This is a genomic window from Pseudomonas sp. Fl4BN1, from assembly GCF_009908285.1.
In the GTDB taxonomy this organism is placed as follows: Bacteria; Pseudomonadota; Gammaproteobacteria; order Pseudomonadales; family Pseudomonadaceae; genus Aquipseudomonas.
Map to the genome: position 1 here is coordinate 225,212 of NZ_JAAARM010000002.1, position 115,343 is coordinate 340,554.

General features: G+C 61.3%; 106 protein-coding genes and 4 pseudogenes (2 of these 110 running past the window's edge). 57 read left to right on the forward strand and 53 right to left on the reverse strand.

Features of this window, described 5'->3' with window-relative positions; genetic code table 11:
- Together GV818_RS03260 and GV818_RS03265 are read left to right on the forward strand one after the other, a co-directional pair.
- A protein-coding gene (locus tag GV818_RS03260; RefSeq protein WP_161752995.1) for an NADPH:quinone oxidoreductase family protein crosses the window boundary here: on the forward strand, positions 1-226 show its final stretch. It extends 752 nt beyond the left edge of the window; the window shows 226 of its 978 coding nt (coding positions 753-978); its start codon lies off the left edge, out of view; the stop codon is at positions 224-226.
- Between the two features lie 130 nt (positions 227-356).
- Complete coding sequence (locus GV818_RS03265) at positions 357-968, forward strand: flagellar basal body-associated protein FliL (protein WP_161752993.1); 612 nt, start codon at positions 357-359, stop codon at positions 966-968.
- Between the two features lie 25 nt (positions 969-993).
- Here the strand turns inward: GV818_RS03265 and GV818_RS03270 are convergent, their stop codons facing one another.
- From GV818_RS03270 to GV818_RS03295, 6 genes and pseudogenes are all read right to left on the reverse strand, one after another.
- The gene (locus tag GV818_RS03270; RefSeq protein WP_161752991.1) at positions 994-1,644 is read right to left on the reverse strand and encodes a gamma-glutamylcyclotransferase; all 651 of its coding nucleotides are present in this window, start codon (positions 1,642-1,644) and stop codon (positions 994-996) included.
- Positions 1,645-1,859: 215 nt separating this feature from the next.
- Positions 1,860-2,828, reverse strand: coding sequence for a CDP-6-deoxy-delta-3,4-glucoseen reductase (locus tag GV818_RS03275; protein WP_161752989.1), 969 nt, complete (start codon positions 2,826-2,828; stop codon positions 1,860-1,862).
- Complete coding sequence (gene ubiD / locus GV818_RS03280) at positions 2,828-4,294, reverse strand: 4-hydroxy-3-polyprenylbenzoate decarboxylase (RefSeq protein ID WP_161775795.1); 1,467 nt, start codon at positions 4,292-4,294, stop codon at positions 2,828-2,830. The genes GV818_RS03275 and ubiD overlap by 1 nt, the downstream gene beginning before the upstream one ends.
- Positions 4,295-4,420: 126 nt before the next feature.
- Positions 4,421-5,680 carry a transcription termination factor Rho gene (gene rho, locus GV818_RS03285; RefSeq protein ID WP_161752985.1) on the reverse strand — a complete coding sequence of 420 codons (1,260 nt, stop codon included), beginning with the start codon at positions 5,678-5,680 and terminating at the stop codon, positions 4,421-4,423.
- A gap of 247 nt (positions 5,681-5,927) precedes the next feature.
- The gene (gene trxA / locus GV818_RS03290; RefSeq protein WP_003206727.1) at positions 5,928-6,257 is read right to left on the reverse strand and encodes a thioredoxin TrxA; all 330 of its coding nucleotides are present in this window, start codon (positions 6,255-6,257) and stop codon (positions 5,928-5,930) included.
- Positions 6,258-6,377: 120 nt separating this feature from the next.
- Positions 6,378-6,710 (reverse strand): annotated as a pseudogene (locus GV818_RS03295) (FCD domain-containing protein); the annotation flags it as partial.
- A gap of 65 nt (positions 6,711-6,775) precedes the next feature.
- Between GV818_RS03295 and GV818_RS03300 the strand changes: the two are divergent.
- Both GV818_RS03300 and ppx read left to right on the forward strand, forming a co-directional pair.
- Positions 6,776-6,985 (forward strand): annotated as a pseudogene (locus GV818_RS03300) (amino acid ABC transporter permease); the annotation flags it as partial.
- Positions 6,986-7,203: 218 nt separating this feature from the next.
- A complete protein-coding gene (gene ppx / locus GV818_RS03305; RefSeq protein ID WP_161752983.1) occupies positions 7,204-8,706 on the forward strand; it encodes an exopolyphosphatase in 1,503 nt (500 codons plus the stop codon).
- A gap of 169 nt (positions 8,707-8,875) precedes the next feature.
- Here ppx and ppk1 read toward each other — a convergent pair whose 3' ends face one another.
- Positions 8,876-11,095, reverse strand: a complete 2,220-nt coding sequence (gene ppk1 / locus GV818_RS03310) for a polyphosphate kinase 1 (RefSeq protein ID WP_161752981.1) — start codon at positions 11,093-11,095, stop codon at positions 8,876-8,878.
- Between the two features lie 18 nt (positions 11,096-11,113).
- Entirely contained in the window at positions 11,114-12,127 is a 1,014-nt protein-coding gene (gene hemB / locus GV818_RS03315) for a porphobilinogen synthase (protein WP_161752979.1), read from the reverse strand.
- Positions 12,128-12,334: 207 nt separating this feature from the next.
- On the opposite strand from hemB, the gene GV818_RS03320 reads away from it, so the two are divergent.
- Both GV818_RS03320 and elbB read left to right on the forward strand, forming a co-directional pair.
- Positions 12,335-12,952 carry a DedA family protein gene (locus GV818_RS03320; RefSeq protein WP_161752977.1) on the forward strand — a complete coding sequence of 206 codons (618 nt, stop codon included), beginning with the start codon at positions 12,335-12,337 and terminating at the stop codon, positions 12,950-12,952.
- 209 nt (positions 12,953-13,161) lie between these two features.
- On the forward strand, positions 13,162-13,830 hold the full coding sequence (elbB, locus tag GV818_RS03325) for an isoprenoid biosynthesis glyoxalase ElbB (RefSeq protein ID WP_161752975.1): 669 nt from the start codon (positions 13,162-13,164) through the stop codon (positions 13,828-13,830).
- Positions 13,831-13,875: 45 nt separating this feature from the next.
- Here elbB and GV818_RS03330 read toward each other — a convergent pair whose 3' ends face one another.
- The 5 genes from GV818_RS03330 to GV818_RS03350 form a co-directional block, all read right to left on the reverse strand.
- On the reverse strand, positions 13,876-14,331 hold the full coding sequence (locus tag GV818_RS03330) for a YaiI/YqxD family protein (protein ID WP_161752973.1): 456 nt from the start codon (positions 14,329-14,331) through the stop codon (positions 13,876-13,878).
- An 83-nt stretch (positions 14,332-14,414) separates the two neighbouring features.
- Positions 14,415-16,313 (reverse strand): cytochrome c/FTR1 family iron permease, encoded by a 1,899-nt coding sequence (locus GV818_RS03335; RefSeq protein WP_161752971.1) that lies wholly within the window; start codon positions 16,311-16,313, stop codon positions 14,415-14,417.
- A gap of 318 nt (positions 16,314-16,631) precedes the next feature.
- Positions 16,632-17,264, reverse strand: coding sequence for a LysE family transporter (locus GV818_RS03340; protein WP_161752969.1), 633 nt, complete (start codon positions 17,262-17,264; stop codon positions 16,632-16,634).
- A gap of 238 nt (positions 17,265-17,502) precedes the next feature.
- On the reverse strand, positions 17,503-18,081 hold the full coding sequence (locus GV818_RS03345) for a mechanosensitive ion channel family protein (RefSeq protein ID WP_161752967.1): 579 nt from the start codon (positions 18,079-18,081) through the stop codon (positions 17,503-17,505).
- Positions 18,081-19,991 carry an ATP-binding cassette domain-containing protein gene (locus GV818_RS03350; protein ID WP_161752965.1) on the reverse strand — a complete coding sequence of 637 codons (1,911 nt, stop codon included), beginning with the start codon at positions 19,989-19,991 and terminating at the stop codon, positions 18,081-18,083. Before GV818_RS03350 ends, GV818_RS03345 begins: the two co-directional genes overlap by 1 nt.
- Positions 19,992-20,041: 50 nt before the next feature.
- On the opposite strand from GV818_RS03350, the gene GV818_RS03355 reads away from it, so the two are divergent.
- Positions 20,042-20,506 carry a TIGR02444 family protein gene (locus tag GV818_RS03355; RefSeq protein WP_161752963.1) on the forward strand — a complete coding sequence of 155 codons (465 nt, stop codon included), beginning with the start codon at positions 20,042-20,044 and terminating at the stop codon, positions 20,504-20,506.
- On the opposite strand, the gene GV818_RS03360 is transcribed toward GV818_RS03355, so the two are convergent.
- Positions 20,503-21,546, reverse strand: coding sequence for an AlgP family protein (locus tag GV818_RS03360; RefSeq protein WP_161752961.1), 1,044 nt, complete (start codon positions 21,544-21,546; stop codon positions 20,503-20,505). The genes GV818_RS03355 and GV818_RS03360 overlap by 4 nt on opposite strands.
- Before the next feature lie 193 nt (positions 21,547-21,739).
- Here GV818_RS03360 and GV818_RS03365 point away from each other — a divergent pair, with 193 nt between their 5' ends.
- Complete coding sequence (locus GV818_RS03365) at positions 21,740-22,405, forward strand: FKBP-type peptidyl-prolyl cis-trans isomerase (protein WP_161752959.1); 666 nt, start codon at positions 21,740-21,742, stop codon at positions 22,403-22,405.
- Between the two features lie 61 nt (positions 22,406-22,466).
- Here the strand turns inward: GV818_RS03365 and rsd are convergent, their stop codons facing one another.
- From rsd to GV818_RS03400, 7 genes are all read right to left on the reverse strand, one after another.
- Positions 22,467-22,925 carry a sigma D regulator gene (rsd, locus tag GV818_RS03370; RefSeq protein ID WP_161752957.1) on the reverse strand — a complete coding sequence of 153 codons (459 nt, stop codon included), beginning with the start codon at positions 22,923-22,925 and terminating at the stop codon, positions 22,467-22,469.
- A 206-nt stretch (positions 22,926-23,131) separates the two neighbouring features.
- Positions 23,132-23,653, reverse strand: a complete 522-nt coding sequence (locus GV818_RS03375) for a disulfide bond formation protein B (RefSeq protein ID WP_161752954.1) — start codon at positions 23,651-23,653, stop codon at positions 23,132-23,134.
- 163 nt (positions 23,654-23,816) lie between these two features.
- A complete protein-coding gene (locus tag GV818_RS03380; protein WP_161752952.1) occupies positions 23,817-25,055 on the reverse strand; it encodes a heme biosynthesis protein HemY in 1,239 nt (412 codons plus the stop codon).
- Positions 25,052-26,191, reverse strand: a complete 1,140-nt coding sequence (locus tag GV818_RS03385; RefSeq protein WP_161752949.1) for a uroporphyrinogen-III C-methyltransferase — start codon at positions 26,189-26,191, stop codon at positions 25,052-25,054. The genes GV818_RS03380 and GV818_RS03385 overlap by 4 nt, the downstream gene beginning before the upstream one ends.
- 16 nt (positions 26,192-26,207) lie before the next feature.
- Positions 26,208-26,975, reverse strand: a complete 768-nt coding sequence (locus GV818_RS03390; protein WP_161752947.1) for a uroporphyrinogen-III synthase — start codon at positions 26,973-26,975, stop codon at positions 26,208-26,210.
- Complete coding sequence (gene hemC, locus GV818_RS03395; protein WP_161752945.1) at positions 26,972-27,913, reverse strand: hydroxymethylbilane synthase; 942 nt, start codon at positions 27,911-27,913, stop codon at positions 26,972-26,974. Before hemC ends, GV818_RS03390 begins: the two co-directional genes overlap by 4 nt.
- Before the next feature lie 126 nt (positions 27,914-28,039).
- Entirely contained in the window at positions 28,040-28,786 is a 747-nt protein-coding gene (locus tag GV818_RS03400; RefSeq protein ID WP_161752943.1) for a LytR/AlgR family response regulator transcription factor, read from the reverse strand.
- A 625-nt stretch (positions 28,787-29,411) separates the two neighbouring features.
- On the opposite strand from GV818_RS03400, the gene argH reads away from it, so the two are divergent.
- Positions 29,412-30,806, forward strand: coding sequence for an argininosuccinate lyase (gene argH / locus GV818_RS03405; protein WP_161752941.1), 1,395 nt, complete (start codon positions 29,412-29,414; stop codon positions 30,804-30,806).
- A gap of 64 nt (positions 30,807-30,870) precedes the next feature.
- Here argH and GV818_RS03410 read toward each other — a convergent pair whose 3' ends face one another.
- Positions 30,871-31,518, reverse strand: a complete 648-nt coding sequence (locus GV818_RS03410; protein ID WP_161752939.1) for a glutathione S-transferase family protein — start codon at positions 31,516-31,518, stop codon at positions 30,871-30,873.
- Positions 31,519-31,643: 125 nt separating this feature from the next.
- Between GV818_RS03410 and GV818_RS03415 the strand changes: the two genes are divergently transcribed.
- From GV818_RS03415 to GV818_RS03425, 3 genes are all read left to right on the forward strand, one after another.
- Entirely contained in the window at positions 31,644-31,928 is a 285-nt protein-coding gene (locus GV818_RS03415) for a hypothetical protein (protein ID WP_161752937.1), read from the forward strand.
- 205 nt (positions 31,929-32,133) lie between these two features.
- The gene (locus tag GV818_RS03420) at positions 32,134-32,379 is read left to right on the forward strand and encodes a TIGR02647 family protein (RefSeq protein WP_159894382.1); all 246 of its coding nucleotides are present in this window, start codon (positions 32,134-32,136) and stop codon (positions 32,377-32,379) included.
- Positions 32,380-32,546: 167 nt separating this feature from the next.
- A complete protein-coding gene (locus GV818_RS03425; RefSeq protein ID WP_161775796.1) occupies positions 32,547-35,393 on the forward strand; it encodes a class I adenylate cyclase in 2,847 nt (948 codons plus the stop codon).
- A gap of 7 nt (positions 35,394-35,400) precedes the next feature.
- Here the strand turns inward: GV818_RS03425 and rnk are convergent, their stop codons facing one another.
- From rnk to cyaY, 3 genes are all read right to left on the reverse strand, one after another.
- Positions 35,401-35,814, reverse strand: a complete 414-nt coding sequence (gene rnk, locus GV818_RS03430; protein ID WP_011064182.1) for a nucleoside diphosphate kinase regulator — start codon at positions 35,812-35,814, stop codon at positions 35,401-35,403.
- Positions 35,815-35,956: 142 nt separating this feature from the next.
- Positions 35,957-36,190 (reverse strand): DUF1289 domain-containing protein, encoded by a 234-nt coding sequence (locus GV818_RS03435; RefSeq protein WP_161775797.1) that lies wholly within the window; start codon positions 36,188-36,190, stop codon positions 35,957-35,959.
- A gap of 4 nt (positions 36,191-36,194) precedes the next feature.
- Positions 36,195-36,527, reverse strand: coding sequence for an iron donor protein CyaY (gene cyaY, locus GV818_RS03440; RefSeq protein ID WP_161752931.1), 333 nt, complete (start codon positions 36,525-36,527; stop codon positions 36,195-36,197).
- Positions 36,528-36,766: 239 nt separating this feature from the next.
- Here cyaY and lptM point away from each other — a divergent pair, with 239 nt between their 5' ends.
- From lptM to GV818_RS03470, 6 genes are read left to right on the forward strand one after another with little or no spacing between them, the layout of a single operon-like run.
- Entirely contained in the window at positions 36,767-36,925 is a 159-nt protein-coding gene (gene lptM, locus GV818_RS03445) for an LPS translocon maturation chaperone LptM (protein WP_011064184.1), read from the forward strand.
- A gap of 9 nt (positions 36,926-36,934) precedes the next feature.
- On the forward strand, positions 36,935-38,182 hold the full coding sequence (lysA, locus tag GV818_RS03450) for a diaminopimelate decarboxylase (protein ID WP_161775798.1): 1,248 nt from the start codon (positions 36,935-36,937) through the stop codon (positions 38,180-38,182).
- A gap of 4 nt (positions 38,183-38,186) precedes the next feature.
- Complete coding sequence (dapF, locus tag GV818_RS03455; RefSeq protein WP_161752927.1) at positions 38,187-39,017, forward strand: diaminopimelate epimerase; 831 nt, start codon at positions 38,187-38,189, stop codon at positions 39,015-39,017.
- A 13-nt stretch (positions 39,018-39,030) separates the two neighbouring features.
- Positions 39,031-39,756: a DUF484 family protein gene (locus GV818_RS03460; RefSeq protein ID WP_161775799.1), complete on the forward strand. Its 726-nt coding sequence runs from the start codon at positions 39,031-39,033 to the stop codon at positions 39,754-39,756.
- A gap of 2 nt (positions 39,757-39,758) precedes the next feature.
- Complete coding sequence (xerC, locus tag GV818_RS03465; RefSeq protein ID WP_161775800.1) at positions 39,759-40,655, forward strand: tyrosine recombinase XerC; 897 nt, start codon at positions 39,759-39,761, stop codon at positions 40,653-40,655.
- A complete protein-coding gene (locus GV818_RS03470) occupies positions 40,655-41,356 on the forward strand; it encodes an HAD family hydrolase (protein WP_161752921.1) in 702 nt (233 codons plus the stop codon). Before xerC ends, GV818_RS03470 begins: the two co-directional genes overlap by 1 nt.
- 159 nt (positions 41,357-41,515) lie before the next feature.
- Here GV818_RS03470 and sutA read toward each other — a convergent pair whose 3' ends face one another.
- The 4 genes from sutA to glnK all read right to left on the reverse strand — a co-directional run bounded on the left by sutA (position 41,516) and on the right by glnK (position 44,286).
- The gene (gene sutA / locus GV818_RS03475) at positions 41,516-41,839 is read right to left on the reverse strand and encodes a transcriptional regulator SutA (protein ID WP_161752919.1); all 324 of its coding nucleotides are present in this window, start codon (positions 41,837-41,839) and stop codon (positions 41,516-41,518) included.
- 102 nt (positions 41,840-41,941) lie between these two features.
- A complete protein-coding gene (locus GV818_RS03480; protein ID WP_161752917.1) occupies positions 41,942-42,367 on the reverse strand; it encodes a secondary thiamine-phosphate synthase enzyme YjbQ in 426 nt (141 codons plus the stop codon).
- A gap of 209 nt (positions 42,368-42,576) precedes the next feature.
- Positions 42,577-43,914 carry an ammonium transporter gene (locus GV818_RS03485; protein ID WP_161752915.1) on the reverse strand — a complete coding sequence of 446 codons (1,338 nt, stop codon included), beginning with the start codon at positions 43,912-43,914 and terminating at the stop codon, positions 42,577-42,579.
- Between the two features lie 33 nt (positions 43,915-43,947).
- Positions 43,948-44,286 carry a P-II family nitrogen regulator gene (gene glnK, locus GV818_RS03490; protein WP_002555808.1) on the reverse strand — a complete coding sequence of 113 codons (339 nt, stop codon included), beginning with the start codon at positions 44,284-44,286 and terminating at the stop codon, positions 43,948-43,950.
- Between the two features lie 416 nt (positions 44,287-44,702).
- Here glnK and GV818_RS03495 point away from each other — a divergent pair, with 416 nt between their 5' ends.
- The 13 genes from GV818_RS03495 (at position 44,703) to GV818_RS03555 (ending at position 63,502) form a co-directional block, all read left to right on the forward strand.
- Positions 44,703-44,963 (forward strand): accessory factor UbiK family protein, encoded by a 261-nt coding sequence (locus tag GV818_RS03495; RefSeq protein WP_161752913.1) that lies wholly within the window; start codon positions 44,703-44,705, stop codon positions 44,961-44,963.
- Positions 44,964-45,142: 179 nt separating this feature from the next.
- Positions 45,143-46,636 (forward strand): YifB family Mg chelatase-like AAA ATPase, encoded by a 1,494-nt coding sequence (locus GV818_RS03500; protein WP_161752911.1) that lies wholly within the window; start codon positions 45,143-45,145, stop codon positions 46,634-46,636.
- Between the two features lie 524 nt (positions 46,637-47,160).
- Positions 47,161-48,507 carry an SrfA family protein gene (locus GV818_RS03505; protein ID WP_161752910.1) on the forward strand — a complete coding sequence of 449 codons (1,347 nt, stop codon included), beginning with the start codon at positions 47,161-47,163 and terminating at the stop codon, positions 48,505-48,507.
- Positions 48,508-48,524: 17 nt separating this feature from the next.
- The gene (locus GV818_RS03510; RefSeq protein WP_161752908.1) at positions 48,525-51,590 is read left to right on the forward strand and encodes a virulence factor SrfB; all 3,066 of its coding nucleotides are present in this window, start codon (positions 48,525-48,527) and stop codon (positions 51,588-51,590) included.
- Complete coding sequence (locus GV818_RS03515) at positions 51,587-54,307, forward strand: putative virulence factor (protein WP_161775801.1); 2,721 nt, start codon at positions 51,587-51,589, stop codon at positions 54,305-54,307. Before GV818_RS03510 ends, GV818_RS03515 begins: the two co-directional genes overlap by 4 nt.
- A 3-nt stretch (positions 54,308-54,310) precedes the next feature.
- Positions 54,311-55,336: a hypothetical protein gene (locus tag GV818_RS03520; RefSeq protein ID WP_161775802.1), complete on the forward strand. Its 1,026-nt coding sequence runs from the start codon at positions 54,311-54,313 to the stop codon at positions 55,334-55,336.
- Entirely contained in the window at positions 55,333-57,321 is a 1,989-nt protein-coding gene (locus tag GV818_RS03525; RefSeq protein ID WP_372242039.1) for a vWA domain-containing protein, read from the forward strand. Before GV818_RS03520 ends, GV818_RS03525 begins: the two co-directional genes overlap by 4 nt.
- 10 nt (positions 57,322-57,331) lie before the next feature.
- The gene (locus GV818_RS03530) at positions 57,332-58,036 is read left to right on the forward strand and encodes an ABC transporter ATP-binding protein (RefSeq protein ID WP_161775803.1); all 705 of its coding nucleotides are present in this window, start codon (positions 57,332-57,334) and stop codon (positions 58,034-58,036) included.
- Positions 58,020-59,243: an ABC transporter permease gene (locus tag GV818_RS03535; RefSeq protein WP_161752900.1), complete on the forward strand. Its 1,224-nt coding sequence runs from the start codon at positions 58,020-58,022 to the stop codon at positions 59,241-59,243. The genes GV818_RS03530 and GV818_RS03535 overlap by 17 nt, the downstream gene beginning before the upstream one ends.
- A complete protein-coding gene (locus tag GV818_RS03540; protein ID WP_368668853.1) occupies positions 59,233-60,771 on the forward strand; it encodes an SUMF1/EgtB/PvdO family nonheme iron enzyme in 1,539 nt (512 codons plus the stop codon). Before GV818_RS03535 ends, GV818_RS03540 begins: the two co-directional genes overlap by 11 nt.
- 33 nt (positions 60,772-60,804) lie before the next feature.
- On the forward strand, positions 60,805-61,530 hold the full coding sequence (locus GV818_RS03545) for a hypothetical protein (protein ID WP_161752896.1): 726 nt from the start codon (positions 60,805-60,807) through the stop codon (positions 61,528-61,530).
- Positions 61,531-61,540: 10 nt separating this feature from the next.
- Positions 61,541-62,044, forward strand: a complete 504-nt coding sequence (locus tag GV818_RS03550) for a hypothetical protein (protein ID WP_161752894.1) — start codon at positions 61,541-61,543, stop codon at positions 62,042-62,044.
- Between the two features lie 66 nt (positions 62,045-62,110).
- Entirely contained in the window at positions 62,111-63,502 is a 1,392-nt protein-coding gene (locus GV818_RS03555) for a VWA domain-containing protein (RefSeq protein WP_161775804.1), read from the forward strand.
- Between the two features lie 276 nt (positions 63,503-63,778).
- On the opposite strand, the gene GV818_RS34895 is transcribed toward GV818_RS03555, so the two are convergent.
- The 3 genes and pseudogenes from GV818_RS34895 to GV818_RS03565 all read right to left on the reverse strand — a co-directional run bounded on the left by GV818_RS34895 (position 63,779) and on the right by GV818_RS03565 (position 66,869).
- A complete protein-coding gene (locus GV818_RS34895) occupies positions 63,779-64,639 on the reverse strand; it encodes a methyl-accepting chemotaxis protein (protein ID WP_372242044.1) in 861 nt (286 codons plus the stop codon).
- Positions 64,640-64,681: 42 nt separating this feature from the next.
- A pseudogene (locus tag GV818_RS34900) lies at positions 64,682-65,755 on the reverse strand (Cache 3/Cache 2 fusion domain-containing protein); the annotation flags it as partial.
- 193 nt (positions 65,756-65,948) lie between these two features.
- Positions 65,949-66,869 carry a LysR substrate-binding domain-containing protein gene (locus GV818_RS03565; RefSeq protein ID WP_161752888.1) on the reverse strand — a complete coding sequence of 307 codons (921 nt, stop codon included), beginning with the start codon at positions 66,867-66,869 and terminating at the stop codon, positions 65,949-65,951.
- Between the two features lie 157 nt (positions 66,870-67,026).
- On the opposite strand from GV818_RS03565, the gene GV818_RS03570 reads away from it, so the two are divergent.
- Positions 67,027-68,427 (forward strand): NorM family multidrug efflux MATE transporter, encoded by a 1,401-nt coding sequence (locus GV818_RS03570; protein WP_178124698.1) that lies wholly within the window; start codon positions 67,027-67,029, stop codon positions 68,425-68,427.
- 60 nt (positions 68,428-68,487) lie between these two features.
- Here GV818_RS03570 and GV818_RS03575 read toward each other — a convergent pair whose 3' ends face one another.
- Positions 68,488-70,161: a putative bifunctional diguanylate cyclase/phosphodiesterase gene (locus GV818_RS03575; RefSeq protein ID WP_161775807.1), complete on the reverse strand. Its 1,674-nt coding sequence runs from the start codon at positions 70,159-70,161 to the stop codon at positions 68,488-68,490.
- A gap of 267 nt (positions 70,162-70,428) precedes the next feature.
- On the opposite strand from GV818_RS03575, the gene rep reads away from it, so the two are divergent.
- Both rep and GV818_RS03585 read left to right on the forward strand, forming a co-directional pair.
- A complete protein-coding gene (rep, locus tag GV818_RS03580; RefSeq protein ID WP_161752882.1) occupies positions 70,429-72,438 on the forward strand; it encodes a DNA helicase Rep in 2,010 nt (669 codons plus the stop codon).
- Positions 72,439-72,494: 56 nt separating this feature from the next.
- Complete coding sequence (locus GV818_RS03585) at positions 72,495-73,067, forward strand: xanthine phosphoribosyltransferase (protein ID WP_011064203.1); 573 nt, start codon at positions 72,495-72,497, stop codon at positions 73,065-73,067.
- Between the two features lie 108 nt (positions 73,068-73,175).
- Here GV818_RS03585 and GV818_RS03590 read toward each other — a convergent pair whose 3' ends face one another.
- The 6 genes from GV818_RS03590 to dadA all read right to left on the reverse strand — a co-directional run bounded on the left by GV818_RS03590 (position 73,176) and on the right by dadA (position 79,314).
- On the reverse strand, positions 73,176-75,107 hold the full coding sequence (locus GV818_RS03590) for an acetyl-CoA hydrolase/transferase family protein (protein ID WP_161775808.1): 1,932 nt from the start codon (positions 75,105-75,107) through the stop codon (positions 73,176-73,178).
- A gap of 136 nt (positions 75,108-75,243) precedes the next feature.
- Positions 75,244-75,660 carry a c-type cytochrome gene (locus GV818_RS03595; RefSeq protein WP_161753122.1) on the reverse strand — a complete coding sequence of 139 codons (417 nt, stop codon included), beginning with the start codon at positions 75,658-75,660 and terminating at the stop codon, positions 75,244-75,246.
- Positions 75,661-75,842: 182 nt separating this feature from the next.
- Positions 75,843-76,391, reverse strand: a complete 549-nt coding sequence (locus tag GV818_RS03600; RefSeq protein ID WP_123726820.1) for a cupin domain-containing protein — start codon at positions 76,389-76,391, stop codon at positions 75,843-75,845.
- 131 nt (positions 76,392-76,522) lie between these two features.
- Positions 76,523-77,596, reverse strand: a complete 1,074-nt coding sequence (gene alr / locus GV818_RS03605; protein WP_161775809.1) for an alanine racemase — start codon at positions 77,594-77,596, stop codon at positions 76,523-76,525.
- A 91-nt stretch (positions 77,597-77,687) separates the two neighbouring features.
- On the reverse strand, positions 77,688-78,041 hold the full coding sequence (locus GV818_RS03610; RefSeq protein ID WP_161752876.1) for a RidA family protein: 354 nt from the start codon (positions 78,039-78,041) through the stop codon (positions 77,688-77,690).
- Positions 78,013-79,314, reverse strand: a complete 1,302-nt coding sequence (gene dadA / locus GV818_RS03615; RefSeq protein ID WP_161752874.1) for a D-amino acid dehydrogenase — start codon at positions 79,312-79,314, stop codon at positions 78,013-78,015. Before dadA ends, GV818_RS03610 begins: the two co-directional genes overlap by 29 nt.
- Before the next feature lie 157 nt (positions 79,315-79,471).
- On the opposite strand from dadA, the gene GV818_RS03620 reads away from it, so the two are divergent.
- Positions 79,472-79,960 (forward strand): Lrp/AsnC ligand binding domain-containing protein, encoded by a 489-nt coding sequence (locus GV818_RS03620; protein ID WP_011064210.1) that lies wholly within the window; start codon positions 79,472-79,474, stop codon positions 79,958-79,960.
- A gap of 45 nt (positions 79,961-80,005) precedes the next feature.
- Here the strand turns inward: GV818_RS03620 and GV818_RS03625 are convergent, their stop codons facing one another.
- On the reverse strand, positions 80,006-80,359 hold the full coding sequence (locus tag GV818_RS03625) for a YkgJ family cysteine cluster protein (RefSeq protein WP_161752872.1): 354 nt from the start codon (positions 80,357-80,359) through the stop codon (positions 80,006-80,008).
- A gap of 149 nt (positions 80,360-80,508) precedes the next feature.
- Here GV818_RS03625 and GV818_RS03630 point away from each other — a divergent pair, with 149 nt between their 5' ends.
- On the forward strand, positions 80,509-81,822 hold the full coding sequence (locus GV818_RS03630) for an NAD(P)/FAD-dependent oxidoreductase (protein ID WP_161752870.1): 1,314 nt from the start codon (positions 80,509-80,511) through the stop codon (positions 81,820-81,822).
- A gap of 151 nt (positions 81,823-81,973) precedes the next feature.
- On the opposite strand, the gene GV818_RS03635 is transcribed toward GV818_RS03630, so the two are convergent.
- Entirely contained in the window at positions 81,974-82,219 is a 246-nt protein-coding gene (locus GV818_RS03635; RefSeq protein ID WP_161752868.1) for a DUF1127 domain-containing protein, read from the reverse strand.
- Positions 82,220-82,398: 179 nt separating this feature from the next.
- Between GV818_RS03635 and GV818_RS03640 the strand changes: the two genes are divergently transcribed.
- Positions 82,399-83,823: a PLP-dependent aminotransferase family protein gene (locus GV818_RS03640; protein ID WP_161752866.1), complete on the forward strand. Its 1,425-nt coding sequence runs from the start codon at positions 82,399-82,401 to the stop codon at positions 83,821-83,823.
- A gap of 77 nt (positions 83,824-83,900) precedes the next feature.
- Positions 83,901-85,460, forward strand: coding sequence for a phospholipase D family protein (locus GV818_RS03645; RefSeq protein ID WP_372242045.1), 1,560 nt, complete (start codon positions 83,901-83,903; stop codon positions 85,458-85,460).
- 3 nt (positions 85,461-85,463) lie between these two features.
- On the opposite strand, the gene GV818_RS03650 is transcribed toward GV818_RS03645, so the two are convergent.
- Together GV818_RS03650 and GV818_RS03655 are read right to left on the reverse strand one after the other, a co-directional pair.
- On the reverse strand, positions 85,464-86,612 hold the full coding sequence (locus tag GV818_RS03650; RefSeq protein WP_161752862.1) for an MFS transporter: 1,149 nt from the start codon (positions 86,610-86,612) through the stop codon (positions 85,464-85,466).
- Positions 86,613-86,772: 160 nt separating this feature from the next.
- A complete protein-coding gene (locus GV818_RS03655) occupies positions 86,773-88,266 on the reverse strand; it encodes an aldehyde dehydrogenase (protein WP_161752860.1) in 1,494 nt (497 codons plus the stop codon).
- A 238-nt stretch (positions 88,267-88,504) separates the two neighbouring features.
- Between GV818_RS03655 and GV818_RS03660 the strand changes: the two genes are divergently transcribed.
- Entirely contained in the window at positions 88,505-88,867 is a 363-nt protein-coding gene (locus tag GV818_RS03660) for a cupin domain-containing protein (protein WP_161752858.1), read from the forward strand.
- A 58-nt stretch (positions 88,868-88,925) separates the two neighbouring features.
- On the opposite strand, the gene rpmG is transcribed toward GV818_RS03660, so the two are convergent.
- Positions 88,926-89,081, reverse strand: coding sequence for a 50S ribosomal protein L33 (gene rpmG, locus GV818_RS03665; protein WP_003177274.1), 156 nt, complete (start codon positions 89,079-89,081; stop codon positions 88,926-88,928).
- Between the two features lie 11 nt (positions 89,082-89,092).
- Entirely contained in the window at positions 89,093-89,326 is a 234-nt protein-coding gene (gene rpmB / locus GV818_RS03670; RefSeq protein ID WP_019410280.1) for a 50S ribosomal protein L28, read from the reverse strand.
- 541 nt (positions 89,327-89,867) lie between these two features.
- Here rpmB and GV818_RS03675 point away from each other — a divergent pair.
- Positions 89,868-91,451, forward strand: coding sequence for an ABC transporter substrate-binding protein (locus GV818_RS03675; RefSeq protein WP_161752856.1), 1,584 nt, complete (start codon positions 89,868-89,870; stop codon positions 91,449-91,451).
- 64 nt (positions 91,452-91,515) lie between these two features.
- On the opposite strand, the gene radC is transcribed toward GV818_RS03675, so the two are convergent.
- Positions 91,516-92,190, reverse strand: coding sequence for a RadC family protein (radC, locus tag GV818_RS03680; protein ID WP_161752854.1), 675 nt, complete (start codon positions 92,188-92,190; stop codon positions 91,516-91,518).
- A gap of 133 nt (positions 92,191-92,323) precedes the next feature.
- Between radC and coaBC the strand changes: the two genes are divergently transcribed.
- The 4 genes and pseudogenes from coaBC to argB all read left to right on the forward strand — a co-directional run bounded on the left by coaBC (position 92,324) and on the right by argB (position 96,581).
- Entirely contained in the window at positions 92,324-93,532 is a 1,209-nt protein-coding gene (gene coaBC, locus GV818_RS03685; protein WP_161752852.1) for a bifunctional phosphopantothenoylcysteine decarboxylase/phosphopantothenate--cysteine ligase CoaBC, read from the forward strand.
- A 5-nt stretch (positions 93,533-93,537) separates the two neighbouring features.
- The gene (dut, locus tag GV818_RS03690) at positions 93,538-93,993 is read left to right on the forward strand and encodes a dUTP diphosphatase (protein ID WP_161752850.1); all 456 of its coding nucleotides are present in this window, start codon (positions 93,538-93,540) and stop codon (positions 93,991-93,993) included.
- A gap of 257 nt (positions 93,994-94,250) precedes the next feature.
- Positions 94,251-95,651: pseudogene (locus GV818_RS03695) on the forward strand (phosphomannomutase/phosphoglucomutase); the annotation flags it as partial.
- Between the two features lie 24 nt (positions 95,652-95,675).
- A complete protein-coding gene (argB, locus tag GV818_RS03700; RefSeq protein ID WP_011064225.1) occupies positions 95,676-96,581 on the forward strand; it encodes an acetylglutamate kinase in 906 nt (301 codons plus the stop codon).
- A gap of 72 nt (positions 96,582-96,653) precedes the next feature.
- On the opposite strand, the gene pyrE is transcribed toward argB, so the two are convergent.
- Positions 96,654-97,298 (reverse strand): orotate phosphoribosyltransferase, encoded by a 645-nt coding sequence (pyrE, locus tag GV818_RS03705; RefSeq protein ID WP_161752846.1) that lies wholly within the window; start codon positions 97,296-97,298, stop codon positions 96,654-96,656.
- 81 nt (positions 97,299-97,379) lie between these two features.
- Here pyrE and GV818_RS03710 point away from each other — a divergent pair, with 81 nt between their 5' ends.
- On the forward strand, positions 97,380-98,159 hold the full coding sequence (locus GV818_RS03710; RefSeq protein ID WP_003176915.1) for an exodeoxyribonuclease III: 780 nt from the start codon (positions 97,380-97,382) through the stop codon (positions 98,157-98,159).
- A gap of 61 nt (positions 98,160-98,220) precedes the next feature.
- Here GV818_RS03710 and GV818_RS03715 read toward each other — a convergent pair whose 3' ends face one another.
- Together GV818_RS03715 and rph are read right to left on the reverse strand one after the other, a co-directional pair.
- Positions 98,221-98,589, reverse strand: a complete 369-nt coding sequence (locus GV818_RS03715; RefSeq protein ID WP_161752844.1) for a DUF4870 domain-containing protein — start codon at positions 98,587-98,589, stop codon at positions 98,221-98,223.
- Between the two features lie 30 nt (positions 98,590-98,619).
- A complete protein-coding gene (gene rph / locus GV818_RS03720) occupies positions 98,620-99,342 on the reverse strand; it encodes a ribonuclease PH (RefSeq protein WP_025130820.1) in 723 nt (240 codons plus the stop codon).
- Between the two features lie 272 nt (positions 99,343-99,614).
- On the opposite strand from rph, the gene GV818_RS03725 reads away from it, so the two are divergent.
- From GV818_RS03725 to GV818_RS03750, 6 genes are all read left to right on the forward strand, one after another.
- Positions 99,615-100,478: a YicC/YloC family endoribonuclease gene (locus tag GV818_RS03725; RefSeq protein WP_161775810.1), complete on the forward strand. Its 864-nt coding sequence runs from the start codon at positions 99,615-99,617 to the stop codon at positions 100,476-100,478.
- A gap of 10 nt (positions 100,479-100,488) precedes the next feature.
- Positions 100,489-101,109, forward strand: a complete 621-nt coding sequence (gene gmk, locus GV818_RS03730; RefSeq protein ID WP_161775811.1) for a guanylate kinase — start codon at positions 100,489-100,491, stop codon at positions 101,107-101,109.
- Between the two features lie 168 nt (positions 101,110-101,277).
- Complete coding sequence (gene rpoZ / locus GV818_RS03735) at positions 101,278-101,541, forward strand: DNA-directed RNA polymerase subunit omega (protein WP_161752839.1); 264 nt, start codon at positions 101,278-101,280, stop codon at positions 101,539-101,541.
- 57 nt (positions 101,542-101,598) lie between these two features.
- Positions 101,599-103,704 (forward strand): bifunctional GTP diphosphokinase/guanosine-3',5'-bis pyrophosphate 3'-pyrophosphohydrolase, encoded by a 2,106-nt coding sequence (spoT, locus tag GV818_RS03740; protein ID WP_161752837.1) that lies wholly within the window; start codon positions 101,599-101,601, stop codon positions 103,702-103,704.
- Positions 103,705-103,728: 24 nt separating this feature from the next.
- Positions 103,729-104,109, forward strand: a complete 381-nt coding sequence (locus GV818_RS03745) for a RidA family protein (RefSeq protein WP_025130815.1) — start codon at positions 103,729-103,731, stop codon at positions 104,107-104,109.
- Between the two features lie 55 nt (positions 104,110-104,164).
- Positions 104,165-104,905 carry a hypothetical protein gene (locus tag GV818_RS03750; RefSeq protein ID WP_161752835.1) on the forward strand — a complete coding sequence of 247 codons (741 nt, stop codon included), beginning with the start codon at positions 104,165-104,167 and terminating at the stop codon, positions 104,903-104,905.
- A gap of 118 nt (positions 104,906-105,023) precedes the next feature.
- Here the strand turns inward: GV818_RS03750 and GV818_RS03755 are convergent, their stop codons facing one another.
- The gene (locus tag GV818_RS03755) at positions 105,024-105,881 is read right to left on the reverse strand and encodes an NAD-dependent epimerase/dehydratase family protein (protein WP_161752833.1); all 858 of its coding nucleotides are present in this window, start codon (positions 105,879-105,881) and stop codon (positions 105,024-105,026) included.
- A gap of 190 nt (positions 105,882-106,071) precedes the next feature.
- On the opposite strand from GV818_RS03755, the gene exbB reads away from it, so the two are divergent.
- From exbB to GV818_RS03785, 6 genes are all read left to right on the forward strand, one after another.
- Complete coding sequence (gene exbB / locus GV818_RS03760; RefSeq protein ID WP_161752831.1) at positions 106,072-107,070, forward strand: tonB-system energizer ExbB; 999 nt, start codon at positions 106,072-106,074, stop codon at positions 107,068-107,070.
- Positions 107,071-107,076: 6 nt separating this feature from the next.
- Entirely contained in the window at positions 107,077-107,505 is a 429-nt protein-coding gene (gene exbD / locus GV818_RS03765) for a TonB system transport protein ExbD (protein ID WP_161752829.1), read from the forward strand.
- A complete protein-coding gene (locus tag GV818_RS03770) occupies positions 107,502-108,254 on the forward strand; it encodes an energy transducer TonB (RefSeq protein WP_161752827.1) in 753 nt (250 codons plus the stop codon). Before exbD ends, GV818_RS03770 begins: the two co-directional genes overlap by 4 nt.
- A gap of 148 nt (positions 108,255-108,402) precedes the next feature.
- Positions 108,403-109,323, forward strand: coding sequence for a hydrogen peroxide-inducible genes activator (locus tag GV818_RS03775; RefSeq protein WP_161752825.1), 921 nt, complete (start codon positions 108,403-108,405; stop codon positions 109,321-109,323).
- A 9-nt stretch (positions 109,324-109,332) separates the two neighbouring features.
- The gene (gene recG / locus GV818_RS03780) at positions 109,333-111,408 is read left to right on the forward strand and encodes an ATP-dependent DNA helicase RecG (RefSeq protein WP_161752823.1); all 2,076 of its coding nucleotides are present in this window, start codon (positions 109,333-109,335) and stop codon (positions 111,406-111,408) included.
- 80 nt (positions 111,409-111,488) lie between these two features.
- Positions 111,489-112,889 (forward strand): aminoacyl-tRNA deacylase and HDOD domain-containing protein, encoded by a 1,401-nt coding sequence (locus GV818_RS03785; RefSeq protein ID WP_161752821.1) that lies wholly within the window; start codon positions 111,489-111,491, stop codon positions 112,887-112,889.
- A gap of 81 nt (positions 112,890-112,970) precedes the next feature.
- On the opposite strand, the gene GV818_RS03790 is transcribed toward GV818_RS03785, so the two are convergent.
- The 3 genes from GV818_RS03790 to GV818_RS03800 all read right to left on the reverse strand — a co-directional run.
- A complete protein-coding gene (locus GV818_RS03790; RefSeq protein WP_161752819.1) occupies positions 112,971-113,354 on the reverse strand; it encodes a helicase in 384 nt (127 codons plus the stop codon).
- A gap of 140 nt (positions 113,355-113,494) precedes the next feature.
- Entirely contained in the window at positions 113,495-114,424 is a 930-nt protein-coding gene (gene tagQ / locus GV818_RS03795; RefSeq protein WP_161752817.1) for a type VI secretion system-associated lipoprotein TagQ, read from the reverse strand.
- Between the two features lie 86 nt (positions 114,425-114,510).
- Positions 114,511-115,343, reverse strand: the final stretch of a protein-coding gene (locus tag GV818_RS03800) for a formylglycine-generating enzyme family protein (protein ID WP_161752815.1). 877 nt of this gene lie beyond the right edge of the window; only the last 833 of its 1,710 coding nucleotides appear in the window; its start codon lies off the right edge, out of view — the gene reads right to left on this strand; its stop codon occupies positions 114,511-114,513.

Below are 115,343 nucleotides of genomic sequence, written 5' to 3' on the forward strand. Positions count from 1 at the left end.
GGCACTGCTCAAAGGTGCCGCAGTGGTGGGTGTGTTCTGGGGCTCCTTCGCCCAACGCCAGCCACAGGACAACGCAGCAAACTTCCAGCAGCTGTTCGGCTGGTTCGCCGAAGGCAAGCTCAAGCCACTGGTGTCACAGGTCTATCCGCTGGCCAAGGCGGCCCGGGCCATTGACGATCTTGGTCAGCGCAAGGCCGTGGGCAAGGTAGTGGTGCAGGTGCGCTGATCCCTTGGCGAACGTGGTCCTTGAAGATTTTCAGGGGCCATCGACCTCCTCACGGGATATTTCAGCTTCAATCATGCGAGCGATCCGGCGCTGCTGGCTGGCAGCGTCTTCCCTTGTGAGAGGCCCAACGATGAACACAATGCTGCATAAGCTGTTAAAGGGGCTGCTGGCGTTACCGGCACTAATGATTGCCCTGCAGGCACCGGCACACGAAGGCCCCAAGGACGCAGGACTGCGAAACGCCACGGTGCTGATCATTCGGCACGCGGAGAAACCCGATCAGGGCGACGGCCTGAGCCCCAGGGGCCAGCAGCGCGCCGAAGCCTATGCGCAATATTTCGACCCGCTGCAACTGAATGGTCAAAACCTGGTGCCGCAACGCCTGATTGCCACCCGCGACAGCGAGGACAGCGCCCGACCAAGGCTGACCCTGGTACCTCTCTCACAACGCCTGCACTTGCCCATCGAACAGCCCTATGACAACCGGGATGTGGACAAGCTGGTCAGATCCCTGGCCAAGAACAACCAGGCGCCGGTGATCCTGATCGCCTGGCACCATGGGCAGATCTACAACCTGATCGAGGCCTTCGGTGGCGACGCCAAAACTCTGACCGGACAGAAGTCCTGGTCGGAATCGGTCTACGACTGGCTGATTGTGTTGCGCTTCGACGATCAGGGGCGGTTGGTCGAGTCCCACAGCCAGAAGGTGCAGGAGCATCTATTGCCGGGAGACAGCAACTGATCAGCCGGTAACAATGAACCTCGAGTCAACAACCCCCTGAAGATCCACAACGCTTGAGGCGTGCTTCCAGGTTTCGGTCCGGCATGGCATGGCTGCGCAGGGCCTGGACAGTCTGCTCGACGTAATCGCGGGTGGTGCCGTAGCGCCCGCAAGCGCTTTCAAATACCTGGCTCAGCACATGGTCGGGCAAGTTGCCGGCATAGCTGGGCAAGTGCCGCTCCAGCACAAAACCCAACGCCTGGACCTGGCTGCCATCCTCAAGACGGCAGTTGAGCCAGTGCGGGCGATAAGAGGGGTAAGGCATTTCACGCTGCCACAGGGCATACAGCGAAGCATCCAGTTGCGCCTCCGGCAGCCGATAGGCGAAGCCGCTGCAGGAGCCGCCGCGATCCAAGCCGAACACCAGGCCCGGTAGTTCCGGCGTGCCGCGATGTTCGTGGGACCACAGATACAGGCCACGATGATAGCCATGCACCCGTCCGCGCATGCGTTCGACCGCCGAACATTCCGGGCGCCAGATCAATGAACCGTAGGCGAACAACCAGACCGGACCGCCCCGGTGCCGGGACATGGTGGACTGCATGGAGCTGCGAAGTTGTTCGTGAGTCAGTTGCGGCCCCAGATCGAGCCGCGGAGGGTAAGCCAAATGCACATAGCTGGATTCAAGGGCTGTCATGGCAAATAGCGTTCGGCTCCCCGCGTAAAAGAAGTTACTTAATAGAACGCTTGGCAGTAACTGCAAGACACATAAGTTTCAAGGCTAGTTAAATACCACTGGTTAGAAGCCATTCAAATTGAATGACTTATATAACCTACCGGCATTCATCTAATTAACTAAATACCGATGGGTTATATACAGAGTTATAACGACAAGCGCGGACCTGATGGGTGTCAGGGCCGCGGGGCGTAGGCAAACACATCGGCACGCATCTGATGGGCATCCATACCGGCATTCACCAGAGCATCCAGGGTGGCGTAGATCATCGCCGGCGAACCGCTGGCATACACATGCACTGACGACAGGTCGGCAATGTCCTCGCATACCGCCTCATGCAGCATGCCGCAGCGGCCTTCCCAGCCACACAGGTCACTGACGACCTTGTGCAGATAAAGGTTGGGCAACTGCTGCCACTCTTCCCAGTGTTCCAACTGGTAGAAATCTTCCGGACGACGCACGCCCCAATACAAATGCACCGGGTACTTGAAACCCCTGGACCGGCAATGCTCGATCAGGCTGTGCATCTGCGCCATGCCGGTACCCGCAGCGATCAACACCAGCGGGCCCTCCGGCAGCTCGGCCAGGTGGGTATCGCCGAAAGGCATCTCGATCCGGGCCATGCGGTTGCGTTGCAGTTGCTCCATCAGGTTTTGCGCACTGTTTTCGCGCACCAGCACATGCAGCTCCAGATCACGCCCGCTATGGGGCGCTGAAGCCAGGGAAAAGGCCGACTTCTCGCCATTGTCCCGCTCCAGCATCAGGTACTGCCCGGCATGGTAACGGGGTGGCTTGCCAGCCGGCGCCCGCAGCCTGACTCGCCAGACATCGCCGCCGATCTCAAGACACTCAGTGAGCTGACACGACAGGCTGCGCACCGGCAACTCTCCCAGCGCAAGGACGCCATCCCACAGCACGATGCAGTCTTCCAGCGGCTCTGCAATGCAAGTGTAGAACTCGCCGTGATCACGCACATCACCGGCTTGCTGCACGCTGCCCTCCACCAGCAAGGCGCCACACACGTGACAGTTGCCATTGCGGCAGCTCTGCGGGCATTCATAGCCCAGGCGCCGCGCCGCATCGAGAATCCGCTCGCCGGGCAATGTCTCAAGCACCGCTCCGGAGGGCTGCAAGGTTACACGCATCAATCTATTCCTAACTGATTCCAGATGGCATCGATCCGGCGGGTGACCGCCTCATCCTTGACGATAACCCGGCCCCACTCTCGGGTGGTCTCTCCGGGCCACTTGTGAGTGGCATCGAGCCCCATCTTCGAACCCAGGCCAGATACCGGCGAGGCGAAGTCGAGGTAATCGATCGGCGTATTGTCGATCATCACCGTGTCGCGCTTGGGGTCCATGCGCGTGGTGATGGCCCAGATCACGTCGTTCCAGTCCCGTGCATTGATATCGTCGTCGGTGACGATAACGAACTTGGTGTACATGAACTGTCGCAAAAACGACCAGACCCCCAGCATCACGCGCTTGGCATGCCCCGGGTACTGTTTCTTCATGGTCACCACCGCCATGCGGTACGAGCAGCCTTCCGGCGGCAGGTAGAAGTCGGTGATTTCCGGGAACTGCTTCTGCAGGATCGGCACGAAGACTTCGTTCAGCGCCACACCGAGGATCGCCGGCTCATCCGGCGGCCGGCCGGTGTAGGTACTGTGGTAGATCGGCTTGATGCGGTGGGTGATGCGTTCCACGGTGAACACCGGGAAGCTGTCGACCTCGTTGTAGTAGCCGGTGTGGTCGCCATATGGACCTTCGTCAGCCATTTCGCCCGGATGGATCACCCCTTCAAGGATGATTTCGGCGGTAGCGGGAACTTGCAGGTCGTTGCCGCGGCACTTCACCAGCTCGGTGCGGTTGCCCCGCAGCAGGCCGGCAAAAGCGTATTCAGAGAGGCTGTCCGGCACCGGGGTCACGGCACCGAGAATGGTGGCAGGGTCAGCGCCCAGGGCCACCGACACCGGGAACGGCTGGCCCGGGTGCTTCTCACACCACTCGCGGTAATCCAGTGCACCGCCGCGGTGGCTCAACCAACGCATGATCACTTTGTTGCGGCCGATCACCTGCTGGCGATAGATGCCGAGGTTCTGCCGGTCCTTGTTCGGGCCCTTGGTCACGGTCAGGCCCCAGGTAATCAGCGGCCCGACATCACCCGGCCAGCAGGTCTGTACTGGCAGCATGCCGAGATCGACGTCGTCGCCCTCGATCACCACTTCCTGGCACACCGCGTCCTTCACCACCTTGGGCGCCATGGCGATGATCTTGCGGAAGATCGGCAGCTTGGACCAGGCGTCCTTCAACCCCTTGGGTGGCTCCGGCTCCTTGAGGAAGGCCAGTAGCTTGCCGATTTCCCGCAGCTCGCTGACGGCTTCGGCGCCCATGCCCAGGGCCACGCGCTCGGGAGTACCGAACAGGTTGCCGAGCACGGGAATGTCATAACCGGTGGGGTTTTCAAACAGCAGGGCCGGACCTTTGGCACGCAAGGTGCGATCGCAGACCTCGGTCATTTCCAGCACTGGGGACACCGGAACCTGGATGCGCTTGAGTTCTGAGCGCTGTTCCAGGCCGCTGATAAAGTCGCGCAAATCGCGATACTGCATGCTTGAGCCTCGTATTTCGCCGTGGCGTTCGGGGCAGGCAGTTTAGCGCCGAACCCACAGGTTCAGAATAGAGAATGTCAGATAGCAAAAAGCCGGGTTTCCCCGGCTCTTGCTGGCCTGATCGATTTACTTGCGCTTCATCGACAGGAAGAACTCATCGTTGGTCTTGGTCTGCTTCAGCTTGTCGATCAAGAACTCGATGGCAGCAACTTCATCCATAGGATGCAGCAGCTTGCGCAGGATCCACATGCGCTGCAGCTCGTCGTCGGCAGTCAGCAACTCTTCGCGGCGAGTGCCGGAACGGTTGATGTTGATGGCCGGGAAGACGCGCTTTTCAGCAATCTTGCGGTCCAGGGGCAGTTCCATGTTGCCGGTACCCTTGAACTCTTCGTAGATCACTTCATCCATCTTCGAACCGGTTTCAACCAGCGCGGTGGCGATGATGGTCAGCGAGCCGCCTTCTTCGATGTTCCGCGCGGCACCAAAGAAACGCTTCGGTTTCTCCAGGGCGTGGGCATCGACACCACCGGTCAGGACCTTGCCGGAGCTCGGGATCACGGTGTTGTAGGCACGAGCCAGACGAGTGATGGAGTCCAGCAGGATCACCACATCCTTCTTGTGTTCAACCAGGCGCTTGGCCTTCTCGATCACCATCTCGGCCACTTGCACGTGGCGGGTTGGTGGCTCGTCGAAGGTGGAAGCGACCACTTCACCGCGCACAGTGCGCTGCATCTCGGTCACTTCTTCCGGACGCTCGTCGATCAGCAGCACGATCAGATGAACTTCTGGGTTATTGCGAGTGATGTTCGACGCGATGTTCTGCAGCATGATGGTCTTGCCCGCTTTCGGCGGAGCAACGATCAGACCACGCTGGCCTTTACCAATCGGTGCGCACAGGTCGATCACACGACCGGTCAAGTCTTCGGTGGAACCGTTGCCGGCTTCCATCTTCATGCGCACAGTCGGGAACAGCGGCGTCAGGTTTTCGAACAGGATCTTGTTCTTCGCGTTCTCTGGACGGTCGTAGTTGATCGTGTCGACCTTGAGCAGCGCGAAGTAACGCTCGCCTTCCTTGGGAGGGCGGATCTTGCCAACGATGGTGTCACCGGTGCGCAAGTTGAAGCGACGGATCTGGCTTGGCGAGACGTAGATATCGTCCGGGCCGGCCAGGTAGGAGGCATCGGAGGAGCGGAGGAAGCCGAAGCCGTCCTGGAGGATCTCCAGCACGCCATCACCGGAGATTTCCTCACCGCTTTTCGCGTGCTTTTTCAGCAGGGAGAAAATCACGTCCTGCTTGCGCGAACGGGCCATATTTTCTATGCCCATCTGTTCGGCCAATTCGAGCAGTTCGGTAATCGGCTTTTGCTTGAGTTCAGTCAGATTCATATAGGAATGACGTAATCATTTATAGAGGGGGGAAATTAAGCTTTTGGCTTAATGAGGCCGCGCCGCAGAGAAGGCGACAGGATCGCGTACTTATTCGAAAAGGAGAGCGTCGGCGACGGCTTGCAGGGGGCACTGGAGGAACCAGTGCGGGACCGAATGTAACACCTGAGTTTCGGAGCGTCTAGCCCTCAATTACGAAAAAGCCCCGCATTTTGCGGGGCTTTTTCAATGCTGCTTAAATCGACGCTTAGATGTTGGCGTCGAGGAAAGCTGCCAGTTGCGACTTCGACAGAGCACCTACCTTGGTAGCCTCAACGTTGCCGTTCTTGAACAGCATCAGGGTCGGGATACCACGCACGCCATGCTTGGCCGGGGTTTCCTGGTTTTCGTCGATGTTCAGCTTGGCAACAGTCAGCTTGCCTTTGTAGGTTTCAGCAATTTCGTCCAAAACCGGAGCGATCATTTTGCATGGGCCACACCACTCAGCCCAGTAGTCCACCAGTACAGCGCCTTCGGCTTTGAGTACGTCGGCCTCGAAGCTGGCGTCGCTGACGTGTTTGATAAGATCGCTGCTCATGGAATTCTCCAGGTTGTAAGCAAAAAAACGTGGCCTATCATATCTGCCCTTCCCGCGTTCAGGAAGCCGGAGATGATTGACTCTAACTATGGTGCCCCATAAGTTTGGGTATAGCTCAGCTCAGGGAGAAACGGGCGTGATAAAGGCGATTCCGGTGCGCAGGGCTGCGTTACGCACGTGTTCCTGCATAGCTTTTTGCGCCGCCCCAGAGACGTGCCGAGCCAGGCCGCGAAGGATCTTGCAGTGCTCTTGCCAGGTTTCCATGGTGCGCTCGGCCCGGATGAACGGTAGCTTCTGGTTTTCCAGGAAAATCTCGGTGCTGAAGCTGCTCAGCATCGCCTGATTGCCGCTGGCCAGGAGAGTTTTCTGATAGAACTCGAAATCCAGACGCGCCGCCGCCTCAAAGTCCCCGGCCCGCAGTTCGTGGCGCATGGCCTCGAGATTTTCCTCCAGAGCACTGGCCTGTTGCTACGCGGTACCCTGTTCACCCTGTAACTGACCGCCTTCGGCACGCTGCTCGGGGTCAGCCGGAAGTTCCTGCGGCCTTAGCCATGACCCGCTTCGAAGCCTTCCGCCATGCGGTGCTGCTGCCGGCCCTGGGCAGCCAGATCATCATTGTCATGCTGGGGTCTGCGGCGTGCTCACAGATCGCCACCGAAGCGCTGAACTTCGCCGCCAACTTCATCCAGTCACGCAGCTTCCGCGCCTTTGAAACCTGCGCCCTGTCCCTCAGTGCGCAGCGAAGCTGGCGAATTTCATTGGCAGTACCGAGAACGCTTGAGGGCCATTCGCCGACAAGCCCGCTCCGGCACCGGTAGCAACCGGCTCGCCGGCAAGCCAGGACACAGAGGGTTTCATGCGTTGAATCAACGCATTGGACACTGCGCGTTGGCGCGGGCCGTTGATCGTGGCAGGATGGCGAGGTTATCGACCGAGACCCCCAACCATGCCCCAATCCCAAGCCAAGAATCTGTCCCTGATCGCTGCGATCGATCTGGGCTCCAACAGCTTTCACATGGTCGTGGCCAAGGCCCGGAACGGTGAAATCCGCATTCTCGAGCGGCTGGGTGAAAAGGTTCAACTGGCCGCCGGAATCAACGAAGAGCGACAGCTCAACGAAGAGTCCATGCAGCGCGGGCTCGACTGCCTCAAGCGCTTCTCCCAACTGATCAACGGCATGCCCCTGGGCACGGTGCGCATCGTCGGCACCAACGCCCTGCGTGAAGCGCGTAACCGTGGCGAGTTCATTCGCCGTGCCGAGGAAATCCTCGGCCATCCGGTGGAAGTCATCTCCGGCCGTGAAGAGGCCCGACTGATCTACCTCGGAGTGTCCCACACCCTCGCCGACACCCCGGGCAAGCGCCTGGTAGCCGACATTGGCGGCGGCAGTACCGAATTCATCATCGGCCAGCGCTTCGAACCCTTGCTGCGCGAGAGCCTGCAGATGGGCTGCGTGAGCTTCACCCAGCGCTACTTCCGCGACGGCAAGATCACCCCTGCCCGTTACGCCCAGGCCTACACCGCAGCGCGCCTGGAAATCATGAGCATCGAACACGCCCTGCACCGCCTGACCTGGGACGAAGCCATCGGCTCCTCCGGGACCATTCGTGCCATTGGCCTGGCCCTCAAGGCCGGCGGCCAGGGCAGCGGCGAAGTCAACGCCGAAGGCCTGGCCTGGCTCAAGCGCAAGCTGTTCAAGCTTGGCGACGCCGAGAAGATCGACTTCGAAGGCATCAAGCCTGATCGCCGGGCGATCTTCCCCGCCGGCCTGGCGATTCTCGAAGCGATCTTCGACGCCCTGGAACTGCAACGCATGGACCACTGTGAAGGTGCCCTGCGTGAAGGTGTGCTCTACGACCTGCTAGGCCGCCATCACCACGAAGACGTCCGTGAACGCACCCTCAGTTCGCTGATGGAGCGTTACCACGTCGACCTGGAGCAAGCCTCGCGGGTTGAAGGCAAAGCCCTGCGCGCCTTCGACCAAGTGGCGGCCGACTGGGACCTGGAGGATGGTGTCTGGCGCGAACTGCTGGGTTGGGCCGCCAAGGTCCACGAAGTCGGCTTGGACATCGCCCACTATCACTACCACAAGCACGGCGCCTACCTGATCGAGCACTCGGACCTGGCCGGCTTCTCCCGCGAAGACCAGCAGATGCTGGCACTGCTGGTGCGCGGTCACCGCCGCAACATCCCCAAGGAAAAGTTCGCCGAGTTCGGCGACGACGGCATCAAGCTGATCCGTCTGTGCGTGCTGCTGCGTTTCGCCATCCTGTTCCATCACATCCGTGGCACCCAGCAGATGCCTCAGGTGACACTCAGCGCCAGCGGCGACCACCTCGACGTGGAGTTCCCGGAGAACTGGCTGGATGAAAACCAGCTGACCCAAGCCGATTTCGCTCTTGAAGCGGAATGGCTGACCCGGGTCGGCATCGTGCTCAACATCAGCTGACCTTGCCGCCACCGCGGAGGTAGGAGCCGGCGAAGCGGCCCTCAAGCTCTGCACCGCCCTCACGGACGCCTTCGCTGGCAAGCCAGCTCCTACAGGCCACCCACGCAAGCCAATAAAAAGGCCAGCCCGATGATCGGGCTGGCCTTTTTGTCTACGACGCCTGTCGCGCTCAGCGCACCGGCAACACCGGGCTGCCAAGGCGCTCCAGCAGGGTCGCCTGGGCACTGCGCGGGTTCTGGTTGCCGGTCGGCGTGTTACGGATATAACGACCGTCGGACTGCAGGCTCCAGCTGTGGGTGTTATCGGTGAGATAACTTTCCAGCTCCTTCTTGACCCGCAAAATCAGCTTCTTGCCTTCCACCGGGAAGCAGGTCTCGACCCGCTTGTCGAGGTTGCGCTCCATCCAGTCGGCACTGGAAAGGAACATCTGCTCCTCGCCACCGTTGAGGAAGTAGAACACCCGGGTGTGCTCCAGGAAGCGGCCAATGATCGAGCGCACATGGATGTTGTGCGAGACCCCGGCAATGCCCGGACGCAGGCAGCACATGCCACGCACCACCAGGTCGATGCGCACACCGGACTGGCTGGCCTTGTACAGCGCGCGGATGATCTTCGGATCGGTCAGCGAGTTGAACTTGGCGATGATGTGCGCCGGCTTGCCGTCCAGGGCGAACTGGGTCTCCCGGGCAATCATGTCGAGCATGCCCTTCTTCAGGGTGAACGGCGCATGCAACAGCTTCTTCATGCGCAGGGTCTTGCCCATGCCGATCAGCTGGCTGAACAGCTTGCCGACGTCTTCGCACAAGGCATCGTCGGAGGTCAGCAGGCTGTAGTCGGTGTACAGGCGAGCGTTGGCCGCGTGGTAGTTACCGGTACCCAGGTGCGCATAACGCACGATCTCACCGGCTTCGCGGCGCAGGATCAGCATCATCTTGGCGTGGGTCTTGAAGCCCACCACGCCGTAGATCACCACCGCGCCGGCTGCTTGCAGGCGGCTGGCCATCTGCAGGTTGGATTCTTCGTCAAAGCGCGCACGCAATTCGATCACCGCGGTGACCTCCTTGCCGTTGCGCGCCGCGTCTACCAGGGCGTCGACGATTTCCGAGTTGGCACCGCTGCGGTACAGGGTCTGGCGCACCGCCAGTACATGCGGGTCCTTGGCGGCCTGGCGCAACAGGTCGACGACCGGAGTAAACGACTCGAACGGGTGCAGCAACAGGATGTCCTGCTTGCTGATGACGCTGAAAATGTTCTCGCTGTTCTGCAGCAGTTTCGGGATCTGCGGAGTGAACGGGGTGTATTGCAGCTCCGGATGACTGTCCAGGCCGGTGATGCTGAACAGCCGCGTCAGGTTCACCGGGCCGTTGACCTGATACAGCTCGGTCTCGTGCAGGTTGAACTGCTTGAGCAGGTAATCCGACAGATGTTTCGGGCAGGTGTCGGCGACCTCCAGGCGTACCGCGTCACCGTAGCGACGGGAGAACAGCTCACCGCGCAGGGCGCGGGCCAGGTCTTCGACGTCCTCGGTGTCCACCGCCAGGTCGGCGTTCCGGGTCAGGCGGAACTGGTAGCAGCCTTTGACCTTCATGCCCTGGAACAGGTCATCGGCGTGGGCGTGGATCATCGACGACAGGAACACATAGTTGTCGCCAGGGCCGCCGACTTCTTCCGGAACCTTGATGATCCGCGGCAACAGGCGCGGCGCCGGGATGATCGCCAAGCCGGAGTCGCGACCGAAGGCATCGATACCTTCCAGCTCGACGATGAAGTTCAGGCTCTTGTTCACCAGCAACGGGAACGGGTGCGTCGGGTCCAGGCCGATCGGGGTGATGATCGGCGCGATCTCGTCGCGGAAGTAGCGGCGGACCCAGGTCTTGAGCTTGGTGGTCCAGTAACGGCGACGGATGAAGCGAATTTGATGCTTTTCCAGCTCTGGCAACAGAATGTCGTTGAGGATCGCGTACTGGCGATCGACGTGACCGTGTACCAGCTCGCTGATACGGGCCAGCGCCTGATGCGGTTGCAGGCCATCGGCACCGGCTTGCTCACGGGCGAAGGTAATCTGCTTCTTCAGGCCGGCCACGCGGATCTCGAAGAACTCGTCCAGGTTACTGGAGAAGATCAGCAGGAACTTCAAGCGCTCCAGCAGCGGGTAGGATTCGTCCAGCGCCTGCTCCAGCACGCGGATGTTGAACTGCAGTTGCGACAGCTCGCGGTGGATATACAAGCTGCTGTCATCCAGATTGGGGATGACAATGGCCGGCGCCGGTTGCGCCTCGGCCACCACGGGTGCGGGTGCGGGTTCAAGCTCCGGCGGAGTTTCAACCACTTGCTCGACCACCGGCTGAGCGTCTTTTACGGCCACTTCAGAGAGTCCTTCAGTATTCATCGCGTGTTCCTGGGAGGGCTATTTTTGCTCTCGTAACAATTGAGCAGCACGAACGGCAAAGTAAGTCAGGATGCCATCAGCACCCGCACGTTTAAAAGCGGTCAGGGATTCAAGGATAACCCCTTCTCCCAACCAGCCATTCTGGATCGCCGCCATATGCATGGCGTATTCGCCGCTGACCTGATAGACAAAGGTCGGCACCTTGAATTCATCCTTGACCCGGAAAAGAATATCCAGGTACGGCATGCCCGGCTTGACCATGACCATGTCTGCACCTTCCGCCAAGTCCGCTGCCACTTCATGCAGGGCTTCGTGACCGTTGGCCGGGTCCATCTGGTACGAAGCCTTGTCGGCCTTGCCCAGATTCAGCGCCGAGCCCACCGCATCGCGGAAGGGGCCGTAGTAGGCGCTGGCGTACTTGGCCGAATAGGCCATGATCCGCACGTTGACGTGCCCGGCCAGCTCCAGGGCTTCGCGAATTGCCTGGACCCGCCCGTCCATCATGTCCGACGGCGCCACCACCTGGGCACCCGCCTCGGCATGGGACAGGGCCTGACGCACCAGAGCATCGACGGTGATGTCGTTCTGCACATAACCGTGCTCGTCGAGGATACCGTCCTGGCCGTGGGTGGTGAACGGATCCAGCGCCACGTCGGTGATCACCCCAAGCTCCGGGAAGCGCTCGCGCAACGCGCGGGTAGCGCGCTGGGCAATGCCTTCGGGATTCCAGGCCTGGGCCGCGTCCAGGGACTTGAGCTCAGACGGCGTCACCGGAAACAGCGCCAAGGCGGGAATGCCCAGGTCGACCCAATGCGCCGCCTCTTCCAACAGCAGGTCGATGCTCAAGCGCTCGACACCAGGCATCGAGGCCACCGCCTCGCGGCGATTCTCACCCTCGAGCACAAACACCGGCAGGATCAGGTCATCCACGCTCAGACGGTTTTCGCGCACCAGACGGCGGGAGAAATCATCACGACGGTTACGCCGCAAACGGGTAGCTGGAAACAGGCGATTGGCGGGAGTAAAGCTCACGACGGACTCCATGGCCCGCGCTGGCGGGCGAGCGTGACAGTTATAAGCGGGCATTATGACGAACAGATGACAGTTGTGCTCAAGCTGTTGACCAGCAGCAACACTCATTGTCATTGGCAGGATTGTTCACGTCGAGACACATTTCGATACTTTCCCGAACGTCGTCGAAGGGGTAGGCTGCGCGTTCATTTCGCCAGCATCCAGACAATGCTCCAACAATTTCTTCAGGATTTCGGCTACTTCGCCCTCTTTCTCGGTACGTTTTTCGAAGGCGAAACCATTCTGGTTCTTGCCGGATTTCTCGCGTTCCGCGGATACATGGATATCAACCTGGTGATGGTGGTTGCCTTCTTCGGCAGCTACGCCGGTGACCAGCTGTGGTACTTCCTGGGGCGCAAGCATGGCCGCAAACTGCTGGCGCGCAAACCGCGCTGGCAGATGATGGGTGACCGGGCGCTGGAGCATATCCGCAAGCATCCGGACATCTGGGTGTTGAGCTTCCGCTTCGTCTATGGCCTGCGCACCGTGATGCCGGTAGCCATTGGCCTGTCCGGCTACCCGCCAGGACGCTACCTGCTGCTCAACGGCATCGGTGCGGCAGTCTGGGCCGTGGCCCTGGCCTCAGCGGCCTACCATTTTGGCGCGATCATGGAAGGCATGCTCGGCAGCATCAAGAAGTACGAGCTCTGGGTATTGGGAGCTTTGCTGGTGCTGGGTTTCTGCCTGTGGCTGCGGCGGCGGTTCAAGAACGCCCGCCTGGCCAAGCAGATCTACGAAGCCGAACAGGCCGCCGAACAAGACAAGGCCAAGACGCCAGTCGAATAAGACAGTGCCCGCGACAGCACAGCCCGATGCCATTCAGAGGCTGTAGCTGCCTGGCACCATAGCGCTCGGCACCTCAATGAGCGTCCTGCCAAGTATCGTGCACGAGCCGGCTTGCAACGCCGGAACCAGGGTGCTGCTGTGACATCCGGCTCTGGCAACAGGCGACCATTTGGCGGACAGTTAGCGCCATGAATCTGGAGAAAAGAACCATGAGCAAAAAAGTTGCAGTGATCCTTTCCGGTTGTGGTGTCTTCGACGGCGCCGAAATCCACGAAAGCGTGATCACCCTGTTGCGCCTCGACCAGCGTGGCGCCCAAGTACAGTGCTTCGCCCCGAACATTCCCCAGATGCATGTGCTCAACCACCTGACTGGCGAAACCATGCCCGAGACCCGCAACGTTCTGGTGGAATCGGCACGTATTGCCCGTGGCGAGGTCAAGGACCTGCGCGAAGCCAACGTCGAAGAGTTCGATGCGCTGATCATTCCCGGCGGTTTCGGTGCAGCCAAGAATCTCTCCAACTTTGCCACCGAAGGCGCTGCTTGCACGGTCCAGGAGGATGTCCTGGCTCTCGCCGAAGCCTTTGCCGAAGCCGGCAAGCCGGTGGGCCTGATGTGCATCGCTCCGGCACTGGCGGCGAAGATCTATGGCCCCGGAGTGACCTGCACCATCGGCAAAGACGCCGACACTGCGGCGGCACTGGGCAAGATGGGCGCCACCCATGCCGAATGCGCGGTGGGCGACATCATCGAAGACCCAGCGCGCAAACTGGTGAGCACTCCAGCCTACATGCTGGCGCAATCCATCAGCGAAGCCGCCTCGGGCATCAATAAGCTGGTGGACCGCGTGTTGGAACTGACTCACGAAGGCGAGCAGTGATCCTTTAGCAGGGGCGTATTGCAGGAGGCCGCTGGCCTCCCCCTTTCAAGCCTCGCGTGCTAGTCGGGTCAGGATCCGATCCAGGGCATTGGCGAATGCCTGCTTCTCTCGCTCGCCATAAGGCGCCTGCCCACCACTGACCTGCCCCTGCTCCCGCAGATCGGTGAACAAGTTACGCACCGCCAAGCGATCACCCATATTCTGCGCATCGAACTCCTTGCCTCGCGGGTCCAGGGCCGCCACGCCCTTTTTCACCAGGCGATCGGCCAACGGCACATCGCTACAGATCACCAGTTCGCCAGGGACCGCATGCTCCACCAGGTAGTCGTCGGCGGCATCCGGGCCACTGGGCACCACGATCAGCCTGACGCAGGCGAACGCCGGTTTGATCTGCGGCTGCCCAGCCACCATCAGCACGTCGAACTGGCGCTTCAAGGCAAAACGCACCACCTGATCCTTGGCGGCTTTAGGGCAGGCATCGGCATCGATCCAGACACGCATGGTATTTCTCCTTCCAGAATGCAAAACGGACAAGCCGCCCCGTTGCAGGGGCGGGCTTGCCCGCGATCAGCGACGTTGCAGACTCAAGAAGCGTGCAAGCGCTGTTTCTCAGCCATACGACTACGGCTATAGAGCACCACAATCGCCAGGATCGCCACGGCCTGGGCGCCCAACGAATAAGCGTCAGCGTGGATCCCCAGCCAGTCAAAGTCGAAGAATGGCACCGGGCGAGTGCCGAAGATACCGGCTTCCTGCAATGCCTTGACCCCGTGCCCGGCGAACACCACCGACAAGGCGCACAGCAGCGCCGCGTTGATGCCGAAGAACAGTGCCAGCGGCAGCTTGGCCGAGCCCCGCAGGATCACCCAGGCCAGGCCCACCAGCAGCACCAGCGCGGTGGCGCCACCGGCCAGCACCGCGTTATGCCCGGCAGGACCTGCCTGCAGCCACAAGGTCTCGTAGAACAGGATCACCTCGAACAGCTCGCGGTACACCGAGAAAAACGCCAGCACTGCGAAACCGAAACGTCCGCCGCCGCCCACCAGGCTGCTCTTGATGTAGTCCTGCCAGGCCGCCGCATGCCGGCGGTCGTGCATCCATACGCCGAGCCACAGCACCATGACACTGGCGAACAGTGCCGTTGCCCCTTCCAGCAGCTCCCGCTGAGAACCGCTGACATCGATCACATAAGCCGCCAAGGCCCAGGTGGCCAGGCCCGCCAACAGTGCCAGCCCCCAGCCGACGTTGACGCTGCGCACCGCCGATTGCTGGCCGGTGTTACGCAGAAATGCCAGGATCGCCGCCAGCACCAGAATCGCTTCCAGGCCTTCTCGCAACAGGATCAGCAAGCCAGAGATAAAGCTCAGGGACCAACTCAGGCTATCCCCGCCCAAGAGTTCGGCAGACGCCTTGAGCTTGGCCTTGGCCGCGTCCAGGCGCTGCTCGGCCTGAGCCACCGGCAAACCGTCCTGCAACGACTGCCGGTAGGCCATCAGGGCCTTTTCCGTGTCCTTGCGCACCGTGGCATCGACGTTATCCAGGGAGCTTTCCACCAGCTCGAAGCCTTCCAGGTAGGCCGCTACCGACAGGTCGTAGGCCTGCTCATGGTCGCCATTGCGATAGGCCGCCAGGCTCTTGTCCAGGGTCGATGCGGTGTAGTCCAGCAGTTGCCCCGGCCCGCGCTTGACCTGAGGAGGCTGGGCGCGCTGGGCACGGAAGGTGGCTGCGGCCTGCGGACCCTGGGCCACCAGTACCTCGCCTGGGGTCTGTCGGGCCAGGTCGGCCAGGTTGAACTCCTGCTCGCCTTTGGCCGCTGCCGGATCGGCGCTGAAACCGGCGATATAGGTGGCCAGGTCCCAACGCTGACGGTCATCCAGCTGATCGGCGAAGGCCGGCATATCAGTGCCTTCGACACCCAGCCCCAGGGTGTTGTAGACCGCATACAAGCTCAGGCGGTCGAGGCGCCCGGCATCCCGCAGATTGGCCGGTGGCGGAGTCATGCCGACACCCGCCGGACCGTCGCCAGCACCGTTTGCACCGTGGCAAACCGAGCAATGCTGGGCGTACAGCGGCGCACCACGAGTCGGGTCCGGGGTGATGACCGGCGCCTGGCTGACCTCATAGGCTACTGCCAGCCTGGCGCCCATCTGCCGTGCCAGACGTGCTACCTGGCCGCCCTCGACACGTTCGTCGACAGCTTTGCGCAGGCTGACAATACCTTGCTCCAGCTCTGCCTTCTCCGGCTTGGCCGGCAGATCGGCGATCAGCCCCTGCAAGACCCCAAGAAACTCCACCTGCTCCTGGTATTCAGATTCATCGATAACCTTGCCCGCCTCCACCGTAGCGGGGTAGTCCGCGCCGATGTAGTCCAGAAGGTGCAAAGCCTTGGGGGCGCCATCGACGCTATCGGCCAGAAGGTTGAAGCTGCAAAACACCAGTACCGGCAGCACCAGCAACGCCAGCAAACGGGAGGGGGCGGTCATGAATGAATCTCAAAGGTAAATACGAAGTAATATATTGTTCACTCCCGATGCGTTTCACTCAAGGCTTATCGGCCCGCAGGAACATCTCGCGAGCATCAAGCAATCCGAACATGGATTGGCATACCGACCCTGGCTTGCGCATTCGGCCGCAGGCAGTACCGAAGATCGCAGCCATGAACCCGGGCTATCAGGAGCCTGCGCAGGAACATGTTCACGCACCCTCGGCAAGGCTAGGACACGGCACAGGTGATCAGGCGCCGAACCGTCCGCGAACGAAAAAGGCGACCCATCGGGTCGCCTTTTTTATCGTTGGAAAACCTAGACCGCCGCTTTGCGAATAGTCGCTAGCAGGCCCGCCGCACCGATGAACAACCCGGCGAAGGTACGGTTCACCCGTCGCTGCTGGACCGGGGTGCGCAACAGGCGCAAGACCTTGGAGGCCAGCCCGGTGTAGCCGGCCATGACGATCAGGTCGACAACGATCATAGTGCCGCCAAGAATCAGGTACTGCTTGAGCAATGGCGCATGTGGATCAATGAATTGCGGCAGCACTGCGAGCATGAACACCAGGGCCTTGGGGTTGCTGATGTTCACCAGGAAGCCGCGGAATACCAGGGCCAGGGGCTTACCGATAGGGCGAATGGCAGCATCGTCGCTAAGGTTGCTGGGCTGCGCCCGCCACTGCTTGACCGCCAGATACACCAGATAGGCCACACCGAACCATTTGATCGCATAGAACGCCGTGGAAGACGTGGCAAGAATGGCACCAACGCCAGCAGCAACAATCGCGATCTGCATGGCCAGGCCTAGTTGCAGGCCTAGGGCGTTCCAGTAGCCGCGCCAGAAACCGTATTGCAAGCCGCAGGACATCGACGCAATGGCGCCGGCTCCTGGAGAAAGACTGATCACCCAACTGGCGGCAAAGAACGCCAGCCATGTCTCAAGCACCATCGTACACCTCGGATCGAATTGGTCGTGACTACCTAAACTAATCCTCCGACTTGCGGCTGACCATGTTTTTTTCTCGGATGGGCGCTACACGGCCCTGTAGCCGCGGCCACAGACAGCGATCAGTCGGACGCCCATCAAACCAGGTGCAGGCGGCTATAAGACTGCCAGAAGGCTTCGGACCTGGTGCTCCACACGCGACCTGAGCCTTCGGCAGTGGCCACAGGAGCAGCTAGACGGATTACTTTTCGCCTGTGCCCGGCAGCACGTCGCTACCGCGCCAGCGGCGTACGGAGCGCTGGAAGAACAAGCTGTTGGGCACCTGTACCATGGCACTGCCGGTGCCGGCTTCCTCGGACTCGATCAGGGTGGTGTACAGCAGGTTGATCGCCACGACCCGGCCCTTGACCCCAGGCTTGTCGACGGTGTCCACCAGCTCCACCACGTCACCCAGGCGGAACGGGCCGACGGTGAAGATCAGGATCGCGCACAGCAGGTTGGAGAGCACGCTCCACATGGCGAAAAATGCTACTGCTGCCACCGCGACGAACCCGGACAAGGCAGTCCACAACACGGTGGCAGACACCCCCAGGCGCTCCAGCACGAAGATCACCGCACTGCCCATGATCAGCCAGCGCAGGCCGCCACGCAGTGGCATCAACAACTGCGGCGGAAACGGATAGCGCTCGCCAAGGCGGGTCAGGCCACGGGCGATGAAGCGCTGGGCCAGATAGCCCGCCAGCAGGATCAGCAGGATCTGCGCGCCAATCCACAACGGGCCTATCCACTGCGCCGGCAATGGCAGTTGCAGCGCCTCCATCAGGACAGCGCCTCAAGTTCAGCCTGTAGGCTTTCCAGCAACTCCAGGGCTTCCATCCAGGACTCTTCCAGCTCGGACTCACGGCTCTTGAGCTTGGCCTGTTCGGCCAGTAGGTCCCGCAGTTGATCCTTGCGTGCAGCTTCATAGAGGTCGCTGTCGCCCAGGCTGGTCTCGATCTGCGCCAGGCGTCCATGCACCTTGCCCAGTTCGGCCTCCAGCTTGTCGGCCTCGCGCTTATGCGGTGCCAGTTGCTGACGCAGGGCAGCAGCGGCCTGGCGCTGAGCCTTCTTGTCGGTCTTGTCCGGGTTGACCGGGGTGTTGCTGACCGGGGCATTGCGCTGACGGTAATCCACCAGCCAGCGGGTGTAGTCGTCCAGGTCGCCATCAAACTCCTCGACCTTGCCGTCTGCCACCAGGTAGAAATTGTCCGTAGTGCTTTTGAGCAAATGGCGATCGTGGGAGACCACCAATACCGCACCGCTGAACTCCTGCAGAGCCATGGTCAGGGCCAGGCGCATCTCCAGGTCCAAATGGTTGGTCGGTTCATCGAGCAGCAACAGGTTCGGCCGTTCCCAAGCGATCAGCGCCAGGGCCAGACGGGCCTTTTCACCGCCGGAGAAATTCAGCACCGGCTCGTCGATACGCGCGCCACGGAAGTCGAAGCCGCCGAGGAAGTCGCGCAGGGTCTGCTCACGCTCGGTGGGCGCCAAACGCTGCAGGTGCAACAAGGGGCTGGCCTTGGAGTCCAGAGAGTCGAGCTGATGCTGGGCGAAATAACCAACCACGGTGTTCTCGCCACGGGTCAAACGACCGGACAAGGGTTGGAGCTCACCGGAAAGGTTCTTGATCAGGGTCGACTTGCCCGCACCGTTGGGGCCGAGCAGACCGATTCGCGCCCCCGGAGTCAGCTGCAACTTGACCTTCTCCAGTACGGTGCGCTCGCCATAACCCAGGCGAGCATCGGAGAGGTCGATCAGCGGGCTGGAGATCTTCGTCGACTCACGGAAAGTGAAATCGAACGGCGAATCGACATGGGCCGCCGACAGCTCCTCCATCCGTTCCAGGGCCTTGATCCGGCTCTGCGCCTGACGGGCCTTGGTGGCCTGGGCCTTGAAGCGGGCGATGTAGCTTTCCATGTGCGCACGTTGCGCCTGCTGCTTCTCGTAAGCTTGCTGTTGCTGGGCCAGGCGTTCGGCACGGGCTCGCTCGAAGGCGCTGTAGCCACCACGATAGAGGGTGATCTTGCGCTGATCGACATGGGCCACGTGGTCCACTACGGCATCAAGAAAATCCCGGTCGTGGGAGATCAGCAACAAGGTGCCCGGATAGCTCTTGAGCCACTCTTCGAGCCAAATGATGGCGTCGAGGTCCAAGTGGTTGGTCGGTTCGTCGAGCAGCAGCAGGTCGGACGGGCACATCAGTGCCTGCGCCAGGTTAAGGCGCATCCGCCAGCCCCCGGAGAAGTCACCGACCTGTCGGTCCATCTGGTCGTTGGTGAAGCCAAGGCCAGCCAGCAGCTTGCGTGCTCGGGCGTCGGCGGTATAACCGTCGGCACTGTCCAGCTCGGCATGCAGGCGCGCCTGGGCAGCGCCATCATGGGCGGCCTCGGCGGCAGCCAGGTCACGCTGCACCTGGCGCAGGCGCAGGTCGCCGTCGAGCACATAGTCCACCGCCAGGCGTTCGAGGGTATCGACCTCCTGGCGCATGTGAGCAATGCGCCAATCGGCAGGCAGGAAGCAGTCACCCGAATCCGGATGCAGCTCTCCGCGCAGCAGGGCGAACAGGCTGGATTTGCCGGCGCCGTTGGCACCGATCAGGCCGGCTTTATGGCCGGCGTGCAGGGTCAGCTCGGCGTCTTCTAGCAGACGTTGCGGGCCACGCTGTAAAGTCAGGTTCTGAAGTCGAATCATAATGGCGGCGGAGTCTACCAGCTTCGTTCGCAACTGGCGCGAGTAGCAATATGTCCTCTGACCTGTGGAGCTTTGCCCTGAAGACCTATGCCCTTCCCGGCGTACAAGAGGCCTGCCTGCAATTGCAGGACGGCGGGGCCGATGTCTGCCTGCTGCTCTGCGCTGCCTGGCTTGGCCAGCGGGGGGTCGGTTGCGATGAGCAACGCCTGAAGCAGCTTGAAGAGCTCGCGGCGCCTTGGCAGCGGGACGTGGTTCAACCCCTGCGGACCTTGCGTATCGAGTGGCGTGCAGCAGCAACCGAAGATGCCGACTTAGGCGCCTTGCGCGAACAGCTCAAGACCCTGGAGCTACAAGCCGAACGGCAACTGTTGATGCGCCTGCAGAAACAGGCTCGGGACTGGCCCGGCGCTCAAGCAAACAGTTTGGAAGATTGGCTGGAAGGACTGGCGGCCGAAGCCGCCGACCTCAACCGCGACGCACTGCAGGTGCTGTGTGTCGCGGTGACCGGCGCTTAGGAAGCGCTGGAAGGGGTGCCGACAGTAGCCGAAGCAGGTGCAGCAGCTGCGCCTGTGGCCGAGGCTGGCGAAGCAGCCGGTGCAGCCGGTTTGGCCGCAGCTGGCGCTGGCGCTGCTGGCTTGGCCGCTGGAGTAGTAGCGGGCTTGGCCACAGCAGGCTTTTTCGCGGCAGGTTTTGCGGCAGGCTTCGCCGCTGTCGATGCAGCTGGCTTGGCGGCTGCGGGTTTTGCGACAGGTTTTGCGGCAGCTTTTACCGGAGTTTTTGCGGCAACAGGTTTGGCTGCTGGCTTGGCGGCAGGTTTGGTCGCAGCAGCCGTTTTGGCAGCAGCTGGCTTGGCTGCAGGTTTAGCTGCTGGCTTCGCAGCTGCAGTTTTGGCGACTGGTTTAGCCACTGGCTTGGCTGCAGCGGCTTTAGCGGCTGGTTTGGCAGCGACAGGTTTCGCGGCCGCAGGCTTGGCTGCTGCAGTTTTGGCGGCCGGTTTAACGGCTGCAGACTTAGCCACCGCCGGCTTGGCAGCAGGCTTCGCTGCGCTGGCAGCAACTGGCTTTTTCGCAGCAGGTTTAGCCGCTGGCTTGGCGGGTGCTTTAGCAGCAGGCTTGGCTGCTGGTTTCTTCGCCGCAACAACTGCCGGCTTGGCATCGCGAGTGCTCAGTGCCTTGGCTACCGCTTCTTTCACGCGACCAACGCCTTGAGCCAATTTCAGGCTTTCCTGGGCATCACGCTTGAGTTGCAGGATGTAGCTGCGGGTTTGTGCCTGACGTGCCTTCAACGCATCCAGCAAGTCTTCGAGTTCTTTCACTGCAGTCTTGGCCTTGGCTTGTGCCTTGGCTTTTCCAGCCGTGGCAGCGTCCTGCAGCTTGGTGCGCGATTTGTGCAGTTTCTCTTGCGCTTTACCTCGTTGTTTTTCCAGCTTTGCGAGCAATTTCTCAGCGTCAGCCAAGGCTTGGGAACAAGCGTTTTCCAAATGTTCGAGCAAGCTGCCCGACAGCTGTTGGAGCAGGTGCAACGGAGTATTTACAGGCTTCTTATTGGCCGACATGGTTTACCTCCTGGCTGATGTGAGTTGCGGCTCATACTAGACCTCTGCTGCTACCGCCGCTAGGTCATGTTGACAGTATCGAAAGCCTGGCGTTGCAGCCGATTGAAAATGTTCTTCTCACCCACCCAAGTTGCTCACCAACGAGCGCGTTGTCGCTGGCATAATCCACCGCTACTCAGGCCGGAGAGTGCCCATGTCGCGTTACCTGTTTTTGTCCTTGAGCCTGTTCTTGCCTCTGGCTCAAGCCGCGGCCGAACCTCAGCCCAAGGACGCTCACGATCTTGCCTACAGCCTTGGCGCGAGTCTCGGCGAACGACTGCGCGATGAAGTGCCCGACCTGCAGATCCAGGCCCTGGTAGAGGGATTGAAAGCCGCGTATCAAGGCAAACCGCTGGCACTCAAGAACGAGCGCATCGAGCAGATTCTCGCCCAGCACGACGCACAGATCAGCGAGCAGTCAGCCAAGTCACAGACCGAGACCGCACTGGAAAACGAGCGACGTTTTCTCGATCAGGAAAAAGCCAAGCCCGGGGTTCGCCAACTGGCGGACGGCATTCTGCTGACCGAATTGGCTGCGGGTACCGGCAACAAGGCCAGCCCCAATGGCTCGGTCCAGGTGCGCTACACCGGGCACCTGCCCGACGGCACCGTGTTCGATCAGACCCAGCAGCCGCAATGGTTTCGTCTGGACAGCGTGATCGCCGGCTGGCGCAGTGCGCTGTCGCAGATGCCCACCGGAGCCAGATGGCGCCTGGTGATTCCTTCGAGCCAGGCCTACGGCACCGAAGGCGCCGGCGACCTGATCGCGCCTTATACGCCGCTAGTGTTCGATATCGAATTGCTCGGCGTCGCCGGCTGAAGTGTAGAAACGAAAAACGGCACGCCGAGGCGTGCCGTTTTTGTGTCGCTCAATCCCGTTCTCAGGCCTGAGCAACCGCTTCCTGCTTGTGCGCGTTGTGCAGCACTTCAATCAGGCAGTCTTCCAGCTCAAAGCGCTCGTGCAACAGGCCGCCCAGTTCCTTGAACTTCTGCGCCACACACTGCCCTGCATCACACAGGTCATTGAACGCCAGGAGCTTCTCGGTGATCACGTCGATACGTGGATAAAGGGTCTCGGCCAACTCGAGCCCGCGCTTGTCGCCAAAGGCCTTGGCTTCGCTGGTCAGCTGTTCGTAGATTTCAAAATGGCCGGCGGAAACGTAATCCACCAAGACCCCACAGAACTCCTGCAAGGGCTTCTTGCTCTCACTCAGAGCCTCGGGCTCGGCGCCCAGCGCATCATAGGCTCGAACCAGTTCGTGACGCTCCTGCAACCAGCGGTCGATCAGCAGATGCACTCCACCCCAACGTTCCTGAGCATTCTGACAACTATCGAGCATGGTGATCTCTCTTCCCTTATGGGTCATGCCGCTTGCCCGCCGTCCCCCTTGAAGACTCTGGATCCGGTCAGGCGCAACAGCATCGAGCAACATAATTCCAGTGACACGTGCGGGCCAGATTATGCCCGCTCGACAACAGCTTCAAGGTACGCAGGAGATAAAGTTCATACAAGCGTTTAATCCGCCACCCTTCGCCAAATACTGACTCAGGGCAACGCCGTAGCCTGCCGAACGCTGCGCAACAGCCGCAGCAAACGGTAGCCACTGAAGATCAGCATGATCACGAAAAACAGCAGGCTCCATTCCGGGAGGCTCATGTCGAGCAGGGTCCAGGTGACCTCGGCGCAGTCCGACGTCCCCATGAAGGTCAATTTCAGCGCTTGCCACCACGACAGGTTGCGCAACATGAAGGGCATGTCCGGCAGACAGGCCAAGAGTTGTTCGGAGGGGATATTCTGCAGCAGCACATGGCGCCCGGCAGTAATCACTCCAAGCATGCCCAGCAACAGGTTGAGCGCCCAATAGACCGCTCGCCCCAAGCGACCCGGCCCCTGCACCAAGGCCAGCAGATTTACGCCGCCGAACAACAACAGCAGCAAGCGCTGCATCCCCCACAGCGGGCAGGACTCCAGGCCACCACCGGATTGCAGGTTGAACGCCGCCCACGAGGCCAAGGCCCCCACCAGGAACACCAGGGAGAACAGCAAGCGGGAGCCGGCCAGCGACATGAGATATCCGTAACGGAAGAAACAGGCAGCCACGGTAGAGAAAGCGCTCGCTCCTTTCAAGGAGCGCTATGCCGCAGATGATCGGCGACCGGCAACGGATGAGCCACGATTCCCGGACAAAAAAGGCCGGAGCCTGAAACAGGCAACCGGCCCTGATGAAACATCAGACCCGCGCCGGAACCGGCAACGGCGAAGCCAGCAGACGCTCGTCCAACAGCCCAAGACCTTCTTGGAACAGTTGGTTGCTGCGTTCGGTATCTCCCAACTGTGCCAGCAGGCGGGCCAGTTCGGCACAGGCTTCGGGATTGCGCTGCAAGCGCAGGCTGCTTTCCAGATAGTCCCGGGCCTTGCCCCACAAACTGTTCTGCAAGCACAAACGCCCCAAAGTCAGCAGCAGGCTCGGGTCGTCTGCATGTTCCTTCAGCCAGTGCTCGGCAGTTTGCAACTGGCGCGATGGATCGCTGCCACGCACCAGGCCGTAAAGCCGCGCCAGGTGACTCTCATACTTGCGCTTGAGGGCGGTGCGCAAGGCTTCTTCAGCCTCGGCCGAAGCCCCCAGTTGGCGCAGTTGCTCGGCATAGGCCAGCACCAGTTGCGGCTCTTGACGTTGCGCCGACGTCAGTTGCTGCCAGGCGCGATTGAGCGACTGCAAACCGGCGGCCTGATCCTCTTCGCGCCTCGCCGCCAGGATCAGGTTCTCACCCCAGGCCCTACGTTCCAGCTCCTGCAACTCACTGGCGGGCAGGGCCTTGTCCTTGCGCAGATCAGGCAGCAGGCGGATCAGGGCCGACCAGTCACCACGCTGCTGGTGCAGACGCTGCAGCTGGCGCAGTACCTGGACACTGTGAGGATGACGCTCATGCATCGCTTGCAGGGTGCTCAGCGCGCCGTCGGTATCGCCACGATCGGTCTGCAATTGGGCATGACTCAGGGCCACTGCCAACTCGGCCTGCGGCTGGCGGGTCAGCGCTCGCTCCAACAGACGATCACACTCTTCATAGTGGCCCTGCTCATTGGCTGCCCGAGCCGCGCCTAGGTAGTACAGCAGTGGCTGGCGCTCAGCCTCGGCGGCGCGATGCAGGTGCTTTTGCGCGCTGGCCCATCGCCCTTCGGCGAGGTCCATCTGGCCTTGTTCAATGGCGATCTGAACCCGACGGCTGCGATTGCGTCGCGACCAGGGATTGACCACTCCACCGGAAACCATCACCAGTTCGATCAGCAGCTTGATGCCCCAGATCACCAGCCAGATCAGTGCCACCAAGGCCAGGGTTGCCCACAGACTCGATTCGTAGCGGAAGTTGCTATAGGCGATCAGCACGTACCCGGGATGCTCGGCGATGGCCAGTCCCAGCAGGCCGATGGCTGCAATGACCAGTAGAACAATCACATAGGCGCGCTTCATGGGCTCGTCTCCTGGGCGCTGTTCGCCGCAGGCTTGGCCAGTGGTTTAACGGACTCTTCAGCGTTCAAGTTGCGCCGCTCAAGATAGGCCTGGACGGTGTTCAGGGTCTTCGCCAGGTCCGGAGTCACCACGGTCACTGGCTGCTTGCTCAACTCCGCCAGGCGCTCAAGCATGATCTTGCTTTGCGGATTGTCCTGATTGAAGTTGCCGACCAGCACATCGCGGGCTTCCGTCAGCGCCTGGGTATAGACCGCCGCCTGGCCGTTCAGCGCCGCCCACTGCGCCTGCTCCAGAGCCAGGCTCAAGGCCAGGCGCACCTGGGTCAGGCCCTGGCCGGCCAGCAGCGGACGAATGTTCTTGTCGGCATTGAAGTCGATACGGAAGTAGCGGGAGATCTGATCCCACCATTGCGCCCAGCGGCTGGCGCCGTCGCCATCGGCGGTCAACCCCAGTAATGACTCGCCGCGATCCTTGTACTCCGGAGCCACGGCACTGAGTTCGAGCACCTGATCACGCAAGGCGCCCAATTGCAGGAACAGGCCGGTGCGATCCGGCTGCTCAGTACTGCGCAGGGCTGCAAGGCTCTTGGCCAACTGCTCGCGGGCAGCGAATGAGCCCGGATCGTTCTGCTCTCGCAGTATATCGTCGGCCCCCTGGACCAGAGCCTGGGCACTGCTGATGTCCTGCAACGCGGACAACCGCAGGCTGGCCAGGCGCAGCAGGTGCTCGGCCTCGGCCAGGCGCCAGTCCTTGCGGCTAGCACCAAGCACGGTTTCCAGACGCTGGTTCAGGCGCTGCTGATCACTTTGCAACTGGGCTACCAGGCGCCGCCGGTCTTCCAGCTCATCGGCCGCTGGCAGTAGCTGAAGACGCTCGCTCAGGCGTTGTTCACTGAGCTTGAAACTCTGCGCCTGGTCTCCCAACGCCTGCAACTGACTCAGTTGCTGCTGGTGATTGGCTTGCAGGTTACGCACCTGCCAGATTCCCCAGCCGCCGGCAGCGACGCCCGCTGCTCCGAGCATCAGGGCCAGAATCGCCAAACCGTTGCCACGACGTTCAACGGTTGGGGTCGTGGGTTCAGTCGGTGTTTTGGGCTCCGGCTGAACTTCATCTTTAGGCAAGGCTGTTTCGCTCACGTATCCATCCTTTGCGTTAGAGAACGGGCACGGGGTGCTCCCGTAACGCCGTTAGCAAAGCCGCGGCACTGGCGCCACGACAATCCACAACTTTTTCCGCCCCGGCGGCACGTGCCATATCGGCGACCCGGGGGCTTGGAACAAACAACGGTATCTTCGCCAGGTGCGACCAGGCCGGGCCGGCCAACTGCCGCAAGTGGCTGAAACCCTGCCCACTGCTGACCACCAGCCCGTTCAAGCGTTCCACTTGAATCCGCTGTTGCAGCGCATCCTCGGCGTAGTGCGGCAAGCAACGGCGATAGAGTTCCAGATAATCGACACTAGCACCTTGGTCGCGCAAACGCTCAGAGAGCAGTTCGCGACCGCCCTCCCCGCGCACGATCAGCACCCGCGGATCAGGCCGGCGGATAGCCTCGCGCAACTGGGCAAGTGCAAGCAAGGCTTCACTATCATCACCCAGCTGTGGGTAGAACACTCGCAGACCGGCATCCGCAAGAATCTGTCCGGTGGCAGCGCCCACGGCGAACCAACTCTGGCTCGGCGGCTGTGGCCAGAACTGTCGCAGCAGTTTCAGGCCCAGGTGCGCCGCAGGCTTGCTGACCACTATTACCGCGCAATAACGATCCAGCTCGAGCAAGGTCGCCCGCTGCGAATCGGTAACGGGCAAGGCTTGAATATCCAGCAATGGCAGGCTGCTGCTGAAGATCCCGGACTCGGCCAGAGTCGCTGCCAGTGCAGCGCAATCCTCGGCCGGCCGGGTCAGCAGCAAGCGCCAGCCAGTCACTCTCCGTCCGCCTCACCGTAGACCGCACGCAGAATGTCATTGGCACCCTGCGCCAGCAGATCATCCGCTACTTGCACCCCCAACTCCGCGGCGGATGCTCGCGGGCCTCGAGCCTCGGCGCAGAGCAGCAGGCCGCCACTCGGCTCGCCCACCAGGCCACGCAGCCAGATCTGCTCGCCTTCCAACACTGCGTAGCAGGCAATCGGCACCTGGCAGCCACCATTCAAATGCTTGTTCAACGCGCGCTCGGCGGTTACCCGGCTGGCGGTGTCAGCATGGTGCAAAGGTGCCAGCAGCGCGTGAATTTCGCTGTCGACGCTGCGGCATTCGATGCCAACCGCACCCTGGCCACCAGCCGGCAGGCTGTCGTCGACACTGATGGAGGAACTGATGCGTTCTTCGAAACCCAGGCGGATCAGGCCGGCGGCCGCCAGGATGATCGCGTCGTACTCGCCAGCGTCCAGCTTGGCCAGGCGGGTATTGACGTTACCTCGCAGAAAACGGATCTGCAGGTCAGGACGGCGAGTCAGCAACTGAGCCTGACGGCGCAGGCTGGATGTACCTACCACGCTGCCCTCCGGCAATTGCTCAAGGCTGGCGTAGGTATTGGAGACAAAGGCGTCACGCGGATCTTCGCGTTCACAGATGCAGAACAACCCCAAGCCTTCGGGGAAGTCCATAGGCACATCCTTCATCGAGTGCACGGCGATATCGGCCTGATTTTCCAGCAACGCGGTTTCCAGCTCTTTGACGAACAGGCCCTTGCCGCCGATTTTCGACAAAGGCGAGTCGAGCAATTTGTCGCCGCGGCTGACCATGGGCACCAGGGTCACGATAAGGCCCGGGTGGGCCTCTTGCAGACGGGCTTTGACGTATTCGGCCTGCCACAAGGCCAGAGCACTTTTGCGGGTAGCGATGCGGATTTCGCGAGAGGACATGGATCAATCCGTACTGAATAGATACGGCAGATAATAACAGCTCAGCCAAAGCAGCTTTGACTTGTATCAGAAACGCGGCAGCCTCCCGACACCAGGCTGCATGTTTTGCGCGCCTGAAATCCCGACTTAAAGCTGTTGCATCATCTTGCGCACGCCCGCTACATGCCGCCGGCTGACAATCAGCGCATCGCCATTGAGCCCCTTGAGGTACAACTGGAAATGCCCCAGCGGCGTACGCTGCAAGCGCTCGATACGCTCGCGAGCCACCAGCGCATTGCGATGGATACGCACAAAGCGCTCGCCAAACTCATCCTCCAAGGCCTTCAAGGGTTCATCCAGAAGCACTTCACCACCCTCGTGACGCAAGGTCACGTACTTGTGGTCGGCAATGAAATACACCACCTGAGCCAGGGGAATCAGCTCGATGCCTTTGCGGGTACGGGCACTGATGTGGCTACGTGGGCCGTTGCCACTCTCCGCAGCTGGCCGGGTCAGGGCCGCCAGTTGCACCCGATTGGGCCTCTCGGCCTTTTTCAGCGCTTCCAGCAGCAGTTCGGGGCGCACAGGCTTGACCAGATGGCCAACGCCACTGTCATTGAAAGCCTCAAGGGGGAATTCGTCCGGAGCCGCGCAAAACACCAGCGCCGGAGGCGTCTCGCGCTCGCACAGCTTGCCGGCGACTTGCAGGCCGTCCAGCCCGGGCATGCGGACATCGAGCAAGACGATATCCGGCTTCAGGCTGTCGATCAGGCTCAGTGCCTCTTCGCCATTGGTGGCGCTGGGCTCCAGGACACTGTATCCCTCAAGCTCACTGACCATTCGGCTCAGGCGCTCGCGGGCTAGGGGTTCGTCATCAACGATCAGGACATTCATATTGCGCTGGATTCCTGCGTGAGTCTCGCACAAGGATAGCGTAGACAGGTGGAGTGACGTCCGTCACGGCGATCCACGCTAAGACTAGTGCGAAGGCCAAAAAGTGCCGCAAGTCGGGCACCAATATTTACCCGTACCTGCCCGATACCGCCCAGGGTCAGTGGATGCGCGACGACGTCGCAGGGAATGCTGATCTTCAACACAAAGCCCCCCTCGTTACTGTGGTCGGCGTCCACCCTGCCTGCACCCGCCTCGTTTGGTGGACGGATTACCTGGACCTGCGCGGTGTGAACTCGGTGGACGGCCCACTGCGAACACGCGAGGGGTGTTACGCAATTGTGCCCGTCCTCCTGTCCAACTGTAGACGGTTGCCAAGACGATATTGCTCAATCGATAAATATCGTTTGATCGATATCACCTTCAGCACTCACGGCGCTCCCTCCCCTGGTGCGCTTTCGAAAGTACTGGCTGCAGTCTCTGCGCCCCCGAGGCTGGCGACAAGCCATACAGAGGCCGCCCGGAGAAAAAAAGCTGCCGACCAGTGCCAGCGACAGCCCGGGCAACCCTGTTATTATCGGCGCCTGTTTTTCACGCCATCTTCCTTCAGCAGATCACGAGCGAATTCATGAGCACTGACAAGACCAATCAGTCCTGGGGCGGCCGCTTCAGTGAACCCGTCGACGCCTTCGTCGCCCGCTTCACCGCCTCTGTCACTTTCGACCAGCGCCTGTATCGCCACGACATCATGGGCTCCATTGCCCACGCCACAATGTTGGCCAAGGTCGGGGTGCTCACCGACGCCGAGCGCGACAGCATCGTCGATGGCCTGAAGACCATCCAGGGCGAGATCGAGGCCGGCAGCTTCGACTGGCGCGTGGACCTCGAAGACGTGCACATGAACATCGAAGCGCGCCTGACCGACCGCATCGGCGTCACCGGCAAGAAACTGCACACCGGCCGTAGCCGGAACGACCAGGTGGCCACCGACATCCGCCTGTGGCTGCGCGACGAGATCGACCTGATCCTCGGGGAAATCACCCGCCTGCAGAAAGGCCTGCTGGAATTGGCCGAACGCGAAGCCGAAAGCATCATGCCAGGCTTCACCCACCTGCAGACTGCACAACCCGTGACTTTCGGGCATCACATGCTGGCCTGGTTCGAAATGCTCAGCCGTGACTACGAACGCCTGGTGGACTGCCGTAAGCGTACCAATCGCATGCCTCTGGGCAGTGCTGCACTGGCCGGTACCACCTACCCGATCGACCGCGAACTGACCTGCCAGCTGCTGGGCTTCGAAGCCGTCGGTGGCAACTCCCTTGACAGCGTTTCCGACCGTGACTTCGCCATCGAATTCTGCGCTGCCGCCAGCGTAGCGATGATGCACCTGTCGCGCTTCTCCGAAGAGCTGGTGCTATGGACCAGCGCGCAATTCCAGTTCATCGACCTCCCGGACCGCTTCTGCACCGGCAGCTCGATCATGCCGCAAAAGAAAAACCCCGACGTACCTGAACTGGTGCGGGGCAAGAGCGGCCGGGTATTTGGCGCACTGATGGGCCTGCTGACCCTGATGAAAGGCCAGCCCCTGGCCTACAACAAGGACAACCAGGAGGACAAGGAACCGCTGTTCGACGCCGCCGACACCCTGCGCGACTCACTGCGGGCCTTCGCCGACATGATCCCGGCCATCAAGCCCAAGCACGCCATCATGCGTGAAGCGGCCCTGCGCGGCTTCTCCACCGCCACGGACCTGGCGGACTATCTGGTGCGCCGCGGCTTGCCGTTCCGTGATTGCCACGAAATCGTCGGTCACGCGGTGAAGTACGGCGTCGAGACCGGCAAGGATCTGGCGGAAATGAGCCTGGAAGAACTGCGCAAGTTCAGCGACCAGATCGAGCAGGACGTGTTTGCCGTGCTGACCCTGGAAGGCTCGGTGAATGCCCGTAACCACATCGGCGGTACCGCGCCGGTCCAAGTCCGAGCCGCCGTAGCTCGCGGCCAGGCACTGCTGGCCAACCGCTAAGCCCCTGTCGAGCCCGTCCGTTCCGGCAACCCTCAGCCGGCGCGAACGGGCTCTTGGCCAAGCGCTATCGCCCTGACCTTCTGGCTGCAATCAACGTCGCCTTGTCAGCGGCAATGCGCCTCGCGCTGGGCGTCTGCTCCAGGCGTTCCAACAAGGCTTTCGCCTCCGGCATTTCGGCCAGGAAATCGATCCCGAACAACTTGTTCCCGACCACCAGGGCCAGGCTCACGCTGTATTGGAAATACAGATCCGCCACACTCAGACTGCTGCCCGCCACATAAGGCTCGAACCTGGCATGCCGGCGCAACGCGGCAAAGCCTTGCAGCAACTCGATCCCGGCCTTTTCCTTGATCGCCTCGGGCACCGTCACCCCGAAAAACACCTCGGGAAAACAGGCCCGGGCCGGCAGTTCGATGTACAGCTCGATCTCCTTGGCCAGCGCCAGTACCTGGGCACGCTCGAAGGCGTTCGCTGGCAGCAGCGCCGGCTCAGGCTGGACCTGTTCCAGGTAGTCAAGAATCACACTGGTTTCACTGATGAAGCCCTGCTCCACCTCAAGCACCGGTACCTTGCCCCGCGGGCTGATGGCCAATGCCTCAGGGCTTTGACCGGCATAAAACAGTACCTCTTCGAAGGGCAACCCCTTCTCCAGCAAGGCCAGCTTGACCATGTTGTAGTAGTTGCTGATGGAGAACCCATAAAGCTTGAACATCCCATAGCCTCCAGGCCGTGCAAGGGGTTGGCAGGACTTTTTATAGAGGGTTAATCCCACTCTGGCCAGCAGCATCCCGTCGTTGAATACGAGTAAACTGGCGACCTTTCCTTGAGGAGCCTGCCATGAGCGAGCCAACCGATATCGACACCGACGAAGAAGAGTTCGCCGAAACAACCCTGGTCGAAGCCATCGAAAACCAGATCGAAAGCGACAACCCGCCGGCGGCCAAGGCCACGTTCAACAAGTTGACCCTTGTAGGCTACGAGCGGGAGGAAATTCTCAATCTGATGGCCCATGTCCTGGCGATCGAGATTGATGCGATTCTCGAGCAAGACCGCGCCTTCGATACTCAATGGTACGAAGCCGCACTGCGCGCCCTGCCGGAACTGCCTCCCGAGAAGCCGTGAGCCAGCACTGCCGGAGCGCTGCGCACAGCAACGTTCCGGCACTCGGTACAGCCTAGCGCTTGTGCCGTGACTACACTGCAACCACCCTGCGGCCAAACACCGCTGGCCCAGGGTGTAAAAGTACTCAGCGAACGCTGGACACGCCGCCTTTCTGCGGTCACCTTAAGAACGCTGACCTCTAATTCCTAGAAAGTCTGGAGTCCTTATGTCGTATACCCCTGAGTTGGTTGCCGAACTGGAAATCCTTGCGCTCTTCAACCTGGACAACTCCCAGGAAGGCCTGAAAATCCATCAGACCGCTGCCCCTTCTGCCATCGCCGCCGCCCAACGCCTGTTTGCCAAAGAGCTCATTACCCTGCCCGATGGGGGCTACCTGACCAGCCTTGGCCGGGATGCCGCCGAGCATGCACAAGGTTTGCTGACCATCCTGAGTGTCAAAGAAACCGCCTGAATACTGTTCCTCGGCCTGCGGGGTTCCCGTCTGTCGGATTCCGTAGGCACTCTTCCGCCAATACGCTAAAAATCTGGCGTCAAAAATAAAATCAGTTCAAGGCTTGGCCTTGTCTGGCGGTAAACTGCTGCCGTCCTCAAAACCGCCACGTTCGAGCTCAGCTTGAGATGCCCCATACCCATGAAATCCGTCCCGACCTGGATGAAGGAATCGATCGCAAGGTTCTGAGCCGACTGCGCGCACGTTTTCTCACCCTCAATGAGGGACGCATGGCACGCGCAATGGAGGGGTTGTCGACGCGCCAGCAATTGGTCCTCAACCTGTTGCCCCTGTTCTTTCATGTCAATCACCCATTGCTGCCCGGTTATGTATCCGGCGCGACTCCAGCGGGGCTATCCAACTACGAACCCGACCCACAGGCCCTGGCCGAAGCTCAGCGCCTGACCCGGTCTTTTTCCTACAAGCCCCGCCATGGCAACCCGCCACGGCCGATTCACGGGTTATTCCTCATGGGCAGCCTGGGCACCCTGGCCCAGGCCGACCAAAGCGATATGGATGTCTGGGTGTGTCACGCCGCGGATCTGAGCGAAACCGAATTGGCCGAGCTACAGAAGAAATGCCAGTTGCTGGAAACCTGGGCCGCCGGCCAGGGCGCCGAAGCCCACTTCTTCCTGATCGACCCGAGCCGCTTTGTCCGCGGAGAACGGGATACTCAACTGAGCTCGGACGATTGCGGCACTACCCAGCATTATCTGCTGCTGGACGAGTTCTACCGTACGGCCATCTGGCTGGCCGGCCGCACCCCTCTGTGGTGGCTGGTACCGGTATACGAAGAGAACCGCTACGAGCAGTACATTCACACACTGCTGTCCAAGCGCTTCGTGCCTGCCGAAGAGAACCTCGACCTTGGCCACATGGCACGCATTCCTCCCGGCGAGTTCATCGGTGCAGGGCTCTGGCAGTTGTTCAAAGGCATCGAGTCACCCTACAAATCAGTGCTCAAGCTGCTGCTGATCGAGGTCTATGCCAGCGAACATCCCAAGGTCCAGTGCCTGAGCCTGCGCTTCAAGCAAGCGGTATTCGCCAACCGCCTGGACCTCGACGAGCTAGACCCATATATCGTGGTCTACCGGCGCATCGAGGAATACCTCAAGGCCCGAGGCGAGCCGGAGCGCCTGGAACTGGTGAGGCGCAGCCTGTACCTCAAGGTCAACCGCAAGCTCACCACCGGCAACGCAGCTCGCAACCCAAGCTGGCAACGAGCACTGCTGGAGCGCCTGGCCAGCGAATGGGGTTGGGATCAGCGCCAACTGGCACTGCTGGACAGCCGCAGCCAATGGAAGGTGCGCCAGGTCAGCGCCGAACGCCGAGCGCTGGTCAACGAACTCAACTACAGCTATCGCTTCCTGACCCAGTTCGCCCGCACCGAACAGGCCGCTAGCCTGATCAACAAACGCGATTTGAATGTATTGGGCCGACGGCTGTACGCAGCCTTCGAACGCAAGGCAGGCAAGATCGAGTTCATCAATCCAGGCATCGCCCCGGACCTGGCGGAAGACACTCTGACCCTGGTGCAGTCGCCAAACAAGAAGGAGCCGGGGCATGACTACTGGGGCCTGTACAACGGCAGCCTAACCGCCCTGGAGTGGGAACACTTTGCCCCGATCAAACGCAGCCGCGAACTGCTGGAGCTGCTCACCTGGTGCCATCGCAACGGCGTGATCGACAGCAGTACGCGCTTGGCCCTGCACCCCGGCAACAGCGACCTGAGCGAATTCGAACTGTTCAATTTGCTGGGCAGCCTGCAACAGACCGTCGCCCTGCCGTTGACCAGCGTCAGCGAAGAGCAGCTGTTGCACGCCAGCGTGCCCAGCGAGGTGCTGATCCTGGTGAACGTCGGGGTCGATCCCCTCAAGCATCACCGCGACCTGAACGTTCACATGACCACCGAACGCACCGACTCTCTGAGCTACGCGGGAGTGCGGGAGAACTTGGTACTGACCCTGGATCAGGTGACTCTCAATAGCTGGAATGAGGTCATGGTCAGCCGTTACGACGGCGAACATGCGTTGCTCGATTGCCTGCGGGACTACCTGAATAATCTGCCGTCGCGCAGCCAACCGCGCCTGCAGGTACGCTGTTTCTGCCACAACCGCGCGCAATTCATCGCCCGGCGGGTGGAGGAATTGTTCGAAACCGCGCACAACCTGATGCTCAGCCAGCTCAACTATCGCTACCTGATTCAAGTGCAGCAGCATTATCACGTCCTCGAACTGCTGCCCGGGAAGGTCCGCCACCGGGCCATGGCAACCCCTGCAGCGCTGCTCGAGTACCTGGGACAGGAGCAGGTCCGCTACAGCCCCCTGCATCTGGACCCGATGGCCCTGGAGGACCATGACCTGGCACTGGTCCTGCCCATGGGCCAGTCGGACTGCGTCCAGGTGTTCTATCGGATCATCGAACGCCACGCCGAACTCTATATCCTCGATGAGCACAACGCGCTGTGGCAGCAGACCTTGCCCTACCACGACGAACAAAGCCTATTGGTACCCCTGCAGCGTTTCCTGCAGTCGATCCTCTACCGCCGTGAAGCGCTGCTGCCGATGGAAAGCAGTCAGGACGAGAAACCCTTGGAAACAATCTACTTGCAGGTTCTGCCCTCAGGCAGCGGCCGAGCACGTCGGGTGGAGGCCCGGCCAGCACCGCTGACGCCCGTCGACAAGGCTTTTTATGACGTGCAAGCAATCATCGGCAAGGCGGCACCGGGGCAGGTGCACGTCTCGCTGTACTGCAACCAACGGGAGTTTTCCGAACTGGAATATGGCGATCAGCTGTTCAGCGCAGTGGCCCAGGAGATCGTCGGACAGCGCCACGAACCTGAGCGTTATCGCTGCTACATCACCGACCTTGACCTGTCCGGGCTACTCGGTGATGTGCAAAGTTCGAGCATCGTATATCTGCGTTACAAGGCCAGCCTGGAGCGCGCACTGAACGACGCGCTCGAGCAGGTCTAGGGCGAAATCAGAGGTGGTAGTCGCCCGCTGCTTCCGGCTGGTATTCCACTTCCAGCAGAGTCAGCTTCAAAGTCTTGCCACCTGGCGCCGGCCAGTCGATGTATTGACCCACCTGCAGGCCCAGCAAGGCGCTGCCTACCGGGGCTAGAATCGAGATCTTGCCTTCGTCGGCGTTGGCGTCCTGTGGATAAACCAGGGTCAGGTGATAGTCCTTGCCGCTACTTTCTTCACGGCAATGCACACGCGAGTTCATGGTTACGACACCGGCCGGAACTTCATCGTGGCCCACCAGCGTTTCGGCACGATCCAACTCGGTTTGCAGTGCAATGACGCCTGGCAGCGAGTCGTCCAGGCTGTCGATCAGGCGCTCCAGACGTTGCACGTCAAGGCGGGTAAGGATGATGGATGGTGCAGTACTCATGATCCTGGCTGACTCCTATTTTTTCTGCACAAAAAAGCAAAACCCCGCCAAATAAGACGGGGTTCTCACCGGCCTCGATGTAGTGAGGCGAAGCCGGACACTATCACAGCACACTGAATAAACAAACCGTATGAGTACGAACCTAAAGCCCCTCTGCCACCACGGTCTGTTTACGCTGCAGCGCCTGGACACAGATCACGCGCCGACGTTCGTCATCGGCCGAGCGCCACTCGCGAATGTCCTCCACATGACGGAAACAGCCACGGCAGACCTTCTCCTCATCGAGACGGCACAGGCTGATGCACGGTGAGCTCACCGCCGGGCTGACGTTACTGTAGAGCGGCTTGGGCGGGCGGACTGCGGCAGGCTGCGTCACGGTATCAAAGCCCTTCGAACTCAAGCTTGATGCCCGCCTGCTCGAAGACGATACGCTCCAGCATCTCCCCCAGCTGCTCTTCGCTCTTGTCGCACATCCAGCGCTCGCTTTCTGCGTCGTAATCGAAGTGGAAACCGCCGGAACGCGCGGCCAGCCACAGCTGGCGCAAAGGTTCCTGGCGGCTGAAGATCACCTGGCTGCCGTTGTCGAACTTGACGGTGAGTACCCCAGCCGAGCTTTCCAGGTCGATATCCAGGTCACTCTCATCGAAAATATCCTCCAGCGTCTGCTGGGTGGCGTCCACCAGGTCGTGAAAACGGGCTTCAGTCAAACTCATTACGGGAACCTCGAAAAGTGTCTACTCACGCTCAAGCGCCGCAAGATACGGGCGCTTCCCGGCGAATGCAAAGGATACCGAACAGGCGAACAAATGCGCGGCCCATTGCGCCGGGGGCCGCCCAAACCCGCTAACGGGCATTGGGCAAAGGCCCGCTGGACGGGAGTTACGCTGCATAGGCAAGCTGCCGGGTGGCCGGTATACTCGGGCGCAATTTACGCATTCTCAAGGATTTCGCCATGAAGCGCCTGATCTCTTCCCTTGCTGCGCTCGTCGCGGTTGCCTGCCTTGTTACCGCCTGCGGCCAGAAAGGCCCGCTGTATCTGCCCGATGACAGCAAATCCCCCGAAGAACAGGCGAAGTCGCAATCGCAGTCGCACAAGCACGACACCTACTAAGGGCAAACCATGGACGCTTTTAACTACCGCGACGGTGAGCTGTTCGCGGAAAGCGTAGCCCTGTCCGCGATTGCCGATCGTTTCGGCACGCCCACCTACGTCTATTCCCGTGCACACATCGAAGCCCAGTACCTGGCTTATGCACAGGCACTTGCCGGCATGCCGCACCTGGTCTGCTTCGCGGTAAAAGCCAACTCCAACCTGGGCGTGCTGAATGTCCTGGCCCGCCTCGGCGCCGGTTTCGACATCGTCTCCCGGGGCGAGTTGGAGCGGGTATTGGCCGCAGGCGGTCAGGCCGACAAGATTGTCTTCTCCGGCGTCGGCAAAACCCGTGACGACATGCGTCGTGCCCTGGAAGTGGGCGTCCATTGTTTCAACGTCGAATCCGCTGAAGAACTGGAGCGCCTGCAGGTCGTGGCCGCCGAGCTGGGTGTACGCGCGCCAATCTCGCTGCGGGTCAATCCCGACGTCGATGCCGGTACCCACCCGTACATTTCCACCGGGCTCAAGGAAAACAAGTTCGGTATCGCAATTGCTGCCGCCGAGGATGTGTACATCCGCGCAGCGCAGTTGCCCAACCTGGAAATCATCGGTGTCGACTGCCATATCGGCTCGCAACTGACCACCCTGGAACCCTTCATCGACGCCCTCGACCGGCTGCTGGATCTAGTGGACCGCCTCGGCGAATGCGGTATCTACCTGCGCCACATCGATCTGGGTGGTGGCTTGGGTGTGCGCTATCGCGACGAAGAGCCGCCGCTGGCTGCCGACTACATCAAGGCAGTGCGCGAGCGCCTGGATGGCCGCGACCTGGCCCTGGTGTTCGAACCGGGCCGCTTCATCGTCGCCAACGCCGGCGTGCTGCTGACTCGGGTCGAGTACCTCAAGCACACCGAACACAAGGATTTCGCCATCGTCGACGGCGCCATGAACGACCTGATCCGCCCGGCGCTGTACCAGGCCTGGATGGACGTCAGCGCCGTACGCCCGCGCGATGCCGAACCCCGCACCTACGACATCGTCGGACCGATCTGCGAAACCGGCGACTTCCTCGCCAAGGAGCGCGCCCTGGCCCTGGCAGAGGGCGACCTGCTGGCGGTGCATTCCGCTGGTGCCTATGGTTTCGTCATGAGCTCGAACTACAACACCCGCGGTCGTGCCGCTGAAGTACTGGTCGATGGCGACCAGGCCGTTGAAGTGCGTCGCCGCGAGACGGTAGCCGAGTTATTCGCTGGCGAAAGCCTGCTGCCGGAGTAAAGCCATGCTGCTGCGTTTTACCAAGATGCATGGCCTGGGCAATGATTTCATGGTTCTCGACCTGGTCAGCCAGCACGCGCATATTCTGCCCAAGCACGCCAAACAATGGGGTGACCGTCATACCGGGATCGGCTTCGATCAGTTGCTGATCGTCGAGGCCCCGAGCAATCCGGATGTGGATTTCCGCTACCGGATCTTCAACTCCGACGGCTCCGAAGTAGAACAATGTGGCAACGGTGCCCGCTGCTTCGCCCGCTTCGTACTGGACAAGCGCCTGACCACCAAGCGTCAGATCCGCGTGGAAACCAAGAGCGGCGTGATCGAACTGGATGTGCGCAACGACGGTCAGATCAGCGTCAATATGGGCGCTCCACGCCTGGTGCCGGCGGATATTCCGTTCCAGGCACCGGCTCAGGCCAACAGCTACTTGCTGGACGTCGAGGGTCGCGAGGTCGAATTGGCCGCCGTATCCATGGGCAACCCCCACGCGGTATTGCGGGTAGATGACATCAACAGTGCGCCGGTTCACCAACTGGGCCCGAAGATCGAGCACCATCCGCGCTTCCCGGCGCGGGTCAATGTCGGTTTTCTCCAGGTGCTGGACCGTCAGCGCGCACAATTGCGGGTCTGGGAACGCGGCGCTGGGGAAACCCAGGCCTGTGGTACCGGCGCCTGCGCCGCCGCAGTGGCCGCGATCAGCCAGGGGTGGATGGATTCACCACTATTGATCGACCTGCCGGGCGGGCGCTTGTCCATTGAATGGGCCGGCCCTGGCCAACCGGTGATGATGACCGGCCCGGCAGTGCGCGTATACGAAGGACAGGTGCGTCTATGAGTGAGCGAAATCCATGACTGATCAGCCGCAGGTTCCCGCCAAAAAGCCCGACGATTCACCTTCCGAAAGCCTGGAGGCCGCGGCTGTAGCCGCCTACCTGGAGGCACACCCGGACTTCTTCGTCGACCACGAAGAACTGCTCCCGGCCTTGCGTATTCCCCACCAGCGCGGCGATACCGTTTCGCTGGTGGAGCGGCAGATGAAGATCCTCCGCGAACGCAATATCGAGATGCGCCATCGCCTGTCGCAATTGATGGACGTGGCACGGGACAATGACCGGCTGTTCGACAAGACCCGCCGCCTGATCCTTGCGCTGATGGACGCCACCAGCCTGGAAGAAGTGGTGATGAGCGTCGAAGACAGCCTGCGCCAGGACTTCCAGGTGCCCTTTGTCAGCCTGATCCTGTTCAGCGACATCGCCATGCCGGTAGGTCGCTGGGTTTCCGCCGCCGAAGCCCAGGGCGCCATTGGCGGCCTGTTGGCGGAAGGCAAGAGTGTCAGCGGCAGCCTGCGCGAACACGAGCTGGACTTTCTCTTCGGCGAAGAACAGCGCAAGCAGATCGGCTCCACCGCGGTGGTCGCCCTGGCACACCAGGGCATGCACGGTGTCCTGGCTATCGCCAGCCGTGATCCACAGCATTACAAGAGCTCGGTGGGCACCCTGTTCCTCAGTTACATCGCCGAGGTCACTGGCCGCGTGCTGCCGCGCTTCACCCACTCGCTGCGCTCGGTACGCTGACCGTGCAAGAACAACTGGACGCCTACTGCGCGCATCTGCGCAGTGAGCGCCAGGTGTCGCCTCACACCCTGCAGGCCTACCGGCGCGACCTCGACAAGGTGCTGGGGTTCTGCGAGAAACAACAGGTCCGCAACTGGACCGACCTGGACATCCAGGGCCTGCGCAGCATGATTGCCCGCCTGCATCAGCAGGGTCAGTCATCGCGCAGCCTGGCGCGCCTGCTGTCCGCGGTACGCGGGCTCTACCACTACCTGAACCGCGAAGGATTGTGCGATCACGATCCGGCCAACGGCCTGGCTCCGCCCAAGGGTGAACGACGCCTGCCCAAGACCCTGGACGCCGATCGCACCCTGCAACTGCTGGAAGGCGCAGTGGAAGACGACTTCCTGGCCCATCGTGACCAGGCGATCCTGGAACTGTTCTACTCCTGCGGATTGCGCCTTTCCGAGCTGACCAGCCTGAACCTCGAACAACTGGACCTGCCGGACGGCCTGGTACAAGTCCAGGGCAAGGGCAGCAAGACTCGAGTCCTGCCGGTGGGCAGGAAAGCCCGGGAGGCGCTGTCGCAGTGGCTGCCACTGCGAGCCCTGAGCAACCCGCCGGACGGCGCCCTGTTCGTCAGCCAAAAGGGCCGACGCCTGGGGCCGCGAGCCATTCAACTGCGGGTCAAGGCCGCCGGCGAACGGGAGCTGGGGCAGAACCTGCACCCGCACATGCTGCGCCACTCCTTCGCCAGCCATTTGCTGGAGTCCTCCCAGGACCTGCGCGCCGTGCAGGAACTGCTCGGGCACTCGGACATCAAGACCACCCAGATCTACACCCACCTGGACTTCCAGCACCTGGCAGCGGTCTACGACAGCGCCCATCCACGGGCCAAACGCAACAAAGGCGGTGAGTAATGACCATCAAGCTGATCACCTTCGACCTCGATGACACCCTGTGGGACACCGCTCCGGTAATCGTCAGCGCCGAAGCCACCCTGCGCCAGTGGCTGACGGAACACGCGCCGAATCTTGGCGGCGTGCCGGTGGAGCATCTGTGGGCCATTCGCGAGCGGGTACTGAACAACGAGCCGAACCTCAAGCACCGGATCAGCGCCCTGCGCCGCCGGGTGCTGTTCCACGCCCTGGAAGAGGCCGGGTATGACCACGTACAGGCTAACCAGCTAGCGGATCAGAGCTTCGAAGTGTTCCTGCATGCCCGGCACCAACTGAATATCTTCCCCGAGGTCCAACCGACCCTGGAGGCCCTGGCCAACCATTTCGCCCTGGGAGTGGTCACCAACGGCAACGCCGACGTACGTCGCCTGGGCCTGGCGGACTACTTCAAGTTCGCCCTGTGTGCCGAAGATATCGGCATCGCCAAACCCGATGCCCGGCTGTTCCATGAAGCCTTGCAGCGCGGCGGAGCGAGCGCCGACAGCGCCGTGCATATCGGCGATCACCCGGGTGATGACATTGCCGGTGCCCAGCAGGCAGGATTGCGCGCCATCTGGTTCAACCCCACCGGCAAGGCCTGGGAAGCCGAGCATGCGCCCGATGCGGAAATCCGCAGCCTGACCGAACTCCCCGCGCTGCTAGGCCGCTGGAAGTCGCTGTAGACGCCCCGCAGAACGGCTCCAGGCGATCTCTTGGATAGGCCGTTTCGCCAGCTCTGGCGGGGCCTCACCCTTGATCGCAGCCTGCGACGATTGCAATTGCTTTGGGTATGAAAAAGCCCGCAGCGACGGCGGGCTTTTTCAGCAAGCAAGTAGCAAGGCTCAGATAGGCCGGCTGCCGTACTTGTTATCAGGCTTCTTGGGCGGATCGGCGACCACATTGGCCTCGACTTCCTGCACTCTACCGCCACGGGCCAGGAACTCTTCCATGGCACGCGCCAGTGCATCACGCTCCTTATTCTTGGCTTCGACACTCGGCAGCTCGTCTACCGAGACGGCAGCCTTGGCTTTGCCTTTGGCGGTCGGAGCAGGTGCATCACCGCCATCGTCTTCCGCCACATCGTCGGCGGCCGCTTCAAGACCTTCTTCGGTATCGTCTTCTTCACCTACTTCGAGGTCGTCGTTTTCCAGATCATCGTCGCTCATGTTCTACCTCATGACTTGCGAAAAGCAGATTAGTTATAGCCCAGCTCAGCCAACTGTCGAAGGCTGCCGGAAAAAAATCAACGTCCACTGATACTCAGCGGCTTATGCCTCATCACCGTGCAAGGTGGCAAGGACTTTACGAGCACCGCCATGGTCGCGGTGCTCGCCCAGATAAACACCTTGCCAAGTGCCTAGGGCCAGGCGCCCCGCCGATACCGGCAAAGTCAGCTGACAGCCTAGCAAACTGGCCTTGAAGTGCGCGGGGAGGTCGTCTGCGCCTTCGTCGTTATGTTCGTACCCGGCCATGCCTTGAGGCACCAGGGTGTTGAAGAAACGCTCGAAGTCACGCCGGACCGCCGGATCGGCGTTCTCGTTGATAGTCAACGAGGCCGAGGTATGTTGCAGCCACACATGCAGCAGACCAATCCGACATGCCTTCAACTCAGGCAGGCCGGCGAGCAACTCGTCCGTCACCAGATGAAAGCCCCGGGGCCTGGCCCGCAGGGTAATCAGGGTCTGTTGCCACATACCGATCTCCACACTTCGGCGCGCATTCTAGCGCGCTCAGGGAAAAAACAAAGCGCCGAATAATCCTGCTTTAGTGTAAGCATTTGCCCTACCGAAAATCGTCAGGGCAAACACGCCAAGACTCACCAGAAAAACCTTTCAGCCTTTCTCAATGAGAAATACCAGGCAAAAAAATGCCCGGCAGGAGCCGGGCTTTTTTTCTGCAGCGATTACAGGTTGTAACCACGCTCGTTGTGTTGCGCCAGATCGAGACCGACCGCTTCCTCTTCTTCGGAAACCCGCAGACCCATGACCGCATCCAGGACTTTGAGGATGATGAAGGTGACAATGGCGGTGTAAATCACCGTGAAACCCACGCCCTTGGCCTGAATCCAGACTTGCGCCGCCACGTCGGTCACGGTGCCGAAGCCACCCATGGACGGAGCGGCAAACACGCCAGTGAGCATCGCACCGAGAATACCGCCGATACCGTGTACGCCAAAGGCATCCAGGGAGTCGTCATAACCCAGTTTGCGCTTGAGGCTGGTGGCGCAGAAGAAGCACACCACGCCCGCAGCCAGGCCGATGATCAGAGCCCCCATCGGGCCGACGGTACCGGCGGCCGGAGTAATAGCCACCAGGCCAGCCACCACGCCCGAAGCGATACCCAGCGCACTTGGCTTGCCGTGGGTGATCCACTCGGCAAACATCCAGCCCAGAGCGGCGGCGGCGGTGGCGATCTGAGTCACCAGCATGGCCATGCCAGCAGTGCCATTGGCGGCAGCGGCGGAACCGGCGTTGAAACCAAACCAACCGACCCAGAGCATGGCCGCCCCCATCAAGGTGTAACCCAGATTGTGAGGAGCCATTGGGGTGGTCGGAAAACCCTTGCGCTTGCCCAGCACCAGACAAGCCACCAGGCCCGCGATACCAGCATTGATGTGCACCACAGTGCCGCCGGCAAAGTCCAGCACGCCCCAGTCGCCCAGCAAAGAACCCGGGCCGCTCCAGACCATGTGCGCAATCGGTGCGTAAACCAGGGTGAACCAGACGCCCATGAAGATCAGCATCGCGGAGAACTTCATCCGCTCGGCGAAGGCACCGACGATCAGCGCCGGGGTAATGATGGCGAAGGTCATCTGGAAGGTGACGAACACCGCTTCAGGGAAGAGCGCCGCAGGACCGGTCAGGCTGTTGGGGGTGACCCCGGCCAGGAAGGCCTTGGAGAAGCCGCCCACGAAAGAGTTGAGGTTGACGACGCCGGCTTCCATCCCGGTGGTGTCGAACGCCATGCTGTAGCCATAGATGAACCACAGGACAGTGATCAGGCCAGTAATGGCGAAACACTGCATCATCACCGAAAGAATGTTCTTCGAACGCACCATGCCGCCGTAGAACAACGCCAGCCCAGGAATGGTCATGAACAGCACCAGGGCGGTGGAGGTCAGCATCCAGGCGGTATCGCCGGAATTGAGGACTGGAGGGGGCACTGGATCTGCCGCCAAGGCCAGGCCAGGCATTACGAGGGACAACAGGGCTCCTAGCCCTGCGATTTTGCGCAGAGTCATATTGTTTTCTCCTGGGGCGTTGGGTTTGGCGGCTTAGATTGCGTCGGTATCGGTTTCGCCGGTACGGATGCGAATAGCCTGTTCCAGATTGACCACGAAGATCTTGCCGTCACCGATCTTGCCGGTGTTGGCGGCCTTGGTTATCGCCTCGATAACCCGGTCAAGATCCTTGTCGTCAATGGCGACATCGATCTTCACCTTGGGCAGGAAATCGACCACGTACTCCGCACCGCGATACAGCTCGGTGTGCCCCTTCTGCCGGCCGAAGCCCTTGACCTCAGTAACGGTAATGCCCTGCACGCCGATTTCGGACAGCGACTCGCGCACGTCGTCCAACTTGAACGGCTTGATGATGGCAGTGACTAGCTTCATGAAACTTTCTCCCGAATTGGTGGACTTGCCCCAGGAAAACAAACCCGGCTCAAGTCTAAGCGCAGTGCCTGGCTTTGTAACGCATCGTCGGCCCTACTCAGCCAGACCGACGCCAGCTAACCACTCCTGACGAAACACTCCCCGCTCCGCCTGCCGCACTGCATTTGTCATGGCGACTGCATCAGTGCATGGGTCACCAGGGTCTAAGCAGAAAGCTTGCCAGCTCGGGAAAAATCAGTGATTTCAGTCTCTTGCCTGCAACCGACCAGGGATGAGGCAGAACAGCACCGTGGATACGCACAATAACGGTGCGTCGATGCTTGGATAGATGCGCGAAAAACGTGCAGGACATGCACCACCAAGCCCTTGGGGCGTGCGTGATACACTTCGGCCCATCTGCTATTCAGGACACTCCCATGCTTGCGCCCAAAGACCTTCTCGATGCCCTGAGCGGCCACGCCTCTCGCTTGCTCAGCGGTGAAACACCCCTGCCTCGCAATGAAATCGAAAGCCAGTTCAAAGCCCTGCTGCAAAGCGGCTTCAGCAAACTGGACCTGGTCAGCCGAGAAGAATTCGACAGCCAGATGGTGGTCCTGGCCCGCACCCGGGCACGCCTGGAAAGCCTCGAAGCCAAAGTGGCAGAGCTGGAAACCAGGCTCAATCCGACGGCTCAATGATCTGAATCCATTATTCGCCGGCAAGCCAGCGCCTACAGGCATGTAGAAACCGGCTTGCCGGTGAAGGCTGTGCCGACGACATATCCTGTCTGCATTCAAACGCTACCCCGCCAAAGCCCTCGACTATCCTTGCAGCACCGCAGGATGCGGTTCCCGCTGTCTCAAGGAACGACTTCCCCATGTCCCTGGCAATCATCCACAGCCGCGCCCAGGTGGGCGTGCAGGCTCCGGCTGTCAGCGTTGAAGTGCACTTGGCCAACGGCCTGCCGAGCCTGACCCTGGTAGGGCTGCCGGAAGCTGCGGTCAAGGAAAGCAAGGACCGGGTGCGCAGTGCCATCCTCAATGCCGGATTCAATTTCCCCCCTCGGCGCATCACCCTCAACCTGGCTCCGGCAGACCTGCCCAAGGACGGCGGACGCTTCGATCTGGCGATCGCCCTGGGCATCCTCGCCGCCAGCGTGCAAGTGCCGGCGCTGGCCCTGGATAACGTCGAATGCCTGGGAGAGCTGGCCTTATCCGGCGCGGTACGCCCGGTACGCGGCGTGCTGCCGGCCGCGCTGGCAGCACGCAAGGCTGGACGCACCCTGCTGGTTCCCCGGACCAATGCCGAAGAAGCCTGCCTCGCTTCGGGCCTGGAGGTGATCGCCGTGGACCATCTGCTGGAGGCCGTCGCCCACCTCAATGGCCATGCACCGATCCCGCCTTATGCCAGCGACGGCCTGCAAGAGTGCCACTCACCCTACCCCGACCTGAGCGAAGTCCAGGGCCAGCTCGCGGCCAAACGCGCGCTGCTGATCGCCGCCGCCGGCGCTCACAATCTGTTGTTCAGTGGCCCGCCCGGCACTGGCAAGACCTTGCTGGCCAGCCGCCTGCCAGGCCTGCTGCCACCGCTGCAGGAAGATGAGGCCCTGGAAGTCGCAGCGATTCAATCGGTGAGCAGCCACACGCCCCTGCGCCATTGGCCACAACGACCGTTTCGCCAACCCCACCATTCGGCATCAAGCGCGGCGCTGGTCGGTGGCGGCTCGAAACCACAGCCCGGGGAAATAACCCTGGCCCATCACGGCGTCCTGTTTCTCGATGAGCTGCCGGAATTCGACCGCAAGGTCCTTGAAGTCCTGCGCGAACCCATGGAATCCGGGCAGATCGTCATCGCCCGGGCTCGTGACCGGGTGCAATTCCCCGCGCGCTTTCAGTTGGTGGCGGCCATGAACCCTTGCCCCTGTGGATACCTTGGCGAACCCAGCGGACGTTGCCGCTGCACGCCGGAACAGATCCAGCGTTATCGCAACAAGCTCTCCGGCCCCTTGCTCGACCGGATCGACCTGCACCTGACCGTGGCCCGCGAAGCTACCGCCCTGAATCCCGCAGCCCAGCCAGGGGATGACAGCGCCAGCGCAGCCGCCCGAGTAGCCCAGGCCCGGGAACGACAGTTGCAACGCCAGGGCTGCGCCAACGCCCTGCTCGACTTGCCCAGCCTGCGTCGCCACTGCCAGTTATCCACAGTCGACGAACGCTGGCTGGAAGCGGCCTGCGAACGCCTGAGCCTTTCGCTACGGGCCGCCCACCGACTGCTCAAGGTGGCACGGACCCTGGCTGACCTGGAACAGGTGGCCGCCATCAGCCGCGAACATCTGGCGGAAGCGCTGCAGTACCGACCCAGCGCCGGCTGAAGGCTCACCCTCTGGGCAAATCCACCAAAGGCGTTGGCCGCACTTCAGTCTCACAACCGCCCCAAATCCGACTGACACAAACTAGAGTGTTATCCACAGCGAACTTATCCAGCAGGCTATGGCGGATATTGAGCGGCTATTGGGCGCCAATGGTTTGCGCCAGGTTCAGCGAGTGCGGGAAAGTGTCATTGAGGGTAAAACTGACACCGCCCTATTTAGTCACCCACTCAGTGGGTTCATAGCGGATGTCTGTCATTGGAGTTATGCAGTTTTTATAGCGCTGATGAAACCATTCAGGACGCGTAAAACTGCTCCGTCCAATTGCCTCCGTATCACTGACTCCGAGGTTCTCCATCAAAGCAGTGCACACTACCTACCCGCCCGTGACACACTTACCGGTGGGGCGACCAATGTCACGTTGACGACAACATCATTATGCCATTAAGGTCGCGAGCTAATTCAGGGAGCAGGGCACAGGCACTACGCCTGTGTTTTTTTTGCACGAAGAAGCATATGGAGTTTGGATGCGCGGGGCACTATTACGCAGCGGTAAAAGCGGGTCTTTCACGGCTCTTGGCGAAACAGGCCAACCGGTCTACCGGGCAGCCCTGCAATTGCGCGAAGCCATTCGTCGCAAGAACCCCGACATGGTCGATCACCTGGCCATCCCGCAGAGCGATGAGCTCGGTAACCAGATCGACTGGTATAGCGGCATTGCCGGAGACGTCATCCCCTGGAGCAGCGCTACTGAAGAAGAGCGCGCTCCGGCACGTAAACAACTTGCCGACCTCAAGCTCGCCCTTGAAGAACTGAGCCAACGCTTCCTCGGTACCGATCCGGCCGAACAGCAGGGTGACAAGGCTGTATTCGGCAAGCTGCTCAAGCGGGTAATCCATTTCCCCGATGAGAACTTCGTCTATCTGGTAAACGGCAAGCCGGTGCTGACCTTCTGGGGCTTCGAGCATGCCGACAGCGACCGTAATCGCGACCCCCTGCACTGCCTGAACGCCCCTGTCCAAGCAGCCCCGCCGCCCCCGGTCATAGCCCCAGCGGTACCGCCAGTGATACCTGCAACCGTTGTACGTCCCTGGTGGCGACGCTGGTGGTGGCTGTGGCTGTTGCCACTACTCCTGTTGCTACTGCTGCTTCTAGGGCTGCGCGGCTGCATCCCACTTCCTCCGGTACTCGTCCACAGCCTTCCAGTGGACATGCGGCCTGTCGACCCCTTGGTCGAAGTACCGCTGGAGACCGGTGCACTGTCGACCGTCGACGGGGTTGTTACCCATGGCGCGGCGGTAGTCGGCAATGGCACGGCAGCTGGAGTGGAAACACCAACAGCCGTAGCAGCTGATCCTGCTTCTGCTAATGGAGTAAGCGTCGACCCGGATACCAAGCCAGATCCCAAGGACCCGAGCGCCGCTGACGAAAGTCCGAGCGCCGCAGAGCCGGCAACGCCACCGGCAACCCCGGAAGCACCCAAGGCTACTACTCCCCCAGGCCCGGCACTGAGTATCCCAGCCAACTCCGCTGACGGTGTGGCCGACTTCCTCAATGGCCAATACCGCGCAGGCGCTGGCATTCAGGATCGGCGTACCGGCAAACCGTTGCGCCTGGAGTACACCTTCAAGGATGGCAAGGGCGAGGTCACGGTGAAACGCGCCAACGGCGTCAACTGCACCGGGCCGGTTACCGCAGCCATGAACAAGGGCAGCCTGTCGATCGACAGCCAGGGCCAGGCCGTCTGTGGTGACGGCAGCACCTACGACATGCCAAAGGTTGATTGTCGGCAGGGCGCGACCAGCATCGCGGACTGCACCGGCGGCTATGGAAACGAGAAATTCCCCTTGTCCATGCGACAGACGGGCGAATAACACTGGAAACCCCTGACATGTTGCCTGAAGTCACTCAATTCGAAGATACCGTCACTCTGGTCAGTGACACCGGCATCCAGTTCATGGACTTTGCCCTGCGCCTGGACGCACGCAAAGAGCCGGCCGGCGAGTTCGCGCCGATGATCAGCGGGTTGATCTGCCGCCTGCTGTACAACGAAGAGAAGGATTTCTACTTCTACGAACCCGAACCGGAAAAAATCGAAAAGACCAAGCCGGTATTCAGCGTCGACATGAAAAGTAGCCTTGACCTGCTGGACGGTGTCTGGCTACCGATTCCATTCTTTCGCTTCATGCCGCCGCACCGCTTTGACGAAGGCCCAAGCAATTGGTCGCGCATGCGCCTGGTCAAGTTGGCAACACCAGACATCGACGGCAACACCCATCGCCTGACCATGGCTTTCGACAGCCGCGTGATGCCCAAGCGTGAAGGCACCGCCTACCTGGCGCCGAACGAAGAGGACATCAGTTCCGGGGTCTCTTTCAAGCTCGCCAGCCAGGCCCGGGAAATCCGCTGGTTCCTGGCCCAGTCGTGGGTCAACGAATGGCTGCTGGAAGTGTTCAACGAGGGCAACCCCCATCGTTCCCGCGAAGAGCTGGACATCGAGATCCGCGCCAATCACCACCTGGCCCACTACCTGAACGTGCTCAGCCTGCTGAGCAAACCTACGGCAGCGCAACAGTCTGACAAGCCGCCCAAGGTCGACATCCCTGAACTCAAGGTGGTTGCCAACGACAGCAATGGCCTGGTCAAACCGATTCCGGTGGACCTGGTACTCGACGTCGGCAACTCGCGCACCTGCGGCATTCTGATCGAGAACCACGGCCAGGCCGGCTCCGGGCTCAAGCAGAACTACGTACTGGAACTGCGCGACCTGATCACCCCCGAGCACACGTACAACCAACCGTTTGAAAGCCGCGTGGAGTTCTCCCAGGCCTACTTCGGCAAGGACCATTGCTCGGTCAAGAGCGGACGCCACGATGCCTTCCAGTGGGCGACCATCGCCCGGGTCGGCAGCGAGGCCGGGCGCTTGGCCAGTCGACGTCGTGGCACCGAAGGCTCCACCGGGCTGTCCAGCCCGAAACGTTATCTGTGGGACGAGAACGCCTACGGCCATGGCTGGCGCTTCAACTGCGCCTACGTCAAGACCGACAACGAGCCCTACGCTACTGCTGCGCCGTTCTCGCACCTGATCAACGAAACCGGCGAGGCGCTCTATACCCTCGACGAAGACGACCGTCTGCCGGTGTTCATGCCACGTTATTCGCGCAGTTCGCTGATGACCTTCATGCTCGCCGAGGTACTGGCCCAGGCGCTGTCGCAGATCAACAGCCCGGCCCAACGCTCGCGCCAAGGGCACACCCGCGTACCGCGCATGCTCAACAGCGTGACCCTGACCGTGCCACCGGGCATGCCACAGGCTGAACGCAGCATCCTCAACGAGCGCATGCTGCAAGCCATTGGCCTGGTGTGGAAGAGCCTTGGCTGGCACGTCGGCGAAGAAGACCCGCATCAGGATGAAAGCCACAAGGCCCGCACACCGATCCCGAGCATTCGGGTCGAATGGGATGAAGCCTCCTGCGGCCAGCTGGTTTACCTGTACACCGAGGTCAACGAGAACTTTGCCGGGCACCCGGAGGAGTTCTTCGACACCATCGCTCGCCCGGACAAGACCGACCGTGAGCGCATCACCCTGGCCACCATCGACATCGGCGGTGGTACCACCGACCTGGTCATCACCGACTATCGCCTCGACCGCGCCGGCAACATGGGCAGCGGCAGCAACGTGCACATCGTGCCCGAGCAGCGTTTTCGCGATGGTTTCAAGGTCGCAGGTGACGACATCCTGCTCGACGTGATCCAGGACTTTGTCCTGCCGAGCTTTGAAAAGGCCTTGCAGAACGCCGGTGTCAAAACCCCGGATTCGCTGATGTCGCGCCTGTGTGGCGGAGAAACAGTCAGTGTTCAAGACGAAATCCTGCGCCAGCAATTGAATCTGCAGGTGTTTGTTCCCCTGGGCCTGGCCCTGCTCAAAGCCTACGAACATTATGATCCACAGGACCAGCTGGAAGTGGCCAACCACCACTACCGCGACCTTCTGGGTGACAACGCCATCAGTCAGACCGTGCTCGACTACGTCAACAGCGCGGTGCGTCGTGAAGTCGGCGGGCAGAGTGGCTTCGACTTGTATGAGTCGTCGATCGGCTTTGACCTGCAGCGCTTGCACGCAGCCTTCCTCAACGGCCAGATCAACATCACCAAGATCCTCGGTGCGCTCTGCGAAGTTGTAGCCCACTACCCGTGCGACGTGCTGTTGCTGACCGGCCGGCCATCACGCTTGCCCGGCGTCCAGGCATTTATCCGCAAGGTCCTGCCGTTGCCGCCAGGACGCATCCTGGCGCTGCAGAACTATCGCACCGGTGGCTGGTACCCATTCCACAAGAACGGTCGGATCGACGACCCGAAAAGCACCGCCTCGGTCGGCGCCATGCTGTGCCTGCTGTGTGCCAACCACAGCATGCCGAACTTCTACTTCCGCTCTTCGGCGCTCAAACCGTACTCGACGGTCAAACACATTGGCATCATCGATCAGAACAACGTGATCAAGGATGCTGATGTCCTGTACCGCGACATCGAGTCCGAAGACAACAAGATCAAGTTGCCGGTAATTGGCACAGGTGACGAGGCCGACACACCCCAGCTGGAAATGCGCGGCGATCTGCGCCTGGGCTTCCGTCAACTGGCCGCCGAGCGCTGGGCTGCTTCGCCGCTCTACACCTTGAGCTTCACCCCGGCCGGACGCGACAAGTTTTCCCGGGCAATCGGCGAAAATGGCGACGCACCACTGCTCAAGGTGCGCTTTGAAGTCAAGGCACCGGACAAGCACACGCGCAAACACGGGCTGGTCAGCGACCGGCTCTCGGTGAGCCGCATCGAATCCAACAGCAACAATGTCAGCTTCAACCCGCGCAGCGACCTCAAGCTCGAACTCAATACCTTGCTTGATGCCAGCCTGAGCGAGACCAAGTACTGGCTCGACAGTGGAAGTGTGAAACGCAAATGAACGACCTGCCCCCCGAACAAACTCAGCTCTCGAACAGTTGGGCTGCGGTGTATGAAGGTGCCGGCCAGGCGCTGGAGTGGATCGCCCAGACCCGTGGCAACGCCCCGCGCCTGGACGGTGAGGCCGACAACCTGAACCTGCGTTTGCACCGCGCCCGCAACCTGGCTAACAGCCTGGGGCGCGTCGCCTGTACGCCGATGACCATCGGCTTTTTCGGCCTGTCCCAGGCCGGCAAGTCGTACCTGATCTCGGCGCTGGCAGCAGGACAGAACGGCAAGCTGGAAACCGACTTCGGCGGTCAGCGCCTGGACTTCATCGAGCACATCAACCCGGTGGGTGGCGGCAAAGAAGCCACCGGCCTGGTCACACGTTTCAGCCGTCGGGCCAAACCCGGTGACGATCCGAGCTTTCCGGTCGAGCTCAAGCTGTTCAACGAAATCGAACTGGCGAAAATCCTCGCCAACTCCTGGTTCAAGGATTTCGACCTGGAACGGATCTCCTACGAGATCGACGAAGAACGCATCCAGCGCGTGCTCAAGCCCTTCGAAGGTCGTGAAACCGGGCCGCTGCAACCCGGCGTCAGTGCCGACGACCTGGTGTCGCTGTGGGATTACCTGCGGGACAACTTCCGCAACTCGGTAAAAAAACTCGAACACCTGTACTGGCCCAAAGCATTGCAACTGGCGCCACGGCTGAACTTCCAGGAACGCGCCGAGCTGTTTTCCATCCTCTGGGGTGAGCAACGCGAACTGGTGCGCGCCTACCAACAACTGGCCGGCGCCCTGCACAAGCTCGGCCTGCCCGAGACCGTGTTTGCCCCCCTGCACGCCTTGGTGCGCTTCGAGAACGATGCCTACAGCCAGCGCGACAGCATCATGAACGTCGACATCCTCGAACGTTTCGGCAGCCCGCGGGACTTGCCGATCGAGGTTCGTCCGTACATTGACGCACGCCTGCACAACAGCCAGGGCATCCCCGTGGCACAGTTGGCTGCACTGACCGCAGAGATGACCTTTCGCCTGAGCGAGCCACCGAGTGACGAAATCGTCAACCAGGTAGACCTGCTGGACTTCCCCGGCTATCGCGGGCGCAAGAAACTCCACGACATCGCCAACTCCAGCGATCCCGATTCCAGCACCAAGGACAACTCCATCTCGCAGCTGATCCTGCGGGGTAAAGTGGCGTACCTGTTCGAGCGGTATACCGACAACCAGGAAATGAACGCCCTGGTGGTGTGCACCGGCTCGACCAAGCAGAGTGACGTCAACGATGTAGGGCCGGTATTGAGCCGCTGGATCGAAAAGACTCAGGGCGGCGATGCCGCGACCCGCGCCAAGCGTGAAACCGGCTTGATCTGGGCGCTGACCATGCTCGACCTGCGGGTCAGCACTTCGTTGAAGCTCACCCCGGCGCAATACGGCGAAAGCTGGGACGGCATGATCAAGCTGACCATGCTCGAACGCTTCGGCAGCCTGCCCTGGATGAACGACTGGGCCGGTGCGCCGTTCCAGAATACCTTCCTGGTGCGCAAGCCGCGCATGGATGCCGCGTTCATCAAGCAAGACAGCTCCGGCGCGGAAACCGGGATCAACCCGGATTATCAGGACCGCCTCAACGACCTGGGCCAAAGCTTTGCCAGCAACGAGCTGGTGTGCAAACACATCAAGGACCCGGCCAAGGCCTGGCAGGCCATGCTGAGCAAGGACGATGGCGGTATCAGCCATTTCAGCAGCAGCTTCACCGGCGTGGCCAACACCGAGTTCAAGCTGCAACGAATCCGCGAACAACTCGGTGAGTGCATCGATGGCCTGACCGTTCATGGCCTGAGCACCTGGTACCACGCTGACGGCGATGGTGCTGCAGCGGCCAAGAAAGCCCAAGCACAGTTGATCCTGACCCAACTAGGGCGACGCCCGGCGGTACTGGGCGAGTTGATCAACCACCTCGACGTACCCAGCGAAGAGATTCGCGACCTGTACCTCAGCGGTGTCTACGAGAATGACCAAGCCGAGCCTCTCAGTGACGAGCCCCAGCCAAAAGCTCCGAACCAAAGCCTGTATGGCGACGGCGACGGCTTTGATTTCGCCGACTTCGGCGATGACCTGAGCCTGGACAACAGCCCGCCAACTAGCAGCTCCGCCGCCATCAAGGCACCGGAACTGCAAAGCAACGAGCACCGTTTTGCCAAAGCCGCGTTCACGGCCTGGATCGCCCACCTGCGTGAACTGCCGACCCGCCAGAACCTGCTCAACCTGCTTGGCCTGGAGAAGCCGCTGATCGAAGCGGTGGTCGATGAACTGATCACCGCCGGTTATCGCCAGGATCTGCCAGGGCAGTTGAGCCGGGCAGTGCTCAAGCGCGCCCAGAGCGGTGCGCGACGTGACCAATTGGTGGAGCGCCAGGTGCTGGAAGTGCAACGCGTACTGCGCGACTTCATCTCCTGGTTCGGCTACATCCAGAAGCCACTGACCGAGCGGCCTAACAGCCGGGCAGGCAGCCGTGCGCCGCTGTTTTCCTTCTACACCGACGTAGGGCCGGGGCAAGTACCAGTACTGCCACCGCAGCCGGCAAACCAGGCGCAGTTGTTCCTCGGTGACTGGCTCTCGGGCTTGGCCTACATCACTTTGGACAATGCCGGACATGGCGCCGGCCGTGAAATAACCCCTGAACAGAACGAAAGGCTGGGCCGCGTGCTAACAGCCTTCACAGCGAGATAAGCAATGCCCATTCGAGTCGACTTGCTCGCGTTAGAGCCCAATGCACCTGGCCAGTCCCGCCTGACAGTGAAGAAATGGCAAGGCGCCCAAGAGCACCTTGAGTTCTCCATCCAGCGCAATCAGGACGCGTTCTACCTGCAGGACGGAAAAACCTGGAGCAACAGCCCTTACTGGTTCAAGGTCGCCCGCTTCGATGTGGACGCCAGCGGTGAAGTACTGGAAACCCTGATCGGCCCGGACGTGGTTGATCCGCTGCTCGAAGGCAGCGCCAACTCCAATTTCCAGATCGAACTGCGCGAGCAGGGTCCGGGGTTCAGCGACAAAGGTGTAGTCCGCCCGGGTTCCGGCCTGCTGCCATCGACCGCCGGTGGCCAGACCCGCTCGACCTACGATGGCGGCAACCTGGCAGCGCCGAGCAACGCCCCGGAAATTCCACAGTTGCCTGAACTGGCTCTTGCGCAACCCTCGCGTCCGGCAGAGCCGGAACTGCCGCAGGCCGAATTGACCTTTGCCATCAGCGAAACCCAGGCCCAGGCGCCCGTGGTGAAACAGTACAAATGGATCTGGGCACTGCTGCTGGTCCTGGTGCTGATAGTCGCCGCCGCACTCTGGTTCTGGCTGAAAAAGCCCGAGGTACAGGCCCCACAAGCCAAGCCTGAAATCCCTGCCGTCGCCAGCCAGGCCGGCGCCTGTACCCTGGAAAGCATGAGCAGCCAGCCTGAACTGGCCTTCGTCCAGGCCTGCATCAAGGCCGCGCCAGCCAGCGCCGAGTTGCTGGAAATCATCAAAGTGGCCAAGGCCAATAACCACTGCGGCGTTGCCCAACGCCTGTACGCCAACCGGGCTCAGGGCGGCGACCTGCAGATTGCCAGCGCCTACGCCCACGAATATGACCCCAAGTACCACCAGGCCAGTAGTTGCTTCGCCGAACCGGATAAAGCCACTGCCGCCTACTGGTACGAAACCATCCTCAGCCATGAGCCGGACAACGCCGAAGCCAAGCAGCGCTTCGAGGAGTTGCAACAGTGAGTCGTGCATCCCTGAGCCGTTTCCTGCTGAGCAGCGCTACGCTGCTGGCGCTGTGCATCAGCCCGCTTTCCCAGGCGGATGACAAGCCGTTGATCCAGGCCGGCAAGAAAACCCTGTTCCAGCGCGTATTGACCACCCCTGGCTGCCATCTCAGCCCGTCGGCTGGCGGTGCCGCCGGTGAGGCACAACCGACCTTTTCGCGCTTTTATGTGTATGAACGGGCTCAGGCCGGCAATGCCGAATGGCTGAAAGTCGGCCCTGACAGCTACGGCAAGACCGTCGGCTGGCTGCCGGCCAACTGCACCACCGACTGGAAAATGCAGTTGACCCTGGCCTTCACCAATCCGGCCAACCGCGATCGCCTTCTGTTCTTCAAGGACCGCGCCACCGTCGAGGGCATCCTGGATGCACCGGACCCGGTGAGCAAGGTCGCGCCCCTGCGCGCCAAACTTAAACAAGGTGCCCAGGCACCCGGCGTGCTGGCTCAAGAGCCCGAGTACTTTATCGATCTGCAGAAGCAGTTCTACCTGCTACCCATCCTCAGTGGCGAAGAGGTGATGACCGAAAGCGGTTTTCGCACTCGCCTGCTGAACGTTGCATCGGTCAGCAAGGACGATGACAAGAATGCCCAGGGCGCGGCCGGAGCCAATGGCGGCGCCGCAGGCAATGCCAACGCCAGCAGCCAGCTGAAAGAGTTCAGTGCGGCCGTGGTGTTCGTCATCGACTCGACCATTTCCATGGACCCTTACATCGACCGCACCCGTGAGGCGATCCGCAAGGTCTACCAGCAGATCGAGGCGCAGAACCTGGGCAAACAGGTCAAGTTCGGCCTGGTCGCCTTCCGCTCCAGCACCAAGGCGGTGCCAGGGCTTGAGTACGTCAGCAAGATGTACGCCGACCCTAACAAGGTCAAAGACAGCACCGACTTCCTGAGCAAGGTCGCCGACCTGAAACAAGCCAAGGTCTCCAGCAGCAGTTTCGACGAAGACGCCTATGCCGGTGTCATGCACAGCATCGACAAGGTCGACTGGAGCCAGTTCGGTGCGCGGTACGTGGTACTGATCACCGACGCCGGCGCCATCGAGGGCGACGATAAGCTTTCCAACACCGGGCTCAGCGCCACCCAGGTGCGCCTCGAAGCCGCCAAGCCAGGCGTGGCCATCTACACCCTGCACTTGAAGACCCCCGCCGGGATCAAGGACCACAGCAAGGCCGAGGCGCAATACCAGAACCTCTCGACCTACCCGGGCACCAACACTTCGCTGTACTACCCGGTGAATGCTGGCGATGTGCAAGAGTTCGGCCGCAAGGTCGACGCCCTGGCCAGCGCCATTACTTCCCAGGTCAAAGCCGCGTACATGGGTGAAGACGCCATTGGCAGTGCGCTCAATGCCAAACAGGATCCAGCCGAGAAGAAAATGCTCGAAGACGCTGCCCTGATCGGTCACGCCATGCAGTTGGCCTACCTCGGCGAGAAAACCAACAGCAAGGCCCCTCCGGTGTTCAAGGCGTGGATTACCGACCGAGACCTGATCAAGCAGAACATCCCCACTACCGATGTCCGGGTGCTGCTGACCAAGGCCCAGCTCAGCGATCTCAGCGATGTCATGAAGAAGATCCTCGATGCTGCCAACGAAGGCCTGATCTCTCCGACGGAAATGTTCGAACGCCTGCGCTCGGTAGCCGCCACCATGGGCGCCGACCCCAACCAGCTGAAGCAGAACGGCAACGCCAAGCTCGCCGAACTGGGCGTACTCGGTGAGTACCTGGAAGACCTGCCGTATCAAAGCGAAGTGCTGAACCTGGATGAAGAGACCTGGAAGAGTTGGGATGGCCTGGCACAGGAAAAATTCATCCGCACGCTGAACACCAAGCTGCGTCACTACCAGCGTTACAACGCTGACGTCGACCGTTGGGTGGCTCTGGCCAAGGATAGCGATGCCCGGGACAACGTGTACCCGGTGCCACTGGAAATGATGCCTTAACGAGACGCCCATGCTCGCGATCAACAACCTGCTGGTGCGCCGAGGCGAAGGCGCCCAGGCTCATCAGGTACGCCTGCCGAAACTGCAGATTGGGGCCGGGCAGATCCTGGCGATCACCGGCGAAAGCGGCTGCGGTAAAAGCACCCTGCTGGAGGCCATCGGTCTACTGCTACGGCCGGTGGAGCTGCAGCGTTTCAGCCTGAGCCCGCCAGGGTCTGTGCTGGACATCGGCCAACTGCTCGCAGCAGACGACCAGCCTGCCCTGGCGGCCGTACGTTCGCGGCACCTGGGGTTCATTCTGCAAAGCGGCGGCCTGCTGCCGTTTCTCAATGTGCGCGACAACATCAACCTGCCGCGTCAACTGCTCGGCATGCCGACGCACAGTGAACACGTTGCTCAGGCAATTAGCGCGCTGCGCCTCGAAGGCTTGCTCGACAAACGCCCCCAGGCCCTGTCCATCGGTGAGCGCCAGCGCGTCGCCTGTGTGCGGGCCATTGCCCATGAGCCGCTGCTGTTACTGGCCGACGAGCCCACTGCGGCACTGGACCCTCATAGCGCCACGCGCCTGTTCGAATTGCTGCTGAGCCTGGTATCGAACCTGGGCCTGAGCGCCCTGGTGGTATCGCACGACTGGGCACTGCTCAAGGATTTTGGCTTGCCGCGCCTGGGCGCGATCAGTCGACAGGGAGAAACGCTGTTTGAACCTATGGATTAATCGCCTATGGCTGCTTGGCAAGCTAGCCCTGGAAGACCTCTGGCACGACCGCAAGGTGTCACTGTGCATCGCGGCATCACTGGTAGCGGTAATCGCGCCGCTGTTGCTGCTATTCGGCCTCAAGCACGGCGTGGTCAGCCAGTTGCAAAACGAACTGCTGCGTGACCCGCGCAACCTTGAAATCAAGATGCTCAGCAGTGGCAACTACGACAATGCCTGGATCGAACGCCTGCGCCAGCAACCGGAAACCGGGTTCGCCTTGGGCCAGACCCGCTCACTCAACAGCCAGGCCGATCTGTTCATCGGCATGCAGCGCTTCGTTGAAAGCGCGGAAATCATTCCCACCGAGGCCGGTGACCCGCAGCTGAACCTGCCCGGTATCAGCCCCGGCGGCCAGCAAGTGATCCTCAGTGCCCGGGCCGCGCAACGTCTTCAGGCCAAGGTTGGCGACAGCGTGCGCCTGCGTGCCGAACGCCGCCTGGACGGCAGCAAGGAGCGCGGTGAAGTCGGCCTGACGGTCATTGCCATTCTCGATGGCGCGCGCTTTGGCCGCGCTGCCGGCTTCGTCGCACCGTCGCTGCTGCTGAGCCTGGAGCGCTTTCGCGATGGTTATCAGGTCCGCGAATTCGGCGTCGAGACCGGCAAGGCCTTGGGTAACCTGCAACCTATGTATGCCCGGGCCCGGCTCTACGCCCGTGACATTGATCAGGTCGCGCCGCTGGAGCGTTGGCTCAACCAGCAACACATCGAGACCTCCAGTCGCCTGGCCGACATCGATAACGTCAAGGCGATCAATCATGTGCTGGGGCTGATCTTCGGTGTGATCGCCCTGGCAGCACTGATCGGCTGCGTCGCCTCGATGGTCGGCGCCTTCCTGGCCAATATCGACCGCAAGCGTAAAAGCCTCGCGGTCCTGCGCTTGCTGGGATTCAATCGGGCCGCCGTGGCTGGCTTCGTGGTGTTGCAAGCCCTGCTGTTGAGCCTGGCTGGTTATCTGGGTGGGCTGGGTTTCTACTTCGTCGGCAGCCATTTGTTCGACGCCCTGCTCGGCAGTAGCCAGGCCACCGGCACGTTCATTTGCCACATCACTGCCTGGCATGGCCTTGCAGCCTTGCTCATTACCTTCATGGTCGCAGCCCTGGTTGCCCTCATCGGCGCTGCGCGAGCCATCAGCATCCAACCTGCGGAGAGTCTACGTGAGCTATAAACGTTTCGGCTGGCTATTCAGCCTGGGCTATCTGCTGGACGCCTCGGCCGCGGGCTGGGAAGAGAAGTTCTACAACCCGATGCCGCAGGACAATGACGTAGTCCTGCCGATGCCTTGCGAAGGCGCAATGGTGTTTCGCAAGGTATTCATTCCAGTGGCCGGACCGCTGGACGACTATCCGACCAGCATCGGCCAGGACGGCTCGGAGTTTGGCTACGTCGAACAGACTCGTCCCACCTTCATCGCTGGCAGCTTCACTGGCGCCAAGAGCGACAAGTCGCGTTACTACCTGTTGGCCAAGTACGAAATGAGCCAGTTGCAGTACGCCGCCCTGACTGAAGAAACCTGCCCGAGCGCTTCGACCAAGATGCGTCTGCCGCAGGTATCGATCAGTTGGGTCCAGGCGGTTGAAGCCGCAGACAAGTACAACCTGTGGCTGCGCAAGAATGCTGCCGACAAACTGCCCAAGGAAGACGGCGCACTGGGCTTCCTGCGGCTGCCAACCGAGGTGGAATGGGAGTTTGCCGCACGGGGCGGGATTGAAGTCGGGGCCGCCGAGTTCCGCGATACCCGCTACCCGATGCCGGAAGGCTTGAACGCCTACGAATGGTTTGCCGGAGCGCAGTCGTCCAACGGCAAGCTGCAACTGTCCGGTCTGCAAAAGCCAAACCCGCTGGGGCTGCACGACATGCTCGGCAACGCTGACGAAATGATGTTCGAGCCTTTTCGCCTGAACAAACTCGACCGTCAACACGGCCAGGCCGGTGGTTATGTGGTGCGCGGGGGTAATTACCTGACGGCCCAGGGCGACATGCATACCTCTCAACGCAAGGAAGAGCCTTACTACAACAGCGAAGGCCAGGTGAAGAACAAAACCACCGGCCTGCGCCTGGCGCTGGTATCACCGACCCTGACTTCCCGCGAGCGTGTGGCCAGCATCGAAGGTAGCTGGAAGAAACTCGGCAGCGGTGCCACGCCCAACGCCGGCAATGCACCTGCCACTGCCCAGGCACTGGGCACACTGGCATCGGGGATCGAGGACAAGGCGCTCAAGGAGAAGCTCCAGGCTCTGGAAAACCAGCTGCGCGCCAGCAACCAGCAGCAAGAAGAAACCCGCGACCAAGCGATTCGCGCCAGCCTCAACCTCGGGGCATTCCTCTGCACCAAGATGCTCGATGACGGCCAATACGTGGACTTCCTGCAAAAGAACTACGCCCTCAACTGCGAGTCGGCAGAAAAGGACGCCACCTGCGACATGCGCAAAAGCAAGCTCGACGAGCAAAAGGACCGGTTGCACAAACTCAGCCGTTACTACGCCAGCAGCCTGGTCGAGTCGGCCACGCTGTACGGCAAGCCGCTGATCGAGCCGCAAGTGCCGGTCATGGAGGAAATCATCTCCCGCAACAAGCAACTGCAAGACCTCAAGCCCTATTTGCGCACCCACTGGGCCAACCAGAAGACCTTCCTGCAGAAGCAGAAGATCGATACCGAGGCCTGGCTGAAAAGCTGCAAAACCGTTACTCAGTAAAAAACACCAACACCGTTAACCAGGAGCAACACCATGTCGCGCAACCTATGGACTCGCTTCAAGCTACAGATCGCGTTCATCCTCACCGGCAGCCTTCTACTGACCGGCTGTGCCAGCACTGGTAGTTCCATGCTCGGCGACGGTGCCGACCCGCGTCTGACTCAGGGCAATGACGCCCAGTTCTTCAGCAAGTCCGGCTACCAGGCCTGCGCCGTCGGGGCCGGTATCGGCATCCTCGCTTGCGCGTTGTCGAAAAGCGACAACAAGGCAGTCTGCGCGATTGCGGCCGGTATCACCGCCTGTGGCGTGGCCATGGGTGCCAACTATTACCTGGACCAACGCCGCAGCGAATACGCCGACACCACGACGCGCTTGCAGAAGATGAACGCCGACGTCGAGCAGGACACGCAAAATGTCATGACCCGTAGCGCGACCGCTCAACAAGTGATCAAGGACGACCAGGCACGTATCGCCCAGATCAAGCGGGACATGGCCAATAAAAAGCTCGACAAGGCCAAGGCACAGGCCCAGATCGCCGAGATCGACCATAACATTGCACGCCTGCGCAAGGACCTGGGCAACATGCGCACCAAGGTCACCGAATACACCAAGGTGGCTGATCAGGAACGCGCGCAAGGTGCCGGTGCCCAGATCAAGCAAGTGGACGTAAGTATTCTGAAAATGAACGAGAAAGTTGCATCCCTGCAAAAAGAAGTGGACGCCTTGTACAGCCAGCGTTCGGCAATCACCCTGGGTTGAGGCCATGACCATGACGACTGCAAAACACTGGGCGGCATTCGCTGCCGTACTCGCCTTGGCCGGTTGTGCCAGCAAACCGGGGGACTGCGACGCGACCAACCGTGACGCCAGCATGCTGACCAAGATGAACTGTGACTACTCCGGTGGCTACAACGACCAAGTCAAGCAGAAGGAACTGGCCCTGACTGCGTCCCGCCAGGAAAACGCCCTGTTCCATCAGGTGTACGAGAACATCGCTGCCCAGCAGGCCGATACCCGCAAGGATCTGCTCAGCCAGCAGCAATCCCAGGCGGCCTTGAACCAGTCCCTGGGCCAATTGCTGACATCGCTCAAGGCCCGGCAGGGCAATGAGACCCAGGTACAGAAACAGATCGCCAGTCTCGAACAACAGCTCAAGGCCAGCCAGGCTGCGACCGCCAGCAATACGCCCGCGGCGCTGGCAGCCAAGCAGGAACAGCTCAAGGCGTTGCAGAAGAAGGTCAACCAGCTGCAATTCAGCCTGGGTTACGAGTAAGGGTTACGCCCTCCACCTACGCAGGCATCGTTCGGGATGCCTGGGTCATTTTCAGGAAACGTCTGCATGCAACGGGTCATCAGGGATGGTCAGTTCACAGTCGACAAGGCCGATGCGTTATCGGCCAAGGTCGCACTGATTCAAAAACACTTCCCGCCCACGGTCGCCAGCCTCTATGCCATTCCCCGCAAGGGCAGCGGCGACGTACTGGAATGGTGGACCGAGCTGGGAGGCCAGCCCACGCCTTACGCTGAACTGAACGAGGATCAACAGCGTCGCCTGCTGGACCTCTATCAGCAGCGCCAGGAGTCCCTGGGGCAGCTTGCGGACGAGCTGCAAAAACGCAACCAGGCGGACCTTGCCAACGATTTGCGAACCTTGATCGGCCCACCCGAACTGGGCGACCTCTATAGCCTCAACGGTGAGCCGTTGGTGGTGCGATGGGGGCTGCGGCCACCCAAGCCACTGGCCCCTCCCGTGATTGTGCCGCCAGTGGTCACGCCACCAAGCCGCAACGGGTGGAAGATCGCCGCCGCGCTCCTGGCGTTGCTGCTGTTGCTGCTCCTACTGTGGGCGGCCTACTGGTTCTGGTACCTGAAGCGTGAGCCGGTGGCTGTGGAGCCGGTGATCCCCCCTGTCGTCGAGACACCCGTGAATACGCCGGAGCCGGTGGCATCAGAGCCGGAACCGGTGCCGGAACCTGCTCCAGAGCCGGTCCCGGAACCTGCACCACCTCCACCACCGCCGCCACCTGTGGCCAAGCCGGCCCCTGCGCCAACCCTGGATAACTACGCCTGTCGCAAGTCGATCCCGGGCGCAATACCACCGCAGTTTGTCGTGGTGCTGGACACCTCGGGCTCGATGAACTTGAACATCAAGGCCGAACGGGCCGATGAAGAATGGTTCTACGGCAACAGATTCAACCAGTACCTTGACCCAGTCCGGGTGGAACGCATCTTCACCCCGCCTAGCCGCATGATGGTGGCCACAGAATCGCTGACAGGAATGATCAAGGGGCTTGATCCGAAGATCGATACTCGCCTGATCACCTTCAACGGCTGTGCCAGTCAGATTGATCACGGAGTCTTCCGCAATGCGGACCGGCCCCGTCTGATCAACGGCATTCGTGGTCTCAGCGCCGACGACGGCACACCATTGGCGGCCAGCCTAGCCAAAGCGGCCAGCACCGTTGACGGACGCAACAACGATGCAGTGATCGTGATGTTCATCGACGGCGAGGACGGCTGCCAGCAGGATGTTTGCGCCGTGTCGCGGAAAATCGCCGCCCAGCAGCCACGCCTGCGGGTCAACGTGGTGAGCATCGGGGTCGGTGGCGCCTCGCGTTGCATTGCTGAAAACACCGGTGGCCGGGTCTACAGCAGCAACAACGCCGCCGAACTGGGCAAGGCGTTGAAACTAGCGAGCAAGGAGGTGTCGAGCAGCACCCAGTGCAACTAGAACGGCCGGATGCGGTAGCCATCAACGTTTGGCTCGGCGAACTTGTAGTCGCATGAACCGCTGCCGGGGCGATACACGCCGGGCTTTCCTGGCTGAGCAACAGCGCCGAGACGGAGAACAGGCAATGGGCGAAACGGCTGAGATGAGTCATGCCAGCCCCTGCTGGAAGAGACGTCCTTGAAGGGCAAATCACTGCCGGGCTGTTTTAGCTGAAACAAACGTCCTTGCACCATTCGCCCCCGGCCTCACCTGGTGCCGGGGGCGAAGCTGACAGCCTCAGCGGAAGCGGTCGACTTCCTGGCGCAGGTCCGCGGCCAGGCTCTCCAGTTCACGGGCGGTAACGGCCAGGTTCGACACCACTTCGCGTTGCTCGCTGTTGGCCTGGGCAATGCTCTGCAGGTTGCTGCTCAACACCGTGGCGGTGCTGCTCTGCTCCTGGCTCGCGGTGGTGATGGCGGCAAATTGCTCGCCAGCGCTACGGCTCTGCTCATCGATCAGGGCCAGGGCCGAGGCCACATCGGCGTTGCGCGACAGGCCCTCCTGCATCAGGCGATTACCCTGCTCCATGGTCTCGATGGCGTGGCCAGTTTCCTGCTGGATGCTGGTGATCATCTGCGAGATCTCGGTGGTGGCCTCACGGGTCCGCGACGCCAGGTTGCGCACCTCGTCGGCCACCACGGCAAAACCACGCCCCTGCTCGCCGGCACGGGCCGCCTCGATGGCGGCGTTGAGAGCCAACAGGTTGGTTTGATCGGCAATTGCGGTGATCACTCCGACAATCCCGCCGATTTCCTGGGAGCGCTGGCCCAGGGTATTGATCACCGCAGCCGTGCTGTCGAGTGCTCCGGCAATCTGCTCCAGGGACGACGACGCCTGCTCCATGGACTCGCGGCCGATGTGGGTCTGCTGAGCATTTTCCTGGGCCAGGCGCTGGGTGCTGCCCATGTTGTCGGCAATATTCAGCGAGGTGGCGCTGAACTCCTCCACCGCCCCCGCCATGCTGGTGATCTCACCGGATTGTTGCTCCATGCCCTCATAGGCACCGCTGGACAGGCCGGACAGCGCCTGGGCCCGGCCATTGACCTCGGCGGCCGAGCGGCGAATGTGCTCGACCATGTTCGACAGGGCTTCGCCCATCTGATTGAAACTGCGCGCCAACTGACCGATTTCATCGTGACTGGACACATTCAGCCGCGCACTCAGATCGCCGCCGCCCAGGGCCTGGGCCTGACGCACCAGATCACTCAGGGGGGCCAGCTTGCTGCGCAACAGCCAGACCGTCGCACCCACTGCCAGCAACATCGCCAACAGGCTGCCAATCACCAGGCGAATGCCGACGCTCCAGGTCACCGCACGGATCTCGGCCTTGGGCATGCTCGCCACCACCGACCAGGGGCCGCCGGCAAAAGGCACTGCCAGGCTGTAGAAGTCTTCGTCCTGATCACTCCAGAAACGCCCTTTGCCCGGCTCCCTGGCTGCGGCCACCATGAACTGCGCCGCCTGATCCAGCGCCTGTACGCCCGCCGGTGGTACCAGCCACTTGCTTTGCTCATCCAGCAAGGCCAGGGACCCGCTCTGCCCGATGCGGAAGCGCTTGAGGTTATCGAACTGGGCATTTTGCGCATCGGTGTAGTCGAAACCGACAAACAACACCGCAATCACCTTGCCTTCACGATCCAGCACCGGGGTGTACTGGGTCATGTAGAACCGCTCGAACAACAGGGCACGACCGACATATCCCTGCCCCGCCATGAGCTTCTGATAGGCCGGGTGGGTATGGTCGAGCAAGGTGCCGATGGCGCGGCTGCCGTCCTGTTTTCTCAAGGAGGTGCTGACGCGAACGAAGTCGTCGCCACTGCGCACGAACAGAGTCGCGACACCAGCGGTCATCTGCTTGAATCCGTCCACCTCATCGAAGTTGTTGTTCAGCACCACAGCCCCCAGGTGCAGCCCGGGAGTCTGGACTCCAGCCACTGTCACCGGTTGTTCGGGATGCAGGCTCAGGCCGCTGCTGAAGCGATTTTCGAACAGGCCGCTGAGGCGCTGGGTGCTCTCGCGCAGGCTGCCGTGAAAGGTATCGAGTTGGTCCGCCAACAGGCGCGCTTCGCTGGCCAGATGCTCTTCTCGAGTGTCGAGATTCGCCGAATCCAGTGAACGCAGGGCAAACAGAGTACTGCCGCTGATCACCAGGGCGAGTATCAGGGCAAGGGCAAGCCCTAGCTGGGAGGCTATCCGGGCACGGGGTTGGGACATGATGGCTCCTGGCCGAGAAGGCGGATCATCCTGATCAAGTGGCACGCTCGGCAACAATATTTCTAGGTGTTTTTAGTAATCCAGGACCTTCCTGCACGCTGGTTCCATGACCTAGGATTCGGCGGCGCTCGATAATACTTGAGCGCTTTGCAGGGATATCTGCCGAGCGCCGCCGGCCGGGTGCTTCAACGTTTCAGCCGAGGCGCTCGACCTCGGGCAACTGCATGACCTGGACCTCGCCTTGCAGGAAGTCGCTGAGACGACGCAAACGTTCACCTCCGGGCCGGGTCTTGGGCCAGACCAGATAGTAGTTCAAGCCACTGGCCACCGCGGTCGGCCAGGGCAGGCTCAGCCGGCCCTGGGCCACATCCTCGGCGACCATGAGCAGATCCCCCATGGACACGCCGTAACCCCGCGCCGCCGCGATCATCCCCAGCTCCAGGGTGTCGAACACCTGGCCGCCCTTGAGCGAGACCTGCCCCGTCAGCCCCATATGCCCGAGCCAACTGCGCCAGTCCCGCCGGTCCGGGGTCGGATGCAGCAGCTCGGTAGCCGCCAGCCGCGCCACATCCCAAGGCTGGTCATTGAGCAGGTTCGGCGCACCCACCGGGATCAGTAGCTCGGGGAACAGGTAGCTGGCCTCCCAATCCGCAGGAAAGTGCCCATTGCTCAACAACACCGCGCAATCGAAGGGTTCCTGGTTGAAGTCCACGGAATCGACGTCCATCCAGGCACTGGTCAGCTGCACCTCGTTGCCCGGCTGCAGGTGGCGGAAACGGCTGAGACGTGCCAGTAGCCAGCGCATGGTCAGGGTCGAGGGTGCCTTCATACGCAAAATGTCATCCTCGGCACGCAGAGTGTTGCAGGCCCGCTCCAGGGCACCGAAGCCCTCGCGAACACCCGGCAGCAACAGCCGGGCTGCTTCGGTCAGTTGCAGATTGCGTCCGCTGCGCTGGAACAGCCGACAGGCGAAGTGATCTTCCAGGGTACGGATATGCCGGCTGACGGCGCTCTGGGTAATGGATAGTTCCTCGGCCGCCCGGGTAAACGAGCTGTGCCGGGCCGCAGCTTCAAAGGCACGCAGGGCATAGAGAGGAGGAAGACGGCGGGACATGGATAGGCTCCGGCAGCACAATGACGCCACGCTACCAGAAAGTCCTTCGCATGAGTTTTAATCATGCCAGCAAGTATTTTTATCCCTTTGTGCTATGGCCCGGAAGCGCCGAGAATCAGCGCTCTTCCCGATTCCCAGCTTATCGAGCCCGATGACCATGCAGCATCCAGCACGCACCGAACTCTGGGCCATCCTGCGGCTGGCGGGGCCGCTGATCGCCTCGCAGTTGGCGCACATGTTGATGGTCCTCACCGACACCCTGATGATGGCTCGCCTCAGCCCCGAAGCCCTGGCCGGTGGCGGTCTCGGTGCAGCCAGCTACTCCTTCGTCTCGATCTTCTGCATCGGCGTGATCGCCGCCGTGGGCACCCTAGTGGCGATTCGTCAGGGCGCCGGGGACATCGAGGGTGCCACGCGCCTGACCCAAGCCGGCCTGTGGCTGGCTTGGCTGATGGCCCTGGTGGCCGGCCTGCTGCTGTGGAATCTCAAGCCGCTGCTGTTGCTGTTCGGCCAGACCGAAAGCAACGTCCACGCTGCCGGCCAGTTCCTGTTGGTCCTGCCGTTTGCCCTGCCCGGCTACCTGAGCTTCATGGCCTTGCGCGGTTTCACCAGCGCGATTGGCCGGGCAACGCCAGTGATGGTCATCAGCCTGGCGGGTACGGTGGCCAACTTCCTGCTCAACTACGCACTGATCACCGGCATGTTCGGCTTGCCAAAACTCGGCCTGGCGGGGATTGGCCTGGTCACCGCGATTGTCGCCAACTGCATGGCGCTGGCACTGGCCTGGCACATCAAGCGCCATCCGGCCTACACGGCTTATCCACTGCGCCAGGGCCTGTCCCGGCTGAACACCCAGTACCTGCGGGAACTGTGGCGCCTGGGCTTGCCCATCGGCGGCACCTACGCAGTGGAAGTCGGGCTGTTCGCCTTCGCCGCGCTGTGCATGGGCACCATGGGCAGCACCCAGTTGGCGGCGCACCAGATTGCCCTGCAGATCGTTTCGGTGGCGTTCATGGTACCGGCGGGGATTTCCTACGCCATCACCATGCGCATCGGCCAGCATTACGGCGCCGGGCAGTTGCTCGATGCGCGCCTGGCCGGGCGGGTCGGCATTGCCTTCGGCGCGGTAGCGATGCTGGGGTTTGCCATGGTTTTCTGGCTGTTGCCAAACCAGTTGATCGGCTTGTTCCTCGACCATAACGATCCGGCCTTTGCCGAGGTGATCCAGTTGGCGGTGAGCCTGTTGGCAGTAGCTGCCTGGTTCGAGCTGTTCGACGGCACCCAGACCATTGCGATGGGTGCAATTCGCGGCCTGAAGGATGCCAAGACCACCTTCCTGGTAGGCCTGGGCTGTTACTGGCTGATCGGTGCACCTGCGGCCTGGCTGATGGCCTTTACCCTGGGCTGGGGCCCGACCGGTGTCTGGTGGGGATTGGCCCTGGGCCTGGCCTGCGCAGCCATCAGCCTGACCCTGGCATTCGAATGGCGGATGCGGCGCATGATCAAGCATGAGCCAACAGTGCCGCGAATGAACCTACAGGCCAGCCAGGCGGACTGAACCCCGCGTTGACCATCGAAGCCTGAGGCTGCGACAGTCAACGCGGCGCGAGTCGACGGCTTAGACCATTCCTTCCTGCAGCGGCTGCTGGCTGCTGCCGAAGGTCAGGTACTCCACCAGCTCCGCCAGGGGCAACGGCTTGCTGATCAGGTAGCCCTGGACCTGGTCGCAACCAAAGCCCCGCAGCAATGCCAACTGCGCCGCGGTCTCGACCCCTTCAGCGACCACATGCAGATTGAGGTTGTGAGCCAGGTTGATCATGGCGTGGACCAGCTTGCGGTTCTCTTCGCGCTGTTCCATGCCGCCCACAAAGCTCTTGTCGACCTTGAGCAAAGTGATCGGCAGGCTGTTGAGATGCACGAAGGATGAGAAACCAGTGCCGAAGTCGTCCAGGGAAAAACGCACCCCCAGGCGCCCAAGGGCATCCATGGTCTGCTTCACCAGATCGCTGCGACGCATCACTGCAGTTTCGGTCAGCTCGAACTCCAGCCATTGTGCCTCGACCCCACGCTCGGCAATCAGCCGGCTCAAGGTCGAGAGCAACTGGCTGTCCTGGAACTGTCGGAACGACAGGTTGACCGCCATGTGCAACGGCGGCAGCCCACGTTCACGCAGCGCCTGCATGTCCCGCAGGGCACGGGAGATTACCCAGTAGCCCAGGGGCACGATCAGCCCGCTCTGCTCGGCCAGGGGCACGAACTCACTGGGAGGCAGTAACCCGCGCTCGCCGTGGCGCCAACGCACCAGGGCTTCAAGGCCGACGATCTTGCCATCATGCAGGTCCAGCCGAGGCTGGTAATGCAGCTCCAGTTCGTCACGGCGCAAGGCCCGGCGCAATTCGCTTTCCAGGTCGGCGAGGCTGCGGGCATTGCGATTGATGCGTTCGTTGAAAATATGAAAGGTGCAGCCCTGGGTGCTCTTGGCCTGCTGCATGGCGATGTGCGCATGCCACATCAATGGGTCGGCGCCAGCATTGGCCCGGGCGTGGGCAATTCCCAGGCTGCAGCCGATCAGCAGGCTTTCGCCGTCGACCCAGTAGGGTTCGGCCATGGCCTCAGTAATGCGCTCGGCCATCCACTCGGCCCGCTGCGGCGCGCGGCGGGTATCGATCAGCAAGGCAAACTCGTCGCTGCCCAGGCGGGCCAGTTGATCACCGGCCTCCAGCTGGCTTTTGAGCCGCGAGACCACTTGCAGGATCAGCCGGTCACCGGCCTGGTGGCCAAGGGCGTCGTTGGCGTGACGGAAGTTATCCAGGTCCAGGTGCCCGAGGGCCAGGCCACGACCTTCATTTTCCGCCAGGCGCGCCGCCAGCAGGGTCTGAAAACCCTGGCGGTTGGCAATGCCGGTCAACGGGTCCTGCTCGGCCAGGCGCTGCAAGGTATTTTCCAGCACACCGCGCTCACGCACATGGCGCAGGCAGCGGCGCAGGGCATCGGTACTGAGGCAGGAACCTACCAGCCAGTCGCTGACACCCACCGGGGCTACCGGCGGTTCCTGGTCCAGCAAAAGCACCGTGGGCAGGCTGCAACGCCCGGGGCCGGGCTGCAATTGCGCAATGGTCAACAGGACCGCATTGCGGTCGTCTTCGAACAAACGACTGACCGACTCCCAGTTCGGAGCACTGATCAATACCACCGAGTCTCCTAACGGAGCGACACACTCGCGCAACAACGCTGTCCACACCGGCTCTTCGGCCAGTAGCAGCAAACGCAAGGGTTCGACAGGCTTAGACAAGCTAGCTCCCTAGACTCTGCAAAAAAGTTGGCGGCGGGCATTATGGCGCGCAAATAAACAATAACAAATGGTATTGATTATCATACGCAATTTCTTGTACCGCTCTAACTCGAACATTAGACACATATTCAGCGCGCATCCTGAGGGAAAGTATCAAAACCGGCAAATTTAGATAGCGTTGTGCGTCACAAGTCGGAGAGAGGCAGCAGAATCTGTCCAGCCTGTTAAAATGCCCGCCCTTTTCGTAACCGATCCCTTTTTACTGTCATGTCCCGACTCAATCCCCGGCAGCAAGAAGCCGTGAACTATGTCGGCGGCCCTCTTTTGGTGCTCGCCGGCGCAGGCTCCGGCAAGACCAGCGTGATCACCCGCAAGATCGCGCACCTGATCCAGAACTGCGGCATCCGCGCCCAGTACATTGTCGCCATGACCTTTACCAACAAGGCCGCGCGGGAAATGAAGGAACGGGTCGGCACGTTGTTGCGTGGCGGCGAAGGGCGCGGCCTGACCGTGTCGACCTTCCACAACCTGGGGCTGAACATCATCCGCAAGGAGCATGCGCGGCTGGGCTACAAGCCAGGCTTCTCGATCTTTGACGAGACCGACGTCAAGTCGCTGATGACCGACATCATGCAGAAGGAGTACTCCGGGGAAGACGGCGTCGACGAGATCAAGAACATGATCGGCTCGTGGAAGAACGACCTGATCCTGCCCCCCGAGGCCCTGGAGAATGCTCGCAACCCCAAGGAGCAGACCGCTGCCATCGTCTACACCCACTACCAGCGCACGCTCAAGGCGTTCAACGCGGTGGACTTCGACGACCTGATCCTGCTGCCGGTGAAGCTGTTCGAAGAGCACGCCGACATCCTGGAAAAATGGCAGAACAAGGTCCGCTACCTGCTGGTGGATGAATACCAGGACACCAACGCCAGCCAGTACCTGCTGGTGAAGATGCTGATTGGCAAGCGCAACCAGTTCACCGTGGTGGGCGACGACGATCAGTCGATCTATGCCTGGCGCGGCGCGCGCCCGGAAAACCTGATGTTGCTCAAGGATGATTATCCGTCCCTGAAAGTGGTGATGCTGGAGCAGAACTACCGCTCTACCAGCCGCATCCTGCGCTGCGCCAACGTGCTGATCTCCAACAACCCCCACGAGTTCGAAAAGCAGCTGTGGAGCGAGATGGGCCACGGTGACGAGATCCGCGTGATCCGCTGCCGCAACGAAGACGCCGAAGCCGAGCGGGTGGCCATGGAGATCCTCAGCCTGCACCTGCGCACTGACCGGCCCTACAGCGACTTCGCCATTCTTTACCGGGGCAACTACCAGGCCAAGCTGATCGAACTGAAGCTGCAACACCACCAGGTGCCCTATCGCCTGTCCGGCGGCAACAGCTTCTTCGGACGCCAGGAAGTGAAGGACCTGATGGCCTACTTCCGCCTGATCGTGAACCCGGACGACGACAACGCCTTCCTCCGGGTAATCAACGTGCCACGCCGGGAAATCGGCTCCACGACCCTGGAAAAGCTCGGCAACTACGCCACCGAACGCAAGATCTCGATGTACGCCGCCACCGATGAAATCGGCCTGGGAGAGCATCTGGACAGCCGTTTCACCGATCGTCTGGCCCGCTTCAAGCGCTTCATGGACCGGGTTCGTGAGCAGTGCGCCGGTGAAGACCCGATCTCGGCGCTGCGCAGCATGGTCATGGACATCGACTACGAGAACTGGCTGCGCACCAACAGCTCCAGCGACAAGGCCGCGGACTACCGGATGGGCAACGTCTGGTTCCTGATCGAGGCCTTGAAGAACACTCTGGAAAAAGACGAAGACGGCGAAATGACCGTCGAGGACGCCATCGGCAAGCTGGTCCTGCGCGACATGCTGGAACGTCAGCAGGAAGAGGAAGACGGCGCCGAGGGCGTGCAGATGATGACCTTGCATGCCTCAAAGGGGCTGGAGTTTCCCTACGTGTTCATCATGGGCATGGAAGAGGAAATCCTCCCGCACCGCTCCAGTATCGAAGCCGATACCATCGAGGAAGAACGGCGCCTGGCCTACGTGGGCATTACCCGCGCGCGTCAGACCCTGGCCTTTACTTTCGCGGCCAAACGCAAGCAGTACGGTGAGATCATCGACTGCGCGCCGAGCCGCTTCCTCGATGAGTTGCCCCCGGACGATCTGGCCTGGGAAGGCAATGACGACACCCCGACCGAAGTCAAAGCCGTTCGCGGCAATAGCGCTCTGGCGGATATACGCGCGATGTTAAAGCGCTAAAATCGACTATTTTTAAACGACCTTTGGCGCAACAGACGCCAGTTAGAGGAAGCTCCGTGGAAGCACTGCACAAGAAGATTCGCGAAGAAGGCATCGTGCTTTCCGATCAAGTACTGAAAGTCGACGCTTTTCTGAACCATCAGATCGACCCGCAGTTGATGAAACTGATCGGCGACGAATTCGCCACGCTGTTCAAGGATTCGGGCATCACCAAGATCGTCACCATCGAAGCCTCGGGCATCGCCCCGGCGATCATGACCGGCCTGAACCTGGGCGTACCGGTGATCTTCGCCCGCAAGCACCAGTCCCTGACCCTGACCGAGAACCTGCTGTCGGCCACCGTGTACTCCTTCACCAAACAAGTGGAAAGCACCGTCGCCATCTCCCCTCGGCACCTGACCAGCAGCGATCGCGTGCTGATCATCGATGACTTCCTGGCCAACGGTAAGGCGTCCCAAGCGCTGATCTCGATCATCAAGCAGGCCGGTGCCACCGTGGCCGGCCTGGGCATCGTGATCGAGAAGTCCTTCCAGGGCGGCCGTGCCGAGCTGGACTCCCAGGGCTACCGCGTGGAATCCCTGGCCCGGGTCAAATCCCTGGCCGGTGGCGTGGTTACCTTCATCGAGTAACCGCGTCCGCCTGTGTAGGAGCTGGCTTGTGTAGGAGCTGGCTTGCCAGCGAACGCGTCCTCAAGGGCAATGCAATACTTGATGGCCTGTTCGCCGGCAAGCCGGCTCCTACGACGAGCCGGGTGCAGTGGCCTGCAGACCCGCCAGCAGAAAGCGCTGGTACAGGTCCTCACGCAGGCCTTCGGGCTGCTCCAGCCCCATGCGCTCGAGGTGTGCCGGGAATGCCTCAGGCTCCGGCGCATCAAGCGCTGCCTTGCCCAACTCCAGGATCTCGCTGAGCTTGAACTTGCTCTTCAGCCAGTTCAGCGCCCGCAGCAGATCACGCTCTTGCGCACTGAAGTCACTGCCTAGCGGATACTCCGGAAACAGGTGGCGATGGCGTGCTTGAATGTTCTGCAGACGCTGTGGGCTGTTGTCGGCAAAACGCGGATCCAGACGAAAATCCTTCGCCAGCTTGCCGGCCTTCTGTGCTTGCTCCATCAACCCTGGCTGAAAGCGTGAGTCGCTGATATTGAGCAGCGCCTCGATTACCTTTGTATCCGACTTGCCCCGCAGATCGGCAATACCGTACTCGGTGATGACAATGTCCCGCAGATGACGCGGGATAGTGCAGTGGCCGTATTCCCAGACAATATTGGAACTGACCTCCCCCGCCGCCTCACGCCAGCTGCGCAGGATCAGCACCGAGCGGGCATCCGCCAGGGCATGGCCCTGGGCCACGAAGTTGTACTGTCCGCCAACGCCACTCAACACCCGACCATCCTGCAATTGATCGGATACGGCTGCGCCCATCAAGGTCATGGTGAAGGCGCTGTTGATAAAACGCGCGTCGCGCCGTTGCAGGCGCTTGAGCGCTTCGTCCCCATACAGCTCGTTGATGTAACTGATGGCGGTCATGTTGAATTCCGCCAGTTTGTCCTTGGGCAGTTCCCGCAGACGCTGATAGAAGCTGCGCGGTCCGAGGAAGAAACCGCCGTGGATCAACACCCCACCAACGGCTGCAGCCGCATCCAGAACTCCGTCATTGGCCTGCTGTTGCTGTTCCGGGGTTGGGTAGACCTTGCGCCGCACGATTCCGGCATCAACCAGGGCCAGCAAGCCGTTGACGAACATTTCGCTGCAACCGTAGAGGCCTTGGGCAAAGGGTTCGACACCGCCCTCACGGTCGATCAACGGCTGCCAGCAATCCACCTGCAAGTCTGCCAGCAGGGCACGATAACCTTCGTTGTCCGCCTGCCGCGCCAACAGCGCGGCGGTCAGCGCGTCGCCCATGGAGCCGATGCCTATCTGCAAGGTGCCGCCGTCACGCACCAGGGTGCTGGCGTGCAAGCCGATGCAATGGTCCTGCACCCCGACCGGCATGTTCGGTGTGGAGAACAGCGTGCTGCGCTCGTCTTCGTCGATCAGCAGGTCGAAGGCTGCGGCGTCGATCTCGGAATCTCCCGGCATGTAGGGCAGGTCACTGTGGACCTGGCCGAGGAGCAAGATCGTCTCGCCCGCCGCTCGGCGCTTGGCGATCATCGGCAACATGTCGAGGGTGATGTCCGGATTGCAGCTCAGGCTCAGGCGTCCAGGCTGTTGCGGATCACGCGCCACCAGTTGTGCTACCAGGTTCAGGCCGGCGGCATTGATATCCCGGGCCGCATGGCTGTAGTTGCTGCTGACGTAGTCCTGCTGCGCCGAGGTGCTGTGCAAAAGACTGCCAGGCTGCATGAAGAACTGCTCGACGCGGATGTTCGCCGGCAGGCTGTCGCGGCGCAGGTCGGCAAGAAAATCGAGTTCGGGATAGTCGCCGAACACTCGCTCGACGAAGGGCTCGAGAAAGCGCCGCTGCAAACCATCCCCCAGGGAGGGCCGACCCAGGCTCAGAGCGGTGTAGATCGTCAGTTGGCGCTCAGGTAACTGGGCGACCCGGCGATACAAGGCATTGGCAAAACGGTTGGGTTTGCCCAGCCCCAGGGGCATGCCCATGTGAATGTGTAGCGGCAAACGCGCAAGCACTTCATCCACCGCATGCTCGATAGAACAGGATTGCAGCATCTGATCCTCCGGGGAACGTCCATGAAATGAGGTTGGACCGAGCTTGCCGAGAGTTTGCTGCAAAGAACAGTCTTGAGGTCAATTTACGGGCACAAAAAAGCCGCTCGTAAGCGGCTTTTTCGCTGAAGATGGCGGCTTATTTCAGACCGGACATCTTCTGGATAGCGCCTTTGAGCTCGTCATCGGTGCAATCCATGCAAGTGCCCTTAGGCGGCATGGCATTCAGACCGGTAATCGCCTTGGCCAGAATGCCGTCGAGGCCGCCCTGGTGATCGGCGCGCTCTTTCCAGGCTGCAGTGTCACCGACTTTCGGTGCACCCAACAGACCGGTGCCATGGCAAGCGTTGCAGTGTTTGGCAATCACGTCATCCGGAGATTTTGCCCCGCCGCCACCGCCCACAGAGGCAGCGACTTCCATACCCTTGCACTCCTGCCCCTGGACGCAGACCTGGCCGACAGGCGCAAGGCGCTTGGCAATGTCATCATTAGTCGCAGCTTGAGCGCTGACTGCCCAAAGGGCCAATACGGTTGCTGGTGCGGCCAGCATTTTCATAATTAGGTTCACGCGTACACCCTCAATGGTGGCTAGTCACGCCTGCGGCCACGGTTTCGCAGGCGGGCGAAAGTATAACGGTTAGCCCGCCACACTGAAACAACCCCAAAGTCGAAGGGGTCTTATATCGTGGCGAATTGTCACTTGGGCTTCTCTGCAAACCTTGCAGGACGCCTCTTGGTCTAGAAGTTCGCCGGAGTGGCTGCGCTGATTAGTCGCGCCGGTGCATCGAACGGATTACGGAAACGGTGCGGCTTCGTACTCTCAAAGTAGTAGCTGTCACCGGCTTCGAGGACAAATGTTTCAAGTCCTACCACCAGTTCCAAGCGACCTTCGAGCAGGATTCCGGTTTCCTCGCCGTCATGGGTGAGCATTTCCTCGCCGGTATCGGCACCCGGCGGATAGATCTCATTGAGGAAGGCAATCGCGCGGCTTGGATGGGCCCGCCCCACCAGTTTCATGGTCACTGCGCCATCAGAGATATCGATCAGTTCGTGGGCTTTGTAGACGATCTGAGAAGGCGTTTCCTGGAGGACTTCCTCGGAAAAGAACTCGACCATGGACATGGGGATACCGCCCAGCACCTTTCGCAGTGAGCTGATCGAGGGGCTGACACTGTTCTTTTCGATCATTGAAATGGTGCTATTGGTGACGCCCGCACGCTTGGCAAGCTCACGCTGGGAAAGACCTTTCAGTTTACGGATGGATTGCAGTCGTTCACCGACGTCCAATACGGCAGCCTCCTAGGCGGGGATCAGGCGTTGTTGTAATTGAGCGTCATCATGGCGACAGCGTTCAGTATTTACAACACTTGCTCCCGATTCCCCCGGGGACAGCGACTTTCGGTACAGCCCGCGCAATCTCAGCCTTCGGAGTACACCAGCGGCACCCGGCGCAGGTTGCAGAAGAGTTGGTAAGGGATAGTGTCGGCGGCCAGCGCCACGTCGCTGGCGAGGATGTTCTTGCCCCACAACTCCACGGTCGAGCCCAGGCCGGCCTGAGGGACATCCGTCAGGTCGACGCACAGCATGTCCATGGAAACCCGGCCCAGCAAACGACTGCGCTGGCCCGCCACCAGCACCGGGGTGCCGGTAGGCGCATGACGTGGATAACCGTCGGCATAGCCCATGGCGACCACGCCAATGCGCATCGGCTTGTCGGTGATGAACTTGGCACCATAGCCAACCGGCTCGCCGGCGGGCAGTTCACGCACACAGATCACCTTGGACTCCAGGGTCATCACCTGTTGCAAACGTGCCGCTACCGGGTTGTTTTCTTCGAACGGCGTCGAGCCGTAGAGCATGATGCCCGGGCGTACCCAATCACTGGGAATGCTTGGCCAGCCCATGACCGCAGGCGAATTGCGCAGACTGATCTGCGCCCCCAGCCCCTGGCGAGCGGCCTCAAACACCGCGACCTGTTCACTGCTACGCGGACAGTCCAGCTCATCGGCGCGAGCGAAGTGGCTCATCAGCACGATCGTCTCGACCTTGCCGCTGGCCTGCAGCCGCTGATAGGCCACCTGGTAATCCTTGGGATGCAGGCCCACCCGGTGCATGCCCGAATCCAGCTTGAGCCAGACCGTCAGCGGCTTGGCCACAGCAGTCTGTTCGATGGCTTCGAGTTGCCACAGCGAATGCACCACGCACCAGAAGTCATGCTCGACAATCAGCGCCAGTTCCGCAGCTTCGAAGAAACCTTCCAGCAACAGCACCGGTGCACGAATGCCTGCGGCGCGCAGCTCCAGGGCCTCTTCGATACAGGCCACGGCAAAACCGTCGGCGCAGGCTTCCAGGGCCTGGGCACAACGCACTGCGCCATGGCCGTAGGCATCGGCCTTGATGACCGCGAGCGCGCGAACGCCCGAGACTTCACGGGCCAGTTGATAGTTGTGACGCAGGGCTTGGAGATCGATCAGGGCACGGGCAGGACGCATGGCGGCAGACTTCTAGGCGGTCATGGGGAATAAAAAACCGGTGCTGGATGGCGGCGGACCACCACCGGCACCGGGAGAGGGATCTTGTCGCTTAAGGCAGAGCAGCCACTACCGAAAGCTCGACGAGGATTTCCGGCTCGCAGAGCTTGGATTGTACGGTCGCCCGGGCCGGCGCGACGCCTTTGGGCAGCCACTGGTCCCAGACACTGTTCATGCCTTGGAAGTCGGCATCGATGTCCTTCAGGTAGATGGTCACCGACAGCAACCTAGTCTTATCGGTACCGGCCAGATCCAGCAGGCGCTCGATGCTGGCCAGGGTTTCCCGGGTCTGTTGCTCAATCCCGGCCTGCATGTCATCGCCCACCTGGCCGGACAGATACACCGTACCGCCGTGAACAACGATCTGACTCATACGCTCATTGGTGAGCTGGCGCTGGATTGACATGTTTTGCTGACTCCTGAGGGTTGCCATAACGGGAAATATCGAGGCCTTCGGCACTGATCTGCGGCTTTCTCTTGGCCATCAGATCCGCCAGCAAGCGACCGGAGCCGCAGGCCATGGTCCAACCGAGGGTGCCGTGTCCAGTGTTCAAGAACAGGTTGCGGAACGTGGTGGCACCGACAATCGGCGTGCCATCCGGAGTGGTGGGACGCAGCCCGGTCCAGAAGCTGGCCTGGGACAGATCGCCGCCCTGAGGATAGAGATCGTTGACGATCATCTCCAGCGTTTCACGCCGACGCGGGTTCAACGAGAGGTCAAAACCGGCGATTTCAGCCATGCCGCCAACCCGGATGCGATTGTCGAAACGAGTGATCGCGACCTTGTAGGTTTCGTCCAGGATGGTCGAAGTCGGGGCCATTGCCGGGTTGGTGATCGGCACGGTCAGGGAGTAACCCTTGAGCGGGTACACCGGTGCCTTGATCCCCAACGGCTTGAGCAATTGCGGCGAGTAGCTGCCCAGGGCCAACACGTAGCGGTCGGCGGTTTCCAGCTTGCCGTCAATCCACACGCCATTGATCCGGTCACCGGCGAAGTCGAGGCGCTGGATGTCCTGACCGAAACGGAATTCAACACCCAGCTTGGTGGCCATTTCCGCCAGGCGAGAAGTGAATATCTGACAGTCGCCGGTCTGGTCGTTGGGCAGACGCAGGGCACCGGCGAGGATGTCGGTGACGTTGGCCAGGGCCGGTTCGACCCGGGCGATGCCTTCACGGTCCAGCAGCTCGAACGGAACGCCAGACTCCTTGAGCACGGCAATGTCTTTTGCCGCACCGTCCAATTGCGCCTGGGTGCGGAACAGCTGGGTGGTACCCAGGCTGCGGCCTTCGTAGGCAATACCGGTTTCCGCGCGCAGTTCGTCGAGGCAATCGCGGCTGTACTCGGACAGACGCACCATGCGCTCTTTGTTCACCGCATAGCGGTTGGCGGTGCAGTTACGCAGCATCTGCGCCATCCACAGGTATTGATCGATGTCGGCGGTGGCCTTGATCGCCAGCGGGGCGTGACGTTGCAGCAGCCACTTGATGGCCTTGAGCGGCACACCCGGAGCGGCCCAGGGCGAAGCATAACCCGGCGATACCTGGCCTGCGTTGGCGAAGCTGGTTTCCATGGCAGCAGCCGGCTGGCGGTCCACTACGGTCACATCAAACCCGGCTCGAGCCAGGTAATAGGCACTGGTGGTTCCGATAACGCCACTGCCCAAGACCAGAACGCGCATTTTTATATCCCTCATCGCGGCTTGACCGCTGACGTTTGTTATTCAGAGCAAAGATGGGCGCAGTGTAAGAAACATTCGGCAGTGATTTTCACTATATAACCGCCTATATTTGGCGAGAATTCTCGGCAAAATAGCTTTTCACGGAGGGGCATCCCCTATGCGAACCAATCATCAGACCCGTCGTGCCCTGGACAAGATCGATCGCAATATCCTGCGTATCTTGCAGGCTGACGGGCGCATCTCCTTCACCGAACTGGGGGAACGGGTCGGGCTCTCCACCACACCCTGCACCGAGCGGGTGCGCCGCCTGGAGCGTGAAGGCATCATCATGGGCTACAACGCCCGACTCAATCCGCAGCACTTGAAGGGCAGCCTGCTGGTGTTCGTCGAGATCAGCCTGGACTACAAGTCCGGCGACACCTTCGAGGAGTTTCGGCGCGCGGTGCTGAAGCTGCCTCACGTGCTGGAGTGCCACCTGGTGTCCGGCGACTTCGACTATCTGGTCAAGGCGCGGATCTCGGAAATGGCTTCCTATCGCAAGCTGCTGGGCGACATTCTGCTCAAGCTGCCCCATGTCCGGGAATCCAAGAGCTATATCGTGATGGAAGAGGTGAAGGAAAGCCTGAGCCTGCCGATTCCGGATTGAGCCGGGGCGCAGTGCCTACGAGGGTGCTTATGCCAATCGCTGCCTCTAGACCAGCACCTGACGAGTACTGGCCATGTATTCATGGATCTGCTTTTCAACCCGGGGATGAATCATCTCCACCGGGCGCCGATCATTGGGGCACGGCAAGCTCGGCGTGGTGCCGAACAGACGGCAGATCAGCGGCCGCTCGTCATACACGGTGCAGCCGTTGGGCCCCAGGTGCACGCAGTTGAGCTCTTCCATGGCCGCGTCCTGCTCGGCGGCGGTCTTGCGCGGCAGGCGCGACATTTCCTCCGGCGAGGTAGTGACCGGACCGCAGCAGTCGTGGCAACCAGGGACGCACTCGAAGGAGGGAATCTGCTGGCGCAGGCTACGGACTTTCTGGCGGTTGCAGCTCATGACAAAACTTACCGGGATCATGGATAGCCGTGGATTCTGCCTCAAATGCCCTGCAGCAGACAGGGCCGACCGTCCTGCGGTTGCCCCACCGGAAAGCCCCGGCTTATGCTCCGCCTATTTTTCCAGATGCCATGATCAGGACGCCTTCCATGCCCGCCAGTCTTCAGCAACCCATCTCCAGCGACCGGCACGCCGCATCTTACTACGCGGCCAGTAGCCTGCCGCAGCCTGACTATCCAGTGCTGGCTGGAGACCTGACAGCGGATGTCTGCGTGGTTGGCGGCGGTTTCTCCGGGCTCAACACCGCACTGGAACTGGCCGAGCGCGGGCTCAGCGTGGTTCTGCTGGAAGCCCGCAAGATTGGCTGGGGCGCTAGCGGGCGCAACGGCGGGCAGTTGATTCGCGGGGTTGGTCACGGCCTCGATCAGTTCGCCAAGGTGATCGGCACCGATGGCGTGCGGCAGATGAAACTCATGGGATTGGAGGCGGTAGAGATCGTTCGCCAGCGCATCGAGCGTTTCCAGATCCCCTGTGACCTGACCTGGGGTTACTGCGACCTGGCCAACAAACCCGCTGACCTGGCAGGCTTTGCCGAAGACGCCGAGGAGTTGCGCGGCCTGGGCTACCGTCACCAGACCCGCTTGCTGCAAGCCGATGAGATGCACACCGTGGTGGGTTCAAAACGCTACGTTGGCGGCCTGATCGACATGGGCTCCGGCCATTTGCACCCTCTGAACCTGGCGTTGGGCGAAGCCCAGGCGGCGCAACAGCTGGGTGTGCGCCTGTTCGAGCACTCGGCGGTGACGCGCATCGACTACGGGCCCGAGATCAAGGTCCACAGCGCCCGGGGCACGGTCCGGGCCAAGAGCCTGGTACTGGGTTGCAACGCCTACCTCAACGACCTCAACCCGCAACTGGGAGGCAAGGTTCTGCCGGCCGGCAGCTACATCATCGCCACCGAACCGTTGAGCGCAGCCCAGGCCCATGACCTGCTGCCACAGAACATGGCGGTTTGTGACCAGCGCGTGGCCCTGGACTACTACCGACTCTCCGCCGACCGACGCCTGCTGTTCGGCGGCGCGTGTCACTACTCAGGGCGTGATCCCAAGGACATTGCCGCCTATATGCGGCCGAAGATGCTGGAAGTGTTCCCGCAGTTGGCCGGGGTAAAGGTCGACTACCAATGGGGCGGCATGATCGGCATCGGCGCCAACCGCCTGCCGCAGATCGGCCGCCTCAAGGACCAACCCAATGTGTATTACGCCCAGGCCTACTCCGGCCATGGATTGAATGCCACACACCTGGCCGGCAAGTTGCTGGGCGAGGCCATCAGCGGCCAACAAGGTGGCGGCTTCGACCTGTTCGCCAAAGTGCCGCACATCACCTTCCCTGGCGGCAAGCACCTGCGTTCCCCATTGCTGGCCCTGGGCATGCTCTGGCATCGCCTGAAAGAGCTGACCTGATCCCTCGCTTGTAGCCACTGCCGCAGACGGTGATCGGCTCCGCAGGACCTTGCCTCAAGGGCTTGCCACCTTCGGAGCGGAGTAGCGCCCAAACGAAGCCCGAGCCTTCGCGGCAGCGATAGGTGCCCAGCACAGACGAGGCTGAAACAGGTCACAGCCGCCAGAAAGGCTTGAGGCCTTCGGCCCGTGCATCCTCACGATTCAGGCCGACATCCCGCAGTTGCTCGGCGGTCAGGTCCAGCAACGCCTTGCGGGTACTCAGCCGATGCCAGTACAAGCCCCAGCGGCTCAGTCCGCACGGCGCAGAACGCGGCAAGGCCGCCGCCCCTATCCGCTCCTGCCCCGCCTCCAGCTCCTGGCTGCGTAACGACAGACGTACATCGCTCAAGCCGTTCATCTCCACTGCTCCTGTTTGCCAAGGTTGCCATGAGCAAACATGATGCGTGGCCGGCAAAAACCATTACAGACTCAATACACCTGTATTACCTCCATACAGATTTGCCAAAAATGCCGCTGAATCCTGTATTTTGGCCCCATCTGTACCGGTCCTGATGAACACCACCTCGAGTCAATACCATGACCCTCTATGTGAACCTCGCCGAACTCCTGGGCACCCGTATCGAACAAGGCTTCTACCGCCCGGGCGATCGATTGCCCTCGGTGCGCGCCCTGAGTGTCGAGCATGGGGTCAGCTTGAGCACTGTCCAGCAGGCTTATCGGCTGCTGGAAGACAACGGGCTGGCGATGCCCAAACCCAAGTCCGGATATTTCGTACCCGCCAACCGCGAGCTGCCTGCACTGCCGGCGGTCGGTCGCCCGGCCCAGCGGCCGGTGGAGATCTCGCAGTGGGAGCAGGTGCTTGAGCTGATTCGCGCGATACCACGCAAGGACGTGGTACAGCTGGGTCGCGGCATGCCGGACATCACCACGCCGACCATGAAGCCACTGTTGCGGGCCATGGCCCGACTCAGTCGACGCCAAGACATGCCCGGCCTGCATTACGACAACATCTACGGCGTGCTGGAACTGCGCGAACAAGTGGCGCGGCTGATGCTGGATTCCGGCTGCCAGCTGGGAGCCAATGACCTGGTGATTACCACCGGCTGCCACGAAGCCCTGTCCGCCAGCATTCGCGCCATCTGCGAGCCCGGGGACATCGTCGCCGTGGACTCGCCGAGCTTTCACGGCGCCATGCAGACACTCAAGGGCCTGGGCATGAAAGCCCTGGAGATTCCCACCGACCCGGTCACCGGGATCAGCCTGGAAGCCCTGGAACTGGCCCTGGAACAATGGCCGATCAAGGCCATACAGTTGACTCCCAACTGCAACAACCCCCTGGGCTACATCATGCCGGAGTCGCGCAAGCGGGCACTGCTGACCCTGGCCCAGCGCTTCGACGTGGCGATCATCGAAGACGATGTGTATGGCGAGTTGGCCTATACCTACCCACGCCCACGGACCATCAAGTCCTTCGACGATGACGGCCGCGTGTTGCTGTGCAGCTCCTTCTCGAAAACCCTGGCCCCCGGCCTGCGTATCGGCTGGGTCGCTCCGGGCCGCTACCTGGAGCGGGTGCTGCACATGAAGTACATCAGCACCGGCTCCACCGCCCCACAACCCCAGGTGGCCATCGCCGAGTTTCTGAAAGGCGGACACTTCGAGCCCCACCTGCGCAAGATGCGTACTCAATACCAGCGCAATCGCGACCTGATGCTCGACTGGGTCAGCCGCTACTTCCCCGCCGGCACCCGGGCCAGCCGCCCGCAAGGCAGTTTTATGCTGTGGATCGAACTCCCCGAGGAGTTTGACGCTCTGAAGCTCAACCGAGTGCTGCTGGAGCAAGGAGTGCAAATCGCCGTGGGCAGTATCTTTTCCGCCTCGGGCAAGTACCGTAATTGCCTGCGGATGAACTACGCTGCCAAACCAACCGCGCACATCGAAGACGCGGTACGCAAGGTCGGCGCTGCGGCTATCAGGCAGCTCAGCGAAACCCAGGACTGACACCCCGACCCGCCCCAGGAAGCCAGCCATCCCATGCCAACCCGTGCCCTGATGCGAGATGACCTGACTTGAGGCGCATACAGGTGTTGACCTGGCTGGCACTCGTGAACCTCGGGCTCGGCGGCTGCGCCACCCTGGAGGTGCCGTACCAACCGAGCCAGGCATTGCCTGCCACCGAGTCCAGCTTCGCCCAGTCGATCAGAGCCCAGGCCGCGCACTACCACGGACGCTCCGGATTTCGCCTGCTGCCCAACAGCACCGAGGCCTTCATGGCCCGCGCCGAGCTGATCCGCAACGCCCAGAGCAGCCTCGACCTGCAGTACTACATCGTCCACGACGGCATCAGCACCCGGATGCTGGTGGACGAGCTGCTCAAGGCCGCCGACCGTGGCGTGCGGGTGCGCATCCTGCTGGACGACACCACCAGCGATGGCCTGGACCAGATCATCGCCACCCTGGCCGCCCATCCGCAGATCCAGATCCGTCTGTTCAACCCCCTGCATCTGGGCCGCAGCACCGGCCTCACTCGAACCATGGGCCGCCTGTTCAACCTGTCGCAACAGCACCGGCGGATGCACAACAAACTGTGGCTGGCGGACAACAGCGTGGCCATTGTCGGCGGGCGCAACCTCGGGGACGAATACTTCGACGCCCAGCCCGACTTGAACTTCACCGACATCGATATGTTCAGCGCAGGCCCGGTGGCCGAACAGCTGGGACACAGTTTCGACCAGTACTGGAACAGCGCCCTGAGCCGACCTGTCGCCGAGCTCCTGCCCCACGCCCCGTCAGTCAAGGACCTCAACAACACCCGCCAGCGCCTGGAAGAATCGCTGCAAGACAGCCGCCAGCAAAACCAGAACCTGTACCGCCAACTGATGACCTACCAGACCCAGCCACGCATGGACATCTGGCGCAAGGAGCTGATCTGGGCCTGGAATCAGGCCCTGTGGGACGCGCCAACCAAAGTCCTGGCCAAGGGCGACCCCGACCCGCACCTGCTGCTGACCACTCAACTGGCACCGGAACTCGAAGGGGTCGGCAAGGAGCTGATCATGATCTCGGCCTACTTCGTCCCCGGCCAGCCAGGGCTGGTATACCTCACCGGCCGCGCTGATGCCGGGGTCTCGGTCAGTCTCTTGACCAACTCCCTGGAAGCCACCGACGTGCCGGTGGTGCACGGCGGGTATGCGCCCTACCGCAGGGCACTGCTGGAGCACGGCGTAAAGCTCTACGAACTGCGCCGACAACCCGGCGAACATGCAGGCAGTGGTTTCCGGCTATTCCACAGTGGATCCATGCCGGGCTCCGACTCCAGCCTGCACAGCAAGGCAATGATCTTCGACCGACAGAAAAGCTTTATCGGCTCGTTCAATTTCGATCCACGTTCGGTGCTGTGGAACACCGAAGTCGGCGTGCTGGTGGACAGCCCCGAGCTGGCGGAGCACGTTCGCGCGCTGGCCCTGCAGGGGATGGCGCCGTCCCTGAGCTACCAGGTTCAGCTGGAGCACGACAAGCTGGTCTGGGTCACCGAAGACCATGGCCAACTGCACACCCTGAGCCACGAGCCCGGAAGCTGGTGGCGGCGGGTCAATGCCTGGCTGAGTACCCGCATCGGCCTCGAACGCCTGCTCTGATGGCTACAGGGGTTGTGCCTGGACGTTGCCGAAAGCGCCTTGACGCAGCAGCAGGATGAGCAAGCCAAAGGCCCCCGCTGCCACCAGCAGCAACATGGCGTGACCGCTGACCCATTGGCTGCCCGCTCCTGCCACCAGCGGCCCGATCAGGCAACCGATGCCCCAGAGTTGCGCCACATGGGCGTTGGCCCGCACCAGTGCATCGTCGCGATAACGTTCGCCGATCAGGATCAACGACAAGGTGAACAAACCGCCCGCGCTGGCGCCGAACAACACCCATAACGGCCATATCAGCTGGCTATCCAGCAGTAATGGAATGGCCAGGCTGGAGCACAACAGGATCACCGCACAGCCAGTAAACAAACCGCGCCGGGACACTCGATCCGCCAAGGCGCCTATCGGCAATTGCAATAGGGCGTCGCCCACCACCACGGTGCTGACCATCGCCAGGGCAACGTCTTCAGTGAACCCTTGGCTCAGGCAATAGACCGGCAACAGTGTCAGGATCAGCGCCTCGAAGGTGGCGAACAGTGCCACCGCCCAGCCAATCGCCGGCAGTTCCTGGCAGAAACGCCAGAGGTCCATCAGGGTGACATTGCAGGACTCGGAGGTCGGTGCTCCGCTGCGGCCCAGCAGAAGCAGGGGCGACACCATCAACAACGCCACCGACACCCAGAAACCATAATCCTGCTGGGTGCCCAGAACCCCCAGCAGCAACGGCCCGGCCAGCTGGCTCAAGGCATAACCACTGCCATACAGCGCCACCAACCGCCCTCGCCACTGCTCCACCACCAGCTGGTTGATCCAGCTTTCCCCCAGAATGAAGATGATGGTCAAGACCATACCCAACAGCAGGCGCAGCAGCAGCCACACCGGATAACTGGGCAACAGCGCCAGCAAACCGATGGAAATCGCACCCGCCCACAGGCCCAGGCGCATCAGGTTGGCCGTGCCGAAGCGCGCCGCCAGACGACTGGAGATCTTCGCCCCAAGCAATACGCCAATGGCCGGCATCGCCGCCACCACGCCAATCGCAAATGGCCCGTAACCCCAACTTTCCAGGCGAAAGGACACCAGGGGCATGGTCATGCCCAGGGCCAGGCCGACACTCAAGACCGCGGCCAAAACGGCGAAATAGGTCGCCCAACGCATTCCCACACTCCTGCGGATCATTGTTTTGCAAGGCTCAGACAACACAGCCGGACTCCCCTTGCGGAAAGTCCGGCTGCGCTGTGGATCAGTTGCCCACTGTAGATGCTGGCGTGCTGGCGAAGGCGCCCTTAGCGGCGCCACTCACCTCAAGCCCGAAGACTCAGAGCTTGATCCAGGTCGCCTTCAACTCGGTGTACTTGTCGAACGCATGCAGCGACTTGTCACGACCATTGCCCGACTGCTTGAAGCCGCCGAACGGCGCGGTCATGTCACCACCGTCGTACTGGTTGACCCAGACGCTGCCGGCACGCAGGGCCTTGGCGGTCTTGTGGGCCTTGGAGATGTTCGAAGTCCACACTGCCGCGGCCAGACCATAGGGCGTGTCGTTGGCAATCTGGATCGCCTCTTCCACGCTGTCGAAGGCGATAACCGCGAGCACCGGGCCGAAAATCTCTTCCTGGGCGATCTTCATCGCATTGCTGACGCCGTCGAAAATCGTCGGCTCGACGTAGGTACCGCCGGTTTCCTGCAGAGTACGCTTACCGCCGGCCACCAGCTTGGCGCCATCGGCATGCCCGGCTTCGATGTAGGACAGCACGGTGTTCATCTGCTGAGTGTCCACCAGGGCACCGACATTGGTGGCCGGATCCAGCGGATTGCCCGGCTTCCAGCCTTTCAGGGCCTCGATCACCAGCGGCAGGAATTTATCCTTGATCGAACGCTCCACCAGCAGGCGGGAGCCAGCGGTACAGACTTCGCCCTGGTTGAAGGCGATGGCGCCGGCAGCGGATTCCGCGGCAGCCTGCAGGTCCGGGGCATCGGCGAACACAATGTTCGGGCTCTTGCCGCCGGCTTCCAGCCAGACGCGCTTCATGTTGGACTCACCGGAGTACACCAGCAGTTGCTTGGCGATCTTGGTCGAGCCGGTGAACACCAGGGTGTCCACGTCCATGTGCAGGGCCAGGGCCTTGCCCACGGTGTGGCCGTAGCCTGGCAGCACGTTGAATACGCCGGCCGGGATCCCGGCCTCGACTGCCAGGGCTGCGATGCGGATCGCGGTCAGCGGGGATTTTTCCGACGGCTTGAGGATCACCGAGTTACCGGTAGACAGCGCCGGGCCCAGCTTCCAGCAGGCCATCATCAGCGGGAAGTTCCACGGCACGATGGCGGCGACCACACCTACGGGTTCACGAGTCACCAGGCCCAGCTGATCATGGGGGGTGGCCGCGACTTCGTCGTAGATCTTGTCGATGGCCTCGCCGCTCCAGCTCAGGGCTTGCGCCGCGCCGGGAACGTCGATGTCCAGGGAATCACTGATGGGCTTGCCCATGTCCAGGGTTTCCAGGAGCGCAAGCTCCTGGGCGTGCTGTTTCAGCAGGCCGGCAAAACGAATCATGACGGACTTGCGCTTGGCTGGCGCCAGGCGCGACCAGACGCCGGAGTTGAAGGTGGCGCGAGCGATCTCCACAGCACGCTGGGCATCGGCGGCGTCACAGCTGGCGATAGTCGCCAGTACGCGGCCGTCTACCGGACTGATGCACTCAAAGGTGTCGTTGGAAACGGATGCGGTGTATTCACCGTTGATGTAGGCGCGGCCTTCGATTTTCAGGTCGCGGGCACGCTGTTCCCAGTCGGCACGAGTCAGGGTGGTCATACGAGTGTCCTCCTCTTATTTGAATACAAGCGCCATGCGAACGATGCTGGCACTCCTGAAGAATTCTGCCCGGCCAGCCTGTTATCGGCCAAAGGCACCCGCCACCCTAAACCAGCGACACCTGTACTTTCAATATATTTGACAAAGCAGGGGCAAACACCGTTGCTATGTGCATTTTAATAAACATAGACTTTGGCCTTCACAGCCACTCGCGCCGCAATCACGGGGGAATACAAGAATGAGCATCCACAACGTCGTCGACTTCAGCCAGGCCAAAACCGAGGGCGAACGCTACCGCCCCGCCCCGGAAAAAATCCTCCAGGGCGATCCCGAGCAAGCAGTGTTCAACCACTTCGCCAGCCCCTGCGGCCAGCTGAACGCCGGCATTTGGGAAGGTGCCGTGGGCCAATGGACAGTGAATTTCACCGAACACGAATACTGCGAGATCCTGCAGGGCGTATCGGTGCTGCGAGACCACGAGGGCAACGCCAAAACCTTGCGCATCGGTGATCGCTTCGTGATCCCGGCCGGCTTCAAGGGTACCTGGGAAGTGCTGGAGCCCTGCCGCAAGGTCTACGTGGCCTTCGAACAGAAAGCCTGAATCACAGGCACAAAAAAACCCGCTTGAAGGCGGGTTTTTTTGTCAGAAGAAAAATCAATTACTTGATTTTGCCTTCTTTGTAGATCACGTGCTTGCGAACAACCGGATCATATTTCTTGATCTCGATTTTGTCCGGAGTAGTACGCTTGTTCTTGTCGGTAGTGTAGAAGTGACCAGTACCGGCGCTCGAAATCAAACGAATCAATTCACGCATGATTAGCTCCCTTAGATCTTGCCAGCGCGGCGGATTTCGGCCAGCACGACAGTGATGCCACGCTTGTCGATGATGCGCATGCCTTTGGCAGATACGCGCAGACGCACAAAACGTTTCTCTTCTTCAACCCAGAAGCGGTGATGCTGCAGGTTCGGCAGGAAACGACGACGGGTTTTGTTGTTTGCGTGGGAAATGTTATTCCCAGTCACCGGACCCTTACCGGTAACTTGACAGACTCTAGACATGCCTCAGCCCTCTAAAACCACATGCCCAACCCGGCATGGGTTGGCCGCTTAATCTCTCAGTCATTTGGCGCCAGGCGCCGCGTTTCTTTAAGGGTCTTACCGGCTACACCTACAAGTGAAGGAACCGGGCCCCTAGAAAAGAGCGCTGCTTTATACCAGAAAGACCCAATAGCAACAACAACCGCAGTGCACAGGACAATCAAAAGTACTGATTTTTTTGCGCCGAACGCCTGCGGCAAAGGCTACCGTAGTAAACGACCGCTCGTCGCAGAATATATTTTGCCGCCTGCCAGCCCGCCACGCAGCCCAGACAACAGGCGCGCAAGCGACCTTTGAAGATGGGTTCCCGGAGCGAATCGGCGAACAACCTGCCTCTGACAACGGCTCATGGCTGCAAAGACCGGATCGAGTCATGAACCACGCCTCGGGCTCCGACAGCAAATGCAAAAGGGGATAGTCATTTTCCAGCGAGATCACTAGGGTAAGGCATTTCCAGACTGCACTCGCAGATGGGCTTTCGATCTGCACAAGGAACCCGACCATGCGTCTCGCCGCCCTCCCGCTCCTGCTCGCACCTTTTCTGAGCCCCCTGGCTCAGGCTGCCACGCTGAGCGTCTGCACCGAAGCCAGCCCGGAAGGCTTCGACGTGGTGCAGTACAACTCGCTGACTACCACCAACGCTTCCGCCGATGTGCTGATGAACCGCCTGGTGGAGTTCGACGCCAACAGCGGCAAGGTGGTCCCCAGCCTCGCCGATAGCTGGGAAGTCTCGGCCGACGGTCTGACCTACGTGTTCAAGCTGCATCCCAAGGTCAAGTTTCATCGTACCGACTACTTCAATCCCAGCCGCGAACTGAGCGCCGAAGACGTCAAGTTCAGCTTCGATCGCATGCTCGATCCGGCCCATCCATGGCACAAGGTCGCCCAGAGCGGCTTCCCTCACGCCCAGTCCCTGCAGCTGCCCAGCCTGATCAAGAAGATCGATGCCCTGGACCCGCTGACCGTGCGCTTTACCCTTGATCACGCCGACTCGACCTTCCTCGCCACGCTGAGCATGGGTTTTGCTTCGATCTACTCCGCGGAATACGCCGACCAGCTACTCAAGGCCGGCACGCCGGAGAAGCTCAACAGCCAGCCGATTGGCAGTGGCCCGTTCATCTTTGGGCGTTTCCAGAAAGACGCATCGATCCGCTACAAGGCCAACCGCGACTACTTTGCCGGCAAACCGGCGGTGGACTCACTGATCTTCGCCATCACCCCGGATGCCAACGTGCGACTGCAGAAACTGCGGCGCAACGAGTGCCAGATCGCCCTGTCGCCCAAGCCTCTGGATGTCCACGCCGCGGCTGAGGATCCAGCACTGAAGATTGAGAAAACTGCAGCCTTCATGACCGCTTTTGTCGCCATCAACAGCCAGCACCCACCTCTGGACAAACCCGAAGTACGCCAGGCGATCAACCTTGCCTTCGACAAGGACAGCTATCTCAAGGCAGTGTTCGAAGGCACCGCCGAAGCCGCCAACGGCCCCTACCCGCCCAACACCTGGAGCTACGCCAAGGATCTGCCCGGCTACGCCCACGACCCGCAAAAGGCCCGCCAACTGCTGGCCCAGGCCGGCCTGAAGAACGGCTTCGAAACCACCATCTGGACCCGCCCTTCCGGCAGCCTGCTGAACCCCAACCCCAGCCTGGGTGCGCAACTGCTGCAAGCGGACCTGGCGCAGGTGGGGATCCAGGCGGAAATCCGCGTGATCGAATGGGGCGAGCTGATCCGGCGAGCCAAAGCCGGGGAGCATGACCTGCTGTTCATGGGCTGGGCTGGCGACAACGGCGACCCGGATAACTTCCTTTCGCCACAGTTCACCTGTGCGGCGGTCAAGTCCGGCACCAACTTCGCCCGCTACTGCGACCAGAACCTCGACAAACTGATCACCGCCGGCAAGACCACCAGCGAGCAGGGGGTACGCAGCAAGCTGTACCAGCAGGCCCAGGCACAGATCCAGCAACAGGCCCTATGGCTGCCCTTGGCGCACCCGACTGCATTTGCCCTGACCCGCAAACAGATCGAGGGTTACCAAGTGAGCCCCTTCGGACGCCAGGACTACTCGAAGGTCAGCGTCAAATAACGCGATGCACGCCTTGAGCAGCAAGCTTCACGGTCAGAAACGCCCTGACCTTGAAGCTTGCTGCTCAGATCCAGCCATACTCGGCCATCGACAATGGATCGCCCTCACCCACGATGAAATGATCCAGCACCCGCACATCGATCAGTTCCAGCGCCTCCTGCAAACGCCGAGTCACCACCCGGTCGGCAGGACTAGGCTCAGAGATGCCCGACGGGTGGTTGTGACAGAGGATCACCGCCGCCGCGTTATGCGCCAGGGTGCGCTTGATCACCTGCCGCGGATAAACCGCAGTGCTGTCGATCGACCCTTGAAACAGCACCTCGAAGGCCAGAACGCGATGCTTGGTGTCCAGAAACAGGCAGCCGAATACCTCATGGGGCTCGTGCCGCAGCATCGACTTCAGGTAATCGCGCACTACCAGTGGATTCTCCAGCGCCGACTGCCGATGAAGCTTTTCCGCCAAGTGCCGACGCGCCATTTCCAGCACCGCCTGCAACAAGGCGTACTTGGCCGGCCCCAACCCCAACTGGCGAGTGAAGGTCAGTTGATCGGCTTCCAGCAGACTGCGCAGGCTGCCAAAACGCTGCAACAGGTGCCGCGCCAGGTCCACCGCGCTTTTTCCGGCCACTCCGGTACGCAAGAAAATAGCCAGCAACTCGGCATCGGAAAGGCTGATGGCGCCCTGCTCCAGAAGCCGTTCCCGCGGACGCTCCGCCGCAGGCCAATCACGAATGCTCATCACACCTCCCTGTGCATGGCGCCGCTGTTCCACAGCGGGCGCTGTGCTATCTTAGCCCCCCTCTTTTTTGCGTGGTATTTCACCTGGGGAGGGGGCATGCCACGCAGTAATCATTGAACGGAAAGACAGGCCTATGCAGCGGCTGTATCGGAAACGCATCGTGCTCGGCGTCGGCGGCGGCATTGCCGCCTATAAGAGCGCGGAGCTGGTTCGCCGACTCCTCGACCAGGGCGCCGAAGTGCGTGTGGTCATGACTCGGGGCGGCAGTGAGTTCATCACCCCTCTGACCATGCAGGCGCTCTCCGGGCACCCGGTCCACCTCGACTTGCTGGACCCGGCGGCCGAAGCTGCCATGGGCCACATCGAGCTGGCCAAATGGGCCGACCTGGTCCTGATCGCCCCGGCCACAGCCGACTTGATCGCCCGCCTGGCCCAAGGCATTGCCGACGACCTGCTGACCACCCTGGTCCTGGCCACCGACGCCACTGTCGCCATCGCGCCCGCCATGAACCAGGCCATGTGGCGCGACCCCGCCACCCAGGCCAACACCCAACTCTTGCAAAGCCGTGGCCTGCAGGTCTTTGGCCCCGCGTCCGGCAGCCAAGCCTGTGGCGACGTTGGCCTGGGCCGCATGCTGGAGGCTACGGACCTGGCGCAGTGCGCAGCCGACTGCTTCCAGCACCAGGCACTGACCGGCAAACATGTTCTGATCACCGCAGGGCCGACCCAGGAAAATATCGATCCGGTGCGCTACATCACCAACCATAGCTCAGGAAAAATGGGCTTCGCCCTGGCCGAGGCTGCCGTTGAAGCGGGCGCTCGGGTGACCCTGATCACCGGCCCGGTGCACCTGCCAACTCCCGACAGAGTCACGCGGATCGACGTTGTCAGCGCCCGCGACATGCTCGCGGCCTGCGAAGCGGCCATCCCCTGCGACATTTTCATCGCCTCGGCGGCGGTCGCGGACTACCGCCCTGAAGTCGTTGCCCCTCAGAAATTAAAGAAAGACCCTACGAAAGGTGACGGCCTGCTGCTACAGATGGTGCGCAACCCAGACATACTGGCCACCATCGCCACCCGCCCGGATCGTCCTTTCAGTGTCGGTTTCGCCGCCGAAACCGAACACCTGCTCGACTACGCTGCACGCAAATTGAAGGACAAGAACCTCGACCTGATCGTCGCCAACGACGTGGCCAACCCGAGCATTGGCTTCAACAGCGAGGAAAACGCCTGCAGCGTGATTGACCGGGAGTTGCACGCAACTCTCTTCGCCCAGACCAGCAAGGGCAAGATTGCCCGCCAACTGATCTCTTTTATCGCCGAACGGCTGAACCAGGTTTAACTCGCATGCACGCTTTACAAGCCAAGATCCTCGACCCACGCATCGGCAATGAATTCCCCATGCCGCAGTACGCCACGCCAGGCTCCGCCGGGCTCGACCTGCGGGCAATGCTCAAGGAAGACACCATTCTGGAGCCGGGCCAGACCCTGCTGATTCCGACCGGGCTGTCGGTCTACATCGGTGATCCAGGCCTGGCGGCGTTGATCCTGCCACGCTCCGGCCTGGGCCATAAGCACGGCATCGTGCTGGGCAACCTGGTGGGCCTGATCGACTCGGACTATCAGGGCGAGTTGATGGTGTCCTGCTGGAACCGTGGCCAGACGGCCTTCAACATTGCCGTTGGCGAGCGCATCGCCCAACTGGTGCTGGTCCCTGTGGTCCAGGCACACTTCGAAGTGGTCGAGGCTTTTGACGAAAGCCAGCGCGGCGCGGGCGGCTTCGGCCATTCCGGCAGCCACTGATTGCACCTCCTCGGCCCGGGCGTCAGCCCGGTCCGAGCGTTTGCGTCGATATTCAGGATGAATGACCACTGATCGCGGCGTGACGCTCCGGCCCCGCCAAACCGGGCCCTTGAACGATCAGAGACTGGCCAGCACTCCTCAGATGGCACTTTCGCAGTACGAACTCTATGCTGAAAACGCCGTCATACCCTTCAGTTTGAGCTTGCCGGCCTGTCCTTCCTCGGCCGTACTGCACCCCTTCAGATGGAGCACCCTCAGTGATGAGCAACGCAGCCAAAGTCGCCCCGAAATTCCCTGACAGCATCTTTCGCGCCTATGACATTCGTGGCGTGGTCCCGGAAACCCTGACCGCTGAAACCGCCTACTGGATCGGTCGCGCCATCGGCTCCCAGAGCCTGGCTCAAGGCGAACCCAACGTATCAGTGGGCCGCGACGGTCGCCTGTCCGGACCAGAACTGGTGGCACAGCTGATTCAGGGACTGTACGACAGCGGCTGCCACGTCAGCGATGTAGGCCTGGTGCCGACTCCGGCCCTGTACTACGCCGCCAACGTCCTGGCCGGCAAGTCCGGGGTGATGCTCACCGGCAGCCACAACCCGTCGAACTACAACGGTTTCAAGATCGTCATTGCCGGCGACACCCTGGCCAACGAACAGATCCAGGCCCTGCACGAGCGCCTCAAGACCAACCATCTGACCAGCGCCAAGGGCAGCATCACTCAGGTAGATATCCTGCCGCGCTACGCCGACGAGATCACCCGGGATGTGAAGCTGGCCCGACGCCTGAAAGTCGTGGTGGATTGCGGAAACGGTGCCGCCGGGGTCATTGCTCCACAGCTGATCGAAGCCCTGAACTGCGAAGTCATTCCGCTGTTCTGCGAAGTCGATGGCAACTTCCCCAATCACCACCCGGATCCCGGCAAACCCGAGAACCTCGAGGACCTGATCGCCAAGGTCAAGGAAACCGGAGCCGACCTGGGCCTGGCCTTCGACGGTGACGGCGACCGCGTTGGCGTCGTGACCAACACCGGCAGCATCGTCTTCCCGGATCGCCTGCTGATGCTGTTCGCCAAGGATGTGGTGGCGCGCAACCCGGACGCGGAGATCATCTTCGACGTTAAGTGCACCCGCCGCCTGATTCCGCTGATCAAGGAATATGGCGGTCGCCCGCTAATGTGGAAGACCGGTCACTCGTTGATCAAGAAGAAAATGAAACAGACCGGCGCCCTGCTAGCCGGCGAGATGAGCGGCCATGTGTTCTTCAAAGAGCGCTGGTTCGGTTTCGACGACGGCATTTATAGCGCCGCGCGGTTGCTGGAGATCCTCAGCAAGGAAAAATCCACTGCGGAAGAGCTGTTCGCGACCTTCCCGAATGATATTTCTACGCCAGAAATCAATATCCATGTGACCGAAGAGAGCAAATTCAGCATCATTGATGCCCTGCACGACGCGCAGTGGGGCGCAGGCGCCGACCTGACCACCATTGACGGAGTGCGAGTCGACTATGCCAAGGGCTGGGGCCTGGTTCGCGCCTCCAACACCACCCCTGTGCTGGTGCTGCGCTTCGAGGCTGATGACGAAGCCGAGCTGCAGCGGATCAAGGACGTGTTCCACGTCCAGCTGAAACGTGTTGCACCTGATCTCCAACTACCGTTTTGACTGTTTGAAGCACCGGAGCCCTGAATGACCATCGAACGCGATGCCGCCGCCAATACCGCCAAGGTCCTATCCGAAGCGCTGCCTTATATTCGCCGCTATGTCGGCAAGACCCTGGTGATCAAGTACGGCGGCAACGCTATGGAGAGCGAGGAGCTGAAAACCGGCTTCGCTCGCGACATCGTGCTGATGAAGGCCGTGGGGATCAACCCGGTGGTGGTGCACGGCGGCGGCCCGCAAATCGGTGACCTGCTCAAGCGCCTGTCTATCGAGAGCCATTTCGTCGACGGCATGCGCGTCACTGACGCGCAGACCATGGATGTGGTGGAGATGGTCCTCGGCGGCCAGGTCAACAAGGACATCGTCAACCTGATCAATCGCCATGGCGGCAGCGCCATCGGCCTGACGGGTAAAGATGCCGAGCTGATCCGTGCGAAGAAGCTCACCGTGACCCGCCAGACACCGGAAATGACCACTCCGGAAATCATTGATATCGGCCATGTCGGCGAAGTGGTCGGGATCAACACCGACCTGCTGAACCTGCTGGTCAAGGGCGACTTCATTCCGGTGATCGCTCCGATCGGCGTAGGGGCCAATGGCGAGTCCTACAACATCAACGCCGATCTGGTGGCCGGCAAGGTGGCCGAGGCGCTGAAAGCCGAGAAGCTGATGCTGCTGACCAACATTGCCGGGCTGATGGACAAGTCGGGCAAGGTCCTGACTGGCCTGAGCACCCAGCAGGTGGACGAGCTGATCGCCGACGGCACCATTTACGGCGGCATGCTGCCGAAGATCCGTTGCGCCTTGGAAGCCGTGCAAGGCGGTGTCGGCAGCTCGCTGATCATCGATGGTCGCGTGCCCAACGCGATTCTGTTGGAAATCTTCACCGACACCGGTGTTGGTACCCTGATCAGCAACCGCAAGCGGCCTTAAGCGACACCCACAAAAAAGCCCCCGCTCGGCCATGCCGGGCGGGGGCTTTTTATATTGGCTAATCCTTGCGGATCAGATCCCGTACTGCGCGCGGTAGGCTTCCACCGCTGGCAGATGCTGCTTGAGCGCCGGATCGTCTGCCAGGAACTGCAGTACCTGGGTCAGGGAGACAATACTCACCACGGGAATGCCGAAGTCGCGTTCGACTTCCTGGATCGCCGACAGCTCGCCGTTGCCACGCTCCTGACGGTTCAGGGCAATCAATACGCCCGCCGCCTTGGCGCCGTCCTGGGACGCGATGATCTGCATCACCTCACGGATCGCAGTGCCGGCAGTAATCACATCATCAATGATCAACACATCGCCAGTCAGTGGTGCGCCTACCAGGCTGCCGCCCTCGCCATGGGCCTTGGCCTCTTTGCGATTGAAGCACCAAGGCAGATCACGCTGATGGTGTTCGGCCAGAGCGACCGCAGTGGTTGCAGCCAAAGGGATGCCCTTGTAGGCCGGGCCAAACAGCACATCGAATGGAATGCCGCTTTCGACGATCGCCGCAGCGTAGAAACGCCCCAGCTGGGCCAGGGCCGAACCGCTATTGAACAGGCCGGCATTGAAGAAGTAAGGACTGGTACGCCCGGACTTCAGGGTGAACTCGCCGAAGCGCAAAACGCCGCGATCGATGGCAAAACGAATGAAATCGCGCTGATACGCTTGCATGAAAAAACCCCAAATACCACGGATTTAGCTAATTAGGTAGACGCCGTGTATCATACACGCACGTGATTTTTGGGGCCATTTATGCGGATCATCAGTGTGAACGTCAATGGTATTCAGGCGGCAGTCGAGCGTGGTTTGCTCAGTTGGCTGCAAGCACAGAATGCCGACGTCATCTGCCTGCAGGACACCCGCGCCTCTGCCTTTGAACTGGATGATCCAGCCTTCCAACTGGATGGCTACTTCCTTTATGCCTGCGATGCCGAAGTGCCTGCCCAAGGCGGTGTGGCTTTGTATTCGCGGTTGCAGCCGAAGGCGGTCATCAGCGGCCTCGGCTTCGAGACAGCCGATCGTTACGGGCGCTACCTGCAAGCCGATTTCGACAAGGTCAGCATCGCGACCTTGCTGCTTCCATCAGGGCAGAACGGCGATGAAGACTTGAACCAGAAGTTCAAGCTAATGGACGACTTCGCCCGTTATCTGGATAAGCAGCGGCGCAAACGTCGCGAGTACATCTATTGCGGCTCGTTGTATGTGGCGCAGCAGAAGCTGGACATCAAGAACTGGCGTGACAGCCAGCAATCTCCGGGCTTCCTGGCACCTGAGCGTGCCTGGATGGACGAGATTGTCGGCAACATGGGTTATGTCGATGCTTTGCGCGAAGTCAGTCGCGAAGGCGACCAGTACAGCTGGTGGCCAGATAACGAACAGGCCGAGATGCTCAACCTGGGCTGGCGCTTCGACTATCAGTTGCTGACTCCTGGCCTGCGCCGCTTCGTTCGCAGTGCACGACTGCCACGTCAGCCGCGCTTCTCGCAGCACGCGCCATTGATCGTGGACTATGACTGGACGCTGACTATCTAAACGTCTTTTCACAGCCACAAAAAAGCCGACAGCGATGTCGGCTTTTTTGTGCGCGTCCGGTTTACTTGATCAGGCGCCAAGTGAAGGGGTAGCGATAAGCCACGCCTTCTCCCGCCTTGACGCCGCCAATGATGGTCAGCACCAGGGCCCCGATGACCAGCAAGCCGAACAGAATGAACCCGATGAACACAAACATCAGCAGGAAACACACCGCCGAGGCGATCGCCACGGTCAGCTGGAAGTTCAGCGCTTCCTTGCCTTGAGCATCGATGAAAGGGTCGGTCTCTCGCTTGAGCTGCCAGAGAATCAACGGCCCGATCAACGCGCCAAACGGCACCCAGATCCCCAGCAAGGCAGATAAATGACAAAACATCGCCCACTGCCGAACCTCATGGCTCGGCGTAGGCAGCGGCAGTTGTTCGTCGCTCATGGCGCTCTCCTTGCTGAAGACCCGCACTCGTCAGTCGGCGAGCGCTGCCTGTTGCAATTGAAAAATCTCGGTCATGCCTTTCTGTGCCAGCGCCAACATCGCATTCAATTCGGCAGGCTGGAACGGCGCGCCTTCGGCAGTACCTTGCACTTCGATGAAACCACCGGTGCTGGTCATCACCACGTTGAGATCGGTTTCTGCCGCCGAGTCTTCCAGGTAATCCAGGTCCAGGACCGGCTCGCCCTGGTACATGCCCACGGACACTGCAGCGATCATCTGCTTGAGTGGATCGCCGCCTTTCAGGCCGCCACGCTTCTTGATCACTTTCAAGGCGTCGACCAGGGCTACCATGGCGCCGGTGATCGATGCGGTACGCGTGCCGCCATCCGCCTGGATCACATCGCAATCGACATACAAGGTGACGTCGCCCAGCTTGGACATGTCCAGCGCGGCGCGCAGGGAACGACCGATCAGGCGCTGGATCTCCAGGGTCCGACCGCCTTGCTTGCCACGACTGGCTTCACGCTGGTTACGCTCGCCGGTAGCCCGCGGCAGCATGCCGTATTCAGCAGTCAGCCAGCCTTGGCCCTGACCTTTAAGGAAGCGCGGCACGCCATTCTCGACGCTGACCGTGCAGATCACCTTGGTATCACCGAACTCGACCAGTACAGATCCCTCGGCGTGTTTGGTGTAGTTGCGGGTGATGCGGATCGAGCGGAGCTGATCGGCAGCGCGACCACTTGGACGTTTCATAGGGGAACACCTGTACGAGGACGGAAAACTGCTGGACATTATAAAGCCCGCAACCGCGACAGGGCACGCCTAAAACGGCCAAAGACGCGTTTACTCCCCAGATCGGTCCTGTTACGACGACCTGCAGCCCATTCTCGGCACCAGGGTTTGGGGCCTCCGACTGCACTGCGCTACAATCCTGCGCCTTCGTCGCCTGTCGGCTTTAATTCATCACTATCAGGCCCGCTCAACCCGCTTGCGGTTGGCGCCGGCGCTGAATCGGAGGTACCTCCATGGTGCACAGCATGACCGCCTTCGCCCGGGTCGAACGGGCCGGCACTCAGGGCACGCTGAGCTGGGAACTGCGCTCGGTCAACAGTCGCTACCTGGAGCCGCACCTGCGTTTGCCGGAGGCCTTTCGCGACCTCGAAGGCGCGGTCCGCGAAGCCTTGCGCCAGGGCCTGTCCCGCGGCAAGGTCGAATGCACCCTGCGCTTCACCGAAGAAACCGCCGGCAAGCCGCTGCAGGTAGACCGTGAGCGCGCAGCACAGCTGATTGCCGCCGCCGAATCCATCGCCAGCCTGATCAAACAGCCTGCGGCATTGAATCCCCTGGAAGTCCTGGCTTGGCCAGGAGTGCTGGTGGCCGATGCCACTGACCCGCAAGCCTTGAACAGCAACGCTCTGGCCTTGTTCAACCAGGCTCTGAAAGAGTTGAAGAGCGGCCGCGAACGTGAAGGCGCCGAACTGGCCAGACTGATCAACGAGCGCCTGTCTTCCATAGAAGAAGACGTGGTGACAGTACGCGAACTAGTGCCGCAGATGCTCGCGACCCAGCGCCAGAAGGTTCTTGATCGCTTCACCGACATGCAAGCCGAACTGGACCCGACCCGCCTCGAACAGGAGATGGTCCTGCTGGCGCAAAAGAGCGATGTCGCCGAAGAACTGGACCGCCTGAGCACCCACATCATCGAAGTACGCCGCGTGCTCAAATCCGGCGGCGCTGCTGGCCGGCGCCTGGACTTCTTGATGCAGGAACTCAACCGCGAAGCCAACACACTGGGCTCCAAGGCCTTCGATACACGCAGCACCCAGGCAGCGGTCAACCTCAAGGTGTTGATCGAGCAGATGCGCGAACAAGTGCAGAACATTGAGTAAGGCAACTGACATGACCCACAGCACCGGCACCCTGTACATCATTTCTGCCCCCTCGGGCGCGGGCAAGAGCAGCCTGGTCAAGGCCCTGACCGATGCCGACCAGGAGATCCGTGTCTCGGTCTCCCACACCACCCGTGCCATGCGCCCCGGTGAAGTAAATGGCGTGAACTATCACTTTGTCGAACGCAACGAGTTCGTGAAGATGATTGAGCACGGCGACTTCCTCGAGCGCGCCGAAGTGTTCGGCAACCTCTACGGCACCTCGCAAAGCCACCTGCAGCAGACCCTCGACGAAGGCCACGACCTGATTCTGGAGATCGACTGGCAGGGCGCCGAGCAAGTGCGCAAGCTGATGCCTCAGGCGCGCTCGATCTTCATCCTGCCGCCATCATTGCAAGCCTTGCACCAGCGCCTGACCAATCGCGGCCAGGACAGCGACGAGATCATTGAAGGCCGGATGCGCGAAGCGGTCAGCGAGATGAGCCACTACGTCGACTATGACTACCTGATCATCAATGACGATTTCGCCCACGCTCTACATGACCTGAAAGCAATATTCCGCGCCAATCAGCTGCATCAGAAACGCCAGCAACAGCGTTTTGGCAAATTGCTGGCTGAACTGCTGGACTAAAACAGCACTTCCCAAAACCGCTGCAAGCGCTTTACATTGGCACTCGCAGCGCGTTGAAGAGCTTGGTCAAAAAATCAGCGCTTCCCTAAACGCTGGTGATTTTTTAAACTGTTGAGTCCGCTCGCCCATCCGGGCAGCGCGCATATTGCATTTGCTACGAGGAAGACCATGGCCCGCGTAACCGTTGAAGACTGTCTAGAACACGTGGATAACCGCTTTGAGCTGGTCATGCTCTCTACCAAGCGTGCCCGTCAACTGGCCACCGGCGGCAAAGAGCCGAAAGTAGCGTGGGAAAACGACAAGCCTACCGTTGTCGCCCTGCGCGAAATCGCTGAAGGCCTGATCAACTACGCAGTTATCGCCGAAGCCGAAATCGTTGAAGATGAGCCGCTTTTTGCTGCTTTCGAGGACGAGTCCAACGAGACCGTCTGAGTCCATGCCAGGTCGACGTAGCACGGCGCGGGATCACAGCTTACGGCAGGAGACATGATGCCGAGCATAGACGCCCTCGCCGATCGCTTATCGACCTATCTCGGCACGGACCAGGTCAATCTGGTCCGCCGAGCGTATTTCTACGCCGAACAAGCCCATGACGGTCAGCGCCGTCGCAGCGGCGAGGCGTACGTCACGCACCCACTTGCGGTAGCGAACATTCTTGCCGACATGCACATGGACCATCAGAGTTTGATGGCCGCAATGCTGCATGACGTGATCGAAGACACCGGCATCGCCAAAGAAGCACTCAGTGCGCAATTTGGCGAAACCGTGGCCGAACTGGTCGACGGGGTCAGCAAACTGACCCAGATGAACTTCGAGACCAAGGCCGAAGCCCAAGCGGAAAACTTCCAGAAAATGGCCATGGCCATGGCACGCGACATTCGCGTGATCCTGGTCAAGCTGGCCGACCGCCTGCACAACATGCGCACTCTTGAAGTGCTGTCCGGCGAAAAACGTCGGCGGATCGCCAAGGAAACCCTGGAGATCTACGCCCCCATCGCCAATCGCCTGGGCATGCACAGCATCCGCATCGAGTTCGAGGACCTGGGCTTCAAGGCAATGCACCCGATGCGTTCCGCGCGGATCTACCAGGCGGTCAAGCGCGCCAGGGGCAACCGCAAGGAAATCGTCAACAAGATCGAAGAGTCCCTCAGCCACTGCCTGGCCATCGATGGCATCCAGGGTGAGGTCAGCGGTCGCCAGAAGCACCTGTACGGCATCTACAAGAAGATGCGCGGCAAGCGCCGGGCCTTCAACGAGATCATGGACGTCTACGCGTTCCGCATCATCGTCGACAAAGTAGACACCTGCTATCGCGTGCTTGGCGCTGTACATAATTTGTACAAGCCACTGCCGGGACGCTTCAAAGACTACATCGCCATTCCCAAGGCCAACGGCTATCAGTCGCTGCATACCACGCTGTTCGGCATGCACGGAGTACCGATCGAGATCCAGATTCGTACTCGGGAAATGGAAGAAATGGCCAACAATGGCATCGCCGCTCACTGGCTGTACAAATCCAGTGGCGACGAACAGCCGAAAAGCACTCACGCCCGGGCCCGTCAGTGGGTCAAGGGCGTACTGGAGATGCAGCAGCGCGCCGGCAACTCCCTGGAGTTCATCGAGAGCGTGAAGATCGACCTGTTCCCGGACGAGGTCTATGTGTTCACGCCCAAAGGCCGAATCATGGAGCTGCCCAAAGGCTCCACCGCGGTGGACTTCGCCTATGCGGTGCACACCGACGTCGGCAACAGCTGCATCGCCTGCCGGATCAACCGTCGCCTGGCCCCCCTGTCGGAACCCCTGCAAAGCGGCTCGACCGTGGAGATCGTCAGCGCCCCGGGCGCACGGCCAAATCCGGCATGGCTCAATTTCGTGGTTACCGGCAAGGCCCGCACCCATATTCGTCACGCCCTGAAGCTGCAACGCCGCTCCGAATCCATCAGCCTCGGCGAGCGCCTGCTGAACAAGGTACTCAACGGCTTCGACAGCGCCCTGGAAAAAGTACCGGCGGAACGCATCCAGGCCATCCTCCAGGAATACCGCCTGGAGCTGATCGAAGATCTGCTGGAAGACATCGGCCTGGGCAACCGCATGGCCTACGTCGTTGCCCGCCGCCTGCTGGGTGAGGGCGAACAGCTGCCAAGCCCGGAAGGCCCGTTGGCAATCCGCGGCACCGAAGGCCTGGTGCTGAGCTACGCCAAGTGCTGTACACCGATCCCGGGCGACCCGATCGTCGGCCACCTGTCGGCCGGCAAGGGCATGGTTGTGCACCTGGACAACTGCCGCAATATCAGTGAAATCCGCCACAACCCGGAAAAATGCATCCAGCTCTCCTGGGCCAAGGATGTCACCGGCGAATTCAACGTCGAACTGCGGGTCGAGCTGGAACACCAGCGTGGCCTGATCGCGTTGCTGGCCAGCAGCGTCAACGCCGCCGACGGCAACATCGAGAAAATCAGCATGGACGAACGCGATGGTCGCATCAGCGTGGTCCAACTGGTGGTCAGCGTGCACGACCGCGTGCACCTGGCCCGCGTGATCAAGAAACTGCGCGCACTGACCGGGGTCATCCGCATCACCCGCATGCGTGCGTAGCCCGTCCAATACAAGGAGTCATTCATGACCAAGACTGTTATCACCAGCGACAAGGCCCCTGCCGCCATCGGCACTTACTCCCAGGCGATCAAGGCTGGCAACACCGTCTACATGTCGGGTCAAATCCCTCTCGACCCAAAAACCATGGAACTGGTAGAGGGCTTCGAAGCCCAGACCGTCCAGGTGTTCGAGAACCTCAAGTCGGTGGCCGAAGCGGCTGGTGGTTCGTTCAAGGACATCGTCAAATTGAACATCTTCCTCACCGACCTGAGCCACTTCGCCAAGGTCAACGAGATCATGGGCAAGTACTTCGAACAGCCTTACCCAGCCCGTGCCGCCATTGGCGTGGCCGCCCTGCCCAAGGGTTCGCAGGTTGAAATGGATGCCATTCTGGTCATCGAGTAATACCCGCGGCGCAGCTGTCCAGGCTGCGCCGTTTTCGTTCTGAAAGGATTTCGTCATGCGCAAAGCGCTAGCTGTTTCGCTGCTCGCCGTATTACTCGGCGGTTGTGCCAGCGACCCCGCCAAACACGATGTCGGCGGCATCTGGATCAATCAGGTAGCGATCGACGCAGCCGCCAAGGGCGGCCCTTTGCGTGAAGCCCTCCAGGCTTACGGCCCGAACCTGGAATGGGAACTCAATACCAAGGCTGGCCAGGCCCGCTACACCAACGGCTTCGAAACTGTCGAAGGCAAGGTGCTCAGCGATGGCTCCAGCACTGCAAAAGTCGAGATTTACGGCAGTGCCGCCACCGAACTGAAACGCAACGGTAAACGACTGCTCCAAGTGGCCAACGACAACGAACCTGAGCAGGTGTTTGACCGCCCCAAAGAGCCAGCACCTGAAGGTGCACCACTAGGTGCCAACTTCGAACGTGCCTTGTATTCGGCCTACCTGGGAGGCCAATGGAAAATCGTCAGCGGCCCGGGACTCGGCGCCGTAGTGCAGTTCCAGCCTGATGGCGCTGTACAGGGCCTGCCTGGTGCCGACCGCTATGCCTTGTGCCTGGCCGGCGACTGCGCCTCCATGAGCGGCGGCAATGACAGCATCTGGCTGCAACTCAATGGCCAGGGCAACTCCTGGATCTTCGTGCGCAAGGATCAACAGCTGGAGATCTTCCAGGCGGTCAACACGGCCCTCGCGGATGAAGTGCCCTCGCTGATGCCGGGCAACCAGCAGTGGCTGCTGGAAAAGCAATAAAGCCCCTGCAGCCGCCGAAGGCCATCGGTTGGGTGATGTAGCGTTCGACACGAGACGGGCTCTTACGGGCCCTCATCGTCAGAACCCAACCCGAGCCTTCGACGCAGCGACAGTCCGGTCAGCCCTGCCCCTCAAGAATCGCTGAATACCCCTCGCGATAACTCAGGTAGCGCGGCACCCAGCCCAGCGCCCTGGCCCGAGCATTGCTGCAACGCTTGCTACCGGTACGGCGCACGCTGGCATCATCTGCCCACTCGGTCACACCCAGGTATTCACGCAGCCAGTCGACCACCTCCGCCAACGGCGCAGGTGCGTCGTCCACACCGATATAGCAATCATCAAGCGCAACACCGCGATGGTCCGCCTTGAGCAGGAACGCCAACAACCCCGCTGCATCGTCCGCGTGGATACGGTTGCCGTACAGCGGCGGATCGATTGCCACGCGATAGCCGCGGCGCACCTGGGTCAGCAGCCATTCACGACCGGGCCCGTAGATGCCGGTAAGGCGCACCCGGCTGGCAGGAATCCCGCTGTTCAAGGCCACCTGCTCCGCCTCCAGCATCAAACGCCCGGAGTAGGCAGCAGCCTCGGCCACAGAAGTCTCGTCGACCCACTCACCGTCTTTTTGCTCGTAAACACTGCTACTGGAAACGAACAATAGGCGCTTGGGCTGCTGGCCATGTTGCTTGAGCCAGGCCAGCACATGCTGCAACCCTTCGATGTAGGCTGCGCGATACCCAGCCTCGTCGTGCTCGGTGGCTGCCGCGCAGTACACCAGGTAATCCGGGGCCACCTGGGGCCAATCCGCCGGGCACTGCGCGGAGAACAAATCACCGGCAACGCCAATCACTCCCTGTGGCAGGCGCGACACCGTGCGGCGCAGGCCATGAACCTGCCATTGTTCAGCCAGCAGTTGAGTCGCCAAGCGACTCCCGACATCACCGCAGCCGGCGATCAAAACAGAGGGGGAGGACATCAAAAAACTCCTTTCAGAAAGGTCAAGACTAGCCCTCGCACTGGACGAACGGCTAGCAATCAAGGAAAAAAAGATACTCTATTACTTTTGTTAACAAGAATTACTTGCAATAATAACCACCCATTTTGTTCTCGGCCCTGCGAGGCCTAGAAGGACATCCCACCCTTTTCTCCTCTCAGGTCCGGCCAGCATGACAAGCAATCAACTCTTCGCCTCGCCAACCAAACGCCCAAGCCCGCTGCGCGCCATGAGCGCGGTTGCAGCGCTGCTGTGCAGCCTGCTGCTGGCACCGACCGCAGCCTTTGCCGACCAGCACGCACCGGCCACCACGCCAGCTGCGACCGCACCGGCTGCCGAGCACTCAGCGACCGACCCAACAGCTCCCGTAGCGACCCCAGTGGCTACTGACCCGGCTCAGGTCGAAGGTCAGCCAGTCGTAGGTGAAGATGCTCCTGAAGTCCTCGAAGCGGACAACACCCTGGGCATGGCCCACGACCTGTCGCCTTGGGGCATGTACCAGAACGCCGACATCATCGTGAAACTGGTGATGATCGGCCTGGCCATTGCCTCGATCATCACCTGGACCATCTGGATCGCCAAAGGCTTCGAGCTGATGGGTGCCAAGCGCCGCCTGCGCGGCGAAATTGCCGCCCTGAAAAAGGCCACCACCCTCAAAGAAGCCAGCGCCGGTGCCGCCAAGGAGGGCACCCTCGCCCACCTGCTGGTACATGACGCCCTGGAAGAAATGCGCCTCTCGAGCAACAGCCGTGAGAAAGAAGGCATCAAGGAACGTGTCAGCTTCCGCCTGGAACGCCTGGTAGCCGCCTGCGGCCGCAACATGAGCAATGGCACCGGGGTGCTGGCTACCATCGGTTCCACTGCACCTTTCGTCGGCCTGTTCGGCACCGTGTGGGGCATCATGAACAGCTTCATCGGCATCGCCAAAACCCAGACCACCAACCTCGCGGTGGTTGCCCCGGGTATCGCAGAAGCCTTGCTGGCCACCGCCCTGGGCCTGGTTGCAGCGATCCCCGCAGTAGTGATCTACAACGTCTTCGCCCGCTCCATTGCCGGCTACAAGGCTCAGGTCTCCGACGCCTCGGCAGAAGTTCTGCTGCTGGTCAGCCGCGATCTCGACCATCAGCCGTCCGAGCGCTCCGCACAACCGCACATGGTGAAAGTGGGGTAATCAGCCATGGGCTTGCATTTGAAAGAAGGCGCAGACGACGATCTGGTCGAAAACCACGAAATCAACGTCACTCCGTTCATCGACGTGATGCTGGTGCTGTTGATCATCTTCATGGTGGCCGCCCCTCTGGCCACTGTGGACATCAAGGTCGACCTGCCCGCCTCCAGCGCCAAGCCGGCGCCGCGACCGGAGAAGCCGGTATTCCTCAGCGTCAAGGCCGATCAGCGCCTGTTCCTCGGCGAAGATGAAGTCAAGGCCGAAGCCCTTGGCGCGACCCTCGACGCCAAGACCCAGGGCAAGAAGGACACGACGATCTTCTTCCAGGCTGACAAAGGCGTGAACTACGGCGACCTGATGGGTGTGATGGATGCCCTGCGGGCTGCCGGATACCTGAAAGTCGGCCTGGTCGGACTTGAGACGGCAGCCAAGAAATGATCACGACGCGCCAACGATTGACGCGTTACAGCGGTAGCCTGGCAGTGGTGCTGGGCGTCCATGCGATGGCGATCCTGCTCGCCCTCAACTGGTCCAAACCACAGCCGATGGCCATTCCACCCCAAGCCATGGTGGTGGAACTGGCGCCTGCCCCTGTGCCGCCGCCTCCGGCACCGCCCAAAGTGGTGACACCGCCGCAACCTCCGGCACCGGTTGAAGAGTTGCCACTGCCGAAACTGGCGGAGGCACCGAAGCCGACCATTTCAGTCCCCAAGCCGGCCAAGCAGAAGCCCAAGCCCCAGCCGCCCAAGCCGGAGGTCAAACCTGAGCTGCCCAAGGAAAAACCTTCCGAGGAAAAGCCCAGCGACGCACCACGGGTCAACGCACCTTCCGACAAGACGGCACCGTCCACTGCCGGCCCGTCTCCGGCGCAAGCAGCAGCCAAGGCCACCTGGCAAGGCGAACTGCAGGCACACCTGGCAAAGTACAAACGCTACCCGGGTGAAGCCCAGCGTCGCGGCAAGGAAGGCACCAACAGCCTGCGCTTTGTAGTCGATTCAGAGGGCAAGGTACTGTCCTACGAACTGGTTGGACGCTCGGGCAATGCCGATCTGGACCGGGCTACTCTGGACATGATCCGTCGTGCCCAGCCACTGCCCAAACCTCCTGCCGACATGCTGAGCAATGGCAGCGTGGAAATCACAGCCCCCTTCAACTACGAGATCGACAAGACTCGGGGTCGTCGCTGATCAGCGCAAGGGCACCTTTGAAGGTGCCCTTCGCGTATCTGGAACCTGCTCGGGACATTGGCAGGTGTCACACTCCGCCCTCAGTCTGATAACGTGCGCCTATCGATTGCAGCCGGTATGCTTGGCCGCAACCTCATGGACGCCCGCTATGACTCTTACAGAATTACGCTACATCGTTACCCTCGCTCAAGAGCAGCACTTCGGCCACGCCGCCGAGCGTTGCCATGTCAGCCAACCCACCCTTTCGGTCGGCGTGAAGAAGCTTGAAGACGAACTCGGTGTGCTGATTTTCGAGCGCAGCAAAAGCGCGGTACGCCTGACCCCGGTGGGTGAAACCATCGTCGCCCAGGCACAGAAGGTCCTGGAGCAGGCGCAGGGCATCCGCGAACTGGCCCAGGCCGGCAAGAACCAACTGACCGCACCCCTCAAGGTCGGTGCGATCTATACCGTTGGTCCATACCTGTTCCCGCACCTGATTCCACAGCTGCACCGGGTCGCTCCGCAGATGCCGCTGTACATCGAGGAAAACTTCACCCACGTGCTGCGGGACAAACTGCGCAACGGCGAGCTGGATGCAATCATCATCGCCCTGCCGTTCAATGAGGCCGACGTCCTCACCCTGCCGCTGTACGACGAACCCTTCTATGTACTGATGCCCAGCGACCACCCCTGGACCAAGAAGGACACCATCGACGCCAACCTGCTCAACGACAAGAGCCTGTTGCTGCTGGGTGAGGGCCACTGTTTCCGCGACCAGGTCCTGGAAGCCTGCCCGACCCAGGCCAAGGGCAACGACGGCGCCAAGCACACCACCGTGGAATCCAGCTCCCTGGAAACCATCCGCCACATGGTCGCGTCCGGCCTGGGCATCTCGATCCTGCCGCTGTCGGCGGTGGACAGCCATCACTACGCCCCCGGGATAATCGAAGTACGCCCGCTGACCCCTCCGGTGCCCTTCCGTACCGTAGCCATCGCCTGGCGTGCGAGCTTTCCGCGGCCCAAGGCCATCGAGATCCTCGCCGACTCGATCCGCCTGTGCTCGGTGGCCAAGCCGCCCGCTGTGAGTTAAACGAGCGCGATGACTGAGCTGTCGAAAGTGCCGGTCACGGCACTCAAGGGCGTGGGTGAAGCCATGGCCGAGAAACTGGCCAAGGTCGGCCTGGAGAATCTCCAGGACGTGCTGTTTCACCTGCCCCTGCGTTATCAGGATCGCACCCGCGTGGTACCGATCGGCGCCCTGCGCCCCGGCCAGGATGCAGTGATCGAAGGCACCGTCAGCGGCGCCGATGTGGTCATGGGCAAGCGCCGCAGCCTGTTGGTTCGCCTGCAGGATGGCACCGGCGGCCTGAGCCTGCGCTTCTACCATTTCAGCAACGCGCAGAAGGATGGCCTGAAACGTGGCACCCGGGTGCGTTGCTACGGTGAAGCCCGGCCCGGTGCTTCGGGCCTGGAAATCTACCACCCCGAATACCGCGCCATCAGCGGCGATGAACCCCCGCCAGTGGATCAGACCCTGACGCCGATCTATCCCCTCACCGAAGGCCTTACCCAACAGCGCCTGCGTATGCTCTGCCAGCAGAGCCTGGCGCTGCTCGGCCCTCGCAGCCTGCCCGACTGGCTGCCGGAGGAACTGGCCCGGGACTATCAGCTGGCCCCCCTGGACGACGCAATCCGCTATCTGCATCACCCACCGGCGGACGCCGATGTCGACGAACTGGCCCTGGGTCACCACTGGGCTCAGCACCGCCTGGCCTTCGAGGAGTTGCTGACCCACCAACTGTCGCAGCAACGTCTGCGGGACAGCCTGCGCTCCCAGCGCGCCCCGGCATTGCCACTGGCGAAAAAACTGCCGGCCGGGTACCTGAAGAACCTGGGCTTCACCCCCACCGGTGCGCAACAGCGTGTCGGCAATGAAATCGCCTACGACCTGAGCCAGCCGGAGCCCATGCTGCGGCTGATCCAGGGCGACGTTGGCGCCGGCAAGACCGTAGTCGCCGCCCTCGCCGCCCTGCAGGCACTGGAAGCCGGCTACCAAGTGGCGCTGATGGCGCCCACGGAAATCCTCGCCGAGCAGCACTTCATCACCTTCAAGCGCTGGTTGGAGCCCCTGGGCCTGGAAGTTGCCTGGCTGGCGGGCAAGCTCAAGGGCAAGAACCGCGCCGCGGCGCTGGAACAGATAGCCGCCGGCGCACCGATGGTGGTGGGCACCCACGCCCTGTTCCAGGACGAAGTGCAGTTCAAGAACCTGGCCCTGGCGATCATCGACGAACAGCACCGCTTCGGCGTGCAGCAGCGCCTGGCCCTGCGCCAGAAAGGCGTGGGCGGCCGTCTGTGCCCGCACCAGTTGATCATGACCGCCACGCCGATTCCGCGCACCCTGGCCATGAGCGCCTACGCCGACCTGGATACCTCGGTCCTCGACGAACTGCCCCCCGGCCGAACGCCGGTGAACACTGTGTTGGTGACCGACAGCCGCCGCGTCGAGGTGATCGAGCGAGTGCGCGCCGCCTGCGCCGAAGGGCGCCAGGCCTATTGGGTCTGCACCCTGATCGAAGAATCCGAGGAGCTCACCTGCCAGGCCGCCGAAACCACCTACGAAGACCTCTCCAGCGCCCTCGGTGAACTGCGAGTGGGGCTGATCCACGGCCGCATGAAACCGGCGGAAAAAGCCGCGGTAATGGCCGAGTTCAAGGCCGGCAACCTGCAACTGCTGATAGCCACCACGGTGATCGAAGTCGGGGTCGACGTGCCCAACGCCAGCCTGATGATCATCGAGAACCCGGAACGCCTGGGCCTGGCGCAGTTGCACCAACTCCGCGGGCGCGTCGGGCGCGGCAGCGCTGCCAGCCACTGCGTGCTGCTCTACCATCCGCCGCTTTCACAAATCGGTCGCCAACGCCTGGGCATCATGCGCGAAACCAACGACGGCTTCGTCATCGCCGAAAAGGACCTGGAACTGCGCGGCCCTGGTGAAATGCTCGGCACCCGCCAGACCGGCCTGCTGCAATTCAAGGTCGCCGATCTGATGCGTGACGCCGACCTGCTGCCGGCGGTACGTGATGCCGCCCAGGCCCTCCTGGAGCGCTGGCCCGACCACGTGAGCCCGTTGCTGGAACGCTGGCTGCGCCATGGCCAGCAATACGGCCAAGTGTGAACCAACGCTCAGTTAATGGACCAACGGCATAACCAAGCTGGTTATACTCGTCAAATTGTAGAAAAAACGGATACCAGACCATGACAGAAGTTGCCCTCGCCACTGCAACCCCGCACGCTCCGTCTGTTATCCGGTTGCTGCTCGGCAAGCTGGCCATCAGCTACAGCGAAGTCACCGACCAGCCGGGCCTGCCGGCTGCGCGCAAGGTTCAGGCAGTGCTGCTGGACGACGCCATCGGTGCACTGATGGTGCTGTTCCCGCAGAGCCAGTTGCTGGACCTCAATCGCCTTGCCGAGCTCACCGGCCGACGCCTGACGGCGGTCTCCACCGAACGCCTGGAGCGCATGCTCGGCAAGCACAGCCTGAGCCTGCTGCCCGGACTCCCGGCATTGACCAGCTCCCCCTGCCTGTACGAAGAAAGCCTGCTGCGCGAGCCCAACCTGCTGATCAATTCGGGCGAGCCGGGATTGCTGCTGGAAATCACCCGCGAAGACTTCAAGAGCATGCTCAGCAAGGCCAGCGCCGGTAACTTCGGCGAACCCCTGAGCAGCATCCGCCCCAACCTCGATCGCCCGGATGACGACCGCGAGGAAATCACCCAGGCGATGCAGGCCTTCACCGCGCGACGCATCCAGCAGCGCCTGGAAGCCACCATCGAGATCCCGCCGCTGGCGGAAACCGCGCAGAAGATCATCAAGCTGCGAGTCGACCCCAACGCCACCATCGACGACATCACCGGCGTGGTGGAAACCGACCCGGCCCTGGCCGCGCAAGTGGTCAGCTGGGCAGCCTCGCCGTACTACGCATCGCCGGGCAAGATCCGTTCGGTGGAGGACGCTATCGTCCGCGTGCTGGGTTTCGACCTGGTCATCAACCTGGCGCTGGGCCTGGCGCTGGGCAAGACCCTGAGCCTGCCCAAGGACCAGCCGCAACACGCCACACCGTACTGGCAGCAATCGATCTACACCGCCGCCGTGATTGAAGGCCTGACCCGCGCCATGCCCCGTGCCCAGCGCCCGGAATCCGGCCTGACCTACCTTGCCGGCCTGCTGCACAACTTCGGCTACCTGCTGCTGGCCCACGTGTTCCCGCCGCACTTCTCGCTGATCTGCCGGCACCTGGAGGTCAACCCGCACCTGTGCCACAGCTATGTCGAGCAGCACCTGCTGGGCATCAGCCGCGAGCAGATCGGCGCCTGGCTGATGCGTTACTGGGACATGCCGGACGAACTCTCCACGGCGCTGCGCTTCCAGCACGATCCAAGCTACGACGGGGCCTACGCCGAGTACCCGAACCTGGTGTGCCTGGCAGTGCGCCTGCTGCGCAGCCGCGGCATCGGCTCAGGGCCTCACGAAGAAATTCCCGACGCCCTGCTCGAACGCCTGGGACTGGGCCGCGACAAGGCCGACGACGTAGTGAGCAAGGTACTGGAGGCTGAAGTACTGCTGCGAGAACTGGCTTCGCAATTCAGCCAGGCCTGACGCCTGCGCTGGCAAGCCAGCTCAGCGCCTACAGATACGTGTATAGGCACTGGCTTGCCGGCGCAGTGCTTGCCCGTTCCCTCAAGCCTTGGGCTTGGTCTTCCTGGGTTTCAAATACTTGGTCAGGCCCTGGAACCACATCACCAGCGCCGGGTTGCCCTTGATCTGGATCGACTTGTCCTGGATGCCGGTCATGAACGCCAGCTGCTTGTTCTTCGCCTGCATGGTCGCGAAGCCGTAGGCGGCATCCTTGAAGGCAATGGCGAACGCCGGCTCGGGGTAGACACCCGAACGGCTGGTGATGCGCTGGTCTTTGACGAAGAAGTGACGCGCAACCTTGCCGTCGAGAGTCTGCAGCTGGAACACCAGCTCCTTGTCACCCAACTGTTGCTGAAAAGCAGGATTGTTGCGGCTGGCTTTGCCCATCAACAGGCCAAGCACCCAGAGAAGAAAACGAAATTTCATGCACGGCGCCTCAGTGGAATTATTGGGTGGCCGGCGCAGTTTAACCTGTCACGGGAAGAGCGCCAGCCGATCTGTTCGATGACTCGAAGATCGACTGGCGTTCAGCACTTATCGCGACATCTTGTCAGACAATCAATGACTCAGACGTTCGGGCAGGGTACCGGTGCCCAGTCACCCAGGTCCGGGTTCTTGCACATGCTGTTGACCTGAGTCTGGCCGGTGGTAGCGACCTGAGAGCTCTCGGCTTGCTTGGTCTTGGCCTCCTGCATCGACTTCTCGGTGCTCACCGCTTCCGTAGGCACTGTGGGCAGCTTGGGCTGCTTGACCGGCGGCTTCTTGATCTTGCCGCTGCCGGTGGTCACCGGGGTGATATCGGCAGTCGCCACCTTCACCACGTCGGTCCGCTGCACGCCCACTTGCTGCAGGTCCTGCTCGTAGGCCTGGTTGTACTTGCTCAGGTCTTCGCTGGCACGGCCGTTCACCGCAGTGATCAGGTCGTTGGACTCTTTCAGGCCACTGACAATTTCCGCCAGGCGCTTGCGCCCCTCGACGTCGTTGATCGAGTTGGCCTTGCGGGCACTGATCAGGCTGTCGAAGGCACGCTGGTAGCACGTCTGCGAAGCACGGGCATATGCAGTGCTGCGATCGATGTCGGCGGCGCTCTTGTTGACGTCAGTGGCGTAGGAAGCGATGCGCTGATTGTCATCGGTGATCTGCTTCTGGCGCTCGGTGTAGTAACCGGCGGCACCACCGGCCAGGGCGCCACCCGCAGCACCGATGGCGACGTTACGACCGCGCTTGTCGGAGTCACCGGCCAGGGCGCCGAGCAAGGCACCACCAGCAGCGCCCAGGGCGGCACCGGTGACCACAGACTTGGTCATGTTCGAATCAGTGGCGCGCAGGTGCTGCACCGGCTCATAACAGCTCGGGTAGTACTCGACCTTGGTGGTGGAGGCAACTTTGGACACCGCAGAGGTCGCGCAACCGGTCAATACGGTGCTGAACCCGGCGGCAACCAACAGCAGGTGACGCTTGGAAGTGGAAGCAAATGGATTGCGGGAAAAAAGCATGTGCGTGATCTCGATTAAGTTTGACCAACTCGGCACGACGTAACGTCGCCCGAGCTCCTCCAGGCTCGACAAACAACAGCCAGTCATTACTTCTGACCGGTCGATGCGAGCAGTTCCTTCAAAATCGCCGCTGGGTCAGCTCGCCGTTGCTGGCGATAATTCCCGACATGGCGAACGAATAGCGTGGCACGCGTCACCAGGCTCTTGCCGAGCACTGGCTTGCGATTGAGTTCTTCCTTGATTCGTTGAAATTGCGCCTGGATCACCGCATCGGTGTAGCGGGTGCCCGTGGCCAGGTTGTCGATGTAGATCGCCACCGCACCGTCCAGCGCACTGCGGCCGTTATCGATGGCTTCGGCGAACAGCTTGGCGCTGGGCTCGTCCTTGGCATCGATGGCCTGCTGCTGGCTCTTCTTCAGGTTGGTCAGGCGAATGTTGTAGTTATTGACGGTCTCGGCCACTAGCGCGGCGGACTGGATCAGGTTGCCGGCCGCCTCCTCACGCTGCTGGGCGATCAACGAGACGTTGCGCTTGAGCTCTTCGTTGACCAGTCCCAGTTCCGCTTGCAGGCGCGGATCGACACTGGCGGCGATGATGCTGTCCAGGCGTTTGGTAGGGTCCTGGACATCGTCGATGGCGTCGGTCAGGGCCGCCAGGCGCCCCTCTTTCTGCCACTGGGCGAACAGTTCCTTGTAGCGCGAGCGCGGCGCCGACAAGGCACCGATGGCCACGCGAAACCCCGTGGTTTCATTGCTCTGTTCGGTGCCATCGGCACCAAACAACGGGTACTCGCGACGCATGCCGGTAAACAGCGTGCCCTCGCCTTCCAGGTAGTTGCCGCCCTTGACCACAAAGCCGCCATAAGTGCCCTGGCGCCGACCGGCGTGTACCAGCTGGAAGGACTCCTGGACCATCTCGG

Coding starts and splice junctions, on each gene's coding strand:
- GV818_RS03265 (WP_161752993.1), top strand. CDS start 357: ATGAACACAATGCTGCATAAGCTGTTAAAGGGGCTGCTGGCGTTACCG.
- GV818_RS03270 (WP_161752991.1), bottom strand. CDS start 1,644: ATGACAGCCCTTGAATCCAGCTATGTGCATTTGGCTTACCCTCCGCGG.
- GV818_RS03275 (WP_161752989.1), bottom strand. CDS start 2,828: ATGCGTGTAACCTTGCAGCCCTCCGGAGCGGTGCTTGAGACATTGCCC.
- ubiD (WP_161775795.1), bottom strand. CDS start 4,294: ATGCAGTATCGCGATTTGCGCGACTTTATCAGCGGCCTGGAACAGCGC.
- rho (WP_161752985.1), bottom strand. CDS start 5,680: ATGAATCTGACTGAACTCAAGCAAAAGCCGATTACCGAACTGCTCGAA.
- trxA (WP_003206727.1), bottom strand. CDS start 6,257: ATGAGCAGCGATCTTATCAAACACGTCAGCGACGCCAGCTTCGAGGCC.
- ppx (WP_161752983.1), top strand. CDS start 7,204: ATGCCCCAATCCCAAGCCAAGAATCTGTCCCTGATCGCTGCGATCGAT.
- ppk1 (WP_161752981.1), bottom strand. CDS start 11,095: ATGAATACTGAAGGACTCTCTGAAGTGGCCGTAAAAGACGCTCAGCCG.
- GV818_RS03320 (WP_161752977.1), top strand. CDS start 12,335: ATGCTCCAACAATTTCTTCAGGATTTCGGCTACTTCGCCCTCTTTCTC.
- elbB (WP_161752975.1), top strand. CDS start 13,162: ATGAGCAAAAAAGTTGCAGTGATCCTTTCCGGTTGTGGTGTCTTCGAC.
- GV818_RS03330 (WP_161752973.1), bottom strand. CDS start 14,331: ATGCGTGTCTGGATCGATGCCGATGCCTGCCCTAAAGCCGCCAAGGAT.
- GV818_RS03335 (WP_161752971.1), bottom strand. CDS start 16,313: ATGACCGCCCCCTCCCGTTTGCTGGCGTTGCTGGTGCTGCCGGTACTG.
- GV818_RS03340 (WP_161752969.1), bottom strand. CDS start 17,264: ATGGTGCTTGAGACATGGCTGGCGTTCTTTGCCGCCAGTTGGGTGATC.
- GV818_RS03345 (WP_161752967.1), bottom strand. CDS start 18,081: ATGGAGGCGCTGCAACTGCCATTGCCGGCGCAGTGGATAGGCCCGTTG.
- GV818_RS03350 (WP_161752965.1), bottom strand. CDS start 19,991: ATGATTCGACTTCAGAACCTGACTTTACAGCGTGGCCCGCAACGTCTG.
- GV818_RS03355 (WP_161752963.1), top strand. CDS start 20,042: ATGTCCTCTGACCTGTGGAGCTTTGCCCTGAAGACCTATGCCCTTCCC.
- GV818_RS03360 (WP_161752961.1), bottom strand. CDS start 21,546: ATGTCGGCCAATAAGAAGCCTGTAAATACTCCGTTGCACCTGCTCCAA.
- GV818_RS03365 (WP_161752959.1), top strand. CDS start 21,740: ATGTCGCGTTACCTGTTTTTGTCCTTGAGCCTGTTCTTGCCTCTGGCT.
- rsd (WP_161752957.1), bottom strand. CDS start 22,925: ATGCTCGATAGTTGTCAGAATGCTCAGGAACGTTGGGGTGGAGTGCAT.
- GV818_RS03375 (WP_161752954.1), bottom strand. CDS start 23,653: ATGTCGCTGGCCGGCTCCCGCTTGCTGTTCTCCCTGGTGTTCCTGGTG.
- GV818_RS03380 (WP_161752952.1), bottom strand. CDS start 25,055: ATGAAGCGCGCCTATGTGATTGTTCTACTGGTCATTGCAGCCATCGGC.
- hemC (WP_161752945.1), bottom strand. CDS start 27,913: ATGTCCTCTCGCGAAATCCGCATCGCTACCCGCAAAAGTGCTCTGGCC.
- GV818_RS03400 (WP_161752943.1), bottom strand. CDS start 28,786: ATGAATGTCCTGATCGTTGATGACGAACCCCTAGCCCGCGAGCGCCTG.
- argH (WP_161752941.1), top strand. CDS start 29,412: ATGAGCACTGACAAGACCAATCAGTCCTGGGGCGGCCGCTTCAGTGAA.
- GV818_RS03410 (WP_161752939.1), bottom strand. CDS start 31,518: ATGTTCAAGCTTTATGGGTTCTCCATCAGCAACTACTACAACATGGTC.
- GV818_RS03415 (WP_161752937.1), top strand. CDS start 31,644: ATGAGCGAGCCAACCGATATCGACACCGACGAAGAAGAGTTCGCCGAA.
- GV818_RS03420 (WP_159894382.1), top strand. CDS start 32,134: ATGTCGTATACCCCTGAGTTGGTTGCCGAACTGGAAATCCTTGCGCTC.
- GV818_RS03425 (WP_161775796.1), top strand. CDS start 32,547: ATGCCCCATACCCATGAAATCCGTCCCGACCTGGATGAAGGAATCGAT.
- rnk (WP_011064182.1), bottom strand. CDS start 35,814: ATGAGTACTGCACCATCCATCATCCTTACCCGCCTTGACGTGCAACGT.
- cyaY (WP_161752931.1), bottom strand. CDS start 36,527: ATGAGTTTGACTGAAGCCCGTTTTCACGACCTGGTGGACGCCACCCAG.
- lptM (WP_011064184.1), top strand. CDS start 36,767: ATGAAGCGCCTGATCTCTTCCCTTGCTGCGCTCGTCGCGGTTGCCTGC.
- lysA (WP_161775798.1), top strand. CDS start 36,935: ATGGACGCTTTTAACTACCGCGACGGTGAGCTGTTCGCGGAAAGCGTA.
- dapF (WP_161752927.1), top strand. CDS start 38,187: ATGCTGCTGCGTTTTACCAAGATGCATGGCCTGGGCAATGATTTCATG.
- GV818_RS03460 (WP_161775799.1), top strand. CDS start 39,031: ATGACTGATCAGCCGCAGGTTCCCGCCAAAAAGCCCGACGATTCACCT.
- GV818_RS03470 (WP_161752921.1), top strand. CDS start 40,655: ATGACCATCAAGCTGATCACCTTCGACCTCGATGACACCCTGTGGGAC.
- sutA (WP_161752919.1), bottom strand. CDS start 41,839: ATGAGCGACGATGATCTGGAAAACGACGACCTCGAAGTAGGTGAAGAA.
- GV818_RS03480 (WP_161752917.1), bottom strand. CDS start 42,367: ATGTGGCAACAGACCCTGATTACCCTGCGGGCCAGGCCCCGGGGCTTT.
- GV818_RS03485 (WP_161752915.1), bottom strand. CDS start 43,914: ATGACTCTGCGCAAAATCGCAGGGCTAGGAGCCCTGTTGTCCCTCGTA.
- glnK (WP_002555808.1), bottom strand. CDS start 44,286: ATGAAGCTAGTCACTGCCATCATCAAGCCGTTCAAGTTGGACGACGTG.
- GV818_RS03495 (WP_161752913.1), top strand. CDS start 44,703: ATGCTTGCGCCCAAAGACCTTCTCGATGCCCTGAGCGGCCACGCCTCT.
- GV818_RS03500 (WP_161752911.1), top strand. CDS start 45,143: ATGTCCCTGGCAATCATCCACAGCCGCGCCCAGGTGGGCGTGCAGGCT.
- GV818_RS03505 (WP_161752910.1), top strand. CDS start 47,161: ATGCGCGGGGCACTATTACGCAGCGGTAAAAGCGGGTCTTTCACGGCT.
- GV818_RS03510 (WP_161752908.1), top strand. CDS start 48,525: ATGTTGCCTGAAGTCACTCAATTCGAAGATACCGTCACTCTGGTCAGT.
- GV818_RS03515 (WP_161775801.1), top strand. CDS start 51,587: ATGAACGACCTGCCCCCCGAACAAACTCAGCTCTCGAACAGTTGGGCT.
- GV818_RS03520 (WP_161775802.1), top strand. CDS start 54,311: ATGCCCATTCGAGTCGACTTGCTCGCGTTAGAGCCCAATGCACCTGGC.
- GV818_RS03530 (WP_161775803.1), top strand. CDS start 57,332: ATGCTCGCGATCAACAACCTGCTGGTGCGCCGAGGCGAAGGCGCCCAG.
- GV818_RS03545 (WP_161752896.1), top strand. CDS start 60,805: ATGTCGCGCAACCTATGGACTCGCTTCAAGCTACAGATCGCGTTCATC.
- GV818_RS03550 (WP_161752894.1), top strand. CDS start 61,541: ATGACGACTGCAAAACACTGGGCGGCATTCGCTGCCGTACTCGCCTTG.
- GV818_RS03555 (WP_161775804.1), top strand. CDS start 62,111: ATGCAACGGGTCATCAGGGATGGTCAGTTCACAGTCGACAAGGCCGAT.
- GV818_RS34895 (WP_372242044.1), bottom strand. CDS start 64,639: ATGGGCGAAGCCCTGTCGAACATGGTCGAGCACATTCGCCGCTCGGCC.
- GV818_RS03565 (WP_161752888.1), bottom strand. CDS start 66,869: ATGTCCCGCCGTCTTCCTCCTCTCTATGCCCTGCGTGCCTTTGAAGCT.
- GV818_RS03570 (WP_178124698.1), top strand. CDS start 67,027: ATGCAGCATCCAGCACGCACCGAACTCTGGGCCATCCTGCGGCTGGCG.
- rep (WP_161752882.1), top strand. CDS start 70,429: ATGTCCCGACTCAATCCCCGGCAGCAAGAAGCCGTGAACTATGTCGGC.
- GV818_RS03590 (WP_161775808.1), bottom strand. CDS start 75,107: ATGCTGCAATCCTGTTCTATCGAGCATGCGGTGGATGAAGTGCTTGCG.
- GV818_RS03595 (WP_161753122.1), bottom strand. CDS start 75,660: ATGAAAATGCTGGCCGCACCAGCAACCGTATTGGCCCTTTGGGCAGTC.
- alr (WP_161775809.1), bottom strand. CDS start 77,596: ATGCGTCCTGCCCGTGCCCTGATCGATCTCCAAGCCCTGCGTCACAAC.
- GV818_RS03610 (WP_161752876.1), bottom strand. CDS start 78,041: ATGTCAATCCAGCGCCAGCTCACCAATGAGCGTATGAGTCAGATCGTT.
- dadA (WP_161752874.1), bottom strand. CDS start 79,314: ATGCGCGTTCTGGTCTTGGGCAGTGGCGTTATCGGAACCACCAGTGCC.
- GV818_RS03620 (WP_011064210.1), top strand. CDS start 79,472: ATGCGAACCAATCATCAGACCCGTCGTGCCCTGGACAAGATCGATCGC.
- GV818_RS03625 (WP_161752872.1), bottom strand. CDS start 80,359: ATGAGCTGCAACCGCCAGAAAGTCCGTAGCCTGCGCCAGCAGATTCCC.
- GV818_RS03630 (WP_161752870.1), top strand. CDS start 80,509: ATGCCCGCCAGTCTTCAGCAACCCATCTCCAGCGACCGGCACGCCGCA.
- GV818_RS03635 (WP_161752868.1), bottom strand. CDS start 82,219: ATGAACGGCTTGAGCGATGTACGTCTGTCGTTACGCAGCCAGGAGCTG.
- GV818_RS03640 (WP_161752866.1), top strand. CDS start 82,399: ATGACCCTCTATGTGAACCTCGCCGAACTCCTGGGCACCCGTATCGAA.
- GV818_RS03650 (WP_161752862.1), bottom strand. CDS start 86,612: ATGCGTTGGGCGACCTATTTCGCCGTTTTGGCCGCGGTCTTGAGTGTC.
- GV818_RS03655 (WP_161752860.1), bottom strand. CDS start 88,266: ATGACCACCCTGACTCGTGCCGACTGGGAACAGCGTGCCCGCGACCTG.
- GV818_RS03660 (WP_161752858.1), top strand. CDS start 88,505: ATGAGCATCCACAACGTCGTCGACTTCAGCCAGGCCAAAACCGAGGGC.
- rpmG (WP_003177274.1), bottom strand. CDS start 89,081: ATGCGTGAATTGATTCGTTTGATTTCGAGCGCCGGTACTGGTCACTTC.
- rpmB (WP_019410280.1), bottom strand. CDS start 89,326: ATGTCTAGAGTCTGTCAAGTTACCGGTAAGGGTCCGGTGACTGGGAAT.
- GV818_RS03675 (WP_161752856.1), top strand. CDS start 89,868: ATGCGTCTCGCCGCCCTCCCGCTCCTGCTCGCACCTTTTCTGAGCCCC.
- radC (WP_161752854.1), bottom strand. CDS start 92,190: ATGAGCATTCGTGATTGGCCTGCGGCGGAGCGTCCGCGGGAACGGCTT.
- coaBC (WP_161752852.1), top strand. CDS start 92,324: ATGCAGCGGCTGTATCGGAAACGCATCGTGCTCGGCGTCGGCGGCGGC.
- dut (WP_161752850.1), top strand. CDS start 93,538: ATGCACGCTTTACAAGCCAAGATCCTCGACCCACGCATCGGCAATGAA.
- argB (WP_011064225.1), top strand. CDS start 95,676: ATGACCATCGAACGCGATGCCGCCGCCAATACCGCCAAGGTCCTATCC.
- pyrE (WP_161752846.1), bottom strand. CDS start 97,298: ATGCAAGCGTATCAGCGCGATTTCATTCGTTTTGCCATCGATCGCGGC.
- GV818_RS03710 (WP_003176915.1), top strand. CDS start 97,380: ATGCGGATCATCAGTGTGAACGTCAATGGTATTCAGGCGGCAGTCGAG.
- GV818_RS03715 (WP_161752844.1), bottom strand. CDS start 98,589: ATGAGCGACGAACAACTGCCGCTGCCTACGCCGAGCCATGAGGTTCGG.
- rph (WP_025130820.1), bottom strand. CDS start 99,342: ATGAAACGTCCAAGTGGTCGCGCTGCCGATCAGCTCCGCTCGATCCGC.
- GV818_RS03725 (WP_161775810.1), top strand. CDS start 99,615: ATGGTGCACAGCATGACCGCCTTCGCCCGGGTCGAACGGGCCGGCACT.
- gmk (WP_161775811.1), top strand. CDS start 100,489: ATGACCCACAGCACCGGCACCCTGTACATCATTTCTGCCCCCTCGGGC.
- rpoZ (WP_161752839.1), top strand. CDS start 101,278: ATGGCCCGCGTAACCGTTGAAGACTGTCTAGAACACGTGGATAACCGC.
- spoT (WP_161752837.1), top strand. CDS start 101,599: ATGCCGAGCATAGACGCCCTCGCCGATCGCTTATCGACCTATCTCGGC.
- GV818_RS03745 (WP_025130815.1), top strand. CDS start 103,729: ATGACCAAGACTGTTATCACCAGCGACAAGGCCCCTGCCGCCATCGGC.
- GV818_RS03750 (WP_161752835.1), top strand. CDS start 104,165: ATGCGCAAAGCGCTAGCTGTTTCGCTGCTCGCCGTATTACTCGGCGGT.
- GV818_RS03755 (WP_161752833.1), bottom strand. CDS start 105,881: ATGTCCTCCCCCTCTGTTTTGATCGCCGGCTGCGGTGATGTCGGGAGT.
- exbB (WP_161752831.1), top strand. CDS start 106,072: ATGACAAGCAATCAACTCTTCGCCTCGCCAACCAAACGCCCAAGCCCG.
- exbD (WP_161752829.1), top strand. CDS start 107,077: ATGGGCTTGCATTTGAAAGAAGGCGCAGACGACGATCTGGTCGAAAAC.
- GV818_RS03770 (WP_161752827.1), top strand. CDS start 107,502: ATGATCACGACGCGCCAACGATTGACGCGTTACAGCGGTAGCCTGGCA.
- GV818_RS03775 (WP_161752825.1), top strand. CDS start 108,403: ATGACTCTTACAGAATTACGCTACATCGTTACCCTCGCTCAAGAGCAG.
- recG (WP_161752823.1), top strand. CDS start 109,333: ATGACTGAGCTGTCGAAAGTGCCGGTCACGGCACTCAAGGGCGTGGGT.
- GV818_RS03785 (WP_161752821.1), top strand. CDS start 111,489: ATGACAGAAGTTGCCCTCGCCACTGCAACCCCGCACGCTCCGTCTGTT.
- GV818_RS03790 (WP_161752819.1), bottom strand. CDS start 113,354: ATGAAATTTCGTTTTCTTCTCTGGGTGCTTGGCCTGTTGATGGGCAAA.
- tagQ (WP_161752817.1), bottom strand. CDS start 114,424: ATGCTTTTTTCCCGCAATCCATTTGCTTCCACTTCCAAGCGTCACCTG.